This window comes from Streptomyces asoensis, assembly GCF_016860545.1.
Taxonomy (GTDB): Bacteria; Actinomycetota; Actinomycetes; order Streptomycetales; family Streptomycetaceae; genus Streptomyces; species Streptomyces asoensis.
This window is the reverse complement of sequence record NZ_BNEB01000005.1, coordinates 1,901,468-2,016,810: the sequence shown is the minus strand read 5'-3', so window position 1 is coordinate 2,016,810 and position 115,343 is coordinate 1,901,468. Positions and strand designations below refer to the sequence as shown.

The following is a 115,343-nucleotide window of genomic DNA, read 5'->3' as shown; positions in this document are numbered from 1 at the left end:
ACGCGCCGTCGTGGTCGGAGCCGACCACCACCTCCACGGGGCTGCCCTCGGGCGAGAACGACACGGCGTTCTCCAGGAGTTCGGCGATCATCAGCGTCAGGTCGCCGATGATGTCGGGTTCCACCATGGCCTCGGTCGCGGCGCGCAGCCGTACCCGCTGGAAGCCCTCGATCTGGCCCAGCGCGGCGCGTACGACGTTGGTGAGCTCGGTCGGTCCGGCGTCCAGGACGGTCTCCCGGATGCCGGCCAGCAGCATCAGGCTGTCCGCGTTGCGGCGCAGACGGACGGCGATGTGGTCGATGGAGTAGAGGCGTTCCAGCAGCGCCGGGTCGGTCTCGCCGCGCTCCACCGCGTCGATCAGCGCGAGCTGACGTGTGGTCAGGTTGCTGACGCGGCGGCCGACGTTGCCGAACATCTCGGCGACGTTGCGCCGGCTGAGCACCTGGCGCTCCAGCAGCGCGGCCGCGGTGGTCTGCACGTTGTTGAAGGCCTCGGCGAGTTCACCGATCTCGTCGTCCGCGGTGACCGGCAGCTCCCGCAGCCGTGGGGAGCCGGACTCCTCCGCGTCGTCGTCGGCGACCCGGGCGAGCTCACGGCCCGCGACGTCGGCGACCTCCTGTGCGGCTCCCGTCAGCGCCAGCACCGGGCGCACCACGGAGCGGCGCACCAGGATCGAGAAGGCGATCCACGCGGCGAAGCAGAGCAGCGCCAGGCTCAGCAGCAGGCCCGCGCGCCACTGGGCGCTGGAAGCGGTGTCGTCGGCCCGGTCGGCGATCTGGTCGATGAGCGACGCGGTGACCTTCAGCCGGGTCGCCGCCTGCGCGCTGTAGTCCGGGTAGGAGGCGATGGCCCCCCGGAACGCCGCACGGATCTCGGCCTTGGACTCGGCCTGCAACGCGCTCGGGTCCACGGCGAGTTCGGCGTAGTGCTGGCTGATCGAGGCCTGCGAGGCGTTGTGCTCGATGCCCGAGAACTCCTCGGCCTGCGCGTCACCGGCGAACCGTGCGAACCGCTCGGCCTGGTAGGTGAACAGCTCGTAGGAGCCGACCGCGCCGGTGAATTCGATGAGCGCGTTGCTGTCTCCGGTCCGCGCGGAGAACACGCCGGTCTCGAAGGCGCCGTGGGCCGCGTCGGCACGCAGCAGCGAGTCGAGGAGGTTGCCGGTGAACGTGGTGGCGAGGTCGGCGTTGCGGTCGAGGCCCAGGCCGTCGATGAGACCGTCGGCCGCGCCCGAGTACGCCGGGTCGATGTTGTCGGCGGGCAGATAGCCCTGCTCGATGGTGGCCCGCAGACCGGCCAGGCCCTGGACCTCCTTGAGCGCCTGCACCTCGGTGTCCGGCAGCCGGTCGCCGAAGGCGTCGACCACCTTCTGCACCTGCGCGTCCACGGCGGCCTGTGCCTGCCGGTAAGCGTCGGTCGAGGGGGTGCCGCCGTCGAAGGACGCCTCGTGGCGCACGGAGAGCAGGATCGCCTGCTGGTGTTCGTCCTGGAGCCCGGCGACGAGCTGGGCCACCTGGGCGCTGTCACGCACCAGTTGGGCGGCGCCCTCCGCACGGTTCGACTCCTGCACGAGGTCGACGATGAGGTACGTCAGCAGCAGGGCGATGACCGTCAGCGGGATACCGACGAGTACGTTCAGTTTGCGCTGGAAGGGCCATCGGTCGGCGAACCCCCGCAGTCCCCGGCGCGGGGAAGCCGGTGCCGGGGACGAGGATGCCGACCGGGCTGACGCGTCCACCTCTTTCGTGGACACCGGGCCTCCTTCAAGAAGGTGTTGCAGGCGTGCAAGGGGCGTCGCACGCATGCCGATCTCTGCGCATACGTGTCCGTTTGTGCATGATACGAAAGCGGCCCCCGTACACCGCCGTGACGGCCGTCGACTGCTGTGACGGACGCCAACTCCGGCGAGACTATCCCCTCTTCGAACGGTCGAGCGCGTCGCCCTACGTCAAGAATCCATTACGAAGAGGTGTCCAGGGGCCGGACCGGGGCCTCTTCCGGGGTACACAGGTGATCTCCTGATCCACGCACAAGTGATCTCCGGTCCGCATCCAACTGATCACGGATCGAAGCCAATCGGTGACCCGGCTCCTCTTGACTGATCAAGAAGCGGGTGGATTGGATCAGGCCAGAGTGTGTGAGTTCTCATCGACCCCCCAGCCCGGAACGGGAACCGTGACTTCCAACGCCCACAGCAGCAGGTCCCTCAGGAACCACCCAGGTGCGGCGGCTGTAGCCCTCGCCGCCGTGTCGGTCCTGCTGGCGGGATGTTCCTCCTCGTCCGACGACACCTCCGACCCGCTCGCCGGCGACAAGGCGGCCGGTGACACCGTGGTCGTCGGCTCCAACAACTTCGCCGAGAGCATCCTGCTCGCCGACATCTACGGCGAGGCCCTGAAGGCCAAGGGCATCAAGGTGTCCTACAAGCCCAACATCGGCAGCCGCGAGACCACGTACGGCCTGCTCAAGAACGGTTCCATCACCGTCCTGCCGGAGTACAACGGCTCGTTGCTGGCCTACCTCGACGCGAAGGCCGAGCAGACCTCGCTCGCGACCGTGAACGCCCAGGCGAAGGCCAAGCTCGACTCCAAGCTCACGCTGCTGGAGTCGTCGCCGGCCGAGGACAAGGACTCCGTCACGGTCAACGCGGCGACCGCGCAGAAGTACAACCTCACCGCGACGTCGACGCTCGCCGACCTCAAGGACATCGCGCCGAAGCTGGTCCTCGGCGGATCCCCCGAGTTCCAGACCCGCCAGCAGGGCCTCCTCGGCCTGGACGCGGTGTACGGGCTGAAGTTCAAGTCCTTCAAGGCCCTCGACGCCGGCGGTCCGCTGACCCAGGCCGCGCTGAAGAAGGACACCGTGCAGGCCGCGGACATCTTCACCACGGACCCGACCATCACCAAGGAGAAGTTCGTCGTCCTCCAGGACCCGAAGAACCTCTTCGGATTCGCGAACGTGACCCCGCTGGTCTACAAGAGCGGCCTGTCGCAGGAGGGCGTCGACGCGCTCAACGCCGTCTCCGCCAAGCTCGACACGAAGGCCCTGCTCGACCTCGACTCGCAGGTGCAGCTGGAGAGCAAGGACCCGCTCGACGTCGCCAAGGCCTGGCTGAAGTCGGCCGGTCTGGGCTGACGCTCCACCGGATCCCGTGAACCGTTGGACACGACAGCGGACGCCACGGCCCCCGTCGCGCCCCCGCGCGCCGGGGGCACCCGGGCGGTCCTGAACGGAACCACCCTCACCGTCGACGGGCTGATCGCGCTCGTCGACGGTGAGGCCGTGCCCGAGGTGGCCCCCGAGGCACGTGAGCGGGCCGTACGGTCCTGGCACACCGGGCGCAGGCTCGCCGCCGCCGGACGCCTCTACGGCCGTGGTACCGGCGTCGGCGCGCAGCGCGCGGTGCCGGTCGAGGAGGACGACGAGACCGCGCACGGCCTGCGGCTGCTGCGCAGCCACGCGGGCGGCGCGGGCGCGCTGCTGCCCGCCCGCCAGGTCCGCGCCATGCTCGTGGTGCGCGCCAACCAGCTGCTCGCCGGCGGCTCCGGCATCCAGCCCGCCCTCGTGGACGCCCTCGTCGAGGCCCTCCGCCTCGGTGTCCACCCGGCCGTCAACGAGTACGGCGGCGTCGGCACCGGCGACCTGACGGCCCTGGCCCAGACCGGCCTGGCCCTCATCGGCGAACGCCCCTGGCTGGCCTCGCCGCCCCCGCCGCACGCCAACACGCCGCCGCCCGACGCCCCGCCCTCCCCGTCCCCGGCACGGCCCCCGGACACCGTCCCGGGCCCGGCCTCCGCGGACCCGGCCCCCGCCGCCACCGTGGCCGCGGTGGGCGCCGTGGGCGCGGGGACGGGGGACGGCGGCGTCGTGGTGTCCGTGTCCGGGCCGGCCGTCGTCGTCATGCGGGTGCCCGGCGCGGCCGCCGGCGCTCCCGGACCCGTCGAGGGCGCCGTCCGGGACGCCGGGGCGCTCCCCGGCCCCGCCCGCCTTCCCGCCCCCGTCGTGCTCACGCCCGGGGACGCGCTCGCCCTGCTCAGCAGCAACGCCCTCGCACTCGGGCAGGCCGCGCTCGCCCAGCGGGAGCTGGACGTGCTGCTGCGGGCCACGCACGCCGTCGCCGCCCTCTCCCTCGCCGCGGTCTCCGGCTCGACGGAGGCGTACGCGGCGCCGGTGCACGCCCTGCGGCCCTATCCCGGCCCGGCCCGCGCGGCCGGTGAGGTACGGCGGCTGCTCGGCCTGCCCGACCGGCCGCCGCACCACCGGGGCGGCCGCATCCAGGACCCCTTCGGCTTCCGTGCCTTCCCCCAGGCGCACGGCAGCGCCCTGGACGCCTGCGAACGGCTGCGCGACGTCGTCGAGGTGGAGATCAACTGTCCCTCGGAGAACCCGCTGCTGGACCCCGACGGCACGGCCGCCTACCACCACGGCGGCTTCTTCGCCGCGCCGCTGGGCCTCGCCCTGGACGCCGCGAACCTCGCCCTGCTCCAGACCGCGCAGCTCTCCGCCGCCCGGCTGACCGCACTCGGTGATCCCGGGCTCACCGGCCTGCCCGCGTTCCTCGGCGGAGGACCCGCGAGCAGTTCCGGCACGATGATCCTGGAGTACACCGCCAACTCGGCGCTGGCCGAGCTGCGTTCGGCGGCGGCGCCCGCCTCCGCGGGACACGCCGTCCTGTCGCGCGGCCTGGAGGAGGCCGCCAGCTTCGCCGGTCAGGCCGCCCGCCAGAGCCTGCGGGCGGCGTCCGCCTACGCCGTCGTCGTCGCCTGCGAACTCGTCGCCGCGGTGAGGGCGTCGAGGATGCGTCCGGACGGGGCGGGGCCGCCGCCACCGGCCGGCGTCCTCGCCCTCGCCGCGGCCGTCCTCCCCGCGGGCACCGAGGACCGTCCGCTCACCGGCGACGTGACCGCGGCCGTCGGACTGCTGCCGCGCCTGGCCGCGTTGTGAGCGGACGCCCGTGCCGACGGGCCCCGTTCAGTACCCGACGGAGAACGTCGCGTCCTGCTTCTCGGTCGCCGTCGAGACCGGGTCGATGCGCAGGACGTAGTTCGAGTGCCGGATGTAACGCGTCGGGTTGTTGTACGAGCGGAACGAGGACCACGCCGGGTCGGCCAGGCCCGCCGTACGGTAGAAGGTCGCGTCGCCGGCGAACGTCGAGGTGCCGTCGTTGACGTCCAGCTGGAGCCGGTAGTTGTAGTGCCTCAGGTACCGGGTCGGGTAGTTCACCGACTGGAAGGAGACCCCGGAGCCGTCGGCCAGGCCGGGCACGAGCTTCCACTGCGAGTCGGTGTACAGGTCGAAGGGGTAGGCGTCGATGCGGCCGACGTAGTCGGCGTGGCGGACGTAACGGTCGGGGAAGTTGTAGGACTTGAGCCGGTTCCAGGCGGGCGCGCCCCACTTGGCGACGAGGTTGCTGTACTGGGTCCCGGTGATGGTCGTGATGCCGCAGTGCTTGGAGTTCACCGGCTGCGTGTACGTCCGCTGGTCGAGCGCGGTCCAGGTGCCCGCCGAGAGGTCGCCCGACTGCCACGCGTAGAAGACGCCGTTGGGGGTGTACGTGTCCCCCCAGAGCCACCAGGTGCCCGAGGTGAGCGACTTGACGAGCGTCGGTGCCTCGGTGCCGCCGTGCGCGACCCCCGTGCTGAAGGCCGTGAAGCTGCCGGGGTCCAGCGAAGTGGAGCGTGCGCCCACCAGCGTCTGGTCCTTCTTGAAGTACAGGTAGTTGACGCCGTTCACGCCCACGGCCATGTCACCGTCGATGACGTCGTAGCCGGGGTCGAAGAAGACCTGGGGCGCGGACGCGGTGACGAAGTCGGTCGTGTAGTTGACCATGATCACGTTGTGGCCGCTGCTGTTCACGGCGGAGTAGATGAGCGCGTACTGTCCCCGGCCGGCGTCCCAGAAGGCCTCCGGCGCCCAGCAGTGGGTGTTCATGTCGTGCAGCTTCAGCCGGTGGTAGCCGGTGAAGGTGCGCAGGTCGGTCGAGTTCCACACGTGCACGTACTGGCTGACGTAGCTCCAGTCGGTGCCCTTGAGGTCGGTGGCGAGCACCACGAAGGTGCCGTCCTGCTTGCGCAGGATGAACGGGTCGCGCAGTCCCAGTGCCCCGTCGGTGGGGGTGACCACGGGGTTGTTCTGGTTCAGCGGCATCCACTGCAACCCGTCCGTGCTGACGGCCAGATGGAGGCCGTAGTCGGAACCGGCGCCGAGGCTGGTCGTCTCGGTGAAGTAGCTCATCACGTACGCCGAGTCGGCCGCGTGGGCGGCCGGGGTGCCGAGGGTGAGAGCCAGCGGGACGGAGGCGGCCGCGCCCAGGAAGAGGCGGCGGGACGGGTCGGGGGTCATGTGCGCTCCAGGGATGCGGGGGCCCTTCGGTACCGACCGGTGAGGCCCTTGACGCCGACCGGCGGTCCGAAATGTCGAACATGGTTCGGTGAATCGGTCAGAAAGTAGGGGTGTGCGGGAAACAGGTCAATCACCGGGACAGGCTTGGCGGTTTTCCGCCGCGTACCTGTGCGTGACCCATGGAAATTCCGGCGACCCGGTCCATGTGCCGGGTTAGGGTCGGCGACCGTGAACAGAAGACGGCGCAAGAAACTGACGAAGCGTCTGACCGCGGCGGCGATGTGCGGGGGAGGCCCCGGGATCGACCTGCTGCTGCGCGCCGGAGCCGACCCCGCGGCCGCCGACGGGGACGGCACGACCCCGCTGTACGCGGCCTGCGTCCAGGGCGACGCCGTCACCGCCCGCCGGCTCCTCGCGGCCGGTGCGCCGCCCGACGCCGAGAGCGCGGGGCCGGGCGCCGAGGGAACGCCCCTGTGCGCGGCCGCCTGCTGGGGGCACACCGAGACCGTCCGTACCCTCCTCGCCCACGGTGCCGACCCCGGGCTCCGCGAGGACCGGGGCACCGGCCGCACGCCGCTCGAATGGGCGGCCGCGGGACCCCACCCGGAGACGGTCGCCGTACTGCGGGCCGCGGGAGCGCGCTGACCGTCAGCGGGCGGCGCCCCGCACCGGTCCGACGTCCTCGATCAGCCGGTCGATCAGGGCGATCAGGACGTCCCGGCACGACTCCCGTTCCCGCGCGTCGCACAGCAGCACCGGAACCCGGGCCGGCAGCGCCAGCGACTCCTTGATCTCCTGCGTCGGGTACGGGTGCAGCCCGTCGAAGCCGTTCGCCGCGACGACGAAGGGGATGCCCCGGCGCTCGAAGAAGTCGATGGCGGCGAAACTGCTCTGCGGGCGTCGTACGTCGAGGAGCACCACCGCCCCCAGCGCGCCGATCGCCAGGTCGTTCCACATGAACCAGAACCGCTGCTGGCCCGGCGTACCGAAGAGGTACAGCACCAGGTCATCGCCGATGGTGATCCGCCCGAAGTCGAGCGCCACGGTGGTGGACCGTTTCTCCTCGATGCCCTTCAGGTCGTCCACGTCCAGCCCCGCGACGGTCAGCGGCTCCTCCGTGCACAGCGGCGCGATCTCGCTGACCGCGCCGACCATCGTGGTCTTACCGACACCGAAGCCCCCGGCGATGAGGATCTTCACCGTGTCGGGCGCCGCCGGATCGGCGCCGGGGACGGTGGAAGCGGTGGAATCAGATCCGGCCAAGGCCGTCCCTCACTTTCTCCAGCAGATCGAGATCCGGGGTGCCGGTGACGGGCCGGGGCGGCCGGGCCGTGATCAGACCCGCCTCCAGCAGATCGCAGAGCATGATGACGACCACGCTGACCGGCAGGTCGAGATGGGCCGCGACCTCCGCCACGGCCAGCGGCCGGGCGCACAGCCGCAGGATCCGGCCGTGCTCCGGCTGCGGCCGGACCGCCCGCTCCGGTGGCGGGTCGACCGCGGTCACCGTCGTGATGAGCGTGAAGTCGGCACGGCTGGGCCGGGTCCGGCCACCGGTGAGGGTGAACGGCCGCACGAGCCGGCCCGCTTCGTCGCCTCCGCTCACCTCACCCGCCGTTGGTGCGCACTGCGGGACCGACATGGGCCCGCGGTGCCGCGCTGAGGTGCTCACCGATCTTCTTGACCAGCATGTTCATCTGGTACGCCACCACGCCGACGTCCGCGTTCTTCCCCGCGAGCACGACGAGGTGGGCGCCGGGGCCCGCCGAGGTGAGGATGAGGTAGCTGTGGGCCATCTCGATCAGCGCCTGGCGCACCGGTCCGCCGCGGAAGTCCATGCTGACGCCCCGGCTGAGGCTCATCAGCCCCGACGCGGTCGCCGCCAGCCGTTCGGCGTCCTCTCGCAGGAAACCGGTCGACTTGCTCACCACCAGGCCGTCCTCGGAGAGCACGACGGCCTGGTTCACGTCGGCGACCCGGTCCACGAGACCGGTGAGCAGCTGGTCGAGCTGGGGGTTGGTGCCAGGGATGGAGCGTGTCATCGCGAGTCCTTCATGAGCGGTCGGCGGGGGGTGTCGGGGTCGGGGAGGAGGGGCCTGCGGCGGTGACCGCCGGGTCGTCGGCCTCCTCGGCGGGTGAGGGCGAAGAGCCGTTGTGCGGTCCTTCGGCGTCGGCGTGTGCTCGCAGCGTGCCGCGCTGGAAACCGGCGAGGGAAGAGGCCGCACGTTCCGCGGTGAAATCGTCCGGGAAACCGTCCTCGTCGACGGGGGCCGCGGCGCGGTCGTCGCGCAGCTCGGTGGCCAGGCTGGTCTGCGGCACCCTGCGGGGCAGCGGCGTCATCCCGGTCGCCCGGCCGCCGGCCGCCCCTACCGGACGGTCACCCCCGTCCCCGCTCCCGCCCGGCGCACCGGACCGGACGAGGTGACCATGCGCGGTCCCCACGGCACCCGCGGTACCCGCCGCCGGGTCCGCGGGGACCGCCGGGGTGGCCACGTCGGCGTGATCGGTGGCGGCGGCCGTCGGGGTCGCAGGGGCGGTCGCGTCGGCCGGGCCGACCGGAGCCGTGTCGGGGGCCGTAGGCGCGATCGTGTCCGCCGGATCGCCGGCCGGGGTCGCCGAGGCGGCCGTGTCCGCCGGAGCGGCGGCGCCGGTCACCGGAGTCGCCGGAGCGGCCGTGCCCGCCGGAACGGTGCCGGGGGCCGGCGCAGTCGTCGGGCCGGCCGAGGCGGCCTTGTCCGACGGACCGGTGCCGGGGGCCGCCGGGGATTCGCGGACGACCGTGTCGTGGGGGATCAGTACGATCGCCGTCGTGCCGCCGTACGGCGAGGAGCGCAGGGTGACCGTGATGCCGTGCCGGTTCGCGAGCCGCGCGATCACGAACATGCCCAGCCGCAGGTCGTCGGCGAGTGCCACCACGTCGAACTGCGGGGGGACTGCCAACTGTGCGTTGAAGGAGGCGTAGTCCTCCTCGGACAGCCCGAGGCCCCGGTCCTCGACCTCGATCGCCAGGCCCCGGGCCACCAGCGTGGCCCGTACCCCGACCGGGCTGGGCGCCGGCGAGTAGGCCGTCGCGTTGTCGATGAGCTCCGCGAGCAGGTGGATCACGTCCGCCACCGCGGGCGGGGCGATGTACACCTCCTCCTCGGTGTGCACCTCGGCCCGCCGGTACTCGGCGACCTCCCCGACGGCACTGCGCAGGATGTCGATCAGCGCCACCGGCTCCGTCCAGCTGCGTCCGGGACGGCCGCCGCTGATGATGACGAGGTTCTCCTCGTAACGGCGCAACTGGCTCGCCGTGGAGTCCAGTTCGTACAGCCCGGCCAGGACGTCCGGGTCCTGGTGCCGCCGCTCCAGCGCGTCGAGCTTGCTGAGCTGGAGATTGACCAGGTTCTGGCTCTGCCGGGCGATGCCCAGGATGACCTTCTGGAAGCCCCGCCGGGTGTCCGCCAGTTCGACCGCGGTGTGCACGGCCGTCCGCTGCGCCGTGTTGAACGCCTGGGCCACCTGGCCGAGTTCGTCGCCGCCGTAGTCCAGCCCCGGCGCGGCCGTGTCCACGTCGACGGTCTCGCCCCGGTCCAGCCGGGCCACGACGTCCGGGAGCCGCTCGTGCGCGAGGCTGAGCGTGGCCATGCGCAGCCCGTGCAGCCGCCGGGACAGCGAGCGGGTGATCCGCCAGGACATGCCCACGCACACCAGCAGGGCCACCAGACCGCCGGCGCTCAGCGAGGCCGCCGTGATGAGCAGGTGACGTGCCTCGTCCGCGCTGCGCTGGAGCAGGGCCGTGGTCTGGAGCCGGATCAGCCCCGCGTACTGGTCGGAGACCTCGATGAGCGCGGCGCGCCAGTCCTTCTGCACGTCCGGCAGCAGCACGTCACCGTTGCGGCTCTGGCTCGACCGGGCCGCGAGCACCCGGTCCTCGACGGACTGGAGGATCTGCCACTGGTAGCTGGTGAGGATCTTCTCGGTCTGCGCCTTCGCCGTGCCGGTGAGCGAGGGGACGATCTGGTCCTGCACGAGCCAGCGCCGGGTGTTCACCAGCTGGGCGAAGGCGGCCCAGGTCTTGGCGTCCATCCGCCCACCGGGCCCGGCGAGGGTGAGCTGGAGGTCCTCCTCGGAGACCAGCTCCGCCGCGTGCTCCAGGGCGACCAGCGGGCCGGCCTGCGAGGTGAGGTCGCCGTCGTCGACCTGGGACAGTTCCTGGAAGGCGTGGATCTGGTCGTCGATGACCGAGGTGTACTGGTCCAGTGCCTGGGCGGCGGTGATGTCGGTGGGGTCGTCCACCTGGCCCCGGTAGTACTCCAGGCTTCCCACGGAGGCGACGACCGAGTACAGCCGGTCCCTGACCCGCGCCGGTGCCTGCTGGATGTCGTCGGACCGGGCCACGAGCTCGGCGACCGCCGTGTCCGTCTTGCGGCGCTGGGCCTCCAGCGCGGCCCGGGATCCCGCGGGCCGCGAGGCCAGCCACACGGCCGACAGGCTGCGTTCCTGCTGGAGGGCGAGCGTCGCCTCGGTGCCCATGGCTCCGGTCGAGCGGCTCAGTCCGGTCTGCGCGCGCAGCCGGAGACCCTCCTCGAACATCTGGGTCGTCGTCACACCCCACATGGCGGCGAGGGTGACGCCGGGCACCAGTGCCAGCAGGATGAGGGAGAGACGTATGGAGCCGAGTCGGCGGCGCCGGGCACCTGTCCGTGCAGACATGGTCGTCCTAGGGCGATGAGCGAGGGGGAGGGGGGCTGGGCGGGGCGGAGCCGGTCCGCTCAGCGGGTTCCGGCTGCGGCGAAGCGGGCGACCTCGGCGACGTTGGTCTTCGTGACGAAGGCCGGACCCGTCAGCACGGGTGCCACACCGCCGCCGCTGAGGTTGCCGTTGGTCTTGTAGAGCCAGAGGGCGTCGACGGCCAGATAGCCCTGGAGATAGGGCTGTTGGTCCACGGCGAACTGGACGCTGCCCTCGCGGACGGCGGTGACCAGGTCCTTGTTGAGGTCGAAGGTGGCGACCTTGGCGCCGCTGTCCGCCTGGTCCGCCGCCTTTACCGCGGCGAGCGCGAACTGGGCGCCGTTGGTGATGACTTCGTCGATGTCGGGTTCCTGGCGCAGCCGCGCCGCCACGGTGGTGGTGACGGCGTCCATGTCCGTTCCGTCCACGTAGAGCATCTCGGTCTCGCCGGTGAACGTCTTCTTCACGCCCGCGCAGCGCGCCTCCAGGGCGATGTTGCCCCGCTCGTGGATCACGCACAGGGCGTGCTTGGCGCCGAGGCCGTCCAGCTTGTCGCCGACGGCCCGGCCCGCGACGCTCTCGTCCTGGCCGAAGTACTCCACGAGCCCCGCCGAACGCCAGGCGTCGATACCGGAGTTGAGTCCCACCACGGGTATCCCGGCCGCCCTGGCGCGGGCCACCGGGCTCTTCATGGCCTGCGGCTTGGCGAGGGTGACCGCTATGCCGTCCACCCGGTCGGCGATCGCGTCGCGGACCAGTTCTGCCTGTCCGCCGGCGTCGGAGTCACTGGCGTAGGTCAGGTCGACGCCGTCCTTGGCGGCCGCGGCTTCGGCGCCCTTGCGCACGAGTTCCCAGAAGTCGTCGCCCTTGGCGCCGTGGGTGACCAGGGCGACCTTGAGCCGGTCGCCCGGCCCGTCTGCCGCCTTTCCCTCCGAGCCGGACGCGGTGGCGCCGGAGCAGCCGGTCAGCAGGAGGAGACAGCAGACCGCCGTGAGGGCGGTGCGGCGGACGGACCCGTGGGGGCCGTCCGCGGATCGAGCGGGGAGGGGAGTGTTCATGGGGGGCTGCACCTCGCTGTGCGGCAGTGCGGGGAGGACGGGCGAACATCGCCGGGGCGAGGGGTGTGCACCGGCTGGAGGGATTCGTTGGCTCGGAGCCAACCGTGTGTGACCGCTGGGAGTCAAGTGAGCCACCACTTGGTGCGAGGCGCCGCTGCCGCATCGTGATGCTGGAGGGGGCCCCGGCGGCCCGGAGGAGCATAACCGCAGTTGAATTGACTGATCGTCAATCCAGCGGACCCCTCCCGCGGGTCGCGCCGGACGCCCACCGGCGGTGGCACGGTGCGCTGCATCTCGGGATCGGCGCCCCTCGCGGCGGCGGTACGGGTCCACGCGACGGCACGCGACGCCCCGGACAGCGCCCGGCGAGACATCCCGCGCCCCCGGGCCGCGGGCGATGGTGCGTCCCTCGCTTCCGGGCGGCGCTTCGTGGGGCGTCCGGCGGGGGCCCGGGCCATGGGGGGGGGAGCGCGGGTATGTGCGGGTGCGCGGTGCGCGGAAACCGGCGGGGCCGGGACCGGCCCGCTGTGCGCAGGTCGTCCCGGCCCCGCCGGTGAGGTGACGTACGGCCGTGTCCACGGCCGCGGGTCCGGTCCGCGGGCGTCCGCGTCAGGCGGGTTCGCCCGCTCCCGAGAAGCCGTCCTTGCGGACCGACTCGGCGTGCGTCTCGGTCCGGGCTTCCTTGCGCTCCTGCCGGCGGCTCTTGCGCGGCTCCTGGTCGGGCAGCCAGCCGAAGGAGATGCTGCTGCCCACGGCCCCCAGCAGGAGGCCGACGACGAAGCCGCCGATGTTCGACGTGAGCCAGGTGCCCAGGGAGAGCAGGATGGCGATGATCGAGTAGAACAGCCGCTGGGTCGGGTTGAAGAGGATCAGCAGACCGCAGACCACCATCAGGGAAGGCAGGAGGTATCCCGCCAGTCCCTGCATGCCCACATGAAGGATCACCGGGAGCGGTGCCTTCATGGTCACCAGGATCTCCGCGCCACCCAGGACGAGCAGCACGCCGCCCGCGAAGGGCCGGTGGCCCCGCCACACCCGGAAACGGTCCCGCCACTGGGTGAAGGTCATTACTTGCAGCCCTCGCTCGAGAAGCTCATCTTCAGGCCGGGCAGCTTGAAGACGGCCGCGGTGGCGGCGTAGTTGTGCTGGTACAGGTTCTTGATGACGACCGTGTCCGCCTGCTGGCCGTAGACACCCGCGGGGCCCTGGATCGGGACCTTGTCGAAGGTGCTGGAGTCGCGGCCGATCTCGATGTTGTTGAACTCGGCGTCGCCCGAGATCTCGTCGGAGTCGATCGCCAGGTTCTTCACGCTCACCGGGGTGGACCCGGCGCCGGCCCGCAGGATCAGCTGGATGCCGCCGAGGTCGACGCTCTGGCACATGTTGGTGATCTTGCCGTTCTTCACGACCGAGGTGACGACCAGGACCTGGCCGCCGGTGTCGCCCTGGTTGGGGCTGTTCTCGATCATGTTGTCCAGGCCGCCGAACTGGGCGAAGCCCTCGCCGTCCAGCCGGTCCGCGGTGACCACGAACGGCATCCCGGAGATCGCGAACTGCACGCCCAGGGCGCCCTGGGCGGTGAGGACCGCGAGTCCCGCGGCGACGAAGGTGGCGGGCACCGCCATGACGGCGGCCCGGCGCAGCCGGACCCGGCCGCGTCTCTCTGCGGAACCGCTTTCGGGGTTCTCGGGGGTGTTGTCGGCGGACGAAGTGACGTCCGGGGACGAGGCCATGTCTGCTCCCATGCGCTGAGTCGTGCGGGTTGGGCTTCCGTGGCACGTTGTCCTGGCGCGGACAGCGGCTGCCGCGTACGCCTCCTCACAACTCCCGGATGCCGCAAGGGCTTTCTGGTTACGCAGCAGTAGCCGTCCAGGAAGTTACCGATGGTTACACCACCCGGTCAAGGGAGATGTGGAAAAAGGGTGTTCATTATGTGCCGCCTGCGGGCCGTACGTCCCGACGGGCTTTCGCATATATCTGTCGGACCATCAACTTGCTCTCATTGTATTGACGTTGACTGTCCATCAGGTCTACAACTCTCCCTGGCTCAGCCGGGATCCGTGGCGCCGGATCCGCAGCGCGGCGTCCCTGCCGCGCTCCCGGACGCTTCTCGACCAGTCCGTGCCACTCGGCCCGGGCTCGATCCCTACCGGCACCGGTACGGCCGCTTCCCCCCAGCGGGCCGGCCGGTCGCCCTCGCCGCCCGGTCCGGCCGGAGTCACCCACCAGTGCCTACGTCCGGTCACCGGCCGGCCGCCGTTGCCGGTCCGTCACGTACGGAGAAGGCGTCACGGGCCGGCGGCGGCGGACGCCGATCCGCGTCCCCCTCCCTGTTGCGACCAGCGGCGCGGCGGCACACCCCGCACATCAACCCCCCGAAAAGCCCCACTTGAGAAAGAGGCACCCGCATGCGCACTCGCTCCCTCCTCGCCCTCGCCGGTACCGTCGCCGCGCTCTCGCTCACGGCCGTCACCCCGGCCTCCGCGGCCGGCGCGGTGCTGACGACCGCCAACGGCGACGTGGCCGTCGGCGACGTCCTCAACGCCTCCCTCGCCAGCGGCACGACCGCCACCCTCTACTCCAGCGCGACCGGCACCAGCGGCGTCTCCTGTGCCTCGTCCGGCTTCAGCGCCACGGTGACCGACAACCCCACCGCGCCCGGCACGGCGACCGAGTCGCTCACCGCGCACACCTTCGGCAGTTGCACCGCGAACGTCATCGGCGTGCTCGGCGTCACCAGCGTCACGGTCAACAACCTCCCCTACACCACGAGCGTGTCCTCGGGCGGCACCGTCACCGTGACCCCGGCGAGCGGTTCCACCATCCAGACCACGGTCGTGCTGCGCACCCTGCTCGGCAGCATCAACTGCGTCTACCAGGCGCCCAGCCTGACCGGCACGGCCAACAACGCCGACAACAGCATCAACTTCGCCAGCCAGCAGTTCACCAAGACGTCCGGCTCGTCGCTCTGCTTCGCGAACGGCTACTTCACCGCCAAGTACTCCCCGGTGACCGACGCGGGCGCGGCCGTCACCGTCAACTGACCCACCGTCGCACCATGTGAGAAGAACAGGCGCGGCCCGTCCGCGTGACCGTCACCCGGTCATCGCGCGGACGGGTTCAGCGCCGACGCAGTCGCGCGACCAGGGCGGCGCCGCCGGTGAGCACCAGCACCGCCGCGGCGCCGCCCGCCAGCACGGGCGCGGACGGTCCGGAGCCGCCCCCGGACACGGACGCCACCGGGGTGCTGTCCGGTCCGGCCGCCGCCTCGGCGGGCGCGGCGGCGGACACGGTCGACGCGGACGGAGCGGCTGAGGGCGAGGCGGGCGTCGTGCTCGCCGAGGCCACACTCGTTGACGCCGTGGGCCGGGCCGCGGCCGGTGTCTTCGTCGTCGCGCCTGACTTCGGCTCGCCCTTCGAGGCGGCCGCCGCGGGGAACACCACGTCCGAGCACGAGTAGTAGGTGTCGGGCGTACTGGTGTTCTGCCAGATCGTGTAGAGCATCTGACGCCCCGTCCGGTCGGCGGGCAGCTTCGCCGTGAAGCGGTAGGCGCCGTTCGTCAGGGGCGGGTCCTCGACCTCGGCGAACGGACTCGCCGGGAGATCGGACCAGGTGAGCGGCTTCGTCGGGTCGTACCCCGGTTTCGTCAGATACAGCTTGAACGTGCCGGTGTGCGCGATCGTCGAGGCGTACGTCATGCGCAGGGTCCCGCCCGGGGTGAGCCGGGTCGAGGGCCAGTCGGCGCGGGCGAGGTCGAGTCCTTTGTAGGCGGGCAGACCGCCGCTGCACAGCCGTCCGTCGGGAACGGTCTGCCGGTCGCGGCCGTTCACGTCGGCCACCCGCAGGTTGTCCCATGCGGCGAAGGAGGTGCCGTTCGCCGCGATCGCCGCCCGGCAGGCCGCCGTCCTCGCGTCGGCCCCGCCCTCGGGGGAACAGGCGTACACCCGGCTGACCGGATCCGTCGGCGCGCCGTGCGCCTGGGCCGGTGCGGCGGCCCACAGGCCCAGCAGCAGCGGGCTCAGCGCGGCGGTCGCCAGTGCTGCGGTGCGGTGTGCGGTGGTGCGGGGCATCGGGGACGTCTCCTCGGCCGGCGCGGGAACGGTCAGCCGTCAGTACGGGATCGCGGCCCGGCGCGTTCAGCGCGCCACCCCGGGCCCGCCGCGGCGCCCTCCGCTTCGTGACCGTCAAGGGTGCCGTTCCGGCCGGATCGAGGGTTTCCCCCGTATCCGGATGACCAGTTCTTTGCCTATCGTTCCCCCACAGCCGCCCCACAGGTAACCCCGACCGGGTCGGCGTGCGCGCCCGGCCGGCTCTTCTGCGCCCTTCGAGGCACCCCCCGCCGCTTCCCCATCGAAGCGAAAAGACCGCCGCTCCGCCCTGTCCGGAGCCGGTGACGAAAGGCATCCCCTTGCGCACCTCCCCCGCCCTGAGACGGAAGCTGATATCCGTCGCCGCGTCCTCCGCGGCCCTGCTCACCGCCGCGTCGACCGCCTCGGCCGTGGCGGCCCAGGAACCCGTCCCCGCCGGTTCCGCCCACCCCACCGCACAGATCTCCGCCGCGACCGAGGCGGCACCCGGCGTCCCGGCCGAGCGCCTCATCGTCGGCTACAAGTCCGGCGCCGCGGAGGCGAAGTCGAACCCGGCCGCCGAGGCCGACGCCGCCGCCAAGGGCCGGGCGAGCGGTGAGGACGTCGACTTCCGGCGACGGCTCGGCACCGGCGCGGCCCTCGTCGGTCTCGGCGACGGCCTCTCGGCGGCGGACGTCGCCGACGTCGTCGACCGCTACCGGGCCGACCCGGAGGTCGCCTACGTCGTCCCGGACCGGCTGAACAAGCCGAAGGCCGACCCGAACGACACCGAGTACGCCAAGCAGTGGGACCTCTACGAGACCACCGCGGGCATGAACGTCCCCGGCGCCTGGCCCACGTCGACGGGTACGGGTGTCACGGTCGCCGTCATCGACACCGGTTACGTCGCCCACAGCGACCTCGCCGCGAACATCGTCGGCGGCTACGACTTCATCGCCGACACGGCCGTCTCCGTCGACGGCGACGGCCGCGACGCCAACCCGGCCGATCCGGGCGACCACTACGCGGCCAACGAGTGCGGTTCGGGCATCCCGGCCTCCAACTCCTCCTGGCACGGCACCCACGTGGCCGGCACCATCGCCGCCGTCACCGGCAACGGCAAGGGCGTCGCGGGCATCGCGTACGGCGCGAAGATCTCCCCGGTCCGCGTGCTCGGCAAGTGCGGCGGCTACGACTCCGACATCATCGACGCGATCACCTGGGCGTCCGGCGGCACGGTGTCCGGTGTGCCCGCCAACGCCGATGTCGCCAAGGTCATCAACATGAGCCTCGGCGGGGACGGCGCCTGCACCTCGGCGACGCAGACCGCGATCACCGCCGCGGTGAACCGGGGCACGACCGTCGTGGTGGCCGCCGGCAACGAGAACGACAACGTCGCCAACCACTCGCCGGGCAACTGCAACAACGTCATCTCGGTGGCGGCGACCAACCGCACCGGCGCCCGGGCGTCCTACTCCAACTACGGCTCCCTCGTGGACATCTCGGCGCCCGGCGGCCAGACCAGCACCGGCACCGCGAACGGCATCCTGTCCACCCTCAACTCCGGGACCAAGGCGCCGTCCGCCGAGTCGTACGCCTACTACCAGGGCACCAGCATGGCCACCCCGCACATCGCGGGCCTGGTGGCGCTGGTGAAGTCGGCGAACCCGGCGCTGACCCCGGCCCAGATCGAGGCGGCCGTCAAGGCCAACGCCCGCGCCCTGCCCGGCGCCTGCTCCGGCGGGTGCGGAGCGGGTCTGGCGGACGCCGCGCGGACGGTGCAGGCGGTGAGCGGCTCCGGCGGCTCCACGGCGGGCACCACCTACGCCAGCACGACCGCTCTTTCGATTCCCGACAACGGGGCGGCCGTCGAGTCGCCGATCACCGTCGGCGGCCGTACGGGCAACGCCCCGAGCGCCCTTCAGGTCGGGGTCGACATCACCCACACCTACCGCGGTGACCTGGTGATCGATCTGGTCGCCCCCGACGGCACCGCCTACCGGCTCAAGGCGGCCAGTTCCTCCGACTCCGCCGACAACGTCACCACCACCTACACGGTGGACGCTTCCGGCGAGAGCGCGAACGGCACCTGGAAGCTGCGCGTACAGGACACCGCGGCGCAGGACACCGGCAGGCTGAACGGCTGGAAACTGACCTTCTGAGTGGTTTCGCCGTCGTCTCGTGCGACGAACGGGGCGGGCCGGCCGGTGTCGAGGGACACCGGCCGGCCCGCCCGTTTTCGCGTCGGTCACCGGGCCGGTGCCCGGCCGACGGCCTCCGGCGCGCCACGGCACGTCCGCGGTCCGCGGGCCCACGGGGGTCCGTGCCCGTCGCCACCCCGTATCAGGCCCGACGACAAACGGAAACAGCGCAACCCGTCTTTTTCATTTCCGTCTCGATTATGCCTCCGGTACGTTCTGTGTGGGATGCTCCCGTCAGGGGGCCGACAACGTCCCACAAGTCGGCGGCGCATGACGGCTGTCGGCGCATTTCACCCCTTGGCCTCACTGCCGTACCGTGAGCTATTGTGTACGCGGGGTGAGAAAAAACGGCATGTCCCGTTCGTTACCGGCCCGGGAGAGTACCAGTCGATGGCGAGGCAGTTACGCGCCGAACAGACCCGCACGACGATCATCACGGCCGCCGCCGACCTGTTCGACCGGCACGGCTACGAGTCGACGAGCCTCAGTGACATCGTCGCGCACGCCCATGTGACCAAGGGCGCCCTCTACTTCCACTTCGCCGCGAAGGAGGATCTCGCCCATGCCATCATGGAGCTCCAGTCCTCGGCCTCCCGCCGGATCGCCGGTGAGATCGACGACCGCGGCTACGCCTCCCTCGAAGCACTGATCCGCCTGACGTTCGCCCTGACCCGGCTGTCCGTCGAGGGCCCGATCGCCCGGGCCGGACTGCGGCTCGCCACCGGCGGAGTGCCGGTCCGGCCGCCTCTGCCGCACCCCTTCGTCGAGCTGACCGACCTGATCTCCCGCCGGCTCGGCGGCGCGCTCAAGGAATCCGACATCCATCAGGACGTCGACATCGATGCCGTGGCCCATTCCCTGGTCTGTTTCTTCGTCGGCACCCGCGTCGTCGGCCGCACCCGGGAACCCGCCGGCCGGCTGCCCCGCCGGATGGCCGAGATGTGGCACGTCCTCATCCGCGGCCTGGTGCCCGTACCCCGCCGGCCCCGCTATCTCAGCCTCGCCGCCCGGCTGGAACGCGAGATCATGCCCGCGGTGTGAGGGCGCGGCGCCCGGTCGTGCCGCGGGTGAGGCTCGGCCCCGCCGACGGGCCCCCGGGATACGGTGATCCGCATGTCCGACACCCCCGCGCCGCCCGTGATCCTCGGCGACGAGCCCGGCTCGTTCCCCCACAGCGTGCTCGCCGAACGGCACCCGGCGATCATCCGGCAGGTACGCGAGGCGTTCCCCTACGGTCCCGACGTCCACCGGAGACTGGACGCCCTGCGGGAGAGCTGCGCCGAGGGCGTCGTCGAAGCCCTCCCCGACACGGCGCCCGACCGGGACCGGTGGCGCGACTGGGGTCTCGACGCCTACGTCGGCCGCTCGTGGTTCGACGTGCCCTGGCTGTGGTCGGAGAGCTACTTCTACCGTCAACTGCTCGAAGCCGTGGGCTACTTCGGCACCGGGCCCTGGCGGGGCATCGACCCGTTCCGCCCCTTCAAGCTCGCCGAGCTCGACGCACCGGAGACCGACGCGGAACTGGCCGCGCTGGACGGCCTCGGGGCCCGCCCGGCCGGGGAACGGGACCGCGCCCTGCTGCACGGATCCCTCTGGGGCAACCGCGCCGACCTCGGCTTCCGGCTGTCCGACGCCCAGGCGCAGGAACGAGCCGCCGTACCGGCACTGGTCGCCGACGACAGCGACACGTTCTGGTCGCTGCTGCCCGCGGGCGACACCGCCCGCACCCGGACGCTGTGTCTGGTGGCCGACAACTCCGGACGCGAGCTGATCCCCGACCTCCTGCTGGCCGCCCATCTCCTCGCCCAGGGGCGGTGCGGCCGCGTCGTCCTCCATGTGAAGCCGTACCCCTACTACGTCTCGGACGCCACGACGGCCGACGTCGTCGACGCGCTGCGCAAGCTGACCGGAGCGCCGGGAGCCGCCGCGGACCACGGGCGGCGGCTGTGGACGGCCATGGCCGAGGGCACCCTGACGATCCGCGCCCACCCGTTCTCCGCCGCGCCGCTGCCCTGTACGGCGATGCCCGCCGACCTGCGGGCCGAGTTCGCGCAGGCCGCCCTGACCGTCGTGAAGGGCGACCTCAACTACCGCCGTCTGGTGGGCGACAGCAGATGGCCGCCCACCACGCCCTTCGCCGACGTCACCGCGTACTTCCCCGGCCCGGTCGCGGCCCTGCGCACCCTGAAGTCCGACGTGATCACCGGCCTGGACGCCGGCACGGAAGCCGCGCTGGTGGCCGCCGAGGGCCTGCGCTGGCGGACGGGAGGCACACACGCCCTGATCCAGGTACGGGAGTGAAGCCGGAGCGGGACCGATCGCCGTGCGGGAGCGACCGGGTCCACGCGCGCGCACGCCGGGTCCGCCGGGTTTCAGGGCATCGCGCCTGATTCACGCGATGGTGTGATCATGTGTCGCCCGGCGGATGGCTCCGGCGACCCCCGGGTAGGGCCCGGCCATGACGCAACCGTTCGAACTCCCGCACTTCTACATGCCGCATCCCGCGCGCCTGAACCCGCACCTCGAACAGGCGCGGACCCACTCGACGCGGTGGGCACGCGACATGGGCATGCTGGAGGGGTCCGGGATCTGGGAACAGGCCGACCTGGAGGCGCACGACTACGGCCTGCTCTGCGCCTACACCCACCCCGACTGCGACGGCCCCGCGCTGTCGCTGATCACCGACTGGTACGTGTGGGTGTTCTTCTTCGACGACCACTTCCTCGACATGTTCAAGCGCACCCCGGACCGCGCGGCGGGCAAGGCCCACCTCGACCGGCTGCCGCTGTTCATGCCGCTCGACCTGTCGACTCCCGTGCCCGAGCCGCGCAATCCGGTCGAGGCCGGCCTGAAGGACCTGTGGGAGCGCACCGTCCCGCACATGTCGCAGGACTGGCGGCGCCGTTTCGCCGTCGCGACGGAGCACCTGCTCAACGAGTCGTTGTGGGAACTGTCCAACATCGACGAAGGGCGGATCGCCAACCCCGTCGAGTACATCGAGATGCGGCGCAAGGTGGGCGGCGCGCCCTGGTCCGCCGGGCTCGTGGAGTACGCGACCGCCGAGGTCCCGGCCGCCGTCGCGGGCTCGCGGCCGCTGCGGGTGCTGATGGAGACCTTCTCCGACGCCGTGCACCTGCGCAACGACCTGTTCTCCTACCAGCGCGAGGTCGAGGACGAGGGCGAGAACAGCAACGGCGTGCTCGTCCTGGAGACGTTCTTCGGCTGCACCACCCAGGAGGCCGCCGACACCGTCAACGACATCCTCACCTCCCGCCTGCACCAGTTCGAGCACACCGCCTTCACCGAAGTCCCCGCGGTGGCCTTGGAGAAGGGCCTCACCCCCGGCGAGGTCCTCGCGGTCGCCGCCTACGCCAAGGGCCTCCAGGACTGGCAGTCCGGCGGCCACGAATGGCACCTGCGCTCCAGCCGCTACATGAACCAGGGCGCCGTGTCCGGGACACCCTGGAGCAAGCCGACCGGGCCCGGCACCTCCGCCGCCGACCTCGGCGCGCTGCTCGCCCCGGCCGTCGTCGCGGGGGCGCTTCCCGGGCAGCGGGGGAGGCTGCGGGCGTACGCGCACGTGCCGTTCCGGAAGGTCGGCCCGTCGCTGCTGCCCGACTTCCACATGCCCTACGAGGTCAGGCTGAGCCCGCACCTGGAGGCGTGCCGCCCGCGTCTGACGGCCTGGTCGCACCGGATGGGCATCCTGCGCGAGGGCGTCTGGGACGAGGACAAGCTCGCCGCCTTCGACCTCCCGCTGTGCTCGGCGGGCCTGGACCCGGACGCCACCCCCGAGGCGCTCGACCTCAGCGCCCAGTGGCTCGCCTGGGGCACCTACGGGGACGACTACTACCCGCTCGTCTACGGCAACCGCCGCGACCTGGCCGCCGCCCGGCTGACCACGGCCCGCCTCTCGGCGTGCATGCCCCTCGACGGCGAGGAGGCGTCCGTCGTCCCCGTCAACGGCATGGAACGCGGCCTGGCAGACCTGTGGGCCCGCACCACCGCCGACATGACCGCCGACGAGCGGCGCACCCTGCGTGCCGCGATCGACGCGATGACCGAGAGCTGGGTGTGGGAGCTGTCCAACCAGCTCCAGAACCGTGTCCCCGACCCCGTCGACTACCTGGAGATGCGCCGCGCCACCTTCGGCTCCGAGCTCACGCTGAGCCTGTGCCGCATGGGCCGCGGCCCGGCCGTCCCGCCGGAGGTCGGCACGAGCGGCCCCGTCGCCGCGCTGGAGAACGCCGCGATGGACTACGCGTGCCTCACCAACGACGTCTTCTCGTACCAGAAGGAGATCGAGTACGAGGGCGAGATGCACAACGCGATCCTCGTCGTGCAGAACTTCTTCGGCTGCGACTACCCGGCCGCGCTCGGTGTCGTCCACGATCTGATGACCCAGCGCATGCAGCAGTTCGAGCACATCGTCGCGCACGAACTTCCGGTGCTCTACGACGACTTCGACCTCTGCGCCGAGGCGCGCGCGGCGATGGGGCGCTATGTCGAGGACCTTCAGAACTGGCTGTCGGGCATCCTGAACTGGCACCGCGAGGTCGACCGTTACAAGCCGGCCTACCTGGCCCGTCGCACCCACGGCTTCCTGCCGGACCTCGCCCCGGCGGCGCCCCTCCCGCACCTGTCGGCTGCCGGACTCCGGTAGCGCGGGGTCAGTCTCACTCGTTCGTGGCTCGTGGTGTGCCCGGCCCCCGGGTAGATCACCAGCCGGAGGCGAACCATGGAACAGACAGCGTTGCGACCCAAGCCCCTGCCCGGCTCCGAGCCCGGCGGGGGCCGACCGGACACCGGTGCACGGGGGCGTCCCCCGCGCACGGCGCGACGGCGCGGCAAGCGGCTGGCGACCCTGCTGCTCGGCGTGTCCGCGGGCACCGTCCTGGTGCTGTCCGGGGTCGGACTGGCCACCGTGGGGACGACCGTGCTCGGCCTGAGCGCACCGGCCGGGTTCCAGCGGCAGGCGGTCCCGGGCGCCTCGGGCACCGGGCCCGCCCCGGGCCGCCCGGTCCCGGCCGCGCCGTCCGGCGCGTCCCGCCCGCCGGGGTGGTCCGAGGCCTCCGCCGCGACGCCGCGCCCGCCCGGCGCGCCCCTCGGCCTGGAGGCGGTGGACGCCGAAGGGCCGGGCGCCAGGATCGTCGCGGTGCACGTACCCGGCCCCGGCTACCGGGCGGGTCTGGTCCGAGGCGACGTGCTGCTCACGTTCGGCGGCCACCGGATCCGCTCGGCGACCGACCTCGCACGAGCGGTCGACGAGGCCCGACCGGGACGAGCGATCGAACTGACGGTACGTCACCGAGACGGCCGGGAAGCCGCATTGACGGCGCTCCCAGGCGTCGTCACCTGACCGCCCCCCAACGGCGCCGCCCGCCGCGACCCACCGTGGGCGTGACCGCCCCGGCCCGCCGGCGCCCGTCCGTCGGCGTCGTCCGCAGGCCCACTGCCGCGTGGTCGCCCGCGCGGCCTGCCGACGCCCACCCGTGACCCCCCAGGGGCCCTTCCCCTCGTACCGGAACGTTCGGCGTGCCCCGTACCCCCGACCTGACCGGCGCCCCGCCCCTCGGCTGCCGCCGCCGCGCGGCTGACGCCCGCCCCCCACGGCTGACGTCCGGGGGCGGCCGGGGTGGCCCAGTGACGGCCTGGGGCGCCGCACCAAAGCCGACCCCGGTGACGGCCCGGGGCGGCGCCCGAACCCCGGGCCGGACCCGTCCCGGGGGTGTTCGCCCGTGCGTAACATCGTCAACCGGCTCGCGCGACCCCCTCCGTGCGGGCAGGATGCTGCTCGTGGGCGTCTCCACGTCCGTCACGTCCGTCACACGTCAGTCGCCACGTCCATTCTGGGAGGCCCGGATGACCGGCACCGCCCCCGCGCCCTTCACCGCCGACGACTACCGGGCCCGTATGCAGCGGGCCGCGCGGGAGGCCGCCGACGCCGGACTCGCCGGACTGCTCGTGGCGCCGGGACCCGACCTCGTATGGCTCACCGGCTACGCGCCCACCGCCGTCACCGAGCGGCTCACGATGCTCGTCCTCGCCCCCGGCCGGGACCCCGTCCTGGTGGTGCCGACGCTGGAGGCCCCCGACGCCGCGAAGGCGGCCGGCGCCTCCGCGCTCACCCTGCGGGACTGGACCGACGGCAAGGACCCCTACGCCGCCACCGCCGCCCTCCTCGACACGGACGGCCGGTTCGGGATCAGCGACGGCGCCTGGGCGATGCACCTCCTCGCCCTCCAGCGGGCCCTGCCCGCCACCTCGTACGCCTCCCTCACGGACGCCCTGCCGATGCTGCGGGCCGTCAAGGACGCGGCGGAGCTGGAGCTGATGGCGGCGGCCGGAGCGGCCGCCGACGCCGCCTTCGAGGAGATCCGCCGGGTCCCCTTCGGCGGACGCCGGGAGAAGGAGGTCGGCGCCGACCTCGCCGACCTGCTGCGCCGCTTCGGGCACTCCCAGGTCGACTTCACCATCGTCGCCTCCGGGCCCAACGGCGCGAACCCGCACCACGAGGTCGGCGACCGGGTCATCAGGGACGGTGACATGGTCGTCCTGGACTTCGGCGGCCTCAAGGACGGCTACGGCTCGGACACCTCCCGGACCGTGCACGTCGGGGAACCCACCGAGGAGGAGCGCCGGGTCCACGACCTCGTGCGCGAGGCCCAGGAGGCCGGTTTCAGGGCGGTCCGGCCCGGCGTCGAGTGCCAGGAGGTCGACCGGGCGGCCCGCGCGGTGATCACCGACGCCGGGTACGGCGAGTACTTCATCCACCGCACCGGCCACGGCATCGGCGTCACCACCCACGAGCCGCCGTACATGATCGAGGGCGAGGAGCGGCCCCTGGAGCCCGGCATGTGCTTCTCCGTGGAGCCCGGCGTGTACCTGCCCGACCGGTTCGGCGTGCGCATCGAGGACATCGTCACCGTCACCGAGGACGGCGGCCGCCGGCTCAACGACACCACCCGCGAGCTGGTCATCGTGGGCTGACCCACCTCTCAGGAGTCCCGGCACCCATCCGAACGGCGACGACGCGACCATGACCCAGGCACCGACACCCACCGCGGACACCGTCCGCCGGCTGGTCCGCGCCCTCCTCGAGGAGGGCGGCACGGCGGGCGGCCCGGGGCCGGAGGTCCGGCCCGTCGCCCCGGGCGGCACGCCCGCGACCTGGTGGGTCGGCGCCCGCCACGTGCTGCGCCTCGCCACCGACCGCGAGACGACCCTGCGGCGGGCCCGCGAACTGCGGCTGCGCGACCTCGTCCGCCCGCACGTCCCGGTCGCCGTGCCCACCAGCGTCGCGCACGGTGAGTGGTCGCCCGGACTGGTGTACACCCTCGACACCAAGCTGCCCGGCGGCACCGCCGAGGAACACGACGTGTCCGCCGTCGGCGAGGCCGACCTCGCCGGACTGCTGCGCGGACTGCGCGAGGTGCCGCCCCGGCAGGCCGAGACGCTCGGCGTGCCCCGCGTCGCCCCCCGCTCCCTGGAGGCGCTGCGCCGGATGGCCGTCGCCGTCGCCGAACGACTCGCCCGCGCCGACGAGTTCGACCCCACCCGCCTCCACCAGCTGACCCCGCCCGGCGCGGCCCAGCTCGCCGCCCAGCCCGGCAGCGCCGTCCTGGTCCACCACGCGCTGCGCGGCGAGCATCTCGTGGTGAGCGCCGACGGCCGGGTGCGCGGCGTCCTCGACTGGACCGGCGCGGTCCTCGGGGACCCGGCCGAGGACATCGCCGGGCTCGCCCTCGCCGTCGGATCCGGCGCCGCCGTCCGCGCCGCCACCCTCGCCGGTTACGGAGCCCGCCCCTGTCTGCGCGGTCTGTGGCTGGCCCGCTGCGACACCGTCCTGCGGCTCGCGGAAGGTCTCGACGCGCGGACGGCCGGACCCCGGGACGCCGAAGCGCTCGCCCTGCCCCGGACCCGGCTGGGACGGGCCTGGGAGGCGATCCTGCTCGAACGGGTCACCGAGTTCCGCGAGGAGGGCGAGGACGGACCGGACGAGAAGGTGTGAGCCCCCGTCACCGGCACCCCCGCGCCGGCGCCCCCTTCACCTGAGCCCGCGCACCGGCACCCCCGCACCGGCACTCCCTCACTGCTGCTCCAGCACCACGCAGGACTCGCCGGGGACGTGCAGCAGTCCGTCCCGGCCCGGTACGTCCACCGGCTCCCAGGTGGCGAGCACGCGGGCCGGGCGCGGGCCGAGGGGGATCGCGGCCGTCTCCTTGCCGAGGTTCACGGCCACCCGGACGTCCCCGCGCCGGAACGCCAGCCAGCGCGCCTCCGGGTCATGGGCGATCTTGATGTCGGCCAGGTCGGGATCGGTGAGGTCCGCGGTCGTGTGCCGCAGCGCGATCAGCTCGCGGTACCAGGCCAGCACGCGCGCGTGGGGCTCGCGCTCCGGCTCCGACCAGTCGAGGCACGACCGCTCGCGCGTCGCCGGGTCCTGCGGGTCGGGCACGTCCTCCTCGGCCCAGCCGTGCGCCGCGAACTCCCGTCGCCTGCCCCGCCGTACGGCCTCGGCGAGTTCGGGGTCGGTATGGTCGGTGAAGTACTGCCAGGGCGTGCCCGCGGCCCACTCCTCGCCCATGAACAGCATCGGCGTGAACGGGGCGGTCAGCGTCAGCGCGGCCGCGCACGCCAGCAGCCCGGGGGAGAGGGACGCCGACAGGCGGTCGCCCTGGGCGCGGTTGCCGATCTGGTCGTGGGTCTGGGAGTACCCGAGGAGCCGGTGCGCGGGCAGGCGGGCCCGGTCCAGCGGGCGGCCGTGGCCCCGGCCCCGGAAGCCGGAGTACGTGCCGTCGTGGAAGAAGCCGCCGGTCAGGGTCTTGGCGAGGGCGGCGAACGGGGCGCGAGCGAAGTCGGCGTAGTAGCCCTGGGACTCCCCGGTGAGCGCGGTGTGCAGGGCGTGGTGGAAGTCGTCGTTCCACTGGGCGTGCAGCCCCAGGCCGCCGTCGCGGCGCGGGGTGATCAGCCGCGGGTCGTTCAGGTCCGACTCGGCGATCAGGAACAGCGGCCGGCCGGTGTCGGCGGCCAGGGCGTCCACCGCCGCGGACAGTTCCTCCAGGAAGTGGCACGCGCGCGTGTCCGCCAGCGCGTGCACGGCGTCGAGCCGCAGCCCGTCGAGCCGGTAGTCGCGCAGCCAGGCCAGCGCGCTGCCCACGAGGTAGGCGCGCACCTCGTCCGAGCCGGGCGCGTCCAGGTTGATGGCGGCGCCCCACGGCGTGTGGTGCGTCTCCGTGAAGTACGGGCCGAACACGGGCAGGTAGTTGCCCGACGGGCCCAGGTGGTTGTGCACCACGTCCAGGACGACGCCCAGCCCCAGCTCGTGGGCCCGGTCGACGAACCTCTTCAGGGCCTCGGGGCCGCCGTACGGCTCGTGCACCGCCCAGGGCGCCACCCCGTCGTACCCCCAGCCGTGCCGGCCCGGGAACGCGCACAGCGGCATCAACTCGACGTGCGTCACGCCCAGTTCGGCGAGATGCCCGAGGCGTTGCGCGGCCGCGTCCAGCGTGCCCTCGGGGGTGTACGTGCCCACATGCAGCTCGTAGAGGACCGCGCCCGGCAGCGGCCGGCCGGACCACCGCGTGCGCCACTCGTACCGCGCGTGGTCGACGACCGCGCTCAGCCCGTCCGGCCCGTCCGGCTGACGGCGCGAGCGGGGGTCCGGGCGGACCGGTCCGTCGTCCACCGCGAACCCGTACCGCGAGCCGTCGGCGGCTTCCGCCTCGCCGGTCCACCACCCCGCCCGCTCCGGATCGCGCTCCAGCGCGCGCGTGGTCCGGTCGCACCGGAGCGTCACACGTTCGGCCTGCGGTGCCCACACCTCGAACTGCACGGACGGTTCCCCTTCGTCTGCCCACCGTGATGTTGCCCGTCCCCTCCATCGTGCTGCACGGGAGGTCAATCCGCTTTTGGAACACTCCCATTGGCCGCACGCGTGTGGGCCGGGCGTTTCCGAGTCTTCTGGACACCCGGGGCGCGCTGACCGACAATCACCACCGTGACGTCGTCCTTCGAGTTCAACACGTACCCCGCGCGGCTGTCCGACGTGGAGCGCGACCGGGCGCTGAAGGTGCTGCGTGACGGCGTCGCCATGGGGCGCCTGTCGCACGACACGTTCATCCGGCGCATGGAGCTGGCGCTCGTCGCCCGCCGCTCGGACGAGCTCGCCGTCCTGACCGCCGACCTGCCCCGGGAGAACCGGTTCTCCCGGGTCGTCTTCGGCACCGTCGAGGCCGTCTCCGGCTTCACCGTCCGGGTGCGCAGGGCCTGGCAGGCCGAGCGGCTGCCCAAGCTGCTGCTGCCGCATCCCGGCACCCGCCACGCGCTGCGCATCGGCCGCGATCCCGCCAGCGGTCTGCGACTGACCCACGAGAGCGTCTCGAGGGTCCACGCCGAGCTCGCCCGCCAGGGCGGGATGTGGATCCTGCGCGACCTCGGCTCGACCAACGGCACCACCGTCAACGGGCGCCGGGTGATCGGCGCGGCCGTGGTGCGCGAGGGCGACCAGGTCGCCTTCGGCCGGATGGCCTTCCGCCTCTCGACGAACTGACCCGCCCGCCCGTCCGCACGTCGCCCCTCCGCCGCCCGCCCGGCTCGTGCGGCCCGGCCAAGTCCGCGTGCGCGCGGCGGTGTTGACGTACCCCCGGCCCATGACTCACTGTGCGTACACCAGACACGCCCGGTAAACGACGGCGCCGCCCCGTGGAGGTGTGCCCTGCCGCCACTCCTCCGCTACCCGACCGTGGACGAGGTCGCCGCCCGCGCGGCCGTGCTCGCCGTCCGTGGTTCCGGGGACGCCAGGCTGCGCCGCGTCGGGGTCTCCCGCGCGGGCTCACCCCTGTGGCTGCTGTCCTTGGGCCGCGGGGCGCGGCAGGTCCTCGTCGTCGCCGGACCGCACGCCAACGAGCCCGTCGGAGGTGCCACGGTGCTGCGGCTCGCCGAACGGGTCCTCGCCGACCCGCGGCTCACCGTCGGCGCCGACGCCACCTGGAACCTGCTGCTCTGCCTCGACCCGGACGGTCTGCGCCGCAACGAGGGCTGGCTGACCGGCCCGTACACCCTCGGCCGCTACTTCCGGCACTTCTTCCGGCCGGGGTTCCTGGAGCAGCCCGAGTGGCTGCCCGACGGCGCGGCCCGCGCCGCGCTGCCCGAGACGCGTGCGCTGCTGCGCCTCCAGGACGAACTGCGGCCCTTCCTCCAGTGCTCGCTGCACGGGGTCGACGTCGGCGGCGCCTTCGTGGAGCTCACCCGCGACCTGCCCGGACTCTCCCGCCGGGTCGCCCACACCGCCGCCCGCCTCGGGATCCCCCGTGAGCTCGGCCCGTTCGACACCCTGCACTGGCCCCGCCTGGGACCCGCCGTCTACCGGATCCCGCCGCCGCGCCCGGGCGACCTGGCCGCCGCCATCACCGAGGCGGCGGTCGAGTCGACCTGGTACCACCCGCACCGCTACGGCACGGTCACCGCGGTCGTCGAGGCGCCCATGTGGGGGGTCGCCGCCGCGGAGGACGACTCCCGGCCCGCCGACCGGGACGCCGTCCTGCGGGCCGTGAGCGGTGCCCTGCGCCATGACGCACAGTTGCTGGAACGTATCCTCACCCGGGTGCGGCCGCACCTCGCCGCCACCGCGGAAGCGGCCCGGCTGCTCGCTCCGGTCGGCGACCATCTGCTCGTCTGCCCCGCCCTCGCGGACGCCTGGGACCCCGCCACCGCCGACCCCCGCCGCCCGCTCCCGCCGCTCAGCACCGCCCATCTGACCGCCCTGCGCATCGCCGGGCGCCGGATCGCGGTCCGGACGGCGGGACTGCTCCACCAGCTCGTCGCCGGCTCCGGACGCGACCCGGCCGGCGCGCTGCCGGAGCTGGACGGGCTCATCGACGCGTGGTGCGCCGGGTACCAGGACGAGTGCGGGGCCCGCTGGATCCCCGTCGCGCGCCAGGCGGAGTACCAGGCGCGGATCGTGCTCGCCGCGTTCGAGCTGGCGGGCCGGGCACCGGCGGAACCCGCCCGTGCCCGTTCGGGTGAGTCGGACTGGGGTTCACACCCGGCCGTGCCGATGCATCGGGAATGACCTACTTCCTCACCTGTCTCCGGTCGGCGAAAGCCGTACGGCGCGCGCTCCCGGCCGCGGCCGCCCTCCTCCTCGCCGCCGGCGCCGCTCCGGCACAGGCGGTCTCCCGCGACGGCCTGTCCGGCAACTGGCTCCAGCTCACCGTCACCCGCGGTGACGCCCGCTCCAGCGACACCCGCGGCACCCTGCTCCTGTGCGACCCGCCCCAGGGTCACTCCCGTGCCGCGGAGGCCTGCGACGTCCTGACGCGGGCGGACGGCGACGTGGGCGCCCTGCACGGCGACAGCGGCCGCGTCTGCGCCCTCGTCTACGCGCCGGTGACCGTCCGCGCGCAGGGCGAGTGGAACGGCCGCCCGGTCGACTACCGGCACACCTTCAGCAACGACTGCGAGCGGGAGGCGCTCACGGGGGCCGTCTTCGCCCTGGACGACCAGGAGGTCCCCGAGGTCTGACCCGTACGGGGCGGCCCCGCGCACGCCCGCGTGCCCCGGGCCGCCCCGCCCCGGCCGCCCGCAGCTCTGCGATCCGGACCGCGCCACACGCGCGTGCCCGGGTCTTCGCGCGTCACGCGGCCCGTTCGCGCGCGTGCAGGGCCGCCGCGACGACCGTGCGGGACTGGTGCTCGACCTGGTGCTCCAGGGGCACCCAACGGGCCCGGAAGCGGTAGGCGAAGGCGTCGCTCCAGGTCTCGACGAGGTGTTCCAGACGCGGGGCGGCGTGGTCGTCGCACTCCTGGAGGACCCGCCACAGCATCGCGGCCGCGCGCAGGGGCAGCCGGCGCGCGAAGGCGTCCACGCTGCCGACGTACGCCATCGTCGTGTCGGCGGGCGGGGTGTCCGTCCAGTCCGCGGCCAGCCCCGGCACCAGCTCCAGCGCCCACTTCGCCGCCCGCAGCAGGGGCCCGTCGACGCCCTCCAGACGCGGCAGGGCCTCGACGAGCACCCGCTCCACCTCGGTCGTGTCCCGCAGCAGCCGCCGCGCGAGCCGCCGTATCGCCGCCGCCGGAGCGGGGTGCTGGGCCGGGTCGTCCACCATGTCGCTCGCCCACATCGGCACCTCCACCACCGCCGTCAGACCGCCGTAGCGGTGCGCGTGGTACCAGGTGCTGTGCCGTGCGTCGTCGGGCATGCTCGGGTACGCCGCCTCCGCGCCGGCCGCCGGCATCACGTGCACGCCGGGACCCGAGGCGGGCCAGCCCGCCGCGTCGGAGGCGCCGGTCTCCACCGGGATGTGCAGCTGCGCCGCGGACTTGGCGAACGGCTCGGCCAGACCCGGGATGTCCTTGGTCAGCTGCACCCAGCTGCCGCCCAGGTCGGTGCCGTGCAGGGTGACCTGGAGGTAGGGCCGCAGTTCGTCGATGACCCGGGTCAGCGCCCGTGTCTCGGGCGGCAGCCGGTCCGGCGGCAGCACGGCGGGGGACCACTCGGGCTGCTCGGGACCGGCGGGCCGGAAGAAGCCGAGGTGGTACTCCAGCAGACTGCGCGGAGCGGGGGTCACGTGCAGGCTCGCCCCGTCGGGGTCCGCGCACAGCAGGAAGTGCCAGGACGTCCCGTCCCTCAGCTCACGCTCCTGGACCACCCGTTCGGCCAGCGCCAGCAGCGTGGAGCCACCGGTCGGCTCATTGGCGTGGGCGCCCGCGACGACGAGCACGGCACGCCGGGCGCGTCCCACGGAGAGCAGGTTCAGCGGCCGGCCCGCACGGGAGACCCCCACCTGGCGCAGGACGCACAGACCGGGTCGGTACGCGGCCAGCGCCCGTGCGGAAGAGATCAGTTCGGTCACCGTGGGGTAGCGCAGCTCCGGCAGGAGACTCACCCCCGTATCGGTCCGCCCGGCCTTCGCACCCGCAGTACCCCATGGTCTCCGGCAACTGTCAAGGACGCCTGCGGGGCGCCCGCGGGGGGCGCTCGGACGCGTACGCCGGCCCTGGGTACGGACGTTCCGCGCGCGCTCGCTCCCGCCCGGCGAGGCGGAAATCACCCGTAAGAGTTAACGGTGCGCGCACGCCGTCCCCGCGCCGGCCGCCGCCCGCCGGGCGACCACCGTCACGCCGTCACCCCACCCGCTCCAGCAGCGCCACCGGCAGCCGCTCGAACAGCTCCGCCACGTCCGCCTGCCCCGCGAACGTCCGCCCGGGCGCCAGCGCGTCGGTCCAGGTCCCCGGCGGCAGCGCGAGCCGGGTGCCGCGCCAGCCGCCCGCCTCCGCCAGCCGCAGCGGCAGCCGCGTCACGGCCGTCACCACCCGGCCCGAGCGGACGAACGCCGTGCAGTGGTCCGCGGCCGACCCCTCGGCGGCCAGCGGCTCGTACGTCGCCGACGCCCCGAAGACCTCCGGAAGCCGCCGGCGCAGCCGCAGCGCCGCCGAGGTCACCGCGTCCTTCTCGCCGGGAGACTCCGGAGGGAAACCCACCGGACGCCGGTTGTCCGGGTCGACCAGCGCCCGGTACTCGCCCTCCGTGCCCTGGTAGACGTCCGGCACCCCCGGCATCGTCAGGTGCACCAGCGCCGTGCCGAGGACGTTCGCGCGGATGTACGGCTCCAGCTCGCCGCGCAGCGCGGCCACCCGCTCGCCCGGCACCCCGCACGGACCCGCCGTCACGAACGCGGCCACCGCCTCCTCGTACGGCGGCTCCTGCTCCGTCCAGCTCGTGTACAGCCCCGCCTCGCGCGCGTGCTTGAGCACCGCCTCGCGGACCCGCTCCGGTCGCGCCGGGCCGAGTCCGAAGACCGTCTGCCAGGCCGCCCAGGCCAGCTGTCCGTCCGGCCCGCCCTCCTCGGCGTGCGTGACCTTCTCCAGGACGTCCGCCCAGCGCTGCGGGCACTCGGTGAGCACGGCGAGGGCGGCGCGCACGTCGGCGCTGCGCTTGGTGTCGTGCGTCGACACCACCGTCCCGCCGAGGGGCCAGTCGCGCTGCACGCGCGCGCAGTAGGCGTGGAAACCGGCCGGGGACACGCCCGGGACACCCGGGTCGCCGCCCACCTCGTTCGCCGCCAGCAGCGGGGTGTACCGGTAGAACGCCGTGTCCTCGACCGACTTGGCGCGCAGCGCCGACGACGTCTGCGCGAACCGCGCCCGGAACTCCGCCCCCGCCGCGCCCTCCCCGCCCAGCACCAGTCCCCGCACCACGTCGACGGCGCCCGCCTCCTCCGGCACCGCGAACGCCTCCCGCGCCCCGGCCGCCGCCTCCTCGGTGACGATCAGGGCCGGGTCGCCCGAGGTGTACGGCCGGTACACCTCCATGCGCACGAGCAGCTCCCGCAGGGCCGTCCGCAGGGCCCAGGGGGCCCGGTCGCGCAGCCCGGGGTCGTCCGACGCCGCACAGACCCGGGCCGCCACCCGTGTCAGCCGGTCCGTCTCGGCCGCCAGCTCGTGCGCGAGCACCCCGTACGCCGCGCGCCGCACCGTCGCCGCCCAGTCGCCGCCCCGGTCCGTCTGCGGGGCCGCGAAGCGCCGGTAGAGGGTCAGCAGCTCAGCGGCTCCCGCCGGGTCCGTGAAGAGTCCGTCGACGTGGCGCAGGGCGTCGTAGCCGGTGGTGCCCGCCACGGGCCATGAGTGCGGCAGCCGCTCGCCGTCCGCCAGGATCTTCTCCACCACCGTCCAGCGGCCGCCGCTCGCGGTGTGCAGCCGGTCCAGGTAGGCGTCCGGGTCGGCGAGGCCGTCCGGGTGATCCACGCGCAGCCCGTCGACCACGCCCTCGTGCAGCAGGCGCAGGACCGTGCCGTGGGTGGCCTCGAACACCTCCGGGTCCTCCACCCGCACCCCGATCAGCTCGGAGATGCTGAAGAAGCGCCGGTAGTTCAGCTCGGTGCGGGCCAGCCGCCACCACACCGGCCGGTACCACTGGGCGTCCAGCAGCCGCAGCAGCGGCAGCTCCCCGGTCCCCTCGCGCAGCGGGAAGACGTGGTCGTGGTAGCGCAGGACGTCGCCGTCCACCCGCAGGTGCTCCAGCTCCGCGCCGAGGGGACCGCCGAGCACCGGCAGCAGCACCTGTCCGCCCCGCGCCTCCCAGTCGATGTCGAACCAGCGGGCGTACGGCGACCGCGGGCCCTCCCGCAGCACCTCCCACAGGGCGCGGTTGTGACGCGGGGCCATCGCCATGTGGTTCGGCACGATGTCCACGACCAGCCCGAGCCCGTGCTCGCGGGCGGTGCGCGACAGGGCCCGCAGCCCCTCCTCACCGCCCAGCTCCGCCCGCACGCGCGTGGGGTCCACGACGTCGTAGCCGTGCAGGGAGCCCGGTACGGCCTCCAGGACGGGGGAGAGGTGCAGGTGCGAGACGCCCAGCGAGGCGAGGTAGGGCACGGCGTCCGCCGCGGCCCGGAACGGGAACCGCGGCTGGAGCTGCAACCGGTAGGTCGCCGTCGGCGGCACGGGAACGCGGGCGTCACGTCGCTCAGGGGTCATGACACCCTACGTACCCCTCCGGCCGCCTTTCGTGTCACACCGCCCGCGGTGCGGGGCGCCGGCCTCACCGCCGGAACCCCGCACCGGCCGCTCAGGTCGGCCGCTGCAACACCGTCATGCTGCGGTCCACCAGGGTGATCCGGTCCCCGGCCAGCACCTTGGTGTCCGTGCCCGCCACCGACGGGTCCGCGGTGTCCACGACCACCTGCCACTGCCGGCCGAGGTCGGCCGGCACCACGAACTCGAGCGGATCGGCCGAGGCGTTGAACATCAGCAGGAAGGAGTCGTCGGTGATCCGCTCGCCGCGCGCGCCCGGCTCGGAGATCGCGTTGCCGTTGAGGAACACCGACAGCGCGGACGCCTGCGCCCGGTCCCAGTCGCGCGGCGCCATCTGCGCCCCCTCGGGCGTGAACCAGGCGATGTCCGACAGCTCGCCGTGCGTGCCCTCCACCGGCCGGCCGTGGAAGAAGCGGCGACGCCGGAAGACCGGGTGCTCCTTGCGCAGCCACACCAGCGCGCGCGTGAAGTCCAGCAGCTCGCTGCCGTCCTCGGGCCACTGGACCCACGCCAGCTCGCTGTCCTGGCAGTAGGCGTTGTTGTTGCCCTGCTGGGTGCGTCCGAACTCGTCCCCGTGGCTGATCATGGGCACGCCCTGGGACAGCATCAGCGTGGCGACGAAGTTGCGCATCTGGCGGGCCCGCAGCGAGAGCACCTCCGGATCGTCGGTCTCGCCCTCCGCGCCGCAGTTCCAGGACCGGTTGTGGCTCTCGCCGTCCCGGTTGTCCTCCCCGTTGGCCTCGTTGTGCTTGTCGTTGTAGGAGACCAGGTCGTGCAGGGTGAAGCCGTCGTGGCAGGTGACGAAGTTGATGGAGGCCAGCGGACGCCGCCCGTCGTCCTGGTAGAGGTCGGAGGAGCCGGTCAGACGGGAGGCGAACTCGCCGACCGCCTGCGCCTCGCCGCGCCAGACGTCCCGCACGGTGTCGCGGTACTTGCCGTTCCACTCGGTCCACAGGGGCGGGAAGTTCCCCACCTGGTAGCCGCCCTCGCCGACGTCCCACGGCTCCGCGATCAGCTTCACCTGGGAGACCACCGGGTCCTGCTGGACCAGGTCGAAGAACGACGACAGCCGGTCCACCTCGTGGAACTGACGGGCCAGGGTCGCCGCGAGGTCGAACCGGAACCCGTCGACGTGCATCTCCAGCACCCAGTACCGCAGCGAGTCCATGATCATCTGGAGGACGTGCGGGGACCGCATGAGCAGCGAGTTGCCGGTGCCCGTGGTGTCCATGTAGTAGCGGGGATCGTCCGTCAGCCGGTAGTACGACTGGTTGTCGATCCCCTTGAAGGACAGCGTCGGGCCCAGGTGGTTGCCCTCGGCGGTGTGGTTGTAGACCACGTCGAGGATGACCTCGATGCCCGCCTCGTGCAGCGCCCGCACCGCCGACTTGAACTCCAGGACCTGCTGGCCCCGGTCGCCCCAGGACGCGTAGGCGTTGTGCGGGGCGAAGAACCCGATCGTGTTGTAGCCCCAGTAGTTGTTCAGGCCCATGTCGACCAGCCGGTGGTCGTTGACGAACTGGTGCACCGGCATCAGCTCCAGGGCCGTCACCCCGAGCTCGGTCAGATGCTCGATGATCGCCGGATGCGCCAGGGCCGCGTAGGTGCCGCGCAGCTCCTCGGGCAGCCCCGGATGGCGCATCGTGAGGCCCTTCACATGCGCCTCGTAGATCACCGTGTGGTGGTACTCGGTGCGCGGCCTGCGGTCGTCGCCCCAGTCGAAGTAGGGGTTCACCACGACCGAGGTCATCGTGTGGGGAGCCGAGTCGAGGTCGTTGCGCCGTTCGGGTGCGTCGAAGTGGTAGCCGTACACCTCCTCGCCCCACCCGACCGCACCGCTGATCGCCTTCGCATAGGGGTCGAGCAGCAGCTTCGCGGAGTTGCAGCGCTGCCCGCGCGCGGGGTCGTAGGGGCCGTGCACGCGGAATCCGTAGCGCTGGCCGGGCATGATGCCCGGCAGGTACGCGTGCCGGACGAACGCGTCGCTCTCGCGCAGTTCCACCGCCGTCTCCGAGCCGTCGTCGTGCAGCAGACACAGCTCTACTCGGTCCGCGGCCTCCGTGAAGACCGCGAAGTTGGTGCCGGCGCCGTCGTACGTGGCACCGAGGGGGTACGCCTCTCCAGGCCAGACCTGCATGGACTCGACTCTTTCAGGTGTCTCGCCCCTGCGGGGGCGCCTTGGGTTCCGAGTCTCCAGGAAAGTGAGGGAACCACCTGTGACTTACGCCCCTCTTACCTGTCGACCGGTGCACGGGGCGACAGGCGACACACGTCCCGTGCCGAACCAGTGGGGCAGAAACGTACTCCCGGGCAGCAGGGGGAGCAGGGGGAATTTGTGCGCACGACAGTGCGCCGCCACCTGGGCAAGGTGGTGGCGGGTACGGCCATCGCGGTGGCCGCGACGGCCGTGATGGTGGGGATCACCCTGCCGGGCACGGCGGGGGCGGACGACACAGGAGGGGGCAAGGCCGGACAGGGCACGGGACAGGCGGCCGGACAGCCGCAGGGGGACGCCGCGGCCGTGCGGCCCGGTGTCGTCGAGGCGGCGCCCGCCGAGGGGACCAGGGGCAAGGGCCGCGATCCGCTCACCGACGACGAGATCACGCGCGTGGAGAAGATCGCGCTCGACCGGCAGCAGTTCAACGCGAGCGAGGACGTGGACGGCGACCGCGGCCCGCAGCGACTCGGCGTGGACCTCGCCGATCCGGCGGCCGGCGAGGTCGACGACCCCGACGCGCCCCGGCGCGCGGTGGTGTCGTTCTACGACTACAAGGACGACACGCTCGTCACCAAGACCGTCAATCTCGACACCGGCAAGGTCGAGGCCACCGGCACCCAGCACGGCGTCCAGCCGCCGCTCAGCTCCGACGAGCAGAACGAGGCCGCGGCCCTGATCATCGCCGACCCGCTCGGCGCCGGACTCAAGGCCGACTTCAAGGACGCCACCGGCAAGGAGCTCACCTCCCCGGACCAGCTGCAGATCGCGGCCATGGTCTACCGGGCGGTGCCGGGCGCCGAACCCGCCGTCCTCGACAAGTGCGGGGAACACCGCTGCGTACGGCTGCTGCCCAAGGTGAAGAACGGCCCGTGGATCGACGCCCGGTCCCTCGTGGTCGACCTCAGCACCCGCGAGGTCGCCCGGCTCGCCGGCTGATCCGGCAGACCCACCTCCACGTCCGTCTTTCCGACTTGCCTCCCGTTCAGGGACGCAAAGGGAGTCATGTCCTCATGCGTGTTCCGAATCTGATGGGCGGCCCCGGGCCGCGGGGCACCGGCCGTGCCCGCAAGGGAGCGGCCGCCGGCCTGTGCGCGGTCGCCCTGGCCGCGGGCGCGACCGCCGGGGCCGGCCCGGCCGCCGCGCAGCCGAAGGCGGCCCCCGCGGCCGCCGCCGATTGCAGCGCCGCCTACCGCATCGAACAGAAGCTCTCCACCGGTACCACCTGGCGCATGTGCTGGCGCTTCGAGGCCAAGTCCGGCCTCGTCCTGGAGAAGATCTCCTACCAGCCGCCGGGGGAGACCAAGCCGATCCGGGTCCTCAACAGCGCCAAGATCGCCCAGATCCACGTGCCGTACGACGACGGCAAGAACGAGTACAACGACATCACCGACTACAACTTCGGCTCGGGGCTGGTCGGCATGGCCCCCGCCGAGTGTCCCGGTGGCACCATCCGCACGGTCAAGGTGCCCGACTCGTTCTCCGACAACCCCGACGTCAAGGGGCTGTGCACCACCACCCGTACGCGTGGTCACGCCTACCGCATGCAGGCCGACACCGGCAACAAGGTCTTCCAGGCCCAGGGCAAGGACCTGCTGATCTACACCGTCAACAAGGTCGGCTGGTACGAGTACATCACCGAGTGGCGCTTCTCCGACGACGGCGCCATCAACATGAACGTCGGCGCCACCGGCAGCCTCTCGCCCTTCGACTATGACGCGGGCGACGGCCGCGGCTGGCCGATAGGCAAGGGCGCCAAGTCCTACGCCACCAGCCACAGCCACAACGTCTTCTGGCGGCTCGACTTCGGCCTCGACGGCTCCTCGAACACCAAGGTGGAGCAGTACGACTCGGTGGTCAGCCCGCCCGCCGGCGGACAGCAGGGCCCCACCGCCAGGACCACCCGCACGCCCGTCACCAAGGAACTCGCGGGCGACGCGCAGAACATGCGCTGGTGGCGCATGGTCAGCGCGACCGGCAAGAACAAGGACGGCCACGCCCGCTCCTACGAACTCGTCCCCGGCGCCACCTCCAAGTACTCCGGACGCAAGTTCACCCAGCACGACGTCTACTTCACGCAGTACAACCAGTGCGAGCAGTACGCGAGCAACAACGTCCGCGACTGCGGCAGCCCGCTGCACGGCACCTCGGTCGACAAGTGGGTCAACGGACAGACCCTGACCCACCCTGTGACCTGGGTGAACGTTGGCTTCCACCACATCGCCCGGGACGAGGACCAGCAGCCCATGCCGGTCCACTGGCAGGGTTTCTCGCTGGTTCCCCGGGACGTCACCGCTATGAATCCGCTCACTCCGTCCGCGCTCGCGGGGCAGAACGGTCAGACGATCAACGGTAGTTGAGAAACGACCTGTCCATCCGGCTGCACCGCCGACCGCTCCCGGAGTACCCTTCCTTGATCGTTGGGACGGGGAGTGCTCGGGGGAGCGGAAGGCGGTGCGCGGGTGGGCTCGGGAGGGCTGGAGCTGCCCCCTGGTGACGAGGGTCACGAGGGGGGCTCCGCAGACGTCCCGCCCGGCACGGTGTCCCTGGCCCGGCCGATGGAGACCAACTCCATCGGACCGGAACTGGACTGGGACGCCGAGGCCTGGCGCGAGGTACGCACCCGCGCCCAGCGGGCAGGCCGGGCCTACATCTGGCTGAACCTCGTCGAACAGCGGCTGCGGGCCGTCGTGGCCGCCGTGCTGAGGCCCATCTACGAGCCCGTCCACGGCGACGACTGGGTGGTCGCCGCGGCGGGTCCCGCCGGGCAGGAGTGGGTGCAGCGGGCGGTCGCCGTGCGCGAAGTGAGCCGCCGCAAGGGGTACTTGCTCGACCCGGCCGACGACAACGTCGTCTCCTTCCTCACGCTGCCGCAGCTGCGCGAGCTGATGGTGCAGCACTGGCCGTGCTTCGAGCCGTACTTCGACGACCGCAGGGACGTCGAACTCGCCCTGGACGAGCTGGAGGTGACCCGCAACGTCGTCTCCCGCAACCGGGCGCTGTCCGAGGCCGTCCTCAACCAGGCCGAACGGGCCTCCGGCCGCCTGCTGGAGATGCTCGGCACCAGCGGCGACGTGCCCTCGGCGCGCCGGCTCCCCGTCGACGCCGTCGAGGACCTCGTCGGCGACCGGTACGCGGACGTGGTCGCCGTGCACACCGACCGGGTGCGGCTGCTGCGCCAGTTCCCCGCCGAGGACATCTTCGACGGCGCCCGCCGCATCGACGCCATCGGCATCGGCCTCAACCTGCTCGTGCAGAACTTCTCCGGCCGCCGCCTGGTCCGGCTCGCCGAGGCCGGCGCCCGTGTCCGGCTGCTGTTCCTCAATCCGGCCTCCAGCGCGGTCAAGCGCCGGGAGCGCGAACTCGGCATGAAGCGCGGTGAGCTGAGCCGGGCGGTCGAGATGAACATCCTGCACATGCGCCGGGTCCGGGCCCGGCTGCGGGACCCGGGCGCCTTCCAGATCCAGGTGTACGACGAGACGCCCCGTTTCACCGCCTACCTCGTCGACGGCGACGGCACCGACGGCATCGCGGTGATCCAGTCGTACCTGCGGCGGATGCGCGGGATGGAGGCGCCGGTGCTGGTGCTGCGCAACGGCAACCGGGTGGTCAAGTCGGGCGAGGTGGACGAAGGGGGACTTTTCGCGGCGTACCGCGAGGAGTTCGAGCTGGCCTGGGCGGACTCGCGTCCGGTGTCCTGAATCATCCGTTTCATCCGGGTGGGAAGCGGAACGCGATCCTCTGACTGTCAGTGGCGCGTGCGAGGGTGGAGACCACTGGGGGACAGCACCACCGAGAAGGGGGGCCACCATGGCCTGGTACCGCGAGCTGCTCGTCGGCTTCGACCTGGAGACGACCGGGACGGACCCGCGCGAGGCGCGCATCGTCACGGCAGCCGTGATCGAGGTCGGGGACGGACAGGTCCTGGGACACCGCGAATGGCTGGCGGATCCGGGAGTGGAGATCCCGGCCGACGCGGTGGCGGTCCACGGGATCAGCAACGAGCGGGCAGCGGGCGAGGGCGCCCCCGCCGACCGGGTCGCCGACGCGATAGCCGACGTCCTGGTGGGCTACTGGCGCACGGGCGTCCCCGTCGTCGCCTACAACGCCGCCTTCGACCTGACCCTGCTCTCCGCCGAGCTGCTGCGCCACGGCCTGCCCTCCCTGAGCGAGCGCCTGGGCGGCCTCGACCCGGCACCGGTCGTCGACCCGTACACCATCGACCGCTCGGTCGACCGGTACCGGCGCGGCAAGCGCAACCTCGAAGCGGTCTGCGGCGAGTACGGCGTGCCCCTCGACTCCGCGCACGACGCGTCCGCCGACGCCCTCGCGGCGGCCCGCCTCGCCCGTGCGATAGCCGTCCGCCACCCCAAGGTCGCGGCCCTCGGCCCGGCGGAACTGCACCGCCGTCAGATCGAGTGGTACGCCGAGTGGGCGGCGGACTTCCAGGACTTCCTGCGCCGCAAGGGCGACCCGGACGCGGTGGTGGACGGCGCCTGGCCGGTCCGCGAGCCGGCCGACAGACCGGCCTGACGGCCCGGGGCGGCCCGATCCCGGCACGGCCGGCTGACCGACCGCGTTCCCGGCCGCCTCGCCGCCGGCCGTCGCGGGACCTCCCCGGCGAGCTTCCCGGGGCCGCATGGCCGACCTCCTGGCCGGCCCCCGGCGCCCGCTGCCTCAGCGGCCGGCCGGCCGGTCGGCGTCACGGGTCGCTCCGGCGGCGTTCTCGGCGCGAGCGGTGTTCGTGGTGTCAGCGGTGGTCGCGGCGGGGCGGGTGGTGGGGCGGGTCGTCCGCCATGTCCGCAGGACCCGGATCAGAACGGATACCACCGCACCGCCTCGTCGCCGTCGCGCAGTGACGCCACCCGGCGCCGGAACTCCTGGGCGGCCTTGGGGTTGGCGGGCGCGTGCTGAGCCACCCAGGCGCAGCTCGCCGTCTCGCGGGCACCCCGCAGCACCGCGCAGCCCGACCACTCCCGCACATCCCAGCCGTAGGCCCGCGTGAAGGCGTCGTACGCCTCGGCGGGCAGCCCGTACCGGTCCCGGGACAGCGCCATGACCACCAGGTCGTGCTCGCGCAGATCGGCGGAGACGGTCTCCAGGTCGACCAGGACCGGGCCGTCGGGGCCGATGTGCACATTGCGGGGCAGTGCGTCGCCGTGGATGGGGCCGGCCGGCAGCCGCGGGGTGAGCGCGGCGGCCGCCGTGGCGAACCCGTCCCGCCGCTCGCGCAGATACGCCGCGTCCGCCGGGTCGACGGCGTCGCCCGCCAGCCGCAGCCAGCGCTCGACCCCGGAGAGCAGATCGCGCGCGGGCAGACCGAACGACGGAACGGGCAGGGCGTGCACGAGGCGCAGGAGTTCGGCCAGATCCCGCGGCCCGGCCGGCCGCACCGGGTCCGGCAGCCGGTGCCACAGGGTCACGGGGTGGCCGTCCACGAGCAGCGGCTCGGACCCGGCGGCCCGTACGGCCGGGACGCCCGCCCCGGCGAGCCAGGCCGCGACGTCCAGCTCGTGCCGGGCCCGGTCGAGGAGCCCGGCGTCGCGGCCCACCTTGACGACCAGGTCACCGGCGGCGAACACCGCGTTCTCGCCCAGCGCGAGGAGCCGCGCGTCCGCCGCCGCGCCGGGCAGCACGTCCGCCGCGGCGAGTACCTCCCGCGCCCGTGCCTCGTCCATCGTCCGCCTCCGTGTGGTGCTCCGGCCGGTCCTGCCGGACGGCGTCGGATTCCGGCCGTCCGACGGTCAGTGTCGCATTCGCGCGGATCGGCGCGTGCGGGTGCCGCCCCGACGGGGTACAGCACCTGCACGACCATCGAGGGGCCCGTCACAGCCACGGGAAGGGGGCCGTTCCGGTGCCGACGGCGACCGAGGGGACACGGACCGCGCGCCGCCCGGCCGGCACCGGCCCGCAGCGCACCGTCACCGCCCACGGCGCGTGGTTCCTGGTCCTGCCTGCCCTGATCCCCGTCCTCGTCCTGAGCGTCGGTCCGCTGGTCTACGGCATCCTCCTGGCCTTCACCGACGCGCAGTCGGGCCGCACCGAGCCCACCCGGTGGATCGGCGCGCTCAACTTCTCCGACCTGCTGCACGACACGCTGTTCTGGGAATCGTTCCGCATCGGCCTGGTCTGGGCGGTCGGCGTGACCGTCCCGCAGTTCCTGCTCGCCCTCGGGCTCGCCCTGCTCCTGAACGAGGACCTGCGGCTGCGCCCGCTGGCCCGCGCGCTCGCGATCGTCCCCTGGGCGATGCCGGAGGTCGTGGTCGCGGTCATGTGGCGGCTCGTGTACGACCCGGACGCCGGCATCCTCAACGAGACCGTGCGCGATCTGGGCCTGGGGGACGGACGGGACTGGCTCAGCGGACTGGGCACGGCCCTGCCCGCGGTGATCGTGGTGGGGGTGTGGGCGGGCATGCCGCAGACGACCGTCGCCCTGCTCGCCGGCCTCCAGAACACCCCGCGGGAACTGCACGAGGCGGCCGCGGTGGACGGCGCGGGCGCCTGGCGCCGGTTTCGTGCGGTCACCTGGCCGGCGCTGCGGCCCATCGCCCTCGCCATCACGGCCCTCAACCTCATCTGGAACTTCAACTCCTTCGCCCTGGTCTACGTCCTCACCAACGGCGGGCCCGGCGGCCGCACCCGGCTGCCCATGCTCTTCGCCTACGAAGAGGCCTTCCGCTACGGCCAGTTCGGGTACGCGGCGGCGATGGGCTGTGTGATGGTCGCGGTGGTCTCGGTGTGCCTGGCCTGCTTCCTCGCCGGCCGGATCAGGGGAGGTGGCGACGCGTGAGAACCCGCCCGGCGGCCCGCGCCGGCCAGTACGCGGCGCTGCTCGCCTATCTGTCCTTCCTCGCCTTCCCCTTCCTGTGGCTCGTCTCGGTGGCGTTCAAGCCCGCCCGCGAACTGGGCAGTCTGCACCCCACCTGGATCCCGGAGCATCCGACCCTCGCCAACTTCCGGCAGGCGTTCGACGAACAGCCCCTGCTGCACGCCGCGGTCAACTCGCTGCTCGCTGCGGTCGGGGCCGCCGTCGTCGCCGTCGTCGTCGCCACACCGACGGCCTACGTCATGGCGCGCCGGCGCACCCGGCTCACCCGGGCCGTGTCCGGGTGGGTGGTGGTCAGCCAGGCGTTCCCGTTCGTGCTGGTGATCATCCCGCTCTTCCTGGTGCTGAAGAACCTGCGGCTGATCGACTCGCTGCCGGGCCTGGTGCTGGTGTACGTGGTGTGGGCGCTGCCGTTCGCGCTGTGGATGCTCGTCGGACACGTCAGGGCCGTCCCCGTCGAACTGGAGGAGGCGGCGGCGATCGACGGGGCCGGGCGGCTGCGGACGCTGGTCTCGGTGACGGCGCCCCTGCTGGCGCCGGGCATCGCCGTGACCGGGCTGTTCGCGTTCGTCACGGCGTGGAACGAGTTCTTCTTCGCGCTGGTGCTGCTGAAGAGCGCGCGCCAGCAGACCCTGCCGGTGGTGCTGACCCACTTCATCGGCGCGGAGGGCGTCGCCGACCTCGGACCGCTGGCCGCCGCCGCCTCCCTCGCCACCCTTCCCTCGCTGGTCGTCTTCGCGATCGTGCAGCGGCGGATCACGGGCGGCGTGCTCGCCGGGGCGGTGAAGAGCTGATGCGCGCCCGGGCGATGGCCGTGGTCGTGCTGCTGCTCCTCGCGGGCTGTTCCGGCGGGGGCGGTGGCGACGAAGGGCCCGTCACCCTGCGCTTCCAGTCGCTGGCCTGGCAGGAGGAGTCCGTACGGGCCAACAAGGAGCTGGTGCGGGAGTGGAACGCGACCCACGAGCACGTCAAGGTCGAGTACGTGCAGGGTAGTTGGTCGGCGGTGCACGACCAGCTCCTCACCTCGTTCGAGGGCGGCGAGGCCCCCGACATCATCCATGACGCCTCCGACGACCTCGCCGACTTCGCCCACGGCGGCTACCTCGCCGATCTGACCGGGCTGCTCCCCGCCCGGCTCGAGGAGGACATCCCGCGGCGGAGTTGGGAGACGACGACCTTCGGTGACGGCGTCTACGGAGTGCCCTTCCTCCAGGAGCCGCGCGTCCTCGTCGCGAACGCCACCTGGCTCAGGCGCTCCGGGGTCCGCATCCCGACGCCCGGACACCCGTGGAGCTGGACGGAGTTCCGGCGGATCACCGAACGCCTCAGCGGCGGCGGACGGTACGGCGTGGCCTGGCCGCTGAAGGAACCCGTCTCCGCCACCCTCAACCTGTCCCTGTCGGCGGGCGGGCGGATGTTCCACCGGGGAGCCGACGGCAAGGTCACCGTCCGCTTCGAGGCCGGCGACGAGGTCGTACCGCGCACCATCCACGACCAGGCCGGCATCGACCGCAGCGCCTCGCCGACGACCCTGGGCAGCGGCGGCTCGGACACCCTCCCGGGGTTCTTCGGCGGCCGGTACGCGATGGTCCCGCTCGGCTTCTCCTACCGCCAGCAGATCGTGCAGCAGGCCCCCGAGGGGTTCGACTGGCAGGTGCTGCCCGCCCCGGCGGGCGCCGACGGACTCGCCCAGGGGGTCAGCCCGCAGACGCTGTCCGTCGCCGAGGACAGCCCGCACAAGAAGGAGGCCGTGGCGTTCGTCGACTTCCTGCTCCGGCCGAAGAACATGGTGCGCCTCGCCCTGGGCGACTGGATGCTGCCGACCGGCACACGGGCCCTGGCCGATCCCGCGCTGCACACGGCGAAGGACGACTGGGCCACCGGCACCGCGCTGGCCGCTCACCTGCGTCCGGCGCCCGCGCAGTCCGTCCGTGGCTACGCCGAGTGGAAGGACAAGGTGGCCACCCCCGCCTTCCAGGAGTACTACAGCGGGGCGATCGGACTCGGTGAGCTGCGCGAGCGGCTGGAGAAGGACGGCAACCTGGTGCTGGCGCGCTACCAGCGCTGAGCGGCCGGGTCGGGGGTGCGGCGGCGGGACGGCGGCAGCGGGGGCGGTAGGGGGGCGGCGGCAGCGGGGCGGGTGTGACACAGGGGCCGGTCACGACAATGCGGTTGCACGAGACGTCTCGTCTCGCCTACGGTCGGGTCATGACCAGTCGCCCCGCCCACATCGCCATGTTCTCCATCGCCGCCCACGGGCACGTCAACCCGAGCCTCGAGGTGATCCGCGAACTCGTCGCACGCGGGCACCGGGTGACGTACGCGATTCCGCCCGCCCTCGCCGACAAGGCCGCCGCCACCGGCGCCGAGGTGAAGCCGTGGCACTCGACGCTGCCCGGGCCCGACGACGACCCCTCCGCCTGGGGCGACACCCTCCTGGACCACGTGGAGCTCTTCCTGGCCGACGCCGTCCAGGCGCTGCCCCAGCTGCTCGACGCGTACGAAGGGGACGAGCCCGACCTGGTGCTGCACGACATCACCGCCTACCCGGCACGCGTCCTCGCCCGCCGCTGGGGTGTCCCGGCGATCTCCCTCTCGCCCAACCTCGTGGCCTGGGAGGGCTACGAGGAGGAGGTCGCCGAACCCCTGTGGGAGGAGCCCCGGCGCACGGAACGCGGACAGGCCTACTACGCGCGATTCCACGCCTGGCTCGAGGAGAACGGGATCACCGAGCACCCCGACTCCTTCGTCGGCCGCCCGGCCCGCTCCCTGGTGCTGATCCCGCGCGCCCTGCAACCCAACGCCGACCGGGTCGACGAGACGGTGTACACGTTCGTCGGCGCCTGCCAGGGGGACCGCGCGGGCGAGGGCGGGTGGACCCGGCCCGCCGGCGCCGAGAAGGTCGTCCTGGTCTCCCTGGGCTCCGCCTTCACCGACCGGCCCGACTTCTACCGGGAGTGCGTACGGGCCTTCGGGGAGCTGCCCGGCTGGCACCTCGTCCTCCAGATCGGCAGGCATGTCGACCCCGCCGCGCTGGGCGCCGTCCCGGAGAACGTCGAAGTGGCCACCTGGGTACCGCAGTTGGCGATCCTGAAGCAGGCTGACCTGTTCGTGACGCACGCGGGTGCGGGCGGCAGCCAGGAGGGGCTGGCCACGGCCACGCCGATGATCGCCGTACCGCAGGCCGTCGACCAGTTCGGCAACGCGGACGTGCTCCAGGCACTCGGTGTGGCCCGGCGCGTGCCCGCCGCCGAGGCGACGGCCGGGACCCTGCGCGAGACCGCCCTCGCGCTCGTCGGCGACCCCGAGGTCGCGCGCCGGCTGGAGGCGGTCCGGGCGGCGATGGCGGAGGAGGGCGGCACCCGCCGGGCCGCGGACCTCGTCGAGGCCGAGCTGACCCGCCGACGGAGCCGCGCCGGGGTGTGAACGCGGCACGGGTGAGGGCCCGTCGACTCCCCCGGGAGGTCGACGGGCCCTCGGCTCGTGCAGCTGCTTCGGTGATCGTCCGCGGGCCGTCAGACCCGCAGCGGCTCGCCCTCGTCGTCCCGGGCCGCCGGCGCGACCGCCTCCGGCGACTCGTCGTGCGTGAGGTCGGGCAGCCAGTGCAGCCACTTCGGCAGGTACCAGTTGCGCTCGCCGAGCAGCGCCATCACCGCCGGGAGCAGGACACCCCGGATGATCGTCGCGTCGATCAGCACCGCGGCGGCCAGGCCCACGCCCATCTGCTTCATGGACTGCATGGACAGCGTCCCGAAGATCGCGAACACGGCGACCATGATGACGGCGGCGCTGGTGACCACGCCGGCCGTGGTGACCACACCGTGCTTGATGGCCTCGTTCGTCGTCCGGCCCCGCAGCCGCGCCTCACGGATCCGGGAGACGACGAACACGTGGTAGTCCATCGACAGGCCGAACAGGATCACGAACAGGAACAGCGGCAGCCAGGTGATGATGGCGCCGACACCCTCGGCGCCCACCAGGGACGCGCCCCAGCCGTGCTGGAAGACGGCGACCAGGATGCCGTAGGCGGCGCCCACCGACAGCAGGTTGAGGACGATCGAGGTGATCGCGACGGTCAGCGAGCGGAACGACAGGAGCATCAGCAGGAAGGCGAAGACCACGACGAACGCGAAGACGGGCGCGACCGCCCCGGCGAGCTGGTCGTTGAAGTCCTTCGACCCGGCCACCTGTCCGGTGATGGGCGCCTGGAGGCCGTCGACCTTGCCCAGCGTCGCGGGCCGCACCTCGTCGCGCAGCTTGTCCAGGCTCGCCCCCGCCTTGTCCAGGTCGGAGCCGCCCACCAGCGGAACGTACACGTAGGCGATGTTCTGCGCGTCGTGCAGCTTGATCTCCACCGGGCCGCGCGAGGCGCCCGAGCTGACCGCCTGCTCCTTGAAGGCCGCGAGCGCCGACTTCACCTCGGCGGCGTTGATGTCGTCCGCCTTGACGATCACCTCGGCCGGTTCGGAGCCGCCCGGGAAGGCGTCGTTGACCCGGTTGTAGGTCTGCACGATGGGCAGCGAGTCGCCGAACTCCTGGTCCAGGGTGAGGTTCTGGGTCTTCATGCCCACAGCCGGAGCGGCGATGGCGAGCAGCGCGCCGGCCGCCACGACCAGCGAGACGCCGGGCTTGGCGAGGACGACCCTCAGCACGACGCTCCACAGCCGGCTTCCCTCGGCGGGCCGCCCGCCCGCACGGCTCTTGCGGCGCTTGTCGGGGTGCAGGAACGGGATCCGGCCCTTCTCCACCCGGTGGCCGAGCAGCGAGAGCAGCGCCGGGAGCACGGTCACCGAACCGACCATGGCGACCGCGACCACCATCAGGGAGGCCAGACCCATCGCCTCGAAGGTGGCGAGCCCCGTGAACAGCATGCCCGCCATCGCCACGCACACGGTGACACCGGAGACGATCACGGCCCGGCCACTGGTCGCCGCGGCGATCCGCAGAGCGGTCTGCGGGTCGCGCCCGGCGGCCCGCTCCTCCCGCTCGCGGCGCAGATAGAACAGGCAGTAGTCGACACCCACGGCGAGACCGACGAGCAGCATCACGGAGCTGGCGGTGTCGTCCATCGGCTGGAAGTGGCTGACGATGCTCATCAGGCCCATCGTCGCCATGATCGCGGTGACCGCGAGGGCCACCGGCAGCAGCGCCGCCACCAGCGCGCCGAAGGCGATCAGCAGGATGCCCAGGGCCACCGGCACGGCGGAGTACTCGGCCTGCTGGAAGTCGTCGCCGAACGCGTCGTCGAACGTCTTCATCATGCTGGCGCCGCCGATCTCCTCGATCCGCAGCGAGGAGTGGTCCTTCTGCACCCCCGCGACTGCGTCGAGGACCGGCCCGACCCGGTCGCCCGCGGTGTCGGAGTCGCCGCGCATGTCGAACTGGACGAGCGCGCTGTGACCGTCCCGGGAGATGGTCTTCGTGTCGTAGGGCGAGGTCACGTCGGTGACCTTCCCGGTCTTGCCGACGGCCGTCACGACCGCGTCGACGGCCGCCCTGAACTCGGTGTCCGTGGCCTTGACGGAGCCGTCCTTCGACTGGATCAGAACGGTCTCACCGGCCGGTTCGTCGATACCGGCGTCCTCGATGATCCTGGCCGCCGTGTGGGTCTCGCCCCCGAGCTGGTCGCTCTCCTTGACCTCGACCGTGCCGGCCGCCGAACCGATCCCCATGGCCAGGACGACGAACAGCACCCAGATGCCCACGGCGGCCCATCGGTGCCGGGCGCTCCAGCCGCCGGCCCGCGCGGCTATGCCCCGCACCCGTATATCTCCGTTCCCCATGACGGGCCTGCCCTCTAGTGATGCGGTGGAAGCCCCCTGCCGCCACCTTTCGATTCGAAGGTATGGGCTGGATAAGACCATCTCCTCGTGCTGCCAGGTGAAGTGCCCGGCCGCCGGCTCCTCCCGTCGGACTCCTCCCTCTCACCGCTGGGGAGGACACCGGCCCCTTACATCTATTCGGGATCTCGGGGACGGTGATCAGGGTGCGGGTCATTACAGAAGTTTGTTGAACAAGTCACGGGCCTGTGGAGATGTCCGGCAACGGTTGCCCCGCACCCCGTCCATCGGCCAGAGTTTCCGCAGACCGGCCACCCCGGCCGCGGCCGTCGTGCCCACCCCCACGGGGCACGACGGCCGCCTAGGGTGAGCGGATGACGACGACGTACGCGGCCCTGCTGCGCGGCATCAACGTGGGCGGCAGCCGGAAGGTCCCCATGGCCGCCCTGCGCACCCTGCTCGAAGGACTCGGCCTCGCGGACGTGCGCACCTACCTCCAGAGCGGCCAGGCCGTGTTCTCCGCCGGACACGGGGACGAGGAGAGCCTCGCCGCGGAGATCACGGCGGCCGTGGAGAAACACTTCGGCTTCGCCGTCGGCGTGATCGTGCGCGACCACGCCTATCTCGAAGCGGTCGCGGACGCCTGTCCGTTCCCGGCCGCCGAGCTGGAGGCCAAGCAGCTGCACGTCACGTACTTCTCCACCCCCGTCGAGGCCGGGCGCTACGCCGGGATCGACCGCGCCGCCCACCTCCCCGAGGAGTTCGCCCTCGGCGACCGCGCCCTGTACCTGTACGCACCCGAGGGCCTCGGCCGGTCCAAGCTCGCCGAGCAACTGGCCAGGCCCCGCCTGACCAAGGGGCTCATCGCCACCACCCGGAACTGGAACACCGTCGTCAAACTGGTGGAGATGACGCGCCGGCAGGGGTGACCCCGGGGCCGTATCCCTGACGGTCCGTCCGCACGACTGTGCGAGGCTCCTCCCATGCGCTACATCATCATCGGGGCAGGGGCCGTCGGCGGCACGGTCGGCGGACGACTGGCACAGGCCGGCCAGGAGGTCGTGCTCGTCGCGCGCGGCGCGCACGGCAGGGCGCTCGCCGAGGACGGACTGCGGCTCAGGGTGCCGCAAGGAGAGCTCTACCACCGGCTGCCCGTCGTCGAAGGGCCCGACGGGCTCGGCACCCTGCGCGCCGACGACGTCCTCCTCCTCGCCGTCAAGACGCAGGACACCGAGGCCGCGCTGCGGGCGTGGGGCCCGGCCCCGGTCGAGGGCGGCGGCACGGCCGCCGACAGACTGCCCCTGGTCTGCGCCCAGAACGGGGTGGAGAGCCGGCGGATCGCCCTGCGACGCTTCCGGCACGTCTACGGCGTCTGCGTGTGGCTGCCCGCCACCCACGTCGACCCCGGGACGGTCTCCGCCGCCGGCACCCCGCTCACCGGCATCCTCCACCTCGGCCGCTACCCGCACGGCACCGACGACACCGTCCGCGAGATCGCCGCCGACCTGGAGAAGGCGTACTTCGAGGCGCCGGTCGTCCCCGACGTCTCCCGCTGGCAGTACGCGAAACTGCTGGCCAACCTCGGCAACGCCCTGGAGGCGGTGAGCGGCCCGGTCGCCGACTCCGGCCCCGAGGCACAGACGCTGTACGCGCGGGTGCGGGCCGAGGGCGAGGCGGTGCTGCGGGCCGCCGGGATCGCCTGGACGGACGCCGAGGAGCAGCAGGCCGCGCGCGGCGACAAGGTCACCCTCGTCCCGCTGGACGGCGTCGCGCGCGGCGGAGGGTCCTCCTGGCAGTCCCTGAGCCGCGGCACCGGCACCATCGAGGCCGACCACCTCAACGGCGAGATCGTGCTCCTCGGGCGTCTGCACGGCGTGCCGACCCCGCTGAACGAACTGCTGCAACGGCTCGCCAACCGGTTCGCCCAAGAACGCAGGGCCCCCGGATCCTTGCCGCTGCCGGAGCTGGTCCGGCTGGCCGACGACGCTGTCGCGTTTGTTCAAGAACCCCCGGGCCCCGCTGCCTAGCGTGGAGGCATGAAGTACGACGAGACGCACCAGTACATGTCCGAATGCGCCGCCGAGGCCGCGCGGATCGCCCGCGGCGTCCCGGCGTCCCGGCTGGGCGACCCCACGCACTGTCCCGGCTGGGACGTGCGGACCCTGGTCGACCACTGGGTCCTCTACACCTCCCACGGCCTCGAACACCGCGCCCTGCGCAAGCAGCTGCCCGACGAGCTGGTCGCCCGCGACTTCACCGCCGACCCGCGGTGGGCCGAGGCGTACGCCGAACAGCTGGACCGCGCGGTCGCGGCGTGGGCCGAACCGGCGGTGTGGGAGGGCGAGGTCGACCTGGGCGCGGCCGCGATGCCCGCCGCCGAACTGGCCTCGATGATCGTCAAGGAGATGGCGGTGCACGGGTGGGACGTGGCGGTCGCCACCGGCCAGGAGCTGCGCATCTCGGACGACGCGGCCCGGTTCGTCCTGGATGTCGTCGAACGGCACGGCGATCTCTACCGGCAGTACGAGGGCTTCGCGGCGGCGGTGCCGGTGCCGCGGGACGCGCCGCCGTTCGACCGGGCCCTGGGATCGAGCGGCCGCGACCCCCGGCAGGGCCCGACCCGCCCGGCGGGCTGACCGGTCGCGGCCGGGGGAGTGCGCCGCGGGGCGGGCGACGGGCCCGGCGGCCCGCCGTACCCGGCCGCGGTGAGCGCGTGACCCCGGCGTCAGGCGCCGAGGGCGGTCAGGGCCGGGGTGCGCGCCGCTTCGTAGCGTTCCAGCAGGACGCGGGCCACCTCCGGCGCCGGGCCCAGCACTTCGGCCAGCACGTCCGCCCCGGCCGCGCCGCGCGCGATACGGTCCGGCAGGAAGCCCGGAGCCAGGACGTACGGCGCCACGGCGACACGGGCGCACCCCAGCGCCCGCAGCTCGCGGACCACGTCCTCGGTGCGCGGGAACCCCGAGGAGGATCCCGCGGAGGCGAACGCGGGCCGCACGGCGCACCAACCGGTGCGCCGCCACTCCCGCGCGATTTCTGCGATCACCGCGATCGCCTCCGGGTCCGTGGACCCCGCCGAGGCCAGCACGACCCCGGTCGAGGACCTGTCGGCGGGCATCGACCCCGCCTCGTACAACCGCCGTTCGAGGACGTCGGTCAGCAGCGGCGACGGGCCGAGCACCTCGGCCTGCCGGATCCGCAGCCGCGACGGCGCTTCCCGCAGCACCGCCGGGATGTCCGCCTTCGCGTGGAACGCGCGCGTCAGCAGCAGCGGCAGCGCCACGACGTCACGGACGCCCTCCGCCGCCAGCGACTCCAGCACCCCCTGCACGGAGGGGATGTTGAAGTCCAGGAAACCGGTCTCCACCCGCAGCCCGGGCCGCAGCGACCGCACCCGGCGCACCAGCGCGTGGACGGTCGCGGCGTGCCGCGGGTCCCGGCTGCCGTGGGCGATCACCACGAGGACGGGCGCCACCGGTTTCCTGTGCACGGGAGCGGCCTCTCAGCTCTTCACCAGCAGGCCGCGGCTGCGCAGCACCCACCGCTCCAGCGGACTGAAGATCAGCAGGTCGATGGCGATGCCGACGAACAGGATGAGCAGGATCGCCTCGAACACCATCGACATGTCACTCGCGTTGCGCCCGTTCTCCAGCAACTGACCGAGGCCCACGCCCAGATCGGGGAACGACGCGATGATCTCCGCGGCCATCAGCGAGCGCCACGAGAACGCCCAGCCCTGCTTCAGCCCGGCCACATAGCCGGGCAGCGCGGCGGGCAGGGTGATGTACACGGTGCCCTTCAGGCCCGTCGCGCCCATCGTGCGGCCGGCCCGCAGGAACAGCGGCGGCACCTGGTCGACGCCGGACACCAGTCCGTTGGCGATGGACGGCACCGCGCCGAGCAGGATCACCGCGTACATCATCGAGTTGTTCAGACCCAGCCACAGCACCGCCGGCGGCACCCACGCCACCGAGGGCAGCGACTGGAGACCGGACAGGATGGGCCCGATCGCCGCCCGCACGAACTTCACCCGCGCCACCAGCAGACCCAGCGGGGTCCCGATCGCCAGGGCGAAGAGGAAGCCGAGCAGACCGCGCGAGACGCTGGTCCAGATGTACCCGAGCAGCTTGCCCTCGAGCCAGGCGTCCTGGAGCGTGCGCCACACGTCCAGCGGCGACACCAGCTTGGTCGGGTCGTCGACGGCCTTGAAGGTGATCTGCCAGACGACCAGCAGCAGCGCCGTCGCGATGACCGGCGGCAGGATCTTGTCGACGAACGTCCGCCGGAACGGCGCACGCCCGGTGGGCGTCACGACGTCCAGCGCGTCGAGACCCGCCTCCACACCGGCGAGCTCCGTGGTGGCCGGCTTCGTCACCGTCGTCTTCGTCTCAGTGCTGGCCATGACGGCGGATCTCCCCACGCAGGACTTCGGTGATCTCGATGGACAGTTCCGCCACCGGGGCGTCCTCGATCCGGCGCGGCTGCGGGATGTCGACGGTCCACTCGCGCGCCACCCGGCCGGGCCGGGAGGACAGCAGCACGACCCGCTGCGCGAGCCGCACCGCCTCGCGCACGTTGTGCGTGACGAACAGGACGGACAGCCCCGTCTCCGCCCAGATCCGGGTCAGCTCGTCGTGCAGCACGTCCCGGGTGATGGCGTCGAGCGCCGCGAACGGCTCGTCCATCAGCAGGAGGTTGCTCTCCTGCGCCAGCGCCCGGGCCAGCGCCACGCGCTGGCGCATACCGCCCGACAGTTCGTGGACCCGCTTGCCGTACGCGCCCTTCAGACGGACCAGCTCGAGCAGCTCCTCGGCCTTGCCGCGCCGCTCGGGCTTGGCCACCCCCCGCAGTTTCAGGGCGAGTTCGATGTTCTTGCCCGCGGTCAGCCAGGGGAAGAGGGCGTGCTCCTGGAACATCAGCGCCGGACGGCCGTCCGTCGTGATGGAACCGGCGGTGGGCTCGTCGAGCCCGGCCACCAGGTTCAGCAGGGTGGACTTTCCGCAGCCCGAGGCACCCAGGAGGGTGACGAACTCGCCGGGAGCGACATCGAGGCTGATGTCGTCCAGGACGAGCTGCTGCCCGCCCGGTCCCGCGAAGGACTTCGATACGTGCTCGAGACGTGCCGCGTGCTCCACGGACTCCGTGGACTCGGCGGCCTCGGCGAGGGTCGTGGCCATGGTCGTCACCTCCTGGGAACTCATCGGAGCGGGATCAGCCGACGCCGAGACCGGCGTCGTCGACCGCGGGCTCGCCCTCGGCCTCGAGGACCTTGTTCAGGATGCTCAGGTCGTAGATCCCCTTCAGGTCGGGCTGCTTGAGCAGACCCGCCTTGACCGCGTGCTCCGCCTCGGTGTTGAGGGTGGAGGCCAGCGGGTCGTTGATGAACTGGATGGACGTCCACGCCGGGTCCAGGACGTTCGTCGGCAGCGCCTTGCCGGAGTCGGCCTCCAACTGCTTGTTCGCCGCCGCCTTCGCCTCCGCCGGGTTGGCGGTGATCCACTTGTTGGAGTCGACCGAACCCTTCAGCACGGCCTCGACGACCTTCGGGTGGGCCTTGAGGAACTTCTGCGACACGATGATGTTCGTGATGACGAACTTCTTGTCGGGCCACAGCGAAGCCTCGTCGAGCAGCACCTTGCCGCCCTCGGCCACCAGCTTGGAGGCGGTCGGCTCCGGCACCCAGGCGCCGTCTATCGAACCGGCCTTGAAGGCGTCCGGCGTCACCTTGTTGTCGCTGCGGACGACGGTGACGTCACCCTTGCCGCTCTGCGCGTCGACCTTCCAGCCCTGGTCCGCGATCCAGTTCAGGAACGCCACGTCCTGCGTGTTGCCGAGCTGAGGCGTCGCGATCTTCTTGCCCTTGACGTCCTTGAGGGACTTCACCTTGGCCGGGTCGACGACGAGCTTCACGCCGCCGGACGCCGAACCGCCCACGATGCGCAGGCTCTTGCCGTCGGACTTGGTGTAGCCGTTGATCGCCGGGGAGGGGCCGATCCAGCCGATGTCGATGGAACCGGCGTTCAGCGCCTCGATCTCCGAGGGGCCGGCGTTGAAGGTCGCGTACGAGGCCTTGGTGGCGCCCAGCGACTTCTGGAAGATGCCCTGCTGACGGCCGACCAGCGCGGTCGCGTGCGTCAGGTTGCCGAAGTAGCCGATCTTGACGGTGTCGAGCCCGTCGATCTTCTGCGAACCGGCGGCGACCTTCTCGTTGGCGTTGTCGTCCTTGGACTCGGACCCGTAACCGCAGGCGGCGAGCGTCAGCAGCGGCAGCGCGGCGATCACGGCGACGCCGCGGCGAAGCCTGGAAAGGGGGAGATTGGCAGGCACGGGAGGGGTTCCTCTCGTTGGCCCGGCGGTCACGGTTTCAGGTCGTGGCCGGGAAATCGGCAAAGGGTCTTCGTCGCTTGCGGGGCGCGAGTGCCCCTGCTCGCGAGCGAAGCCGAGCATGTGGGGGAGGGTGGGGGGACGGGGCGCGCAGGCAGTGCGCGTACGTCAGCGCGCACATCGCGCCACTCCGCCCTGCCCGCTGCCGAGGGCGCCGCTGCCGACACGGCCGCCCTCCTTCGCGAACGTCGAGTAGAAGTCCGTGCTCGTCATCATCAGAAGTCCCAGCCGTCGTCGTCGGGCTCGTCCTTGACCGGCTCCGGCGACGCGAACGACTCGCCGACCATGCCCGCCGTGAGCGTCGTGCCGTCGGCCGGGTCGATCAGGATGAACGAGCCGGTGCGGCGCGAGTCGGCGTAGGAGTCCACCGGCAGCGGTTCCGCGGTGCGGATCTTCACCCGGCCGATGTCGTTGGCGACGAGCTGCCCCGGGTGCGGGTGCAGGGACAGGTCGTCGAGCGTGAGACGGGACGGGATGTCCTTGACGATCGCCTTGACCGTGCGGGTGCCGTGCTTGATCAGCACCCGGTGCCCGACGGTCAGCGGCTGGTCCGCCACGTGGCACACGGTCGCCTCGACGTCCTGCGTGGTGGCCGGCGCGTCCTTGGTCGGCACGATCAGGTCGCCGCGCGAGATGTCGATGTCGTCCGCGAGCAGCACGGTCACCGACTGGGTCGTCCACGCCGCGTCCACGGGCACGCCCAGCAGATCGATGCCGGAGATCGTCGACGTACGGCCCGAGGGCAGCACGGTCACCGCCTCGCCCACGTGGAACGTGCCGGCCGCGATCTGCCCCGCGTACCCGCGGTAGTCCGGGTGCTCGGCGGTCTGCGGACGGATCACGTACTGGACGGGCAGCCGCGCGTGGCAGTGCGCCAGGTCGTGGCTGACCGGCACCGTCTCCAGGTGCTCCAGGAAGGTCGGCCCGCCGTACCAGTCCATGTTCGCCGACGCGTCCACCACGTTGTCCCCGGCGAGCGCCGAGATCGGGATCGCGGTCACCTCGGGAACGCCCAGCTCGCTCGCGTACGCCGTGAACTCCTCGGCGATCGCCGCGAAGACGGATTCCCGGTACTCGACGAGGTCCATCTTGTTCACGGCGAGGACCACGTGCGGGACGCGGAGCAGGGCCGCGATCGCCGCGTGCCTGCGGGTCTGTTCCACGACGCCGTTGCGGGCGTCGACCAGGATCACCGTCAGCTCGGCCGTGGAGGCGCCCGTCACCATGTTGCGGGTGTACTGCACATGGCCGGGGGTGTCGGCGAGGATGAAGCGGCGCCGCGGGGTGGCGAAGTAGCGGTAGGCCACGTCGATGGTGATGCCCTGCTCACGCTCGGCGCGCAGGCCGTCGGTGAGGAGCGCCAGGTCGGGGGCGTCCTGGCCGCGGCCGGCCGAGGCACGCTCCACGGCCTCCAGCTGATCGGTCAGGATCGACTTGGAGTCGTGCAGGAGCCGGCCCACGAGCGTGGACTTGCCGTCGTCGACGGAACCGGCGGTGGCGAACCGCAGCAGGGTCGTGGCCGAGAGTTCCTCGGAGATGATGGTGCTCATGCTTAGAAGTACCCCTCGCGCTTGCGGTCTTCCATCGCGGCCTCGGACATCTTGTCGTCGGCGCGGGTGGCGCCGCGTTCGGTGAGCCGGGAGGCGGCGATCTCGGCGATGACGTCGTCGAGCGTGACCGCGTCGGAGTCGACGGCGCCGGTGCAGGACATGTCACCGACGGTGCGGTAGCGCACGAGGCGCTTCTCGACGCTCTCGCCGTCCTTCGGGCCGCCCCACTCGCCGGCGGTCAGCCACATCCCGCCGCGCCGGAAGACCTCCCGGTCGTGCGCGAAGTAGATCTCGGGCAGTTCGATGCCCTCGCGGGCGATGTACTGCCAGACGTCGAGCTCGGTCCAGTTGGACAGCGGGAACACCCGGACGTGCTCGCCGGGCGCGTGGCGGCCGTTGTACAGGTTCCACAGCTCGGGGCGCTGGCGGCGGGGGTCCCACTGGGAGAACTCGTCGCGCAGGGAGAACACGCGCTCCTTGGCGCGGGCCTTCTCCTCGTCGCGGCGCCCGCCGCCGAAGACGGCGTCGAACTTCTCGGACTGGATCTTCTCCGTCAGCGGCAGCGTCTGGAGCGGGTTGCGCGTGCCGTCGGGGCGTTCGCGCAGCACACCGCGGTCGATGTAGTCCTGGACCGACGCCACGTGCAGCCGCAGCCCGTGCGCGTCGACGACCCGGTCGCGGTACTCGAGGACCTCGGGGAAGTTGTGTCCGGTGTCGACGTGCAGCAGCGAGAACGGCACCGGCGCCGGCGCGAAGGCCTTCAGCGCCAGGTGGAGCATCACGATGGAGTCCTTGCCGCCGGAGAACAGGATCACCGGGTTCTCGAACTCGCCCGCCACCTCGCGGAAGATGTGCACGGCCTCGGACTCCAGCGAGTCCAGGTGGCTGAGGGCGTACGGACCGGCCGTGCCCTCCTCGGTCTCGGCGACGGTCGTCGTCATGCCAGTCCCCTCTCGGTGAGCAGGGCGTACACCGACGCCGCGGACTCCTGCACGGTCTGGTCCTGGGACTCGATCCGCAGGTCGGGCGCCTCGGGGGCCTCGTAGGGGTCGTCCACCCCGGTGAGCCCGGTGAGTTCGCCCGCCGCCTGCTTGGCGTACAGACCCTTCACGTCACGTACCGAGCACACCTCGACCGGAGTCGCCACGTGCACCTCCAGGTAGCCGGTCCCGCCCTTCTGGTGGCGCACCCGCACCGCCGCACGGCTGTCGGCGTAGGGCGCGATCACCGGGACGAGGACCGTGACGCCGTTGCGGGCGAGCAGCTCGGCCAGGAAACCGATGCGCTGCACGTTGGTGTGCCGGTCCTCGCGGCTGAAGCCGAGGCCCGCGGAGATGAACTCGCGGATCTCGTCGCCGTCGAGGACCTCGACGCGGTGGCCCTCCTCGCGCAGCCGGCCGGCCAGTTCGAGCGCGATGGTGGTCTTGCCGGCGCTCGGCAGACCCGTGAGCCAGACGGTGGCTCCGGTCGTCACGTGGTTCTCCCGGTTCGTAGAAGTGGGGGTGGGTGCGGGGGTGTTCGTGGCGGTGGCGGTCATCGGGGTCAGCCGTGCAGCCCGCACTCGGTCTTCGCGCGCCCTGCCCAGCGGCCGGCGCGTGCGTCCTCGCCCTCCAGGACCCGGCGGGTGCAGGGGGCGCACCCCACGGAGGCGTAGCCGTCCATCAGCAGGGGGTTGGTCAGTACGCCGTGCTCGGTGACGTAGGCGTCGACGTCGTCCTGGGTCCAGCGGGCGATGGGCGAGATCTTGACCTTCCGCCGCTTCTCGTCCCAGCCGACGACCGGGGTGTTCGCCCGGGTGGGGGACTCGTCGCGGCGCAGGCCGGTGGCCCAGGCCAGATAGCCTTCGAGGCCCTCCTCCAGCGGCCGCACCTTGCGCAGCTTGCAGCACAGGTCCGGGTCGCGGTCGTGCAGCTTCGGCCCGTACTCGGCGTCCTGCTCGGCGACCGTCTGCCGCGGGGTGAGCGTGATGACGTTGACGTCCATCACGGCCTCCACCGCGTCGCGGGTGCCGATGGTCTCGGGGAAGTGGTAGCCGGTGTCGAGGAACACCACGTCGACGCCCTTGAGGACGCGCGAGGCGAGGTGCGCGACCACGGCGTCCTCCATCGACGACGTCACGCAGAACCGCGCGCCGAAGGTGTCCACCGCCCACCGGAGGATCTCCAGCGCGGAGGCGTCCTCCAGGTCGCGGCCCGCCTGCTCGGCGAGCGCCTTCAACTCCTCGGTCGTGCTGCCTTCCTGAACTGCCGTCATATCCGGTCCCCTCCCGGTTCGGTGCGCTGAACACCCCGGGCGAGCAGCCCGAGGAACTTCAGCTGGAATGCGCGGTTGCACGCCGCGCATTCCCAGGCGCCGTGACCGCCTTCCGGGGTCTCGCTCGGACGCAGGTCCTCGTCGCCGCAGTACGGGCAGTAGAAAGGGGCGGCGCGCTCGCTCACGAGAGGGCCTCCTCGTCGGCGCGCGTGACCCAGGCGGCGAACCGCTCGCCGTCCTCGCGGCCTTCCTGGAACCGCCTCAGGACGCGCTCCACGTAGTCGGGCAGCTCCTCCGACGTGACCTTCAGACCACGGACCTTGCGGCCGAAGCCGGCTTCCAGTCCGAGGGCGCCGCCCAGGTGCACCTGGAAGCCCTCGACCTGCTCGCCCCGCTCGTCGAGGACCAGCTGGCCCTTGAGGCCGATGTCCGCGACCTGGATACGGGCGCAGGCGTTCGGGCAGCCGTTGATGTTGATGGTGATCGGCTCGTCGAACTCCGGGAGGCGGCGCTCCAGTTCGTCGATCAGCGCGGAGCCGCGCTGCTTGGTCTCGACGATGGCGAGCTTGCAGTACTCGATGCCGGTGCAGGCCATGGTGCCGCGCCGGAACGAGGAGGGCCGCGCGGTCAGGTCCAGCGCCTCCAGGGCCTCGACGAGCGAGGCGACCTGCGCCTCCTCGACGTCGAGGACGATCATCTTCTGCTCGACGGTGGTCCGCACCCGGCCCGAGCCGTGGGCCTCGGCGAGCTCCGCGATCTTCGTCAGGGTGGCGCCGTCCACGCGGCCGACGCGCGGGGCGAAGCCGACGTAGAAGCGGCCGTCGCGCTGGCGGTGCACACCCACGTGGTCGCGCCAGCGCTCGACGGGCGCGGCGGGCGCCGGGCCGTCGACGAGCGTGCGCCGCAGGTACTCGTCCTGGAGGACCTGGCGGAACTTCTCCGGGCCCCAGTCGGCGACCAGGAACTTCAGGCGCGCACGGTTGCGCAGGCGCCGGTAGCCGTAGTCGCGGAAGATGCCGATCACGCCGGCCCAGACGTCCGGGACCTCGTCCAGCGGGACCCAGGCGCCGAGCCGGACGCCGATCTTCGGGTTGGTGGAGAGCCCGCCGCCGACCCACAGGTCGAAGCCCGGGCCGTACTCGGGGTGCTCGACACCGACGAACGCCACGTCGTTGATCTCGTGGGCGACGTCCAGGAGCGGGGAGCCGGAGATCGCCGTCTTGAACTTGCGCGGCAGGTTGGAGAACTCCTTGTTGCCGATGAAGCGCCGGTTGATCTCGGCGACGGCGGGGCTGCCGTCGACGATCTCGTCCTCGGCGATACCGGCCACGGGCGAGCCGAGGATCGTGCGGGGCGTGTCACCGCAGGCCTCGGTGGTGGACAGCCCGACCGCCTCCAGGCGGTTCCAGATCTCGGGCACGTCCTCGATGCGGATCCAGTGGTACTGGACGTTCTGCCGGTCGGTGAGGTCGGCGGTGCCCCGGGCGAACTCCTGCGAGATCTCGCCGATGACCCGCAGCTGCTCGGTCGTGAGCGCGCCGCCGTCGATGCGCACGCGGAGCATGAAGTACTTGTCGTCCAGCTCCTCCGGCTCCAGGATCGCGGTCTTGCCGCCGTCGATCCCGGGCTTGCGCTGGGTGTACAGCCCCCACCAGCGCATCCGGCCGCGCAGGTCGTTGGGGTCGATCGAGTCGAACCCGCGCTTGGAGTAGATCGTCTCAATGCGTGTCCGCACATTGAGACCGTCGTCGTCCCTTTTGAACTGCTCGTTGCCGTTGAGCGGGGTGAAGTGACCCGCTGCCCACTGGCCCTCACCGCGGTGACGGCTCACCTTGCGGCGGGGAGTCGCGGCAGGAGGGTTCTGCGGGGTGGCGGCCATGGTGGTATACGTCCTTCGGGACAGACGGGAAACGGCTCTGACCTGTGCTTACGGGCACACGGAAGTGCGTGCGCTTCGTCGCGCGGGCGGGAGGCTGTGCAAGGAATGCGGCGGCGCTGCGGCTCGTCAGCTCGCCGGACAGATGGCGCTGGACATGCGGCCGAGGTCGACGTGCCGCCGACTCACCAAGGCAATTCCAGTTCCGGACATGGCGAAAGCGTGTCACGGCGATCTGGACACAGTCCAGCTTCGTCCGCGATGCGGACACCTTGGTCCCGGAATGTGAGACAGGGGTGGCGTCGATCACATGACCTGCGAGGACTCTTGTCGACGCAGGTCACAGCCGGTATGGGCGGGCGGTCAGACGGGGAAGGCGCCAGGCCAGGGGCCCGGCGCGGGCACCTCCGGCTGCTCCTCGACCTTGGTGTCGAACAGCTTGAACCCCCGGCGCAGGTAATTGGCCATGGCGTGCTCGCCGTCCAGGCTGCACGTGTGCAGCCACACCCGCTCGGTCCCGGCCAGCTCCGGCCAGCGCTGCGACAGGTCCCACGCGCGGGCGACGCCGTACGACAGCAGGTGCCCGCCGATGCGCCGGCCCCGGAAGGCCGGGACCAGACCGAAGTAGACGATCTCCACGACCCCGTCGTCCTGCGGCTCCAGCTCCACGTACCCGGCCGGGGTGCCCCGGTCGAGCGCCACCCACGTCTCGACCCCCGGACGCGCCAGGTGCTCCGTCCACCGCGCGTACGTCCAGCCGAGCCGGTCGGTCCAGCGGATGTCCCCGCCGACGGAGGCGTACAGGAAACGGCTGTACTCGGGGGAGGGGACCTCGGAGCGGACGATCCGGACGTCGCCCTCGGGCGCGGCGGCCGGACGCAGGTCGTCGGGATCGGTCTGCTCCAGGGACCAGGTGGTCACGGGGATGTCGGTCATGCCCGTCAGAAAATCATCTACCTGGTCGTTCTGTCGATCGAGGCCAGCGGCAGCGCGAAGAGCGCCCGTCCCGACTGGGTCCAGACCTCCCCGGTCGCCTCCCAGTAGGAGAGGGACTCCGTCGACGGGGACCAGCAGCTGTGGCTCTCCTCGGTGCCGCACACCGCGGCCCCCGGCTCGTGCGCCTTGCCGTCGGAGCCGTCGTCGGCCTCCGCGGAGTCCTCCTGGCGCCACAGCGTGCCGTGGTCGTCGCGCGGGCCGGCGGCCCGGGTGACGTACCACCTCGCGCCGTACGACAGCACGCCGCGCACTCCGGTCACCTTCGTCTCGTACGCCTGTGACGCCGCCGCCCGTCCGGCGCCGTCCGTGGCGAGCAGTCCCTCGTGGCCGGGCGCGGTGCTGAAGGGGTAGCGCCACAGACGGGCGCCGCGGTCGCCGTCGTCGAGGGTCCACTCCCCGGCGACCAGGCTGTCCGGCGCGGTGCTGCGGTCGAGGGAGACGGCCGCGGGGTGCGGGGCGCCGGAGCCCCCGCTCAGCTCGTAGGAGCCGACGGCCGGCAGGACGAAGCGGTAGCCGTTGGCGGACCAGCCGCCCGGCACCCGGCCCACCGCGTCCTGGGCGACCGTGGCGCGCTGGACGCGGTTCATGTCGTACACGTAGAGCGCGGTCCGGTCCCCGTCGTCCGCGGTGACCAGCAGCTTGTCCTGGTACCAGACCATCCCGGAGACGTGGGAGACCAGTCCGCGGTAGTCCCGTCCGCCGTCGACCGGCACGGCCAGCAGCGCCCAGGTGTAGGAGAGGTGGTTCAGGTCGCCCGCGTCGACGAAGCCGACCCGGGCCAGCCCGCGCTCGGTGCGCGCGCCGTCGCTGCGCGACCAGCCGGACAGGATCACCCGGTTCGCGCCCCAGACCCCGTCGTCGTCCGCGTCGCCCGAGGTGGTGACCGCGCCGGGCCGCCAGCCCTGGGTGTCGTCGGTGTTCCAGCAGTACGCGCGCGTGGCCGAGGGGGAGACGGGCAGCGCCCGGCGTTCGGCGGACGAGCAGTCGACCGCGTCGCGCAGGCTGCGGTCGGCGCCGTCCAGCACCGCGCCGACCCCCACCGGCCGGCCCATCCCGGCGGCGAGCCGGTCCAGGGTGGTCTGCGGGACGCGGTGCTCGGTGAGCCGCAGGGGCGCGGTGTCCGCCGAGGCCGTGAGGGCTTCGAGGTTCCCCGGACCGCGGTCGGGGACCTTCGCCTGGGAGACGCTGATCATGGTGGCGGCAGCGGTGAGCGCGAGAGCGGTCGCGGACAGGAACGCGCGCAGTGCCCTGCCCCGTCTGCGCCGGCGGTGTCGGCCGCGTTGCTTCATTTGCCCTCCCGAGGCGGGCCAACTGCGCCTTTTGATCCGTACGTTGACCGAGGAGCAGGTGGGGTGACCCGTAGAGGGATGCTACGGCAGTCGGGCGCCCTCGGGGGCGAAGACTGCGCAAATATGCGGAAGCCGCCACCGTACGGACCCGGGTGGGGCAGGGTCACCGGGGCGCCGCCGCGCGGCGGCGCAGCACCGCCGGGGCGGTCGAGTGCGGCAGCAGGGCCCCGGCGTCGGACGGGAGGAGCACATCGACCTCGGCGTCCTCGCAGAAACGATACGGCCGATGCTCCAGGACTCCGCCGAGGTACCTGCGCACCCGGGACATCTCGGCCCGCACCGTCACCGTACGGCCCGGGTCGCCGAACAGGTCCTCCGCCAGCGCCGCCGCACTGCGGCCACCGCGGTCGGCGGCCAGCAGGTACAGCAACTCGGCGTGCCGGGGACTCAGTTCCCGCGTCCACGAACCCGCGCCCTGCGACACCCGCACCGACCAGCGCCGCGGCCGGGTCAGGTCCAGCACGATCCGGGTCGAGGCGAGCGGCGGCGGCTCGGCCGACTCGTCCACCGACCGCAGCAGCCAGCCCCCGGCCAGCGGTTCGACCGAGCACAGCCCCAGCGCCGGCAGCCGGCCGCGCCCCGGCGACGGCGACTTCGGCAGCGCGATCCGGCGCGCGTACGGCATCCCGGTCACCGCGGCCGTCCAGCCGTCGGCGTCCACCACCGCCGCCCGGCCGCCCGTGCGGGCCAGCACCGGGGCCGCCACCGCCCGCAGCCGTTCCAGCGAACCCAGGTGCCGTTCGCGCAACCGGGACTCGGCGAGCTTGGCCACCGCGTCGACCCAGGCGAGCGTCGCCGGATGCATCGTCTCCAGCGGCCCGCTGACGTCGACCACGCCGAGCAGCCGGCCGTTGCGCGGGTCGGTGATCGGGGCGCCCGCGCACGTCCAGGCGGTGTGCGAGCGCACGAAGTGCTCGGCGGCGAACACCTGGACCGGCCGGCGCACCACCGCGGGAGTGCCCACGCCGTTGGTGCCGACCACGTCCTCGCCCCAGTCCGCGCCCAGTTCGAAACCCAGTCCGTCGGCCTTGCGCAGGACGGGGCCGCAGCCCTCGCGCCACAGCACCCGGCCCTCCGCGTCGGCGACGACCATGATGTGGCGGGCGGCGTCCGCGACCGAGAGCAGCCCCTCGCGCAGCACCGGCAGCACCTCCCGCAACGGCGACTCCTCGCGCCGCCGCCGTACCTCGTCGGCGCTGAGCAGCCCGGCGCGGAAGTCGTGGTCGGGGTCCACCCCGCTGCGCAGCATCCGGTCCCAGGACTGCTCGATCACCGGCCGCGGGGCGACCGGCGTCCGCTGGCCCGCCAGCCGGGCGTCGCGCACCTCGTTGAGCACCCGCGCCGCCCGCGCGGCGTCGACGGCCGCGAGCCGCGGCACGTTCATCGGTGGTGTCACCACTGGGCCTCCCGGAAGGACACGACGGACGACCGGATGTCAAGCTCTCGCGTCGACGTTTTCCGGTCTTGCTGCGGGCACCCATCTTGCCGTCCACCGGTGACGGAGGGGCACAGTCCGGTCACAACCACCGACAAGTTGCAACCCCCTGCAACCCTGGTGAACGTCCACAGGGTGTTTGAAACTTGAGCCACGCCGTCCCGAGCGGCGATCCTGGCCTCGCAGGGCCATTGCGGCGGGGGTGGTGCCGTGTCGGCGCAGCACCACCCCCGCTTCCTGTCCGCGCAGGTCCGCGCGGTCCGGCTCGCTCAGAGCCGAGGAGCGGCCCGCTCGACGACCGACGCCAGGTCCAGGCTGTGCGGCAGCGTCCCGAAGGTCGAACCCCCGTCCCCGCCCAGCCGTGAGGCGCAGAACGCGTCGGCGACCTCCGGGGGCGCGAATCGCACGAGCAGTGCCCCCTGGAGCACCAGAGCGAACCGCTCCGCCAGCCGGCGGGCGCGCGCCTCGGCCCCGTCCAGATCGGCCAGTTCCGTCAGCAGGTCCTTGATCGCCCGGTCCAGCCGGTGGTCGGCCCCGCGCGCCAGGCCGACCTCCCGGAGCCAGGCGTCCAGCGCCTGCGGCTCCCTGCGCAGCGCGCGCAGCACGTCCAGGGCCTGCACATTGCCCGCGCCCTCCCAGATCGAGTTCAGCGGCGACTCGCGCACCAGCCGGGGCATCCCCGACTCCGTCACGTAGCCGTTCCCGCCCAGGCACTCCGCGGCCTCCACCACCAGCGGCGCGCAGCGCTTGGTCACCCAGTACTTGGCCGCGGGCACCGCGATCCTCAGCAGCGCCCGCTCCTGCTCGCCCCCGTCGTCGTACGCGGCCGCCAGCCGCAGGGCCAGGGCGGTCGCCGCCTCCGACTCCAGCGCGAGGTCCGCCAGCACGCCGCGCATCAGCGGTTTGTCGACGAGCTTCCCGCCGAACGCCTCCCGGTGGGCGCAGTGGTGGATCGCCTGCGCCACCGCCTGCCGCATCAGACCGGCGGAGCCCACCACGCAGTCCAGCCGGGTGGCCGCGACCATGTCGATGACGGTGCGCACCCCGCGCCCCTCGTCACCGACCCGGCGGGCCCACGTCCCGTCGAACTCGACCTCGCCGGACGCGTTGGACCGGTTGCCCAGCTTGTCCTTGAGCCGCTGGAGCCGGAAGACGTTGCGGGTGCCGTCCTCCAGCACGCGCGGCACGAGGAAGCAGGTGGGGCCGCCTCCGCCCGCGGAGGGCGCGGCCTGCGCCAGCACCAGGAAGCCGTCCGACATGGGCGCCGAGCAGAACCACTTGTGCCCGGTCAGCTCGTACGTGCCGTCCTCGGCGAGCGGGGTGGCGAGCGTCGTGTTGGCCCGTACGTCGCTCCCGCCCTGCTTCTCCGTCATGGCCATGCCGAACAGGGCCCCGGCCTTGTGCCGGGCCGGCCGCAGTCCCCGGTCGTAGATCGTGGACGTCAGCCGGGGTTCCCACTCGGCCGCCAGCTCCGGATCGGCGCGCAGCGCGGGCACCGCCGCGTGGGTCATGGACAGCGGACAGCAGGTCCCCGCCTCGACCTGCGTCCACACCAGGAAGGCCGCCGCCCGGCGCACGTGTCCCCCCGGACGCACCCAGGCGTCGGTCAGATGGGCCCCGACGCCCTTGCCGAGCAGCCGGTGCCAGGCGGGGTGGAAGTCGACCTCGTCCACCCGGTGTCCGTAGCGGTCGTGCGTGCGCAGCACCGGCGGGTTCTCGTCGGCCTGCGCCGCCCACTCCTGGAGCTGCGCCGACCCGGCCGCCCGGCCGAGCGCCGAGAGCTCACCGTGCGTCTCGTCGAGCAGGTCCGGGTCCAGATGCCGGTCCACGGCCGCCACCAGCGCCCGATCGGTGCCGTAGACGTCGTACCCGGTCAGGGGCGGGGGCTGGTTGGTCACGGTGTGCGTGGTGCCTGCCATGGCCCGAACCTACCCCCGGGTACGGCGGTCATGGCCCTCCGGTGCTCCGCGCGCCGTCTCCCCGACCCGGTGAAGCGGCCTTGCCGGAGGTGAGTGCAGCCCCGAACGGCGGATACCTTTAGGTCGTGCAGCCAGGAAGTCAGTCATCCGAGCAACCCGGGAGCCCCGCCGGGCGTCTCCACCGGGCGCGTGCCCTCTACCGGAACGTGTCCAAGCGGCGGACGGCCTGGCTGCTGCTGAAGGACACCGTCAACTCCTGCGTCGAGTACCGCATCCTCGGCCTGGCCGCCGAGGCCGCCTTCTTCACGCTGCTGTCCGTGCCGCCGCTGCTGCTCAGCCTCATCGGTCTGCTCGGCTACGTCGACGACTGGACCGGCACCGACACCATCACCAGCCTGGAGGCCAACCTCCTCGACGCCTCGCGCACGGTCCTCTCCGACAAGGGCGTCCGGCAGATCGCGCAGCCGATCCTCGACGACGTGATGAAGGGCGGCCGCCCCGACGTCATCTCCATAGGGTTCCTGTTCGCGCTGTGGTCGGGCTCGCGCGCCGTGAACGTCTTCATCGACACCATCACCGTGATGTACGGCCTCGACGGCGTCCGCGGCATCGTCAAGACCCGGCTGGTTGCGTTCCTGCTGTTCGTCGGCGCGCTGCTGATCGGCTCCGTCGCGCTGCCGCTGATGGTCGCGGGGCCGGACGCGGTGGTGCGGATCGTCCCCTGGTCGACGACGGTGGTGCAGGTCCTCTACTGGCCGGTCGTGATCGTCCTGTCCGTGGCCTTCCTGACCACGCTCTACCACGTCTCCGTGCCCGTGCGCTCACCCTGGATCGAGGACGTCCCCGGCGCGCTCGTCGCCCTCGCGATGTGGGTCCTCGGCAGCTTCCTGCTGCGCATCTACCTGACGAGCACGATCGAGGGGGCCACCATCTACGGCTCCCTGGCCGCCGCGGTCGCCGTCCTGCTGTGGATCGGTGTGTCCGCGTTCGCCGTGCTGGTCGGCGCCGCCGTCAACGCCGCGATCGACCGCGTCTGGCCGGCCGCCGCGACGGCCGCGGCCCGCGCGGCCAACGAACGCGTCCGGCAGGAGGAGGCCGCCGAGTACGTCGCCCGCGTGGCCGCGCTGCACGCCCACGAGGACGACGACCCCGACGACCCGGACATGCCGTCCGAGTTCCCCGAGCGGTGGTCGCGGTTCCTCCCGCCGGAGGACGTGACGGGCCGCTTCCGCACCCACGCGAAGAGCTCCCCCAAGCCCCACGGCGTCAACGGCGCGAACGGCGGCACCGGCGCCACGGGCGCGAACGGCGGCACCGAAGCGAACCCCGGCGAGGACCAGCCACCGAAGAACTGATCCCGGGTACCGGATCCCGGGTGGCGGTTCCCTGGCGGCGCCCGCCGGGACCGCCCCTGGGACCGGACTCCCGGGACCGGACCCCCGGCGGGGGATCTCACCGGAGCGGGTTTGCGGGGGTGGCTCCCGGGGGTGGGGGCCCGCGTAGCCTGGGGGTGTGTATCAGGAGCGGGGGGCTCGGCTGGCCGGGGCCGTGGTGTGGACGCACACGCCGTCCGCGGCGCCCGGCGCGCTTCCCGTGCTCCCCGACGGCTGCATGGACCTGCTGTTCGGCGAGGGCAGACTGCTCGTCGCAGGGCCGGACACCCGCGCCCATCAGGTCCGGGGCCCGGCCGCGCCCTGGGCGGGCGTCCGCCTGTACCCCGGTACCGCGCCCGCGCTGCTGGGTGTCCCGGCCCACGAACTGCGCGACCGCCGCGTCGAGCTGACCGACCTGTGGCCGGCCGCCGAGGTCCGGCGTCTGAGCGGCCGGATCGCCGCCGCAGCGGACCCGGGGACGGCACTGGAGGAGCTGGCGCTCGAGCGGGCGGCCCCGCCCGACCGGGCGTTGCGCCGCCTGGTGCACGCCCTCGCGGCGGGACGCGCCGTGGCCGACACGGCCGACGAACTAGGTCTCGGCGCACGCCGGTTGCACCGGCTCTCGCTGGCGTCCTTCGGCTACGGCCCCAAGACGCTCGCCCGGATCCTGCGCCTCCAGCGGGCCCTCGCGCTCGCCCGGCGGGGCGTCCCGTACGCGCAGACGGCGCAGCGGGCCGGTTACGCCGACCAGGCGCACCTCTCCCGTGACGTACGGGAGTTCACGGGGCTCACGCTGGGCGCCCTGACGCGCGGGCGCACGGATCACTGAGCCGACGGCGCGAACAGGTCGACGCCGTTGCCGTCGGGGTCCAGCACGACGGCGTACCGCTGGCCCCAGAAGGCGTCCCACGGCTCCAGCTCGCCGCGGTGGCCGGCGCCGACGAGTTCCGCGTACACCGCGTCGACCTCGGCGGGACCGTCGCAACGCAGCGCCAGTGAGGCGCGGCCGCTCCCGGACGGCGCCCGCCACCGCGGGTGGAACGAACGGACCGTGTCCTCGGTGTCCAGCAACAGCCGCAGCCCACCGGGCAGTTCGGCCTCGGCGTGCGGCTCGTTCGCCGCCCCCTCCGGGAAGTCGAAGCCGAGCAGACGGTAGAAGGAGACGGAGGCGGCCATGTCGGAGACGACCAGGCCGACGGCATCGAATCGTGGACTCATACGGCCACGCTAGCCAGCCCGCCCGCGGCCGGTCTTGAACGAAACGGACAGCGCGGGACGGGACGGCTCGCACCCCCGGGGCAGGTCGTCAGTCGAACGTCACCGGCCCGTTGGGCGTGTCCAGGGTGAACGCGAACCCCGCAGGACCCTCGGCCAGGGCGAGTCCGGTGCCGAGAGCGGCCAGCAGGGCACGTACCTCCCCGGGGTCCGGAGCCGTGGCGGTCAGCTCCCGCAGGGGGCAGACCGGCAGGCCGGAGGCGGCGGGGTGGGCCGTACCGCCCCAGTCGATGAGGAACGGCACCAGGCCGGACGGATGCGGGCAGCCGCCGTCGGTCAGCCGCCAGCGCAGCAGGGTGCCGTCCGGACGGCGGCGGCTCATCTCCCTCACGTCACCGGTGTCGTAGCCCCGGGCGCGGGCCGCCGCGACCGCCGCGTCCAGGTCGGGCGGGCTGATGGCCCAGGTGATCGTCCGGGCGGAGGCGAGCGCGTCCACGCCGAAGGGCCGGGGGCCGGACGGGTCGGGCTGATCCGGATCCGGGCCGATGATCTCCAGGTAGGCACGTTCGCCGAGGCCGACGAGATGATTGCGGGTGCCGAGCCCGACATGCACCCCGCCGGGCGCCGGGACCACTCCTGTGCGCCGGGTGAACTCGGCGACCGTCGCCGCCAGATCGGGCGTTGCGAGGACGATGTGATCGAATCGTGCGGGAAGGGTGTTCATCCCGCCCGAGCGTACGCGCCCACCCCGGGCCGGACCGGGCTCCGTGGCCGGACCATGCCCCCGGGGCCGGACCACGACTCGCAAGCCGGGGCGCGCCCGTTCCGGCCTCCCGGCCTCCCGGCCTCCCGGCCTCCCGGCCTCCCGGCGCCCCGGCCGGGCCGCTATGGGTCCCGGCGGTGCCGTGCCCGTGCCGTGCGACGCCGCGGTACGCGGTGTGGTGCGGTGCGGTGCCGCGTGGTGTCGGGCCGTGCGGTTGCGGACCGGGGGGTGCGCCGACGGCGGTGCCCGCCGCCTAGGCTCCTCCTCATGACCGCCCGTGTGCTCGTGTACACCCGTACCGCCGACTACCGGCACGACTCCATCGAGGACGCCGTCGCAGCCGTCCGCGGGCTGGGCGGGTTCACCGTCGACCACACCGAGGACCCGACGGTTATGGAAGCTCCCCTGGAGGGGTACGCGGCCGTGGTCTTCCTCTCCACCAGCGGTGAGGTGCTGACCCCGGCCGGTCGGACGCGCCTCGCCGCCTACGTCGAGGCCGGCGGCGGTTTCGCCGGGGTCCACGCGGCCGCGTGCACGGAGTACGACTGGCCGTACTACGGCGAGCTGCTCGGCGCCCGCTTCGCCCGCCACCCCGCGTACCAGCCCGGCCGGGTGCTGACCGAGGACCACGGCCACCCCGCCACCCGCGCGCTGCCGGCCCGCTGGGACTTCACCGACGAGTGGTACGACTTCCGGGTCAGCCCGCGCGGGCGGGTGCGGGTCCTCGCCGTCGCCGACGAGTCGTCGTACACGGGCGGCGGCATGGGAGCCGATCACCCGCTGGTGTGGTGCCGTGAGCAGGGGGCCGGGCGGGTGTTCTACACGGCCCTCGGACACGCCGCCGAGGCCTACACGGACCCCGGCTTCCGCGCCCATCTGCGCGGGGGCATCGCCTGGGCGGCCCGGTCGGCGGACCAGTGACGTTTCTCCGGTGAACCGGTTGCGCCATCGGGGTGAGCGCGGCCCGCGCGCCGCGAGTGCCGTGCGCCGACACGGAGATCCTTTTGTCCTGGCAAAGGGCTGGCGTGTCGCCACGGCTGCCGTGCCGCTGGTGTGTCGACCCCTCGACTCCATGGGAGGAGCCGGACGGTGACTTACGGGAACAAGCTGCGGCAGCGGATCGCCGCACCCGGGACGACCCCGCTGATCGGCGTGTACGACATGTACTCGGCGTCGATCGCCGCGGACCACTACGACGGGATGTTCGTCTCCGGCTTCGGCTTCGCCGCCTCGCACTACGGGCTGCCCGACATCGGTTTCATCGCCTGGCCGGACATGCTCGCGTTCGTCCAGCGGCTGCGGGGCGCGTTCCCGCAGCAGCACCTGCTGGTCGACATCGACGACGGGTACGTCGATCCGGAGGTCGCCTGCCACGTGGTGGAGGCCCTGGAGCGGATCGGGGCCTCGGGAGTGATCCTGGAGGACCAGAAGCGGCCGCGCCGGTGCGGGCACGCCGACGGCAAGCAGGTGCTGCCGCTGAGCGAGTACCTGGCGAAGCTGGAGATGGTGCTGGCCACCCGGCGCGACATGGTCGTGGTCGCCCGCACGGACGCCACCGACGAGCACGACATCCTGCGGCGGGCCGCGACACTGGCCGCCACGGACGCCGACGTGATCCTGGTGGACGGGGTGCGCACCGTGGAGTGGATCCGCCGGATCCGTGACGTGGTGGGCGACAAGCCGCTGCTGTTCAACCAGATCGCCGGCGGGAAGTCCCCGCGGCTCTCCCTGGGCGAGCTGTCCGACCTCGGCGTCGACGTCGCCATCTACAGCACCCCGTGTCTCTTCGCCGCCCACGCGGCGATGGACTCCGCGCTCGCCGACCTCAAGCGGGCCGACGGCAGGCTGCCCGAGGTGGACGCGGCGAGCGGCGTCGGTGTGCGGGCCTCGACCGAACTGCTGGAGCGCAACATCGCCCGCCTGCGCACCGCCCCCGAGAGCGTGAACGCGTGACCCCGGCCCCGCGCGGGCTCCAGGCGGCCGCGGCCACGCCGGCGGCGCCGTCGACCTGAGGGAGGGTCTGGTCGGCAGACCGGAGCGAGGGCGCGCCGGCGCTGACAAGGATCTCCCGCGGCCCGGCCCGGCCCGCTCCGCCCTGGCCCGGGCCGCGTCCCGTCCCGCCTACCCGCGCGGCGGCGCCGTGCTCGACCGCTCCACGAGCCGGGTGGACAGCTCGGTCCGGGTCCCTTCCGGCCGCTCGCCGTCCATCATCCGCAGCAGCAGCCGTAAGCCGGTCGCCGCCATCTCGGCCAGCGGCTGACGCACGGTGGTGAGCGCGGGCGTGGTCCACCGGGACTCCGGCAGGTCGTCGAACCCGACCACGCTCACGTCGTCCGGGATCCGCAGTCCCCGTTCCGCCAGTGCGAGGCAGACCCCGAGGGCCATGCGGTCGGAACAGACGAAGACCGCCGTCGGCGGCTCGGGGAGGTCGAGCAGTTCACGTGTGCGCCGCTCGGCGAGGGACTCGTCGAAGCCGCCGTTGCGCACGTACTCGGGACGGTGCGCGACCCCCGCCGCTGCCAGCGCCGAGCGGTAGCCGGCGACCCGGGCACTGCTGCACATCCTGCGCCGCGGGCCGGAGACGACGGCGATGCGCTCGTGGCCCAGCGCCAGCAGATGCTCGGTGGCCGTCACCCCGCCCTGCCAGTTGGCCGCGCCCACCGACACCACCCCCGGCGGGGGCTCGACCACCGGGTCGATCATCACGAACGGTGTGCGGTGGTGCTCGAGCCAGGCGTACTGGGAGGCCGTCAGCTCGGCCAGGTTGAAGAGCACCCCGGCCGAACCGCGCACGGTCAGCTTGTCGAGCCAGCCGCGCTCGGGCCGGCCGACGCGGCTGCGGGACAGGGCGGCCGAGACGACCACGTCCAGTCCCGCGTCGTGGGCCGCCTCCTCCACCCCGTGCAGCACCGCACCCGACCGGGAGCTGTCCAGCGAGTGCACGACGAGGTCGATCAGCCGAGGGGGCTTGCCAACGTCCAGGCGCGGCCTGCGGACGTAACCCAGCCGGTCCAGGGCCTCCGTCACCCGTCGTCTGGTCTCCGGGGCCACGTCCTCCCTGCCGTTGACGACCTTGGAGGCGGTCGGGACGGACACCCCCGCCTCGCGGGCCACGACCGCCAGGGTCGGCCCTGCCGTCACGCTCGTGCTCGCACCAGCGGTGCGCACCATCGGGAACCACCTCTCCGGCCCGCCCGAGGGCCAGCGAAAGTTCGACCAGCGCCCTTACGGAGCCGATCCGGTTCAGGCGGCTCGCAGAAAGCGCTTGCTATCCTAGGTGCGGCGGGGCGTGACGTGAAGACTCCGGAAAACGCGGGATCTTGCGCGTCCGCCGCAAGCGGGGTGTTCACAGCGGCGCGGGGTGTGTCAGCGGAGCCTTGGCCCTGCCGGGCCGGTGTTTCGGGGGAGCGATGCCGCTGGGCCCCCCGGGGCAGCTGCGCGGGCCCCGCTGAGACGTCCGGCACGGCGGAGGCTCCGGCTCCACGATGGGCCGATGCCCCGCAGAGCAGCCCAGCTCCACCAGGGGACTCGGCTCCGGTGAGCCCCCGGCTCAGCTGTGGGCCAGGGTTCCGGGACACCCGGTACCGCCGGTTCCGCCGGTTCCGCCGAGTCGCCGGACGGCTGAGGGGCGGGCTCGGTTGAGAACCCGGGCTCCAGCACGAGTCAGGGCTCGCGGAGATCCCCCGGTTTCAGCATGAGCCAGGGCCCGCAGAGCCCCCCGGCTCCAGTACGAGTCAGGTCCGCTGAGCGCTTCGGCTCTGCCAGGGGCCAAGGCTCTGCTGGGCCCCTGGCAGAGCCTTGGCCGGCTCCGCCACGGGTCAGGGCCTTCTGAGGGACCCGGTGCCGGTGAGGTTGCGGTTTCGCTGTGGCTTCCGTGGGGGCGGGCGCGTCGGCAGGGGGTAAGCGTGGGGGTACCCCGAACGGCCCTGTTCGAGGGGGCGTGGGCCGGAATACCGCGCGCTGTTGTGGTGCTCTGGTCATACCGGCGCGCGAGCGCGGCGAAGGGCTGGTGAGGAGATGGCGGCAGATCCGACGGACCCCGACCCCCGTCACCCCGTCGTCACGACCCCTTACGGGGCCGTACGCGGGCGGCACGAGAACGGCATCGCGGTCTTCCGGGGCATCCCCTACGCGGCGCCCCCCTTCGGGCCCCGCAGGTTCCGGCCGCCCGAGCCGCCCGACCCGTGGGACGGGGTGCGCGACGCGGGCGCCTTCGGCCCGACGGCGCCGAAACCGCCGTACTCCGAGGCCTTCGCCCAGTACCTGTCCGACCCCGTCGTGCCGGGCGACGACTGCCTCAACCTCAACGTCTGGACGCCCGAGCCCGGTCCAGCCTCCCGGCTGCCCGTCCTGGTGTGGCTGCACGGCGGCGCCCTGACCAGGGGCTCCTCGGCCGTTCCGGTCTACGACGGACGGGCCTTCGCTCGGGACGGCATCGTCTTCGTCTCGGTCAACTACCGGCTGGGGGTGGAGGGTTACGGCCTGTTTCCGGACGCGCCCGCCAATCCCGGTCTGCGCGACCAGCTCGCCGCGCTGCAATGGGTCCACCGGTCGATCAGGGCCTTCGGAGGCGATCCGGACCGGGTCACCCTGGCGGGGCAGTCCGCGGGAGCCATCAGCGCGGGCGTGCTCATCGCGGCCCCGCAGGCGCAGGGCCTGTTCCGGCGGGCCGTCCTCCAGAGCGGACCGCCGGAGGCCTTCGAACGGGACAAGGTACGGCGCATGGTCCGCCGGATGGCCGCGCGGCTGAAGGTCCCCGCCACCGCGGAGGCCTTCGCCGCCGTCGACCGCGATCTGCTGCTGCGCACGCAGGCCGACGTCGGCCGGCTCAGCAGCCCGGTCCTCGGCGGGCCCGCCTTCGGCATCGTCGTCGACGGCGATCTCGTCCCCCGCGACCCCCTCCAGGCCCTGATCGACGGGGACGCCGCCGTCGGCACCGATCTGCTGCTCGGCTGGACCCGGGACGAGTACCGGCTGTGGCTGGTGCCGGGCGGGCTGACGGACCGCGTCGACCGGCTGGGCCCCGTCGCCCTCGCCGGGGCGATGGCCCGCTGCCACTGCGGGCACGAGGTGCCACGCGGGTACCGGGCCCTGCACCCCGGGGCGGGTACCGCCGAGATCGTCGGCCAGATGGTCACCGACAACCTGCTGCGCCGGCCGCTGCACCGGCTGGCCGAGGCCCGGCCGGGCTCGTCGTGGGTGTACGAGTTCGCGTGGCCCTCGCTGCGGCCCGGGCTGGGTGCCTGCCACGCCCTCGAACTCGGCTTCGTCTTCGACACCGGCGAGACGGCCGAGTCCGCGAAGCTCGCCGGGGGCGGCGCGCCGCAGGAACTCGCCGACGCGATGCACGGAGCGTGGACGCGGTTCGTGACCACCGGCGATCCGGGATGGGAGGCGTGGGGCGCGGCCCATCCGGTACGGATGTTCGGGGAGCCGGAGCCGGATGCGGATGCTGACGGCGAGGGCGAGGGCGAGGGCGAGGGCGAGGGCGTGGGCGCGGGGCCCAAAGACGGTCCCGTCCGGCACGACGTCGACGGGATGTCGTACACCGCGTACGGCCCGCGCGACCGTGAGCTGGCCCTGTGGACGGCGGAAGCGGCGGCCGCGGTGGCGGGCGAGGCCGTCGACGGTGCGGGCGCGCCTCCCGTGGATCCGCTGCTTCGCAAGGTGCCGCGCGGCACGGAGCTGAGATCGGCGGTACGCCGGTTGCGCCGGTCCGGCGGAGTGAAGGGACGCTGACCGCACGCACCTCACCGACGTGACGGTGCCGGGGGAGGTGCGCGTGTGCCGTGGGCGGGCCCGGCGCGGGTCTTGGCGGACGGGGGGCGTGCGCAGTCCGCGGGCAGCCGGGCCGGGCGCCTTCACGGCGCGACGGAGTCCCACGCCGCCTGTCCGTGGGGGCGGTGGGTCAGGCCGGGGTCAGGGTGCCGGCGATCGACGTGATCGCCGTCGGACCGACGCGGCAGCAGCCGCCGATCAGCCGGGCCCCGGCATCCCGCCAGCCGAGGACCTGCTCGGTGGTGAAGGAGGACCGGCCGGTCCAGGCGCGGGCCTCCGCGTCCCAGGCCTCGCCGCTGTTCGGGTAGACGACGACCGGCTTGCCCGTGACGCGGGCCGCGGTCGCCACTGCGCCCTCGACGTCCTCGGGCGCGCAGCAGTTCACCCCGACCGCGATGACGTCGTCGGCCTCCGCGGCCAGCGCGAACGCCTCGTCCAGCGGCTGCCCGGCACGGGTGCGGTCCCCGGCGACCGAGTACGACAGCCAGGCCGGCACGCCGAGCCCGCGGATCGCGCGCAGCATCGCCTCGGCCTCGTCGGCGTCGGGAACCGTCTCCAGGGCGAGGACGTCGGGCGCGGCGGCGGCCAGGACCTCGAGCCGGGGGCGGTGGAACCGCTCGAGTTCCCCGACGCTCAGCCCGTAGCGGCCCCGGTACTCGGAGCCGTCCGCGAGCATCGCCCCGTACGGTCCCACCGACGCGGCCACCCACAGCGGGCGGGTGACGCCGCCGTCGTGGGCCTGCCGGGCCGCCCGCCGGGCCAGTTCGACGCTGAGCGCGAGCAGGCGCGCGGCCTCGTCGTGGCCGATGCCGCGCTTGGCGAAGCCCTCGAACGTGGCCTGGTAGCTGGAGGTGATCGCCACGTCCGCACCGGCCTCGAAGTAGGCGAGGTGCGCCTCGGTGACGGCCTCCGGCTGTGCGGCGAGCAGCCGGGCCGACCACAGCTCGTCGCTCAGGTCGTGTCCGGCGGATTCCAGCTGGTTGGACATGCCGCCGTCGAGGACGACTGCTCCGGCGGCGAGAGCCGCGGCGAGGGAGGTGCCGGCGAGGGGTGCGGGGGTGTCGCTGGTCATGGCACGACGCTAGCCGAAGGGGGCACGAGGGGGCGCGGCCCGTCCGCTTGCTGAACAGCCCGACCACATCACGGGACGCACCCGGCCACACGTCGTACGCCCCCGACGGGACGCCCACCCCCGCACGACGGGTCCCCGCAGCCCACCCCGCCGAGCCGCACGCGAGCCACTCGGCCGCTCGTCACCCGGCCGCCGAGTGCCGACGACCGCCCCGACGTCCGCCGGACCGGCGGCCGCTCGCCCCGCGGCCACCGGCCCTGCGGTCAGCGGTCCCGCGGCCCGCGGACCCCCGCCCCGCGGGGCCGCGTACGCGCAGGCTCGACGGGACGAGGAGGGTGCCCAGCAGGCCCGCGGCCAGGACGTAGGGCCACCAGCCGAACGCGCCGCGCGTCCGTGGCGGGGGCGTGTCCGAGGCGTCGCCCGCCCGCTGAGGGGTCGCCGACGGGTGCGCGGCCTCCGGCGTGAGGACGACGTCGTTGCCGTCGCCGCCCCGGTACGTGATGCGGTGGCCGGTCCGGTGGGCGGTGCCGGCCGTCTCGACCTCGGCGCCCTCGCGCAGTCCGTCGAAGGCGCCGGTCGTGGGGGCGTCGCCGGTGTGGTCCAGGAAGGGCGGCGCGCCGGCCCGGCGGATCACGGCGGTCGTTCCGGGGGGCACGGTGACGACGCTGTCGCCGAGGAGCGTCACGTCCCGGCCGGCGAGGACGTCGGCGGTGATGTCGTGGGTGCCGGCGGCCGCGGCCGGGGGAGCGAGGGCGAGGGCGAGGAGCAGGGCGAGGCTCGCGAGGGCGCCGGAGGCCGCCGCGGGGGTGGGGAGAAAGGTGCGCACGCATGGGAGACGTGCCGGCGCCGCGCCGATAACAGAAAACCCACCTCTACCCGGTGCGGCCCGGGCGCCGCGCGCCCCGGAAAACGACCATCGGGCCGGAAACCTCCGGAAAGGGCTTTCCCTCAAGTCCCGTCCGACCCGTTGACCTGCCCGTAACACACCCTTACCTTTTCGGCGTTCGCCATACCACATGGTGTTCGTGATCCGAACGCCCGTTCCCCGAGAGGCAGCCGCGTGGATCCCCCGGGGGAGCGCCGGCGACCGGCCGCACGACCTCGACCGTCCCACCCGGTGCCGGGCCCCGGCCGGCACCCGGACGGCATCCCCGATCCGACTTCGGCGTCCCCCTCGCCGACACCGTGAAGGAGCGTGCGTGAGATGAGACGTGCGTACACGACCCTGCTCGCCCTGTGTCTGGTGCTGATCGGCGCCCTCGCGACCGCGGGACCCGCCCAGGCGGCGTCCGTGACGGTCGCCAACGGCACGCAGTTCACCGACGGTTCCGGCAGTCCGCTGCACGCCCACGGCGGCGGAGTCCTCAAAGTCGGCTCCTACTACTACTGGTTCGGCGAGGACCGCAACGCCGACAACACCTTCCGCTCCGTGGACGCCTACCGTTCCACCGACCTGAAGAACTGGGAGTTCCGCAACCGCGTCCTGACCCAGTCGAGCGACCCCGAGCTGGCCGCCGCCAACATCGAGCGCCCGAAGGTCATGTACAACGCCGCCACCGGCAAGTTCGTGATGTGGATGCACAAGGAGAACGGCACCGACTACAGCGAGGCGCGCGCCGCCGTCGCCGTGTCGGACACCGTCGACGGCGACTACGCCTGGCAGGGCAGCTTCCGCCCCCTCGGCCAGCACATGTCCCGTGACATCACGGTCTTCGTGGACAGCGACGGCGCCGGGTACATGGTCTCGGCCGCGCGGGAGAACTACGACCTCCAGATCTACCGGCTGACGGCCGACTACACCGGTGTCGCGAGCCTGGTCGCCGACCCCTGGCACGGGGGCCACCGCGAGGCCCCGGCGCTGTTCAAGCGGGGCGGCGTCTACTTCATGCTGACTTCCGGGGCGACCGGCTGGAGCCCCAACCAGCAGCAGTACGCCACCTCGACCTCGCTCGCCGGTCCCTGGACCGCCATGACCGACGTCGGCGACTCGACGGCGTTCGGCTCGCAGACCGCGTACGTCCTCCCCGTGCAGGGGACGTCGGGGACGTCGTACCTCTACCTCGGGGACCGCTGGGGCAACTCCTTCGGCGGGACCGTCAACGACTCGCGCTACGTCTGGCTGCCGCTGACGTTCCCCACCGCCACCTCGCTGTCGATGTCCTGGGCCCCGGAGGTCACCGTGGACACGGCGGCGGGAACCGTCACCGGTACGAGCGCCACGTACAACACCCTCGTCGCCCGGCACAGCGGCCGGTGCGCGGACGTCACCAGCCAGTCGCTGTGGGCGGGCGCCCAGATCAAGCAGTACGACTGCAACGGCGGCGGCAACCAGAAGTACTGGTTCAGGTCCGTCGGCGGCGGCTACTACCAGCTCGTCGTCCGGAACAGCTCCCTGTGCGTGCAGGAGAACGCCGATACGGTCTCCCAGGAGAACTGCAACACCACGGCCACCAGCCAGCAGTGGTCGCTGGCGACGTCGGGCAGCTACGTCAACGTCAAGGCCCGCACGAGCGGCGAGTGCCTCGACGTGAACGGCGCGTCCACCGCCAACTCCGCCGCCGTGATCACGTACACGTGCAACGGAGGAACCAACCAGCAGTGGACGCGCGGCAGCTGACCGGCCCTCAGTTCAGCAGGTCGATCGCGTCGATCGACGTGCCCGCGCTGAGGTAGGAGGTCGTCCCCGAACCGCTCACCACGTTGATCTTCAGCACGTTGTACCGACCGGTGTCCGTGAGCCACGCGCTCGCGGGGACGCTGTAGGTGAACGTGTGGTTGTTGCCCCGGTAGGACCCGTTGGTCAGGGACCGGGTGCCCGGCTGGGTGGGCGGTGAGGGCACGGCCGAGGTCCAGGTGTCGTTCACCACCACCTGCGGACGGCCGTTGGCGTAGGCCGTCGTCACGCCGATCCGCAGGACGTGCGCGGCGGCGGCCTGGGCCGCGGTGAGCCTGAAGTACACGAGCAGGCCGCTGTTGACGTCCTTCCAGAGGTAGCAGGGGAACGCCGAGGTCTCGCTGCCGCTGCCGATCACCACGTTGCCGGTCCAGGCGGCGGCGCGGACGTCCGACGGATGCGCGTACGTCATCAGGTCGGCGTTCTTGAAACCGCTCGGCGTGCCGGTCCAGTCGTTGATCCGCCAGATCGCGCTCGCGTTGGCCGGGTCGTTCGACGACGGGATCGCGATCGAGTTGAGCGTGGTCGTCCCGCCGGCCGTCACGGTCACCTGCGTGCTGTAGACGGCCAGTTCGCTCTTGTGGACGGTCAGCGTGTACGTCCCCGGGAGCACCCCCGTGATCGAGAACCAGCCGTCGGAGGCGCGGGCCGCACCCCAGTACTGCGCGGCCGCGTTCGCCAGCCCGACGGTGTACGGGTGGGCCGTGTCGCGGCCCGTGATGCCGACGCCCGCCACCCGCCCGCGGCCGCTCGCCGCCACGTATCCGGAGATGCCGAGGGAGTCCGCCCACGGGGTGGTCAGGGTGCCCGGGAACAGCGCCGAGGAGGGCGCGCCGCCGTCCGTGAAGGCGATGACGTACGGGCCCTGGAGGCCGAAGCGCTGCTCCTCGGTCTGGTTCTGGCCGTAGTAGAGGATCTCGTACAGGCCGCCGCCGTCGGCGCTCTGGTGGCGCAGCAGGGAACGGTAGAACGGGCCGCCGGAGGCCTTCTCGTGGTTGCTGCGCACGATCCACAGGCCGACGCTGCCGGTCGTCCAGCCGATGTGGGAGTAGTCGATGACCCGCAGCCCGGAGTAGTGCTTGGAGCGGGTCTGGCCGTCGGACTTGGCGAAGACGTCGGACGCCTCGATCGTGCTGGTCGTGTACGTGTAGGAGTCGGGCTGGTCGTTGAGGAACAGGCCCGCCTTCACGCGCACGATGTAGCGGGTCGCCGAGACGGACGCGTCGGCCTTGTCGGTCCACAGGTACACGTTGTTCTCGCCGCTGCGGGCCGCGTAGTAGTGCTTGAGCGTGCCGTGCGTGACCGAGACCAGGATCGTCGAGCCCGACTGCGCGACGGTCACCGTGGAGCTGCCGAGGCCGGACTCGATGTGCGAGTTCATGCCGCCGTAGCCCTGGTACTCGGTGCCGCGGTAGACCAGGGAGGTCAGGTCGCCGGTGGTCTTGCTGACCTTGAACACCAGGGCGGCGCCGGTGTCGACGACGTAGTCGGAGCCGTTGTCGCTCCAGCCGAAGGCCGCCGCGGCGGCCGGTGCGGCGAGCGGCCCGGCCACGGCCGCCGAACCGGCGGCGGCCGCGGTGCCGAGGACGAAGGTGCGGCGTCGGACCGGCCTGGTGCTCTCGGATCCGGACATGGGGGTGCCCTCCTTCGGGAGGTGTGGGGGTGCGGGTGTCTGAGAGATTGGCAGTTGAATCGATTTCGCGAAAGGGCTTTCACCCGCTGGGGGTTGGCAATCTTATGAAATCGGTCCCAGCTCTAGAAAGCGCTTGCCAGAGGCGGTACGGTCCAGCCGCCAGCCCCTGTCCCCGCGCGGAGGAGCCGCAAGTGAGACGTTTCAGCACCGCCGTACTGGCGGCACTGACCCTGGCCGCCACCGTGACGGCCGTACCCGCCGCCCAGGCCCGGGCGCACGGCGGCCGCGCGCCGCTCGGCATCGGCGACTGCACCGCGACCGCCTGCCACTTCGACGTCCCGTCCGGCACCTACGACGTCCGGGTCGTCCTCGGCGGCGACACCGCGTCGAGCACCTCCCTCACCGGGGAGACCCGGCGGGCCCTGCTCCCCGAGACCACCGCCCCCGCCGGCGGACGCGTCGTCCGCAGCTTCACCGTCGACGTGCGCACCCCCGAGGGCGAGCCGACGGGCGCGGCCGGGACCGCCGGACTCGACCTGGCCGTCGGCGGCGCGGCGCCGGCGCTCGCCGACATCCGCGTCACCCCCGCCCGGCACGCCCGGCAGATCCTCCTCGTCGGTGACTCCACGGTCTGCGACCAGTCGGCGGAGCCCTACACGGGCTGGGGCCAGCAACTCCCGCAGTACCTGCGCAAGGGCGTCTCGGTCGCCAACCACGCCGACTCCGGCGAGAGTACGGTCACGTATCTGGGGAACCCGCTGCTCTGGGCCACCGTCCGGACGCTGATCCGCCCCGGCGACCTCGTCCTGATCCAGCTCGCGCACAACGACAAGACGACCGACGAGGCGACGTACCGGGCGAATCTGGAGACACTGGTGGCGGGAGTCCGGGAGAAGGGCGGCCGTCCGGTCCTGGTGACTCCCGTCGTGCGCCGCTGGTTCAGCGCCGACGGCACGCTGAACAACCCGACGGCCCTGCTGGTCAACGGACTCGGCGTCGACCACCCGGCGGTGATCCGCTCGGTCGCCGCCGCGCAGGACGTCGCGCTGATCGATCTCACCGCCAGGACCAAGGAACTGGTGGAGTCCCTGGGCGTCGAGGGGTCCAAGGCGCTCTACCTGTACAACGAGAAGCGCGACAACACGCACACCTCCGTGCACGGAGCGACCGTGTTCGCGGGCCTGGTCCGCGACGCGATCGCCGCCCTGCGTCTGGTGCCGAGGGGCACCGTGCGGGTGGGATGAACGCCTGGGGGCGCCCCGACCGGAACCGGGACGCCCCCAGGTCCCCCCCCGAGGATCCGCCCGCCCAGGATCCGCTCCGGCCGCGAAGGAAAGAACAGCAGATGCGCCTGCCCCCGCCCGACCCCGCCCGCAGCCCCCGCACCGGATACACCCGCGCCCACTGGGAAGCGGCCGCCGACGCCCTGCTCGCCGCGGTGGAGCCGTACGCCACCGCGGACCGCGCCCTGTACCACCTCCCCGGCGACCGGCAGAGCTGGTCGGGCCGCCTCTCCGACGGCCTGGAGGGGTACGCCCGCACCCTGCTGCTGGCCGCCTTCCGCCGCGACGAGACGGCGCTGGAGCGGTACGCGAGCGGCCTCGCCGCCGGTGTCGGCGGTGCCTGGCCCCGCGTGGAGGACCGCGGCCAGCCGCTCGTCGAGGCCGCGTCGATCGCCCTCGCGCTGCGCCTGACCCGCCCGCTGCTCTGGGACCGCCTCGACGACGGTGTGCGCCAGCGCGCCGCGCGATGGCTCGGCGACGCCCTGACCGCCGAGCCCTGGCCCTGCAACTGGGAGCTGTTCCCCGTGACGGTCGGCGGCTTCCTGGAGTCGGTCGGCCACGAGCCCGAGGCCTCCCGCAAGGCGATCGACCGGGGCCTCGCACGCATCGAGCAGTGGTACGTCGGCGACGGCTGGTACAGCGACGGCCCCGGCCGCGCCTTCGACTACTACAACGGCTGGGCCATGCACCTCTACCCGGTCCTGCACGCCTGGCTGGCCGACGACCCCGACCTGCTCGCCCTCTACGGCGGCCGGCTCGCCACCCATCTCGCCGACTACGCCCGCCTGTTCGGCGCCGACGGCGCCCCGCTCCACCAGGGCCGCTCCCTCACCTACCGCTTCGCCACCACCGCCCCCCTGTGGCTGGGCGCCCTGACCGGCCACACCCCGCTGCTCCCCGGCGAGACCCGCCGCCTGGCCTCGGGCGCGCTGCGGTACTTCCTGGACCGGGGCGCCGTCGACGCGCAGGGGCTGCTGACCCTCGGCTGGCACGGCCCCGACGCGTCGGTCCTCCAGGGGTACTCGGGGCCGGCCTCCCCCTACTGGGCGAGCAAGGGATTCCTCGGGCTGCTGCTCCCGCCGGAACACGAGGTGTGGACGGCGGCCGAGGAGCCCGGCCCCGCCGAGCGCGAGGACGCGCTCACCCCGATCGGCGCCCCGAACTGGCTGGTGCAGTCGACCCGTTCGGACGGACTGGTGCGTCTGCACAACCACGGCAGCGAGGACGTCCGCTACGACCCCCACTACACCCGGTTCGCCTACTCCACGGTCACCCGGCCGGCCGGGGCGCCGCCGGACAACACGGTCACGGTCGGCGGTGACCCGCACCGCGAGGGCATCGTCCCGCTCGGCGTGGGGGAGGGCTGGGCGGCCTCCCGGTACACGCTGAGCGGCGGCGCGCAGGTCACCAGCCTGGTGGTGGCGCACGGCGCGGTGGAGGTGCGCGCCCACCTCGTGGCGGGCGCACCACCGGGTACGGACGTGCGGGTCACGGGCTGGGCCGCGGCCGAGGGCGGGGACGAGCGGGCCGAACTGGTCGCCGTGCACGGGCTGTCGGGCCCGGCCCCGCTGACGGGTGCGGTGGCCCAGGGGCCCGCGACCCTCTTCGTCGCGCTGGCCCGCCTCACCGCCGAGCCCGACCCGCGGCCCCTCCCGGAGTCGGTGTCCGTCCAGGTGCGCGGTACCGGTACCGGCGACGCCCACGACGCGTACGAACTCGGCGTGCGCTGGCCGGCGGGTGCGCCCGTCCGCTTCCGCTTCACGGCCGCGGAGGGGGCCGCCGCCGGGTCGACCGCGACGCCGGTGTGGTCGGTGGCGCCGGTGGGCGGCCTGCCGTAGAACGGCGGCACGCGGCGTAGCGGGCCGGGCCGGCGACCCGGGCCGTCGGCGTCAGCCCGGGCCGTCCGCGGTGCCGCCCGCGGTGCCGTCCGCGGCGGGCTCCCGCGGCCAGTGCGTCAGGGCCGTGTGCAGGGCGTCGACCGCCTTGTCCCACGACCGCTGCACGTCCCGGGGCGCGCCGAAGCCACCGCCGGCCTCCAGGGTGCAGTACCCGTGGAAGGTGCTGCGCAGCAGGCGCACGGCGTCGGTGAGGTCGGGTTCGTCGAGACCGTAGCCGCGGAGCATCCCGTAGGTGATCTCGGCCGTGCGGCGCAGGGTGGGCGAGTCCGCGGTCAGCTCCCGGTCGAGGTCCGGGTCGATGCGCACCTGCATGGCCGCGTACCGGCCCGGGTGGCCCAGCGCGTACTCCCGGTACGCCCCCGCGAACGCGACCAGCGCCTCCTTGCCGGCCAGCCCGACGACGGCCGCCGCGATCCGGTCGATCATCTCGCCGCCGACCAGCAGCGCGAGCCTCGTCCGCAGTTCCCGCAGGTTCTTGACGTGCGAGTACAGGCTCGCGTCCTTGACCCCGAACCGCCGGGCCAGGGCCGAGACGCTGACGTTCTCGAACCCGGCCTCGTCGGCCAGTTCCGCCGCGGCCTCGACGAGGCGGCCGGTGGTGAGACCGACTCGTGGCATGGGGACCGCCCTGGGGTGTGCTGCGCTCGGACCTGCGGGTACGTCGCCCGATCCTAGGCGCTCCGCCGGGGCGTCAGCCGTTCACCCCGGTGTAGTGCCGCAGGCTCCACCGCCACAGCAGCCGGGAGCCGACATAGGCGAGCAGGCCCAGCAGGGGAGAGGCCGCCGCCAGCCAGTAGGGGACGCCGGTGCCCTCGCCGTGGCCGGTCAGCACGGCTGCCGGGAAGTACGCGACGAACGCGAGCGGGAGGCCGTAGGTGAGGAAGCCGCCCACCGCCTTGGGCAGCACGTTGAGCGGGTAGCTGCCGAACGTGCCGAGCAGCTCCTCCAGCCAGCTGCCCCAGTAGTCGGCGGCCGGGAAGCGCAGGGCGGCCGAGGCGACCACCGTGAACAGGGCGGCCTCCAGCAGCATGCCGCCGAGCACGGCCACGACCAGGTACGAGACGCGGCCCGCCGTCCAGTCGAGCCCGCTGCGACCGAGGGCCCCGGCCATCAGCCCCACCGCGACGGTCAGATCACCGAGGGCGTTGGTGGGGAACGCCCTCAGCTGCACCTGGAGATGGACCGGCATGGGCCGCACCAGACACGTGTCGATCCTGCCCTCCTGGATGAAGTAGCCGATCCCGTGCATGCGCCCGAGGAAGAGGACGAACAGGCCGTGGGCGAGCATCCGGGTCGCCGGGATCAGCAGCACGTCCGAGCTGTCCCAGCCGCCCATCCCCGTGAAGCGGGTCAGCAGCACCGTCGCGAACACGATCACCGACACCTGCCAGACGGCGCCGATCGCGACCATCATCAGGAACTCGGAGCGGTACTCCAGCTGGGCGCGGAAGTTCAGCCGCGTGATGCGCCACGCGAGACGTACGGTCCTCAGGGTCCTCAGCCTCCCTGCGAGATGACCTGCCGGGCGGCGCGCCGCCACACCAGCCGGGTGAACAGGGCCAGCACCACGACCCACACGGCCTGGAGCGACAGCGCCGCCACGGCGCCGGACAGCGGGATGCGGCCGACGTAGAGCGAGAGGGGGACGCTCAGGGTGGCCTGGAACGGCAGGAAGCCGCTGAGCGTCACGAACCAGTCGGGGAAGAACCACAGCGGCGCGTACACCCCGGACAGCAGGTTCTGCGCGAACAGCAGGATGAGCATCGCCGCGTTGTTGCGCAGGGTGAAGAAACACAGCTGGTCGATGGCGAGCAGGACGTAGTACAGGATCCACTGGCCGAGCAGCAGACTCAGCGCGAACACCGCGGCCACGGCGGCCGACGCGGGCGGGCGCACCACACCGGCGGCGAGACAGACGGCGTACCCCACCGCCGCCCACGCGAACCCGTAGAGCTGCTCGCCCAGCGCGCGCAGGGCGTAGTACCGCCGGGGCGGCAGCGGGCGCAGGTACCAGTAGACGATGGTGCCGAAGTGCATGTGCTGGATGACGGTGTCGCGGCCCGTGTACTGGTCCAGCTCCCGCAGCCGGGACGCCAGCACGGCCAGTACGGCGTAGGTGACCGCCTGGTCGCGGCTCAGCCCGGCCGTGGTCCCCGTACCGGCGTACAGGCCGTGCCACAGGGACGCCACCAGCACCACCTGGACGGTGAGCCGCAGCAGGGCGGCGGTCATCCGCGGCGGGGCGTGCAGCTCGCCCAGCGGGGTGACCCGGGCGGCGCGCCAGGCGGCCGGGAGGACTCTCACGCGTCGCCCGCCTGCACGTACGCGGCCCGCATCACGTCCTCCAGCTCCGCCTCGTCCAGCGCGACGTCGGTGACCTCGTACCGTTCGATGACCGCCTTCAGGGCCTGGTGCACCGTGGGCGCGCCCGGCCCGTCCGGGCCGAACACGACCCGGCCGCCCTCGTGCCGCAGCACCGCGATCCCCGGCAGGGCCGCGACCGTGCCGCGCGGGTCGGCGAGGGTGGCCCGCACCTGCCAGGTGGAGCCGAACCTGCGGCGGATCTCGTCGAGGGTGCCGTCCAGCACCACCCGCCCGTGGTTGATCAGCACCACGCGCTCGGCGAGCCGCTCGACCTCCGTCATGTCGTGCGTGGTCAGCAGGACGGTACGGCCGCGCTGTTCGACCTGGTGACGCAGGAACTCACGGACCTGTTCCTTCACCACCACGTCCATCCCGATCGTCGGCTCGTCGAGGAAGACGACGGGCGGGTCGTGCAGCAGCGCCGCCGCGAGGTCGCAGCGCACGCGCTGGCCGAGGGACAGATGACGCACCCGGGTGTCCCAGAAGGACGACAGGTCGAGCAGCGTGTCGAACTCCCGCAGCCGGGCCGTGTGTTCCGCCTTCGGCACCTCGTAGATGTCGCGCAGGACGGCGAACGACTCGCGCACCGGCAGGTCCCACCACAGCTGTGTGCGCTGCCCGAACACGGCGCCGATGTTGCGGGCGTTGCGCTCCCGCTCGCGGTAGGGGACCACGCCCGCGACACGCGCCTCGCCGGCCGTGGGCGTGAGGATGCCGGTGAGCATCTTGATGGTCGTGGACTTGCCCGCGCCGTTCGGGCCGAGGAGGGCGAGGAGTTCACCCGCGGCGACGTCGAAGGTGATGTCGCGGACGGCGTGCCGGGCAACCCGCTCGGGGTCGACCAGGGAGCGCAGACCGCCGACGAGGCCGGGGCGGCGGACGGTGGTGTGGAACGTGCGGGACAGGCCGCGCACCTCGATGCTGCCGATCACTCGTTCACCCTCCAGTGCGGCGCGGCCGGCCGGCTGGTAGCCGGCCGGCCGCGGGAGACGTCATCACCGTGTCGGAATGTCGATCAAACTGTCGATCGATTGATCGACCGCGGAGAAGACGAACGAGAACTGCGCGGGCGCCACGTCGAGGAAGTAGCGCGGCAGGGGGCCCGGGCCGCAGGACTGCGAACCCAGGCCGTGCTGACCGTGGTCGAGGTTGACCCACACCGTCTCTCCCGGCACCAGGTCCGTCAGGTGCCCGGCCGCGTCCAGCTGTTCGGTCGTCCACCGCCGGGCGCTGAACCAGAACTCCGGGGCGCCCTCGACGCGCAGGCCGCCGAGCTCCGCCCAGCGGACGTCGGCGCGGGCGCCGTTCTCCTGGGGCCGGACGTACGGCGTCTGGAGGGCGTCGACCGTGGACCGCCAGCGGCCGAGCGCGGACGCCGTCCTGCTGTCCGGATACGCCTCGCCGGGGCCACCGCCGAACCAGGACACCCGGTCGGCCGCGGACAGCCCGAAGCGGATGCCCAGCCTCGGGAGCGGGAGGGTCCAGTCGCCCTCCGGGGTGACGGACACCGTCAGCTGGACACGGTCGCCGTCCGAGACCCACCGGTACACCGTCGACAGCCCCACCTCGCGGGCGGCGGGCGCCACCCGGCTGCGCACCGTCAGCGCGCCGTCCCCGACCTCGACCGCGTCCAGCCGGTGCCGCATCCGGTGCAGGCCCAGTTCGCGCCAGAGCACGCCGTACCGGACGTCCGACTGCCAGGGCGCTCCGTCGTCGTTGTCGGTGGGCGCCCGCCACACGTCCAGGCGCAGCCCCGTCACGTCCACCCCGCCGATGCCGCGCAGCTCACCGGTGCGGGCGTCGAAGGTCGCCGGGCCCAGCGTGACGACCCGCTCGCCGGCCACCGGTGCCGCGGTCGGGGTCACCGCCGGCAACGCCCGGGCGGTCACCGGCACCTGGCCCCAGGCCACCACATGGCCCCGGTCGGCCCAGGCGGTGTCCTCGGCCAGTACGGCCCGCACGGTCCACGCCGTCTCCGCGCCCGCCGGGGCGAGGACGGGCGGCTGCGGCAGCTTCACGTCGGCCGACTCGCCGGCCGCGAGGGCGGGCACCGCCAGGTCGCCCGAGCCGACGGTCTCGCCGTCGACCTGGAACGCCCAGGTGAAGGCGAGGGCGCAGAGTCCGGCGAAGTCCTGCTTGTTGGTGACGCGGAGAGTGGCGTCGTCACCGGCCGTCAGGGCGACCGGTTCGATCACCTTCTTGAACTCGGCCAGGCCGGGGGAGGGGGTGCGGTCGGGCAGGACGAGACCGTCGCAGACGAAGTTCCCGTCGTGCAGCTCCTCGCCGAAGTCGCCGCCGTAGGCGAGTCCCAGCCGCGGGTGCTCGATGCCGTGGTCGATCCACTCCCACACGAAGGCGCCCTGGAGACGCTCGTGCGCCTCGAAGATCTTCTGGTAGTCGGCCAGTCCGCCGGGCCCGTTGCCCATGGCGTGGGCGTACTCGCACAGGATGAACGGCAGGGCGCGGCGCCGGTGGGTGCCGCCGTCCAGGCCCTGCCCGATCCGCTCCACCTCGTCGTGGGAGGCGTACATGCGGGAGTAGACGTCCGTGTCACGGCAGTCGATGTCGCCCTCGTAGTGCACGAGGCGTGAGGTGTCGCGGCCGTGGATCCACTCGGCCATGGCGGTCAGGCCGCGCCCGGTGCCCGCCTCGTTGCCCAGGGACCAGATGACGACCGAGGGGTGGTTCTTGTCGCGCTCGACCATGCGGGCGGCGCGGTCCAGCAGGGCGGGAGTCCAGCGGTCGTCGTCGACGGGGTTGTCGCGCCAGTCCTGCTCCACGAACCCGTGGGTCTCCAGGTCGCACTCGTCGACGACCCACAGCCCGTACTCGTCGCACAGGTCGAGGAAGGCCGGGTGGGGCGGGTAGTGCGAGGTGCGGACCGCGTTGACGTTGTGCCGCTTCATCAGCAGCACGTCGGCGCGCATGGTCTCCAGGTCCAGGGCCCGCCCCCGCTCCGGGTGCCACTCGTGCCGGTTGACGCCCTTGAAGAGGACGGGCCGGCCGTTGACCTTGATCAGGCCGTCCGCGAGTTCGACGGTACGGAAACCGATGCGCAGCGGCACCCGCTCGCCCTCGGTCACCAGTTCGCCGTCGTACAGCGCCGGGGTCTCCGCCGTCCACGGCCGCACCGGCACCGTGACCGGGCATCCGGTCTCGACATCGATGTCCAGGGCCGGCACGACCACCCGCCCGTCGACGTCGGAGTCGACGCGCAGGGTGCCGGCGCCCGTGAGGTGGTCGTAGGAGGCGTGCACGAAGAAGTCGAGGACGCCGCCGGCCGGGCGGTGCAGCAGTGTGACGTCACGGAAGATGCCCGGCAGCCACCACTGGTCCTGGTCCTCCAGGTAGGAGCCCGCCGACCACTGGTGGACCCGGACCGCGAGGACGTTGCCCGTCGGCCTGAGCAGGTGGCCGACCGCGAACTCGTGCGGTATCCGGGACCCCTTGAACTCGCCGATGTCCGTGCCGTTCAGCCACACCCGCGCGCAGGAGTCGACGCCGTCGAAGCGCAGGACGGCTCCGCCGTCGGCGGGACCGGGCCAGTCCGCGGGCAGGTCGAAGACCCTCAGGTGGTCGCCGGTCGGGTTCTCCGTCGGCACCCGGGGCGGGTCCACCGGGAAGGGGTACAGGTGGTTGGTGTAGGCGGGGGAGCCGAAGGCGCCGTCGCCCTGGAGGACCCAGTGGCCCGGGACCGCGATCTCGGCCCAGCCGCCGGCGTCGTAGCCCTCCGCGGCGAACGAGTCGTCCTCGGCGTCGGCGGTCGCGGACAGCCGGAATCGCCAGCTCCCGTTGAGCGACAGGGAGCGGGCGTCCGACGACGCGTACCAGGCGCGGGGCGCGAGCGCCCCGCTGCCCGGGGAGACGTCCTCCACGTAGGCGACGTCGGTGGTGGTGCGGAAAGACATCTGTCTCCAGGTCTCGAAGGGGAGCGTGTCAGCCCTTGATGCCGGTCTGCGCGATCCCCTGCACCAGCCAGCGCTGGAGGAAGAGGAAGACGAACACCAGGGGCAGGATGGACATGGCCGTGGCCATGAAGATCAGATGGAAGATCACCGTCTGGTTGGTCATGTAGTTGGAGAGCGCGACCTGGACGGTCCACGAACCCGGGTCCTGGCCGATGACCAGCGGCCACAGGAACGAGTTCCAGCCGTTGATGAAGGTGATGGTCGCCATCGCCGCGAAGAAGTTCAGCGAGTTGGGCACCACGATGCGCCAGTACGCACCCCAGTAGCCGAGTCCGTCCACCCGCGCCGCCTCCTCCAGCTCCCGCGGGAATCCCAGGAAGTACTGCCGGAACAGGAAGCAGGTGAAACCGCTGAACAGGCCCGGGATGATCAGACCCCGGTAGGTGTCCACCCAGCCGAGCGAGGAGACCAGCACGAAGCTCGGCACGAAGGTGACCGCCGTGGGGACCATGAGGGTGCCCAGGACGGCGTAGAAGACCTTGTTGGCGTGCTTGTACGGGATGCGGGCGAGCGCGTAGCCCGCGAGGGAGCACACCAGCAGGACACCGGCGGTGTGGAGGGTGGCCACGACCGCCGAGTTCCACAGGGAGCGGGCGAAGGGCACCGTCTCGTCGGTGAACAGTTCACCGATGTTGCCCCACTGGATGTCCGTGGGGAAGAACTTCCAGTTCTCACCGGTGATGTCGGTGTCCGTGGACAGGGCGTTGCGGACCAGCAGGTAGAAGGGGACCAGGAAGAAGAAGCCGGCGATCCCGGTGGCGACGTAGAGCCCGGTGGAGCTCATCACGCCACCGCCGCGCCGGTCGCGGCGGGCCCGCTCCGCGGGCTTCGCCGGTTCGCGCACCTCGGGCGTCGTGGTGGTCACTTCGCCTCCTCCCCCCTGCCGAAGCCCAGGAACTTGCCCTGGAGCAGGGTCACGGCGCAGATCAGCACGGTCAGGATGACCGCGCCCGCGCTGCCGGCGCCGTAGTCCTGGCTCTCGCCCAGGGCCTTGTAGTACAGCTCGACGAGGGGCGGGCGGCCCCATGTGGTCTTCGACAGGAGGTTGTAGAACTCGTCGAAGGCCTGGTACGCGGCGATCAGCAGCAGCAGGATCACCGCGGTGGACGTGGCGCGCAGCTGGGGCAGGGTGATGTGGCGGAACGTCTGCCAGCCGGGCTTGGCGCCGTCGATGGCGGCGGCCTCGTACAGCTCACCCGGGATGTTCTGGAGCGCGGCCAGGAAGAGGATCATGTAGAAGCCGGACTGGAGCCACAGCCGTGCCGTGACGATGACGAGCCAGTACCACGGCGGGTCGGGGTCGACGAGCCAGGCGATGTTCTCGATCCCGAACCAGCCGAGGACCGTGTTCATCAGGCCGAAGCGGACCCCGCTGAAGATGGACATCTTCCAGATCAGCGAGGCGGCCACGTAACTGCACGCGGTCGGCAGGAAGAAGACCGAGCGGAAGAACGCCCGCATGAAGCGCAGCCGGTTCACCAGCAGGGCCAGGCCCAGGGAGAGGGCCCAGGTGGTGGGCACGATGAACGCGGCGAAGGCGGTGAAGGTGCCGAGCGAGCCGACGAAGTCGTCGTTCGTCAGCATGTAGGTGTAGTTCTCGAAGCCGACGAACTTGTCGGGGGTGACGGTGAAGCGGGCCTCGAAGAAGCTCAGCCACAGACTCCACAGGATCGGCGCGTAGACGAAGATCGCCAGACCGACGAGGAAGGGCCCGCAGAAGAGCCAGAAGTTGAACGTGGGGCTGCCCCGCAGTCCCCGCCGCGGCCTGGCCGGTGCGGCCTTCGCCGGGGCGGGGCGCGCGAGGCCGCGCGTGCTGGTCGTCGACATGTCGTGATCCGTCCCGCGGCCTATCCGAACAGCTTCTTCAGTTCGCGCTCGACGGCCGTGTCGGCCTTGTCGAGCGCGGCCTCCGGGTCCATGTCCTTGCGGACGGCGTTGGCGAAGACGTCCTCGAGCGAGGTGATCATGGCCTGGGTCCAGCCGATGTTGTCGAAGTGCCCGAACTCGTTGAAGAGCCGGACTCCTTCGGCGGCGTTGCCCGACTTGAGCTTGGTGGCCGTCTGCGCGATCGAGGTGCGCGGCGGGATGTGGAAGCCGAAGGAGGTGGCCCACTCCTCCTGGTACTTCTTCTGGTCGATCCACAGCCACTTGACGTACGCCTTGGCCGCCTCGACGTTCTTGCCCTTGGCGTTCACGAACATCGACCAACCGCCGTTGTAGACCGACGGCTTGCCCGAGTCGACGGTCTTCGGGAAGGGGAAGACGCCCCAGTCGTCGCCGAGTGCCTTCTGGATGGACGGCATCGCCCACATACCGCAGAACTGGATGGCGCACAGGCCCTGGTTGAGCGAGGAGGGGTCCCAGGAGGCGGTCGGCGCCCCGAGCAGCAGATGGCCGCTGGTGAACAGCTTGCGCATCTTCTTGATGCCCTCGATGACGGCGGGGGTGTGGTACGCGATCTGGTTCTTCGCGTCGAGGGTGTCCGCGCCCGCGGACCAGATCATCGGGTTGATGACGCTGTGCAGGTCGTCGCCCATGTACAGGCCCTTGACCTTGCCGGTGGTGAGCTTGGCGGCGGCCTCCGCCAGTTCGTCGAGCGTGGTCGGCACCTCGACCTTGGCCTTCTCCAGCATCGACTTGCGGTAGAAGAAGAACTGCGGGTCGTCGATCATGCGGACGCCGTAGATCTTCCCGTCGACCGTGTGCGACGTGATGTCGGCCGGATTGAAGTCGTTCCTGACCGGCTCGATGATGTCCGTCAGGTCCGCCACCTGGCCGCTCTTGACCATCTGGATCTGCGGGTGGAACTCGAAGAGGTCGGGCGCGTTCTTGGTGAGCAGCGTGGCGAACAGCTTGCTCTCGAAGTCGGCGCTGGTGATCCACTGCGTGCTCACGGCGGCCTTGTCGTAGGCCTTCGCGTACTTCCTGATGGCCTGTTCGGTGCCCGCCTCGCCGTACGCGTGGAAGTACTGCGTCAGGGCGACGCCCGAACCGGCCCCGCCACCGCGCCCGTTGTTTCCCCCGCACGCGGCGAGCGAGCCGGCGGCGGCCATGCCGGCGGCGGCCCGGAAGAGGGACCTGCGGGACCAGTTGCTGTTGCTCATTGCCGACATGGTGACGTCCTTGTCTCGAGTACGGCTGCGGCTCGGCGGGTTCGGCGCCGGATGGCTCGAATGGCGTTGCGGAGCCGGACGCTAACCTTCGGCTAAGGCTTCGGCAAGGGGTTGGACGAAGTCTGTTCGAAGCGTTGTGTTCGGTTCGGAATGGCGAACGCGGGGTGCGTGAGAGGTGGGTGTGAAGCGGTCGCGGTAGGGGTAACGCGGGCGCGCTGAAAGAGGGTTGAGGGCCGCCGGTGTCAGGGCCGGCGACCCTCGCTCAAGGGGGGGGCTGATGCCCCGTCGGGTTACCGCGCGGGCCGAGCCCCGCGGTCCCGGTGTGCGGGGCCGCGCGGGATCACCTGCGCGTCCCCGTCGCCTCGCCGCTCGCCGGCGGTGGAGCGATCCGCGCCGGTCGGGCAGGTGCGGGGCCCGTCGGCGATCGCCGATCGGCGCGGTGCGAGGCCATGGGCGGGCGCACCGTCCCGGTGTACCGCAGCCTCCGGCGGGCACGGAGGGGCGACCGCGCCCCGGGGAACGCCCGACGGCTTCTCCCACGCCCCGGACGCCCGGCGCACCCCGGCGGCCCTGTCCACCGTCACCCCGGCCACGGGGGCGCCCCCGACGGCCCTGCCGCCGACATCGCGCCACAGCGCCCGGGCCCCGCACCCCGCGGCCGGGGCTCCGGCGCGGCGGACGGGCCGCGCGGCTCCGTGGCCGGCGGCCGGGGCTCCGGAGGGGCGGGGCGGCTGTCCGGGTGCGTGCGGGGCGGGGCGTAAGTCGCCGGTGGGCGGGGTCAAGGCCGCGTGCCTTCCACGGGTCCGGGGACGGGCGGCGCCGGGCGGGGCCTGGTCCCGGCGGGGACGGCGCGTCGGGCGCCGCGCTGTCCCACCGACTGCAACGCGCCTTCCAGGGCGAACGTGGCCGCCCCGAGACAGGCAGGGTCGCTGGGGATCGGGGAGAGCACGATCCGGCTGGCGGCCAGCGGGCGCTTCAGCGCGTGCCGGGCGACGGCCTCGCGCACCTCCTCCAGGAGCGGCGCGCCGAGCCGGGCGGCGACCCAGCTGCTCAGCACCACCACCTCGGGATTGAGCACGTTCACCAGGTTGGCGATGCCGGCGCCGAGATAACGCGCCGTGTCCCGGACCACCTTGACGGCGACCGGGTCGCCCGCGGCCACCCCGGCGGCCAGTGCGTCGATCGTGGCGGTCTGGTCGTCGGGATGCAACAGGGTGCTGCGCGGGCTGAGTTCGCGCAGGTTCTGCATGATGCCGGGCGCCCCGACGTACGTCTCCACGCAGCCGTGGTTGCCGCAGCGGCACAGCCGGCCGTCGAGGACGAGGGTGGTGTGCCCCCACTCCCCGGCACTGTTGCTGACGCCCCGGTGCAGCCCCCCGCCGAGGACCAGACCGGCCCCCACGCCCGTGCCCAGGTTGACCACCACGGCGTCCCCGCGCCCGCGCGCCGCCCCGAACCACAGCTCGGCGACCGCGCCCGCGCGCAGCGGGTTGTCCAGGTACAGCGGATAGGCGATGTGCTCGGCGAGCAGGTCGAGCAACGGCACGTCGTGCCAGTCCCAGTTGGGCGCGTACTCGGAGACGCCGGTCGCCCGGTCCACCTGCCCCGGCACGCTCACCCCGACGCCGAGCACCCGGGCCGCCTCGACCCCGGCCTGCGCGACCACCGATCCGGCGGCCGCGGCGACATGGGCGACCACCTGTTCGGGCCGGCTCTCACCGGGCCGCATGTTCTCCTCGGCCCGGGCCAGCACGTTCAGGGCCAGGTCGAAGAGCTCCACATGGACGTAGGTCTCCGCGATGTCCACGCCGATCAACGCGCCCCCCGACGCGTTGACGGCCACGAGTCCCCGCGGGCGGCCACCCGCCGAGTCCTCGAACCCGACCTCGGTGATCATGCGGAGGTCGAGCAGTTCGCCGACGAGGGTGGCGACGGTGGCGAGGGAGAGCCCGGTCGCCGCCGCGAGCTCCTGCCGGGAGGTGGGCGAGGCGGCGATGATCTGGCGCAGCACCTCATAGCGGTTCGCGGTACGGATGTCACGTGATGTGCCGCGCTTCATGCAGCGTGCCCCCTCATCCCTTCCGTCCCGTCGCGTGCCGGGCGGGCCCGCACTGCGACGGCACCGGCGCCGCGTCAGGCTATGGGCTGCCGAACCGTTCTACAAGGGGTTAGGAAAGGGGCTTTATAAAGTCGCCCGGAGTGGCTTGAAGTCAGCCCGCGAGGACGCCCCGCAGGAACGCGTTGGTGAACTTGGCGCCCGGATCCAGCACCCGCGCCAGCGCCGCGAAGTCGTCCATCCGCGGATAGCGCCCGCGCACCACGTCCGCCGGCATCGCGAACACCTTGCCCCAGTGCGGGCGCGGTCCGAAGGGCTCCAGCGCGGCCTCGACCGCCCGTACCGCGGGCAGCACCGCCGCCGCGTCCTCGACCCAGGTGAAGTGCAGCGCGACGGTGTCGCGCCCGTAGGAGGGGCTCAGCCACTGCTCGTCGGCGGCGACGGTGCGCACCTCGCAGACCTGGAGCACGGGGGAGACCGTGTTCCTGATCCGGTCGATCGCGTGCAGTGCCTCGGTGGCGTGTCCGCGCGCCAGCAGGTACTCGCTCTGGAGCTCGTTGCCGCTGCTCGGCGTGAACTCCGCCCGGAAGTGCGGCAGCCGCTCGTGCCAGGGCCCGGGCACCCCGAACTGCTCGGTGCAGTTGACCGCCGGCATGCCCGGCACCGGGTGCAGCGCCGCCACGGCCGGGGTCGCCCAGGGGAAGTCGGCGAGGGGCTGGTCCGTCCGCCGCTTGAGCCAGACCTGGCGGAAGCCCGGCGCGGCCCAGTCGGTGAACAGGCTGACGCTGTACGCGGCCGCCGCGACCGTCTCGAAGTCCAGTCGTTCCAGCGGGAGTTCGGTGAAGAGGTGCTGTTCGACCAGATAGCCGGGTTCCAGGTCCAGGGTGAGCGCGGTGACCACCCCGAGGGCGCCCAGCGAGGTGACGGCCCCGCCGAACCGCCGCTCGCCCCGTCCGACGACCACGGTCGAGCCGTCGGCGGTGACGATCTCCACCTCGCGCACGGCCGAGGCGAGCGAACCGTTGCGGACGCCCGAGCCGTGCGTACCGGTCGCCACCGATCCCGCGACCGAGATGTGCGGCAGGGAGGCCATGTTCGGCAGCGCGAGCCCGTGCTCGTGCACGCGGCGCGCCAGCTCGGCGTAGCGGACCCCGCCCCCGACCCGTACGGTCCGGGCCGCCGTGTCGACGTCGATCTCCCCGGTCAGGCCCTCCAGGGACAGCAGCACCCCGCCGTCACCCGGGTCGGCGATCTCGTTGAACGAGTGGCCGCTGCCCAGCACCCGTACCCGTGCGCTCCGCGCCACGAGCGAGCGCAGGGCGTCGAGGGAGCGCGGACGGTGCAGTTCCGCGGCGGCGAAGGTGATGTTGCCGGCCCAGTTGGTCACGGTCTGCGACATGCGACTGCGCGCTCCTTCCGAGGAGATCGGGAACGGCGAGTTCCCAGGTGGAACCTACCTTGCCCGCAACACGAGGCCCCCGCCCCCACTCCCGCGCCGCCGGGGGCATACCGTGAGGAGTCGTACGTGTGAACCGGGAGGAGAGAGGGATGGGCAGCCGTACCGCGCTGGTCGAGGATCTGATGGAGCGGTTTCCGCATGTTCCGCGGGAGGCCGTCTTCAAGGAGGACCTGCTGCGCGGAGGTGTGGCCTTCGACCCCTCCGCCCTCAGCGACAACGAATCGGGCGAGGTGAAGCCGAAGTCCTACTTCATCTTCTCCTTCGACCACGGCACCCTGCCCGAACTGGGCGAGGCCGCGCTGCGCCGGCCGCCGGAGGAGATCATCCTCACCGGCGGCCCCTACGACCTGCGGCGCACCGTCGTCTCGGTCCGGGTGAACCCGTCCTCCCCCTACCGGGTGGCGGCGGACGACGAGGGCCTGCTCGGGCTCTACCTGGACGGCCGGCGCGTCTGTGACGTCGGCGTGCCGCCGATGCCGGAGTACTACCGGCACAAGCTCTCCAACGGGAAGTCCGTCATGGAGGTCGCCCCCACCATCCAGTGGGGTTACCTGATCTACCTGACCGTCTTCCGGGTGTGCCAGTACTTCGGCGCCAAGGAGGAGTGCCAGTACTGCGACATCAACCACAACTGGCGCCAGCACAAGGCCGCCGGACGGCCGTACACGGGCGTGAAGGACGTCGAGGAGGTCCTCGAGGCGCTGGAGATCATCGACCGCTACGACACGCAGAAGGCGTCCACCGCCTACACGCTCACCGGCGGCGCGATCACCAAGACCGTCTCCGGCCGCGACGAGGCCGACTTCTACGGCCACTACGCCAAGGCCATCGAGGAGCGTTTCCCCGGCCGCTGGATCGGCAAGGTCGTCGCCCAGGCGCTGCCCCGCGACGACGTGCAGCGCTTCAAGGACTACGGGGTGCAGATCTACCACCCCAACTACGAGGTGTGGGACGAGTACCTCTTCAAGATGTACTGCCCGGGCAAGGAGCGGTACGTCGGCCGGGACGAGTGGCACAAGCGGATCCTCGACTCCGCGGAGATCTTCGGCGCGCGCAACGTGATCCCCAACTTCGTGGCCGGGGTGGAGATGGCCGAGCCGTTCGGCTTCACGACGGTCGACCAGGCCATCGCCTCCACCACGGAGGGCCTGCGCTTCTTCATGTCGCAGGGCATCACGCCCCGCTTCACCACCTGGTGCCCGGAGCCCACCACCCCGCTCGGCAAGGCCAATCCGCAGGGCGCGCCGCTGGAGTACCACATCCGGCTGCTGGAGGCCTATCGCGCCACCATGGACGAGTTCGGGCTCTCCTCGCCGCCCGGATACGGCCCGCCCGGGCCCGGCCGCGCGGTGTTCTCGGTGAGTTCCTTCATGGACAGCCTTCCGGCGCAGGACTCGGCGACCGTATAGTCCCGGCACCGGGGTGGGCCGCCGGGACGGTTGCCGCCATGTGGTGCCGGTGGTGAACACGAGGCGGTCCGCGCCCGTACTGGAGACCGGAGAACCGGGCGCGGCAGCCTGCTCGACCCCTGTTCGTTGTCTGTCCTGCTGTCTTGACATGACATCTGAACAGGGCGCTTGTCAGTTGTGTCGGTAACGTGAAAAGCTCTGCCCCTGCCGCGAGGTTCCCCCCAACTCCATTGCCGTCATGGTGAGTTGACCTCGCTTGTGGATGCAGGAGACTCATGCCCGACCTGCCGACCCCGAAGGACGCCGCCGAGGCCGCGCTGTTCTCCGAGTGCTGGGACGCCGTCCTGTCGTACGCGGACCTGTGCACGTCCGGCTCGACCGCGGCGAACCAACTGGCCCGCGAAGCGTTCGCGCTCGGCATACGCGAGGCCCGCGCGGCCGAGGACGCCGGCGCGCGAGGCGTCGGCCGCCGCTCCTCCCGGCTGCCCAGGATCCCGCTGCTGCTGACCGCCGTACGCACCACGGCCGCGGCCTGGGAGGCCCGGGGCCTGGGCCACCGGCTCGACCCCGATCTGCGCCTGTGGCTGAACTCCGACAAGGCCGCGCGCTACGTCGGACCGCCGCTGAGCCGGCCCATCGCCCTGCGCGGACTGCGGGACATGCAGGAACCCGACGCCGCCCTGCTGTGGCTGGCGGAGGTGGAGGCGCTGCCCCTGCACGCCGTGATCCGCCGTCAGGGCCTGGACCCGGCCGCCGCCGTCGAGGAACTCAACCAGGTCCGCGGCCTGTTCCGGGACCGCTGCCACCGCAACCACCTCGACACCCCGATGGACGCGGAGTGCCGCAGCTACGTGCGGCTCCTGGACGCCGTCACCCGCTCACCCGCCGCGGACACGCCTCCCGACCTCTCCCGGCACCTCGCCACCTGCGTGGAGTGCGCGGAGGCCGCCGCCTGTCTGCGGCTGCACGGGGGCGGACTGCCGGCGGCGCTCGCCCAGGGCGTCATCGGCTGGGGCGGCCTCGCCTACCTGGAACGCCGCCGCCGCGCCTCCGAGGTGCGCCTGGGCGGCGGACGCCCCGAACTGCCGGACGCCCAGGGCGCGGCGGAGCGCTCCGCCGCGGGCCGGGCGCGCGTGCGGCGCAACGGCATGCTCGTCGCCGCCGTGCTGGTCTCCGCGCTGGCGCTCGCCGTGTCGATGATGCCCGGCGACAGCGGCGGCGAGAACATCGCCAAGGGAGGCGACCCCGCGGACAGCAGCCCGGTGGCCGGCCCCGGCTCCGTCCTGCCGTCCGCCGGGCCCGCCACCTCCGCCGCGCCGTCCTCGTCCCGCCCGGCTCCGGGCGTGAGCGCGACGCCGACGGCGACGCGCGGCGACGCCGGGAAGCCGGACCCCGAGCCCCAGGGCACCTCCTCGGCCACCGCCGGGGCAGGCGGGAGCGAGGACGAGGCGGCCTGCGAGGTCACCTACGACCTCGTCAACCAGTGGCCCGACGGCTTCCAGGCCACCGTCACCGTCACCACCGCCGTGACGCTCGACTCCTGGCGGGTGGCCTGGTCGTTCCGCGACGGCCAGCGCATCGACCAGATGTGGGACGCGAGCGTCGCGCAGAACGGCTCCCGCGTCACCGCGACCGCCGCCGACTACAACAGGTCCGTCGCGGCGAACGGCACGCTCACCTTCGGCTTCCTCGCCTCCTGGCAGAAGAAGAACACCGCGCCGTACGCGTTCACCGTCAACGGGCGGGCCTGCACGGCCTCCTGAGCCGGCCCGGCCCGGCGCGGCCGGTGGGCGCCAGGTGGCGTCCGCACCGGAATCCGGTGGCGCCGGGCCCCCGAGGGTTCCTATGCTGAGGGGGCTCCACGCGGTGGCCGACGGCCACCGCGCCCAGTCGTGCACGGAAGCGGGAGGTGTGACCGATGACTGTCGCCGAGACGGGTGCTGTTCGCAGCGGCCAGACGTTCGTCCACTCCACCTCCGCGGTCTCCGGCTGACCACGTCCTTCCTTCCGCGCGCCCGTGAGCGCGCCGCCGGGACCGCCCTGTGAAGGGTCTCCCTTGACTTTCCCCGCTTCTTCCGCGGCTTCCACCTCCTCTTCCACCTCCTCTTCCGCTTCCCTTTCCGCTTCCCCGGTCGCCGCTTCCCCGGCGGTTCCCGCAGCGTCGGACGCACCGGCCGCGCCGCATCCCCTCGCCCCCTACGGCTGGGACGCGGACCGCGAGGCCGAGTTCGCGCCCCACGCCGCGCAGGGGCTTCTGCCCGGCCGTGTCGTGCGCGTCGACCGCGGCCTGTGCGACGTCGTCACCCCGCACGGCACCGTCCGCGCCGACACCGAGTTCGTCGTCCCCCGGGACCCGATGAGGGTCGTGTGCACGGGCGACTGGGTCGCCGTCGACCCCGAGGGCCGCGACCCGCGCTATGTGCGCACGCTGCTGTCGCGGCGCACCGCCTTCGTGCGGTCCACCTCCAGCAAGCGCTCCGAGGGCCAGATCCTCGCGGCCAACGTCGACCACGCCGTCGTCGCCATGTCCCTGGCCGTGGAACTCGACCTGGGCCGCGTCGAACGGTTCCTCGCGCTGGCCTGGGAGTCCGGCGCGCAGCCCGTCGTCGTGCTCACCAAGGCCGACCTCGTGCCCGACCCCGTCGCGCTGTCGTACCTGGTCGAGGACGTCGAGGCCAGCGCGCCCGGCGTGCCGGTGCTCACCGTCTGCGCCCGGGACGGCGTGGGCGTCGGGGAGCTCGCCGGCCTCGTCCACCGGGGCACCTCGGTCCTGCTCGGGGCGTCCGGCGCGGGCAAGTCGACCCTGGCCAACGCGCTCGTGGGCGCCGACGTGATGGGCGTCCAGGCCACCCGGGACATGGACGGCAAGGGACGGCACACCACCACCACCCGCAACCTGCTGCCGCTGCCCGGCGGCGGCGTCCTCATCGACACGCCCGGGCTGCGCGGGGTCGGCCTCTACGACGCGGGCACCGGGGTCGGACAGGTCTTCTCGGAGATCGAGGAGTTCGCCCGCGACTGCCGCTTCCACGACTGCGCGCACGAGGCCGAACCCGGGTGCGCCGTCCGCGCGGCCGTGGAGGACGGGGAGCTGCCCCAGCGCCGCCTGGAGAGCTACCGCAAGCTCGTGCGGGAGAACCAGTGGATCGTCGCCAAGTCCGACGCCCGGATGCGGGCCGACGTCCGGCAGGACTGGAAGCGCAAGCAGGCCGTCGGCCGGGCGGCGGGCGAGGCCAAGCGGGGCCGCGGGCCGTGGCGCCCCGCCCCGCCCCGCTGAAGGCCGCCCCGCTGACGGCCGTCCGGCCGACCGCCGCCCCGTCGGACTCCGTGTCCGAATCCCGCTAGCGGGGTGGCGCCCGGGCGCGAAGACTGGGGTGCATGAGGGACCAGGACACCCGCTACGAGGCGGTCCGCAGCCGGGACGCGAGGTTCGACGGCGCGTTCTTCTTCGCCGTCGAGACCACCGGCATCTACTGCCGGCCCAGCTGCCCCGCCGTGACGCCGAAACGCCACAACGTGCGCTTCTTCGCGACGGCCGCCGCCGCGCAGGGCTCGGGGTTCCGGGCCTGCCGGCGGTGCCGCCCGGACGCCGTGCCCGGATCGGCGGACTGGAACGTGCGCGCCGACGTCGTCGGCCGGGCCATGCGGCTGATCGGCGACGGGGTCGTGGACCGCGAGGGAGTCACCGGGCTCGCCGGACGGCTCGGCTACAGCGCCCGGCAGGTGCAGCGGCAGCTCACCGCCGAAGTCGGCGCCGGGCCGGTCGCCCTCGCCAGGGCGCAGCGCGCCCACACCGCGCGGGTGCTGCTCCAGACGACCGGCCTGCCCGTCACGGAGATCGCCTTCGCGGCCGGTTTCGCCAGCGTCCGCCAGTTCAACGACACCGTCCGGACCGTGTACGCCGCCACCCCGACCGAACTGCGCGCCGCGGTGCGCGCGGCCCGCCGCACCGCGACCCCGTCCGCGGGGATCCCGCTGCGGCTCGCCCACCGCGGCCCCTACCACGCGGGCGCCATGTTCGACCTGCTCCGCCGGGAGGCGGTGACCGGGGTGGAGGAGGTGAGCGGGCCGCCCGGCGCACGGACCTACCGCCGCACGCTCCGGCTGCCGTACGGCACCGGGATCGCCGCCGTGGACGAACGGCCGGGCGGACCGGGCCGGGCCTCGGCGGTCCGTCCCGGCGGCTGGCTCGACGCGCGGCTGCACCTCACCGACCCGCGGGACCTCACCACCGCCGTCCAGCGGCTGCGCCGGCTGTTCGACCTCGACTCCGACCCGTACGCCGTCGACGAGCGGCTCGGCGCCGATCCGCGGCTCGCCCCGCTGGTCGCCGCCCGGCCGGGGCTGCGCGCGCCGGGAGCCGCCGATCCGGAGGAGTACGCGGTGCGGTCGCTCGTGGGGCCGACGGTCGCCGCGGCGCTCGTGCGCGCCCACGGCAAGGCCCTGGACGCGCCCTGCGGAACCCTCACCCACCTCTTCCCGGAACCGGCCGCCCTGGCGCAGGCCGCGACGGGACCCGGGCCGGAATCCGGGTGCGCCTTCGCCCTCGACGGACCGCTGGGCGCCCTCGCCACCGCCCTCGCCGACGGCGCCGTACGCCTCGACCCCGGCGTCGACCGGGACGACGCCCAGCAAGCGCTGGCGGCGCTGCCCGGCCTCGACGCCCGTACGATCGCGGAGATCCGTGCCCGGGCCCTCGGCGACCCCGACGTCGTGCCGCCCGGCGCGGACGTCCCCGACACCTGGCGCCCCTGGCGCACCTACGCCCTGCACCACCTGCGCGCCGCGGAGGAACGATGACCGACCTGACGTACTGGACGAGCGTGACGAGCCCGCTCGGCCCCCTGCTGCTCACCGCGGATCCCGACGGGCGCCTGACCTCGCTCTCCGTGCCGGGCCAGAAGGGCGGACGGACCGTGCGCGACGACTGGCGGCACGACCCCGGGCCCTTCCGCCCGGCGGGCGAACAGCTCGCCGCCTACTTCGCCGGCGAACTGAAGGAGTTCCACCTGCCGTGGCGTTGCGAGGGCACCGCGTTCCGCGAGCGGGTGTGGGCCGCCCTCGACTCCGTGCCCTACGGGGCGACCACGAGCTACGGCGAGATCGCCGCCCGGGTCGGCGCCTCGCGGATGGCCGTACGCGCCGTCGGAGGAGCGATCGGCGCCAACCCGCTGCTGATCGTGCGGCCCTGCCACCGGGTGATCGGCGCCGACGGCACGCTGACGGGATACGCGGCCGGCCTGGACCGCAAGATCACCCTGCTCACCCTGGAAGGCTCCCTCTGACATCGGCGGCTCTCCGGTGCCGGTCGGCCGGTCGGCCGGTGCTCATCCCCACAGCACCGCGCCCAGCCACGCGCCCATGATCAGCAGGCAGGTGAACAGCTCGGTGCAGACGCTGGAGCCGCCGCGGCGCATCGCCGTGCGCAGCGCCGCCCGGGCCTCGCCGTGCCGCCCGAGGCGCAGCCGCTCGCAGAGGTAGATGCCGCCCATGAAGCCGGGGATCGCCCCGAGCACGGGCAGCAGGAAGAAGCCGAGGAACGCGCCGAGCCCCGCGTAGACCGCCATCCGGGGCGTCGCGCCGCTCTCGCGCAGCTGCCGGGGCGGCAGCACCCAGCGGACCACCTGCGACAGCAGGAGCACCACCGTGGCGCCCATCAGCACGGCCCAGGCGACCGGCTGCGGATCCTCCAGCGCCCACCACAGGACCGCGGCCCACACCAGCCACGACCCCGGCACCCCGGGCACCAGCACTCCGCACAGGCCGAGCAGAATGACCAGTCCGACCAGCAGGAGTTGCGACGCTCCCATCTGCCCAGGGTGCCCGAACGGGGGAGAACCCGCAGGTCAAGGTGTACGGCCGCAGACCCGTGACCGGCCCGGCCGGGGCGGCGGGTCAGCGCTCCCGGGCCACCCAGCCGCGCGCGTACGCGTGCCAGCCCAGCTGCAACCGGGTCGTCACGCCCGTCAGCTCCATCAGCCCCTTCACCCGGCGCTGCACGGTGCGCAGCCCGAGGTCGAGCTGCTTGGCCGCGCTCGCGTCGGTCATCCCGGCCAGCAGCAGCGACAGGATCTCCAGGTCCGTGGCGTCGGGACCGTCCGGGGCCTGTTCCGCGACACCGCCCGCGACCAGGCGCAGCGGCAGCGACTCCCGCCACACCGACTCGAACAGCCCCGACAGCAGCTCCAGCAGCCCGCTGGCGTGCACCACCAGCGCGGCGGGCTCCGTCGAGCGGCCGGTCAGCGGCACCAGGGCGAGCGAGCGGTCGGCGACGACCAGCTTCGTCGGCACCCGGTCGGCCACCCGCACCTGCTCGTCGCGCTCCAGCGCGGCGGCCAGCTCCGTCATGCCGTCCGGCTGCTCCAGCACCGCCCGCTCCAGGACGACGCGGTAGCGCACCCCGCGCGCCGCCGCCTGCTCCTCCGCCTCGTTCTCGCCGCCCGTCACCGCCACCGGGGTACCGGTGACCAGCGCGCACACCTCCTCGCTCGCCCCGAGCTGGATCTGGAGGAAGCGCTGGGCGACGGCGGCCGCGCCCGTCACCACCTCGACGAGATCGTGCACCGCGGGTTCGGCGGCCGCCGCCCGGTACTCCTCGGCCAGCAGCGCGGCGGCCAGCTCCGCCTTGTCCAGTTCGTGCCGCTGCTGGGTGAGCAGCGCGCCCAGGGCGACGCCCGGAGGTGCGGCGACCCAGCGGCCGGGACGACCCGAGGACTGCGCGGCGAGGCCGTGCCGCTCCAGCCGCCGCAGCGCGCGCTCGGTGTCGTGCTCGCCGAGGGTCAGCCGGCGCGCCAGGTCGGGCAGGTCGGCGGCGCCCACGGACACCAGCGCCCGGTACGCCGACTCGTGCGTCTCGTCGAGCCCTATCGCTCCCAGCATCGGGTGCCGTCCTCCTTCTGACGTCGGGTGAGTGGCGGGAAACAGCCACGGCGTAAACCCGCCGTCGCACATCATCGCCGTACCGGCGGTCACTCTGCCAAGGTGTGGCCACGGCCTGCGCACGTGATCATCCCCCGGCCATGACCGACGGGGTGACCGGCGCCGCCGTGCGGAACCCGGAGTCGAAACGGCCGTCGCGCCGCGGCGCCGGGTCCGTCCAGGAACGTGACGTGGGTCCGGGACGCGCAGGGGCGCTCAGGGGATCCGGACCCGGGTCACCGCGTGTCGCCGGGCGGTTCTCCCGTGGGGGGTGGAATCGCCCGGCGACCCCTGGCACGTCTCCGGCACACCTCCTGCGGCACTGCCGTCCGGGCCGTCACTCGACCGACTGTTCGACGCCCTCGCCGTGGCGCATTTTCCGGATGCCCCGTTTTCATCCGGCCCGTGCGGTGGACAATCGGGGACATGAGCCAGCCAGGGGGAAGGCCCACCGGTCACGAGGACGACTGGTGGGGGCAGCTGTACGACGACGACACCGCCGAGGACACGGGGCCCGCGCGCACCGGCGACTCCCTGGACGACCGGTTCGCCTCGGCGGCCGGCGCGGTGCATCCGGCCGCGGGCACGGGGGACGGGGCGGCCCCGCCGGACCCGGAGTCCACGGGCGGGCCGGGCGGCCCCCGCGCCCCGCACACGGTGCCGGCGCCGCGTGCGCATCCGCCGGGCTCCGCCGGACGGGGCGACTGGTGGGCCGCGCCCGCCGGGACGGCGGGGGCACCGCCCTCCGCGGAGGCCATCGTGCCGTCGCCGAGGACGGGTCCCCCGGCGGAGTCCGGCTCCGGCCGGGACACCGCTCGGGCCGACGGCCCCGGCATCCGGCCGTCGGGCGCGGGACGCGGTGACGGGTCGGCCGACGCCCCGCGCCACGACGAGCGCGGCGGCGCGGGCGGGTCCGAAGACCGGGGCGCCGGGCCGGCAGCGGGTGTCCGCGCGGGCGACGCCGGAACGGCCGGCGCCGGAACGGGTGCTGTCGGAACGGGGCCGGGTAGCCGGCCGCCGGGGCGGCAGCCCGCGCCCTGGGAGCCGCCGCCGGATACGCCCCCCGGACCCACCAGCTTCCCGGCCGGCCCGCTGCCGCCCGGCTTCCCGCACCGCGCCGGCCCGCCGGATCCCGGCCCCCGCGCCGCCGCGTCCGACGCCGGATCCGCGTCCAGCGGGGGACCCGCGTCCGCCCGGGCACCCCGGGCGCCCTCGCAACCCCCGCCCCCGTCGGCCCCGCCCGTGCCGCCCCCGCCGCCGACGGCGCCCCCCGCCGGTCCGCGGGGCACGGCCGGGCAGGGCCCCGGCTCGCCCCCGCCGCCCGTACCGGCCCACGCCCCGCCGCCCCCGCGGGCCCCCACCGTCTCCGTCGACGGCGCCGCGGGCTCCTTCGGCCCGACGGACCCCGCGCCGCCGGCCGGCGCGGCTGCGGACCGGCGGCCCACCCTCCTCGACGTCCCCGCGCTTCCCGACCCCACGGACCACATCGGTTCCGGCCCGCCCACCTACGACGCGGAGCCCACCGCCCTGCCGCCCGCCGACCCGGACGACCTCGACGACCTGGTCGCCGACACCGTCCTGGACGGAGCCAGGTACGGGGTGTTCGCACTGCGGGCCGCGTCCGTGCGGGGGGACTCCGCGCGCTACCGGGGCGAGCCCCGCCGCGACTCGCTCCTCACCGCCCGCTTCGGCACCGGCGAGCACGCGCTGGTGCTGGTGGCGATGGCGACCGGCGCCCGGGCGACCCCGGGCGCGCACCGCGCGGCGGCCGAGGTGTGCCGGTGGATCGCACAGGCCGTGGGCCGCAGTCACGTCCGCCTCGCGCAGGACATCAGGGCCGCCCGCCGCGGGGACCTGAAATCGGGCCTGCACCGGCTCACCGACCGCAGCCTCGGCCGGCTGCGCGCCGGAGCCGCGGAACAGGGCCTGGAACCCGACGAGTACGCGGCCACCCTGCGCTGCCTGCTGCTGCCCGCCGATCCCGCCTGCCGCACGCGGGTGTTCTTCGGCGTCGGGGCCGGCGGGCTGTTCCGGCTGCGCGACGGGGTGTGGCGGGACATCGAGCCGCAGGTGAGCGAGGTGACGGGCGAGCCGGTCCTCGGGTTCGGCTCACTGCCCGCCGAGACGCCCGACGGCGACCGGCTCACCATGGACCTGGGCATCACGACCCCGCCGAACCCCTACGACCCGGACCCCGGACCGCCCCGCGAACCCTTCCGCTTCCGCGCCTCCGTAGCCCGGCCGGGTGACACGCTCCTGATGTGCAGCACCGGCCTGGCCGAACCGCTGCGCGGCGAGCCCGACCTGTCGGCCCACCTGTCCGCGCGCTGGTCGGACCCCGCGCCGCCCGGACTCGCGGCGTTCCTCGCCGACACCCAGGTACGGGTGAAGGGCTACGCCGACGACCGTACGGCCGCCGCCGTCTGGGAGGCGTGAGCGGGTCGCCGCGGTCACTGTGGAGGGGGGACCCGAGGAGACCGAAGGGGTGCGTCGATCCATGGCCAAGCAGAACGTCGCCGAACAGTTCGTGGACATCCTCGCCCGCGCGGGGGTGAAGCACCTCTACGGCGTCGTGGGGGACAGCCTCAACCCCGTCGTGGACGCGGTGCGGCGCAACCCCGCGATCGACTGGATCCACGTCCGCCACGAGGAGACGGCCGCCTTCGCCGCGGGCGCCGAGGCCCAGATCACCGGGCGGCTCGCGGCCTGCGCCGGCTCCTGCGGTCCCGGCAACCTCCACCTCATCAACGGGCTCTACGACGCCCACCGCTCCATGGCCCCCGTGCTGGCCCTCGCCTCGCACATCCCGTCCGCCGAGATCGGTCTCGGCTACTTCCAGGAGACCCACCCCGACCAGCTGTTCCGTGAGTGCAGCCACTACAGCGAACTCGTCTCCAGCCCGAAACAGATGCCCCGGCTGCTGCACACCGCCATCCAGAACGCGGTCGGGCGCGGCGGTGTCAGCGTCGTCTCACTGCCCGGGGACATCGCCGACCAGCCCGCCCCCGAGAAGGCCGTCGAGACCGCGCTCGTCACCGCCCGGCCCACCGTGCGCCCTGGCGACGCCGAGATCGACGCGCTGGTCGCGATGATCGACGCGTCCGACAAGGTCACCCTCTTCTGCGGCAGCGGTACCGCGGGCGCGCACGCGGAGGTCATGGAGTTCGCCGGGAAGATCAAGTCCCCGGTGGGCCACGCCCTGCGCGGCAAGGAGCACATCCAGTACGACAACCCCTACGACGTCGGCATGAGCGGCCTGCTCGGCTACGGGGCCGCCTACGAGGCCACGCACGAGTGCGACCTGCTGATCCTGCTGGGAACCGACTTCCCCTACAACGCCTTCCTCCCCGACGACGTGCGGATCGCCCAGGTCGACGTGCGGCCCGAACACCTCGGCCGGCGCTCGAAACTGGACCTCGCGGTCTGGGGCGACGTGCGCGAGACCCTGCGCTGTCTCATCCCGCGGGTGCGGGCCAAGGAGAACCGGCGCTTCCTCGACCGCATGCTGAAGAAGCACGCCGCCGCGCTGGAAGGGGTGGTGAAGGCGTACACCCGCAAGGTGGACAAGCACGTGCCGATCCATCCCGAGTACGTCGCCGCCGTCCTCGACGAACTCGCCGACGAGGACGCGGTGTTCACCGTCGACACCGGTATGTGCAACGTCTGGGCGGCCCGCTATCTGACCCCCAACGGGCGGCGCCGCGTGATCGGTTCCTTCTCCCACGGTTCCATGGCGAACGCGCTGCCCATGGCGATCGGCGCCCAGTTCACCGACCGCCGCCGCCAGGTCGTGTCGATGTCGGGGGACGGCGGCTTCACCATGCTGATGGGCGACTTCCTCACGCTGGTGCAGTACGACCTGCCGGTCAAGGTGGTGCTCTTCAACAACTCGTCCCTGGGAATGGTCGAGTTGGAGATGCTGGTCGCCGGTCTGCCCTCGTACGGGACGACCAACAAGAACCCCGACTTCGCCGCCGTCGCCCGCGCCTGTGGCGCCCACGCCGTGCGCGTCGAGAAGCCCAAGCAGCTCGCGGGCGCGCTGCGGGACGCCTTCCGGCACAAGGGCCCGGCCCTCGTGGACGTGGTGACCGACCCCAACGCCCTGTCCATCCCGCCGAAGATCAGCGCCGACATGGTGACCGGGTTCGCGCTCTCCGCCTCGAAGATCGTCCTCGACGGCGGGGTGGGCCGGATGGTCCAGATGGCCCGTTCCAACCTGCGCAACATGCCTCGGTTGTGAGGGGACCGGTGACGCGTACGCGGCTCAGCCGGCGGTGTCAGCCGGTGGGGACCCACCGGCGGGCGCCGTCGACGTTGCCGTACCAGTAGCGGGGCAGGCCTTCGATGCCGCTCGTACGGAAGGGGCGGCCGTGGTCGTCGACCCGGACGGTCCCGGTGCGGCCCTGCGACGACCAGTCGAGTTCGAGGTACCAGTCGCAGGCGCAGGTCGCGGTCCGCGCGGTGACCAGCAGCACCTCGGGGTCGGTGCTGGACACGCGGTACGGCAGGCTCACCGCCGGGATCGGCGTGCCCGCGTCGTTGCCGGCCACCGAGCGCGCCACGGGGCGGTCCTTGTCCAGGTCGACCGCGAAGTACCGCTCGGTGAGATCGCCGCCGCAGCCCTGTTCCATGGCGTACACGACACCGGGCAGGGGTGCGGCACGGCCGACGACCCGGACGCGCAGCGCGGTGAGCACCACCGCCGTCGACGTGCGTCCCTGCACCGTGATCTCGACGTCGGTCTCCCGCCCGTGCACGGCGCCCTGCGCGCTCGCCCAGGCACCGGCGTCCTGCTGCGCCGGGGGCGGCGGGACCTGCGCGGGCTGTCTGTCGATGACGTAGTCGTGGGCGCAGCCGAGCGCCCAGACCTGGGAGTCGACGGTGTAGGTGAGCGGGGTGCCCGAGGCGGGCGCCGGGGCCGTGCCGCCGTCCGCCGGAGCGCCGGCGGCGGGTGAGGACCCGGAGGGGCGGCCGGTGGCGGACGCGGTGGCGGACCCGACGGCGGTGCCCGGACCGGTGCGGGGCGAGGGGGAACCGTGGAGTCGCCCGGCCGTCGTCCTGGCTGGCTCCGAGGCGACGGCGGAGGGCGTGGGAGTCCCGACGACGACGTCGGAGGCCGAGGGGTGACCGCCGCCCGGCAGCGCGGACAGGGTGGCGAGCACCGCGCAGGTGACCGCCACGGCGACCTGGGTGCGCCGGCGCGGCAGGCGACGAAGAGGCCGTACGGGTTCCGCGTCGGCACCCCGGGTCCCGGCATCGGACTCCGGCGTCACGTCTTCGGGTGAGGCGGGTGAGGGTGAGGGCGTCGCGTGCTCGGCGGCGGGTACGGGTGTCGCTTCTTCGGTGGCCGGTGCCGGTGCCGGTGCCGGTGCCGGTGCCGGTGTCCCGTCCTCGGGCGCGGCGGGTGCCTGCCGGGGCTGCGTGGCCTGCGGGGTCAGGGGAGCCGCCAGGGGGCCTTGTCGTCCGGAAGGCTCCGAGGGTGTCGCCGTGGCCGGGGGCCGTCGGCGGGCCGCCACCGCGCGCAGCCACCGCCGGTGCAGTTCGAGCCGTTCCTCGGGTCCCGCACCGCAGAACTGCGCGAGCCGTTCGACCGGGGCGAAGTCCTGCGGGACCGCCTCCCCCGCGCAGTACCGGTGCAGCGTCGAGGTGTTCATGCCCAGCCGGCGCGCGAGGGAGCCGTAGCTGCGTTCCGTGCGCCCCTTGAGTTCGGTCAGCAGCGCCGCGAACTCCGTCACCTCGGCCGTACCGTCGTCGGTCGACACCGTTCTCCCCGTGGTCCCTCGGCCCGGCGGTCATCCCAGGCACTCATATACCTGCACGTCAGATGGGCTGGGATGGTTCCACCACGGTCCATCGGGCGAAGAACGTTGCACCGGGCGGCCCGCACCGCCGATGCTCGGGTGGTCGCACCGACCGGTGCCGGGCCGACCGAACGGCACCGCGGCGGCCGGCCACATCCACGCATTTGCATCCACGGGGGACCTCCATGCCCAAGCCCACCCGAGCGGGCACGCTCACCGCACTCACGGCCGCGGGCCTCGCCCTCGGCGCCGTACTCGCCGCACCGGCGGGCGCCGCCGTCCCGCGACCGCCCGGCTTCCTCTCGGCCGCCGACCTCCCGCCCTACCCCGGCTCGTCCTGGACGGCCGGCCGGGTCACCCCGGGCGTCCCCCCGGAGACGGCGGCGGACCCCTGCCTCGGCACGGCGCTGGGCGACGGACGTGGCTCCTGGTACCGGGACTTCCGCACCGACCTCGACGCGGGTGCCCGGCAGGTGAGCGTCGAACTGCCGGGCGTCGCGGCGGCCAAGGGCAGGTTCTCGCGGATCACCCGGGACATCGCGTCGTGCCCCGCGCGGATCGAGCGGGCCGACCCGGGGACCGAGGCCAGGCTCGAGGACTTCGGCAAGCTCGACGTGGAGGAAGGCGCCCGTGTCTACGGCCTGCACACCGAGACCTCGTGGGGTGCGAGCGACATCCGCCTCGTCTCGGTCGGCCGGGACGGCTCCACGGTGACGGTCGTGGACTGGGGGCGGCTCGGCGACTTCGACGACGCTCCGGTGAAGGCCTTCGAGAAGACGACCGTCACGGCCGTCACCAAGCTCCACTGACCCAGGGGCCGCCCGCGGCCGCGAAGGACCGGGCCGTCGTCCTCCCGCCACGGGGGTCGGGAGGACGACGGCCCCGCACACCCGCCCCGTCCCCGGGCCACCGCCCGCCGTCCGGTCACGCCGTGCACCGTGCGGGACCGTCGCCGGAGGCGTTCGTGCGGGACGGAAACCGGCGGAATCCGGCCAACCTCGTCGGGCGGGAGGAGCCGGTTCCGCCGCCGGGGGTTCCCGCGGGCCGGATCCGCACGGCCCGGGGCCCGGCGGCCCGGTGTCCGGCGCACCATCGGCACCCGTGGCACCGGGAGTGACCGGAACACCCCGACGTCAGGCACCCGCCGCGGCCCTGCGCGCCGGAGTTCGGGCAGGTCGGTGGAGGGGGACCTGGGGGACGGGCCGATTCCCGGCGGTCGGCGGGTCGTCGGGCGGGATGGCGGAGGCCGCCGGCGCGCCCGGGCCGGCCGTCGCGTCGACCCGACGGCGCCGTGGACCGCCGCACGGGCGGGGGAGCGACCGTCATGTGCCGATGCGCGGGGGCACGCCCTTCGAGCGGCCCGCCCCGGCCGTCACCCACCGTGTCCGCGGGTCGGGGAGCGCAGTCCGCCCCGTGACCCCGGGCCCGCACCCGGTGGCGTCGGCTTCCCGCCCGGCCCCCGGACGCCGGCCGGACCGCTCGCGGCCGACCCGCCTACCAGGGCCTTCGCCCGTGACGGCGCTCGGGGAGGGGGCCGCGGCGGGCGTACCCGGCCCGGCCCGCCGGTGCCGGTCCGCCCCGGCGTCCGGCCCGCCGACGACACGGGCGCCCCAGGGGCCACGTGCCGCACCGAAGCCACGAACCGCCACACTTCACACCGGCGTTGCGCGCGGGGGAGGGGGCGTACGCGCCGTGTGCGCCCCCTGCTCCGAGGGGTCGGGCGGCGCGGCCCGGCGGTCGCCCGGAGCCCGGGCGTATTCCAGGGGCCTGCTCCAACATGGCTGAACACCCGGGCGTCAATGGTTCGACATGACTGGCGCGGTGCCGACCGGGCAAGGATCCCCGTGAACGTGTTCGAGCAGGAGGGGAACCCACATCGACACGCGGGCGGGGGTCATGGAGAGGCAGGCACGGGGAAGCGGTCCGACGGCGGTCGCGGGCACCTCGGCGACGAGAGGGACGGGGGAGACGACGGCCGGGGACGTGACGGAGCAGGACCGGGCACCGCAGCTCAGGCGCCGGCTCGGGCGGGCGGATCTGCGGGCGGTGCCCGAGACCCGCCGGGCCCTGCGCGAGCTGCTGCGGGACTGGGGCAGGCCGGGGCGTTCGGAGACGGCGGAACTGCTCACCAGCGAACTCGTCACCAACGCCCTCGTGCACACCGACGACGACGCGTTGCTGACGGCCACCGTCTCGGCGTCCGGCCTGCGGGTGGAGGTACGGGACTCGGCGGCCCACCGCCCCCGGCCCCGGGTGCCCACCGCCGACGAGGCCACGCACGGCCGGGGACTGGTCCTGTTGGAGTCCCTCGCGGACACCTGGGGGGTCCGGGCGCAGGGCGGCGGGAAGGTCGTCTGGTTCGAACTGGGCGCCGGAGCCGCCTGACGGGTGGACGGGCGGACGGCGCCCGTCGGTTCGCACGCCCGGCCGTACGACGGCGGGCCGGTGACGGTCCGGGGCAACGGGAAGGGGGCGCGACCGCCGAGGTCGCGCCCCCTTCCCGTGGTGCCCGGCCGGCCGGCCGACCGGCCGTCAGCCGAACTGCTGCTCCAGGTCCTTGAGCTTGCGCTCCAGGGAGTCGAGGCGCGGCAGGGCCATGGTGTCGTCCTCGGCGGTGAGGTCGACGGTGACCGAGGAGTCGGCGCCGTGGCGCACGGGCTGGAGGGAGGGCCGTGAGCGGACGGGGAGCTGCTCCGACGAGTTCGCTATCGCAGGCTCCGCGGGGACCCGCTCGGCCGTGGCCGGTTCGAGGGCGGCCGGGGCCTCCACCTGACGGCCGCCGCCACCGCCGCCACCGCGGCCGGGGAAGCGGGGTCCGTGACCCCGGCTGATCGCCTTCAGCTGGGCCCGCTCGACACGGTGCTGCTCGCGGCGGCGCAGCTTCGTCTCCTCCTTGCGGGCCTTGTCCTCACGGACCTCGTCGACGGCCTCGTCCAGGCTGCGCACGTTCTCGAGCAGCATCAGCGACCAGGCCTTGTAGGTCTCGCGAGGGGCGCGTGCCCAGCGCACCACACGGATCTGAGGCAGCGGACGGGGGACGAGACCCTGCTCGCGCAGGGCGGCCCG

The 115,343-nt window shown here is 73.1% G+C and carries 93 protein-coding genes (2 of these 93 running past the window's edge); 42 read left to right on the top strand and 51 right to left on the bottom strand.

The window, feature by feature from the left end; genetic code table 11:
- A protein-coding gene (locus Saso_RS31610) for an ATP-binding protein (protein ID WP_189923019.1) crosses the window boundary here: on the bottom strand, positions 1 to 1,753 show its 5' portion. 1,526 nt of this gene lie to the left of the window's left edge; only the first 1,753 of its 3,279 coding nucleotides appear in the window; it begins with the start codon at positions 1,751 to 1,753; its stop codon lies off the left edge, out of view.
- Between the two features lie 422 nt (positions 1,754 to 2,175).
- Here Saso_RS31610 and Saso_RS31605 point away from each other — a divergent pair, with 422 nt between their 5' ends.
- Both Saso_RS31605 and Saso_RS31600 read left to right on the top strand, forming a co-directional pair.
- A complete protein-coding gene (locus tag Saso_RS31605; RefSeq protein ID WP_189923021.1) occupies positions 2,176 to 3,135 on the top strand; it encodes an ABC transporter substrate-binding protein in 960 nt (319 codons plus the stop codon).
- A gap of 24 nt (positions 3,136 to 3,159) precedes the next feature.
- Complete coding sequence (locus Saso_RS31600; RefSeq protein WP_189923023.1) at positions 3,160 to 4,944, top strand: aromatic amino acid lyase; 1,785 nt, start codon at positions 3,160 to 3,162, stop codon at positions 4,942 to 4,944.
- 27 nt (positions 4,945 to 4,971) lie between these two features.
- On the opposite strand, the gene Saso_RS31595 is transcribed toward Saso_RS31600, so the two are convergent.
- Positions 4,972 to 6,342, bottom strand: a complete 1,371-nt coding sequence (locus Saso_RS31595; protein ID WP_189923024.1) for a glycoside hydrolase family 43 protein — start codon at positions 6,340 to 6,342, stop codon at positions 4,972 to 4,974.
- A gap of 228 nt (positions 6,343 to 6,570) precedes the next feature.
- On the opposite strand from Saso_RS31595, the gene Saso_RS31590 reads away from it, so the two are divergent.
- Positions 6,571 to 6,987, top strand: a complete 417-nt coding sequence (locus tag Saso_RS31590; protein ID WP_189923025.1) for an ankyrin repeat domain-containing protein — start codon at positions 6,571 to 6,573, stop codon at positions 6,985 to 6,987.
- Between the two features lie 3 nt (positions 6,988 to 6,990).
- Here Saso_RS31590 and Saso_RS31585 read toward each other — a convergent pair whose 3' ends face one another.
- The 7 genes from Saso_RS31585 to Saso_RS31555 all read right to left on the bottom strand — a co-directional run bounded on the left by Saso_RS31585 (position 6,991) and on the right by Saso_RS31555 (position 13,849).
- Complete coding sequence (locus Saso_RS31585; protein WP_189923026.1) at positions 6,991 to 7,605, bottom strand: GTP-binding protein; 615 nt, start codon at positions 7,603 to 7,605, stop codon at positions 6,991 to 6,993.
- Entirely contained in the window at positions 7,592 to 7,948 is a 357-nt protein-coding gene (locus tag Saso_RS31580) for a DUF742 domain-containing protein (protein WP_189923027.1), read from the bottom strand. The genes Saso_RS31585 and Saso_RS31580 overlap by 14 nt, the downstream gene beginning before the upstream one ends.
- A 1-nt stretch (position 7,949) precedes the next feature.
- Entirely contained in the window at positions 7,950 to 8,384 is a 435-nt protein-coding gene (locus Saso_RS31575; protein WP_189923028.1) for a roadblock/LC7 domain-containing protein, read from the bottom strand.
- A gap of 10 nt (positions 8,385 to 8,394) precedes the next feature.
- Complete coding sequence (locus Saso_RS31570) at positions 8,395 to 11,040, bottom strand: sensor histidine kinase (RefSeq protein WP_189923029.1); 2,646 nt, start codon at positions 11,038 to 11,040, stop codon at positions 8,395 to 8,397.
- Between the two features lie 59 nt (positions 11,041 to 11,099).
- Entirely contained in the window at positions 11,100 to 12,116 is a 1,017-nt protein-coding gene (locus Saso_RS31565) for a substrate-binding domain-containing protein (RefSeq protein WP_189923030.1), read from the bottom strand.
- A gap of 609 nt (positions 12,117 to 12,725) precedes the next feature.
- Positions 12,726 to 13,184 carry a DUF6114 domain-containing protein gene (locus Saso_RS31560; RefSeq protein WP_189923031.1) on the bottom strand — a complete coding sequence of 153 codons (459 nt, stop codon included), beginning with the start codon at positions 13,182 to 13,184 and terminating at the stop codon, positions 12,726 to 12,728.
- On the bottom strand, positions 13,184 to 13,849 hold the full coding sequence (locus tag Saso_RS31555) for a DUF6230 family protein (RefSeq protein ID WP_189923385.1): 666 nt from the start codon (positions 13,847 to 13,849) through the stop codon (positions 13,184 to 13,186). Before Saso_RS31555 ends, Saso_RS31560 begins: the two co-directional genes overlap by 1 nt.
- 675 nt (positions 13,850 to 14,524) lie before the next feature.
- On the opposite strand from Saso_RS31555, the gene Saso_RS31550 reads away from it, so the two are divergent.
- Positions 14,525 to 15,160, top strand: coding sequence for a Tat pathway signal sequence domain protein (locus Saso_RS31550; RefSeq protein WP_189923033.1), 636 nt, complete (start codon positions 14,525 to 14,527; stop codon positions 15,158 to 15,160).
- A gap of 76 nt (positions 15,161 to 15,236) precedes the next feature.
- Here Saso_RS31550 and Saso_RS31545 read toward each other — a convergent pair whose 3' ends face one another.
- Positions 15,237 to 16,187, bottom strand: a complete 951-nt coding sequence (locus Saso_RS31545; protein WP_189923035.1) for a lytic polysaccharide monooxygenase — start codon at positions 16,185 to 16,187, stop codon at positions 15,237 to 15,239.
- Positions 16,188 to 16,525: 338 nt separating this feature from the next.
- Here Saso_RS31545 and Saso_RS31540 point away from each other — a divergent pair, with 338 nt between their 5' ends.
- The 7 genes from Saso_RS31540 to Saso_RS31510 all read left to right on the top strand — a co-directional run bounded on the left by Saso_RS31540 (position 16,526) and on the right by Saso_RS31510 (position 26,396).
- Entirely contained in the window at positions 16,526 to 18,346 is a 1,821-nt protein-coding gene (locus Saso_RS31540; protein ID WP_189923036.1) for a S8 family peptidase, read from the top strand.
- A 429-nt stretch (positions 18,347 to 18,775) separates the two neighbouring features.
- Entirely contained in the window at positions 18,776 to 19,426 is a 651-nt protein-coding gene (locus Saso_RS31535; RefSeq protein ID WP_189923038.1) for a ScbR family autoregulator-binding transcription factor, read from the top strand.
- Between the two features lie 72 nt (positions 19,427 to 19,498).
- The gene (locus tag Saso_RS31530) at positions 19,499 to 20,686 is read left to right on the top strand and encodes a damage-control phosphatase ARMT1 family protein (RefSeq protein ID WP_189923040.1); all 1,188 of its coding nucleotides are present in this window, start codon (positions 19,499 to 19,501) and stop codon (positions 20,684 to 20,686) included.
- 157 nt (positions 20,687 to 20,843) lie between these two features.
- Positions 20,844 to 23,048, top strand: coding sequence for a germacradienol/geosmin synthase Cyc2 (cyc2, locus tag Saso_RS31525; RefSeq protein WP_189923042.1), 2,205 nt, complete (start codon positions 20,844 to 20,846; stop codon positions 23,046 to 23,048).
- A gap of 75 nt (positions 23,049 to 23,123) precedes the next feature.
- Entirely contained in the window at positions 23,124 to 23,744 is a 621-nt protein-coding gene (locus Saso_RS31520; RefSeq protein WP_189923044.1) for a PDZ domain-containing protein, read from the top strand.
- A 503-nt stretch (positions 23,745 to 24,247) separates the two neighbouring features.
- Entirely contained in the window at positions 24,248 to 25,375 is a 1,128-nt protein-coding gene (locus tag Saso_RS31515) for an aminopeptidase P family protein (protein WP_189923046.1), read from the top strand.
- 49 nt (positions 25,376 to 25,424) lie between these two features.
- Positions 25,425 to 26,396 (top strand): aminoglycoside phosphotransferase family protein, encoded by a 972-nt coding sequence (locus Saso_RS31510; protein ID WP_189923048.1) that lies wholly within the window; start codon positions 25,425 to 25,427, stop codon positions 26,394 to 26,396.
- A gap of 78 nt (positions 26,397 to 26,474) precedes the next feature.
- Here the strand turns inward: Saso_RS31510 and treZ are convergent, their stop codons facing one another.
- On the bottom strand, positions 26,475 to 28,220 hold the full coding sequence (gene treZ / locus Saso_RS31505) for a malto-oligosyltrehalose trehalohydrolase (protein WP_189923050.1): 1,746 nt from the start codon (positions 28,218 to 28,220) through the stop codon (positions 26,475 to 26,477).
- A 165-nt stretch (positions 28,221 to 28,385) separates the two neighbouring features.
- On the opposite strand from treZ, the gene Saso_RS31500 reads away from it, so the two are divergent.
- The 3 genes from Saso_RS31500 (at position 28,386) to Saso_RS31490 (ending at position 30,910) form a co-directional block, all read left to right on the top strand.
- Positions 28,386 to 28,937 (top strand): DUF1707 and FHA domain-containing protein, encoded by a 552-nt coding sequence (locus Saso_RS31500; RefSeq protein WP_189923052.1) that lies wholly within the window; start codon positions 28,386 to 28,388, stop codon positions 28,935 to 28,937.
- 192 nt (positions 28,938 to 29,129) lie between these two features.
- The gene (locus Saso_RS31495) at positions 29,130 to 30,458 is read left to right on the top strand and encodes a M14 family zinc carboxypeptidase (RefSeq protein ID WP_189923054.1); all 1,329 of its coding nucleotides are present in this window, start codon (positions 29,130 to 29,132) and stop codon (positions 30,456 to 30,458) included.
- Positions 30,455 to 30,910 carry an SSI family serine proteinase inhibitor gene (locus Saso_RS31490; RefSeq protein ID WP_189923056.1) on the top strand — a complete coding sequence of 152 codons (456 nt, stop codon included), beginning with the start codon at positions 30,455 to 30,457 and terminating at the stop codon, positions 30,908 to 30,910. Before Saso_RS31495 ends, Saso_RS31490 begins: the two co-directional genes overlap by 4 nt.
- A 112-nt stretch (positions 30,911 to 31,022) precedes the next feature.
- On the opposite strand, the gene Saso_RS31485 is transcribed toward Saso_RS31490, so the two are convergent.
- The 3 genes from Saso_RS31485 to glgX all read right to left on the bottom strand — a co-directional run bounded on the left by Saso_RS31485 (position 31,023) and on the right by glgX (position 37,057).
- Positions 31,023 to 32,273: a M14 family zinc carboxypeptidase gene (locus Saso_RS31485; protein WP_189923058.1), complete on the bottom strand. Its 1,251-nt coding sequence runs from the start codon at positions 32,271 to 32,273 to the stop codon at positions 31,023 to 31,025.
- A 238-nt stretch (positions 32,274 to 32,511) separates the two neighbouring features.
- On the bottom strand, positions 32,512 to 34,863 hold the full coding sequence (gene treY / locus Saso_RS31480; protein WP_189923060.1) for a malto-oligosyltrehalose synthase: 2,352 nt from the start codon (positions 34,861 to 34,863) through the stop codon (positions 32,512 to 32,514).
- Positions 34,864 to 34,954: 91 nt separating this feature from the next.
- Positions 34,955 to 37,057, bottom strand: coding sequence for a glycogen debranching protein GlgX (gene glgX, locus Saso_RS31475; RefSeq protein ID WP_189923061.1), 2,103 nt, complete (start codon positions 37,055 to 37,057; stop codon positions 34,955 to 34,957).
- 198 nt (positions 37,058 to 37,255) lie between these two features.
- On the opposite strand from glgX, the gene Saso_RS31470 reads away from it, so the two are divergent.
- From Saso_RS31470 to Saso_RS31455, 4 genes are all read left to right on the top strand, one after another.
- Positions 37,256 to 38,074, top strand: a complete 819-nt coding sequence (locus tag Saso_RS31470; protein WP_189923063.1) for a Tat pathway signal sequence domain protein — start codon at positions 37,256 to 37,258, stop codon at positions 38,072 to 38,074.
- 74 nt (positions 38,075 to 38,148) lie between these two features.
- Complete coding sequence (locus tag Saso_RS31465; RefSeq protein ID WP_189923066.1) at positions 38,149 to 39,495, top strand: copper amine oxidase; 1,347 nt, start codon at positions 38,149 to 38,151, stop codon at positions 39,493 to 39,495.
- Positions 39,496 to 39,597: 102 nt separating this feature from the next.
- Positions 39,598 to 40,836: an SAV2148 family HEPN domain-containing protein gene (locus Saso_RS31460; protein WP_189923387.1), complete on the top strand. Its 1,239-nt coding sequence runs from the start codon at positions 39,598 to 39,600 to the stop codon at positions 40,834 to 40,836.
- 109 nt (positions 40,837 to 40,945) lie between these two features.
- A complete protein-coding gene (locus Saso_RS31455; protein ID WP_189923067.1) occupies positions 40,946 to 41,668 on the top strand; it encodes a 3'-5' exonuclease in 723 nt (240 codons plus the stop codon).
- A gap of 281 nt (positions 41,669 to 41,949) precedes the next feature.
- Here Saso_RS31455 and Saso_RS31450 read toward each other — a convergent pair whose 3' ends face one another.
- Complete coding sequence (locus tag Saso_RS31450) at positions 41,950 to 42,813, bottom strand: phosphotransferase enzyme family protein (protein WP_189923069.1); 864 nt, start codon at positions 42,811 to 42,813, stop codon at positions 41,950 to 41,952.
- A gap of 176 nt (positions 42,814 to 42,989) precedes the next feature.
- On the opposite strand from Saso_RS31450, the gene Saso_RS31445 reads away from it, so the two are divergent.
- The 4 genes from Saso_RS31445 to mgt all read left to right on the top strand — a co-directional run bounded on the left by Saso_RS31445 (position 42,990) and on the right by mgt (position 47,387).
- Entirely contained in the window at positions 42,990 to 43,925 is a 936-nt protein-coding gene (locus Saso_RS31445) for a carbohydrate ABC transporter permease (protein ID WP_189923071.1), read from the top strand.
- Positions 43,922 to 44,755, top strand: a complete 834-nt coding sequence (locus tag Saso_RS31440) for a carbohydrate ABC transporter permease (protein ID WP_189923073.1) — start codon at positions 43,922 to 43,924, stop codon at positions 44,753 to 44,755. Before Saso_RS31445 ends, Saso_RS31440 begins: the two co-directional genes overlap by 4 nt.
- A complete protein-coding gene (locus Saso_RS31435) occupies positions 44,755 to 46,029 on the top strand; it encodes an extracellular solute-binding protein (RefSeq protein ID WP_189923075.1) in 1,275 nt (424 codons plus the stop codon). Before Saso_RS31440 ends, Saso_RS31435 begins: the two co-directional genes overlap by 1 nt.
- 98 nt (positions 46,030 to 46,127) lie before the next feature.
- Positions 46,128 to 47,387, top strand: a complete 1,260-nt coding sequence (mgt, locus tag Saso_RS31430) for a macrolide-inactivating glycosyltransferase (protein ID WP_189923077.1) — start codon at positions 46,128 to 46,130, stop codon at positions 47,385 to 47,387.
- Between the two features lie 89 nt (positions 47,388 to 47,476).
- On the opposite strand, the gene Saso_RS31425 is transcribed toward mgt, so the two are convergent.
- Positions 47,477 to 49,744, bottom strand: a complete 2,268-nt coding sequence (locus Saso_RS31425; protein ID WP_189923079.1) for an MMPL family transporter — start codon at positions 49,742 to 49,744, stop codon at positions 47,477 to 47,479.
- 371 nt (positions 49,745 to 50,115) lie between these two features.
- Here Saso_RS31425 and Saso_RS31420 point away from each other — a divergent pair, with 371 nt between their 5' ends.
- Genes Saso_RS31420 through Saso_RS31410 form a run of 3 tightly spaced genes read left to right on the top strand, consistent with a single transcriptional unit; the run spans position 50,116 to position 52,377 of the window.
- Positions 50,116 to 50,670, top strand: coding sequence for a DUF1697 domain-containing protein (locus tag Saso_RS31420; protein ID WP_189923081.1), 555 nt, complete (start codon positions 50,116 to 50,118; stop codon positions 50,668 to 50,670).
- 54 nt (positions 50,671 to 50,724) lie between these two features.
- Entirely contained in the window at positions 50,725 to 51,768 is a 1,044-nt protein-coding gene (locus Saso_RS31415; protein WP_189923083.1) for a ketopantoate reductase family protein, read from the top strand.
- Positions 51,769 to 51,777: 9 nt separating this feature from the next.
- On the top strand, positions 51,778 to 52,377 hold the full coding sequence (locus Saso_RS31410; protein WP_189923085.1) for a TIGR03086 family metal-binding protein: 600 nt from the start codon (positions 51,778 to 51,780) through the stop codon (positions 52,375 to 52,377).
- Between the two features lie 89 nt (positions 52,378 to 52,466).
- On the opposite strand, the gene Saso_RS31405 is transcribed toward Saso_RS31410, so the two are convergent.
- The 15 genes from Saso_RS31405 to Saso_RS31335 form a co-directional block, all read right to left on the bottom strand.
- On the bottom strand, positions 52,467 to 53,213 hold the full coding sequence (locus Saso_RS31405; RefSeq protein ID WP_229901325.1) for a sirohydrochlorin chelatase: 747 nt from the start codon (positions 53,211 to 53,213) through the stop codon (positions 52,467 to 52,469).
- 27 nt (positions 53,214 to 53,240) lie between these two features.
- Positions 53,241 to 54,140: an ABC transporter permease gene (locus Saso_RS31400; protein WP_189923088.1), complete on the bottom strand. Its 900-nt coding sequence runs from the start codon at positions 54,138 to 54,140 to the stop codon at positions 53,241 to 53,243.
- Positions 54,127 to 54,939 carry an ABC transporter ATP-binding protein gene (locus Saso_RS31395; protein WP_189923090.1) on the bottom strand — a complete coding sequence of 271 codons (813 nt, stop codon included), beginning with the start codon at positions 54,937 to 54,939 and terminating at the stop codon, positions 54,127 to 54,129. The genes Saso_RS31400 and Saso_RS31395 overlap by 14 nt, the downstream gene beginning before the upstream one ends.
- A gap of 10 nt (positions 54,940 to 54,949) precedes the next feature.
- Positions 54,950 to 56,065, bottom strand: a complete 1,116-nt coding sequence (locus tag Saso_RS31390; RefSeq protein WP_189923092.1) for an aliphatic sulfonate ABC transporter substrate-binding protein — start codon at positions 56,063 to 56,065, stop codon at positions 54,950 to 54,952.
- A gap of 272 nt (positions 56,066 to 56,337) precedes the next feature.
- On the bottom strand, positions 56,338 to 57,672 hold the full coding sequence (locus Saso_RS31380) for a sulfate adenylyltransferase subunit 1 (protein WP_189923094.1): 1,335 nt from the start codon (positions 57,670 to 57,672) through the stop codon (positions 56,338 to 56,340).
- Positions 57,673 to 57,674: 2 nt separating this feature from the next.
- On the bottom strand, positions 57,675 to 58,613 hold the full coding sequence (gene cysD / locus Saso_RS31375; RefSeq protein WP_189923096.1) for a sulfate adenylyltransferase subunit CysD: 939 nt from the start codon (positions 58,611 to 58,613) through the stop codon (positions 57,675 to 57,677).
- Complete coding sequence (cysC, locus tag Saso_RS31370; RefSeq protein WP_189923098.1) at positions 58,610 to 59,209, bottom strand: adenylyl-sulfate kinase; 600 nt, start codon at positions 59,207 to 59,209, stop codon at positions 58,610 to 58,612. Before cysC ends, cysD begins: the two co-directional genes overlap by 4 nt.
- Before the next feature lie 5 nt (positions 59,210 to 59,214).
- The gene (locus tag Saso_RS31365) at positions 59,215 to 59,925 is read right to left on the bottom strand and encodes a phosphoadenylyl-sulfate reductase (RefSeq protein WP_189923100.1); all 711 of its coding nucleotides are present in this window, start codon (positions 59,923 to 59,925) and stop codon (positions 59,215 to 59,217) included.
- Entirely contained in the window at positions 59,922 to 60,110 is a 189-nt protein-coding gene (locus tag Saso_RS31360) for a hypothetical protein (RefSeq protein ID WP_189923101.1), read from the bottom strand. Before Saso_RS31360 ends, Saso_RS31365 begins: the two co-directional genes overlap by 4 nt.
- Entirely contained in the window at positions 60,107 to 61,804 is a 1,698-nt protein-coding gene (locus tag Saso_RS31355) for a nitrite/sulfite reductase (RefSeq protein WP_189923103.1), read from the bottom strand. The genes Saso_RS31360 and Saso_RS31355 overlap by 4 nt, the downstream gene beginning before the upstream one ends.
- A 126-nt stretch (positions 61,805 to 61,930) precedes the next feature.
- Positions 61,931 to 62,014, bottom strand: a complete 84-nt coding sequence (locus Saso_RS39190) for a putative leader peptide (RefSeq protein ID WP_309486338.1) — start codon at positions 62,012 to 62,014, stop codon at positions 61,931 to 61,933.
- A gap of 150 nt (positions 62,015 to 62,164) precedes the next feature.
- The gene (locus Saso_RS31350) at positions 62,165 to 62,737 is read right to left on the bottom strand and encodes a GNAT family N-acetyltransferase (RefSeq protein ID WP_189923105.1); all 573 of its coding nucleotides are present in this window, start codon (positions 62,735 to 62,737) and stop codon (positions 62,165 to 62,167) included.
- A gap of 17 nt (positions 62,738 to 62,754) precedes the next feature.
- Positions 62,755 to 64,086 (bottom strand): hypothetical protein, encoded by a 1,332-nt coding sequence (locus tag Saso_RS31345; RefSeq protein WP_189923107.1) that lies wholly within the window; start codon positions 64,084 to 64,086, stop codon positions 62,755 to 62,757.
- A 163-nt stretch (positions 64,087 to 64,249) separates the two neighbouring features.
- A complete protein-coding gene (locus Saso_RS31340) occupies positions 64,250 to 65,530 on the bottom strand; it encodes a GAF domain-containing protein (protein WP_189923389.1) in 1,281 nt (426 codons plus the stop codon).
- 320 nt (positions 65,531 to 65,850) lie between these two features.
- A complete protein-coding gene (locus tag Saso_RS31335; RefSeq protein ID WP_189923109.1) occupies positions 65,851 to 67,500 on the bottom strand; it encodes an acyl-CoA dehydrogenase family protein in 1,650 nt (549 codons plus the stop codon).
- A gap of 125 nt (positions 67,501 to 67,625) precedes the next feature.
- Here Saso_RS31335 and Saso_RS31330 point away from each other — a divergent pair, with 125 nt between their 5' ends.
- On the top strand, positions 67,626 to 68,855 hold the full coding sequence (locus tag Saso_RS31330) for a YihY/virulence factor BrkB family protein (protein ID WP_229901326.1): 1,230 nt from the start codon (positions 67,626 to 67,628) through the stop codon (positions 68,853 to 68,855).
- 157 nt (positions 68,856 to 69,012) lie between these two features.
- Complete coding sequence (locus Saso_RS31325; protein WP_189923111.1) at positions 69,013 to 69,702, top strand: helix-turn-helix domain-containing protein; 690 nt, start codon at positions 69,013 to 69,015, stop codon at positions 69,700 to 69,702.
- On the opposite strand, the gene Saso_RS31320 is transcribed toward Saso_RS31325, so the two are convergent.
- Complete coding sequence (locus tag Saso_RS31320) at positions 69,696 to 70,091, bottom strand: VOC family protein (protein WP_189923112.1); 396 nt, start codon at positions 70,089 to 70,091, stop codon at positions 69,696 to 69,698. The genes Saso_RS31325 and Saso_RS31320 overlap by 7 nt on opposite strands.
- An 88-nt stretch (positions 70,092 to 70,179) precedes the next feature.
- On the bottom strand, positions 70,180 to 70,812 hold the full coding sequence (locus tag Saso_RS31315; protein ID WP_189923114.1) for a VOC family protein: 633 nt from the start codon (positions 70,810 to 70,812) through the stop codon (positions 70,180 to 70,182).
- Between the two features lie 306 nt (positions 70,813 to 71,118).
- Here Saso_RS31315 and Saso_RS31310 point away from each other — a divergent pair, with 306 nt between their 5' ends.
- A complete protein-coding gene (locus Saso_RS31310; protein WP_189923116.1) occupies positions 71,119 to 71,772 on the top strand; it encodes a ThuA domain-containing protein in 654 nt (217 codons plus the stop codon).
- Between the two features lie 168 nt (positions 71,773 to 71,940).
- Positions 71,941 to 72,804 carry an isocitrate lyase/PEP mutase family protein gene (locus tag Saso_RS31305; protein WP_189923118.1) on the top strand — a complete coding sequence of 288 codons (864 nt, stop codon included), beginning with the start codon at positions 71,941 to 71,943 and terminating at the stop codon, positions 72,802 to 72,804.
- Between the two features lie 168 nt (positions 72,805 to 72,972).
- On the opposite strand, the gene Saso_RS31300 is transcribed toward Saso_RS31305, so the two are convergent.
- Positions 72,973 to 74,022 (bottom strand): LacI family DNA-binding transcriptional regulator, encoded by a 1,050-nt coding sequence (locus Saso_RS31300; protein WP_189923119.1) that lies wholly within the window; start codon positions 74,020 to 74,022, stop codon positions 72,973 to 72,975.
- Positions 74,023 to 74,868: 846 nt separating this feature from the next.
- Between Saso_RS31300 and Saso_RS31295 the strand changes: the two genes are divergently transcribed.
- Positions 74,869 to 76,590, top strand: coding sequence for a carboxylesterase/lipase family protein (locus Saso_RS31295; RefSeq protein WP_189923121.1), 1,722 nt, complete (start codon positions 74,869 to 74,871; stop codon positions 76,588 to 76,590).
- 169 nt (positions 76,591 to 76,759) lie between these two features.
- Here the strand turns inward: Saso_RS31295 and mmuM are convergent, their stop codons facing one another.
- Both mmuM and Saso_RS31285 read right to left on the bottom strand, forming a co-directional pair.
- A complete protein-coding gene (gene mmuM, locus Saso_RS31290) occupies positions 76,760 to 77,701 on the bottom strand; it encodes a homocysteine S-methyltransferase (RefSeq protein WP_189923123.1) in 942 nt (313 codons plus the stop codon).
- 181 nt (positions 77,702 to 77,882) lie between these two features.
- A complete protein-coding gene (locus tag Saso_RS31285; protein ID WP_189923125.1) occupies positions 77,883 to 78,527 on the bottom strand; it encodes a hypothetical protein in 645 nt (214 codons plus the stop codon).
- Between the two features lie 378 nt (positions 78,528 to 78,905).
- Between Saso_RS31285 and Saso_RS31280 the strand changes: the two genes are divergently transcribed.
- Complete coding sequence (locus tag Saso_RS31280) at positions 78,906 to 80,318, top strand: RICIN domain-containing protein (protein WP_189923127.1); 1,413 nt, start codon at positions 78,906 to 78,908, stop codon at positions 80,316 to 80,318.
- 7 nt (positions 80,319 to 80,325) lie between these two features.
- On the opposite strand, the gene Saso_RS31275 is transcribed toward Saso_RS31280, so the two are convergent.
- Positions 80,326 to 82,008 carry a rhamnogalacturonan lyase B N-terminal domain-containing protein gene (locus tag Saso_RS31275; RefSeq protein WP_189923129.1) on the bottom strand — a complete coding sequence of 561 codons (1,683 nt, stop codon included), beginning with the start codon at positions 82,006 to 82,008 and terminating at the stop codon, positions 80,326 to 80,328.
- Positions 82,009 to 82,199: 191 nt separating this feature from the next.
- Here Saso_RS31275 and Saso_RS31270 point away from each other — a divergent pair, with 191 nt between their 5' ends.
- Complete coding sequence (locus tag Saso_RS31270) at positions 82,200 to 83,252, top strand: rhamnogalacturonan acetylesterase (protein WP_189923131.1); 1,053 nt, start codon at positions 82,200 to 82,202, stop codon at positions 83,250 to 83,252.
- 101 nt (positions 83,253 to 83,353) lie between these two features.
- Complete coding sequence (locus Saso_RS31265) at positions 83,354 to 85,129, top strand: DUF2264 domain-containing protein (protein WP_189923133.1); 1,776 nt, start codon at positions 83,354 to 83,356, stop codon at positions 85,127 to 85,129.
- 51 nt (positions 85,130 to 85,180) lie between these two features.
- Here Saso_RS31265 and Saso_RS31260 read toward each other — a convergent pair whose 3' ends face one another.
- The 10 genes from Saso_RS31260 to Saso_RS31215 all read right to left on the bottom strand — a co-directional run bounded on the left by Saso_RS31260 (position 85,181) and on the right by Saso_RS31215 (position 98,089).
- Positions 85,181 to 85,807 carry a TetR/AcrR family transcriptional regulator gene (locus tag Saso_RS31260; RefSeq protein WP_189923135.1) on the bottom strand — a complete coding sequence of 209 codons (627 nt, stop codon included), beginning with the start codon at positions 85,805 to 85,807 and terminating at the stop codon, positions 85,181 to 85,183.
- Positions 85,808 to 85,880: 73 nt separating this feature from the next.
- Positions 85,881 to 86,681 (bottom strand): ABC transporter permease, encoded by an 801-nt coding sequence (locus Saso_RS31255; RefSeq protein WP_189923392.1) that lies wholly within the window; start codon positions 86,679 to 86,681, stop codon positions 85,881 to 85,883.
- A gap of 5 nt (positions 86,682 to 86,686) precedes the next feature.
- The gene (locus Saso_RS31250; protein ID WP_229901337.1) at positions 86,687 to 87,421 is read right to left on the bottom strand and encodes an ABC transporter permease; all 735 of its coding nucleotides are present in this window, start codon (positions 87,419 to 87,421) and stop codon (positions 86,687 to 86,689) included.
- 68 nt (positions 87,422 to 87,489) lie between these two features.
- Positions 87,490 to 88,485 carry an ABC transporter ATP-binding protein gene (locus Saso_RS31245; RefSeq protein WP_189923139.1) on the bottom strand — a complete coding sequence of 332 codons (996 nt, stop codon included), beginning with the start codon at positions 88,483 to 88,485 and terminating at the stop codon, positions 87,490 to 87,492.
- A 63-nt stretch (positions 88,486 to 88,548) separates the two neighbouring features.
- On the bottom strand, positions 88,549 to 91,461 hold the full coding sequence (locus Saso_RS31240; protein ID WP_189923140.1) for a glycoside hydrolase family 2 TIM barrel-domain containing protein: 2,913 nt from the start codon (positions 91,459 to 91,461) through the stop codon (positions 88,549 to 88,551).
- A gap of 28 nt (positions 91,462 to 91,489) precedes the next feature.
- On the bottom strand, positions 91,490 to 92,386 hold the full coding sequence (locus Saso_RS31235; RefSeq protein WP_189923142.1) for a carbohydrate ABC transporter permease: 897 nt from the start codon (positions 92,384 to 92,386) through the stop codon (positions 91,490 to 91,492).
- Complete coding sequence (locus Saso_RS31230) at positions 92,383 to 93,348, bottom strand: carbohydrate ABC transporter permease (protein ID WP_189923144.1); 966 nt, start codon at positions 93,346 to 93,348, stop codon at positions 92,383 to 92,385. Before Saso_RS31230 ends, Saso_RS31235 begins: the two co-directional genes overlap by 4 nt.
- 20 nt (positions 93,349 to 93,368) lie before the next feature.
- Positions 93,369 to 94,634: an ABC transporter substrate-binding protein gene (locus Saso_RS31225; RefSeq protein ID WP_189923146.1), complete on the bottom strand. Its 1,266-nt coding sequence runs from the start codon at positions 94,632 to 94,634 to the stop codon at positions 93,369 to 93,371.
- Between the two features lie 778 nt (positions 94,635 to 95,412).
- Positions 95,413 to 96,693, bottom strand: coding sequence for an ROK family protein (locus Saso_RS31220; protein WP_189923148.1), 1,281 nt, complete (start codon positions 96,691 to 96,693; stop codon positions 95,413 to 95,415).
- A 151-nt stretch (positions 96,694 to 96,844) separates the two neighbouring features.
- On the bottom strand, positions 96,845 to 98,089 hold the full coding sequence (locus Saso_RS31215) for an FAD-binding protein (protein WP_189923150.1): 1,245 nt from the start codon (positions 98,087 to 98,089) through the stop codon (positions 96,845 to 96,847).
- A gap of 149 nt (positions 98,090 to 98,238) precedes the next feature.
- On the opposite strand from Saso_RS31215, the gene Saso_RS31210 reads away from it, so the two are divergent.
- The 5 genes from Saso_RS31210 to Saso_RS31190 all read left to right on the top strand — a co-directional run bounded on the left by Saso_RS31210 (position 98,239) and on the right by Saso_RS31190 (position 104,843).
- The gene (locus Saso_RS31210; RefSeq protein WP_189923152.1) at positions 98,239 to 99,558 is read left to right on the top strand and encodes a radical SAM protein; all 1,320 of its coding nucleotides are present in this window, start codon (positions 98,239 to 98,241) and stop codon (positions 99,556 to 99,558) included.
- 275 nt (positions 99,559 to 99,833) lie between these two features.
- Positions 99,834 to 101,321: a cellulose-binding domain-containing protein gene (locus tag Saso_RS31205; RefSeq protein ID WP_189923154.1), complete on the top strand. Its 1,488-nt coding sequence runs from the start codon at positions 99,834 to 99,836 to the stop codon at positions 101,319 to 101,321.
- A gap of 293 nt (positions 101,322 to 101,614) precedes the next feature.
- Positions 101,615 to 102,835 carry a ribosome small subunit-dependent GTPase A gene (gene rsgA, locus Saso_RS31200; protein ID WP_189923155.1) on the top strand — a complete coding sequence of 407 codons (1,221 nt, stop codon included), beginning with the start codon at positions 101,615 to 101,617 and terminating at the stop codon, positions 102,833 to 102,835.
- Positions 102,836 to 102,936: 101 nt separating this feature from the next.
- A complete protein-coding gene (locus Saso_RS31195) occupies positions 102,937 to 104,358 on the top strand; it encodes a bifunctional transcriptional activator/DNA repair enzyme AdaA (RefSeq protein WP_189923157.1) in 1,422 nt (473 codons plus the stop codon).
- Complete coding sequence (locus Saso_RS31190) at positions 104,355 to 104,843, top strand: methylated-DNA--[protein]-cysteine S-methyltransferase (protein ID WP_307822274.1); 489 nt, start codon at positions 104,355 to 104,357, stop codon at positions 104,841 to 104,843. The genes Saso_RS31195 and Saso_RS31190 overlap by 4 nt, the downstream gene beginning before the upstream one ends.
- 42 nt (positions 104,844 to 104,885) lie before the next feature.
- Here Saso_RS31190 and Saso_RS31185 read toward each other — a convergent pair whose 3' ends face one another.
- Entirely contained in the window at positions 104,886 to 105,368 is a 483-nt protein-coding gene (locus tag Saso_RS31185) for a DUF456 domain-containing protein (RefSeq protein WP_189923159.1), read from the bottom strand.
- Positions 105,369 to 105,453: 85 nt separating this feature from the next.
- Positions 105,454 to 106,437 (bottom strand): helix-turn-helix domain-containing protein, encoded by a 984-nt coding sequence (locus Saso_RS31180; protein ID WP_189923161.1) that lies wholly within the window; start codon positions 106,435 to 106,437, stop codon positions 105,454 to 105,456.
- 465 nt (positions 106,438 to 106,902) lie between these two features.
- On the opposite strand from Saso_RS31180, the gene Saso_RS31175 reads away from it, so the two are divergent.
- Both Saso_RS31175 and Saso_RS31170 read left to right on the top strand, forming a co-directional pair.
- Entirely contained in the window at positions 106,903 to 108,912 is a 2,010-nt protein-coding gene (locus Saso_RS31175; protein ID WP_189923163.1) for a protein phosphatase 2C domain-containing protein, read from the top strand.
- A 61-nt stretch (positions 108,913 to 108,973) separates the two neighbouring features.
- Complete coding sequence (locus tag Saso_RS31170; protein WP_189923165.1) at positions 108,974 to 110,716, top strand: pyruvate dehydrogenase; 1,743 nt, start codon at positions 108,974 to 108,976, stop codon at positions 110,714 to 110,716.
- 37 nt (positions 110,717 to 110,753) lie between these two features.
- Here the strand turns inward: Saso_RS31170 and Saso_RS31165 are convergent, their stop codons facing one another.
- The gene (locus Saso_RS31165; RefSeq protein ID WP_189923167.1) at positions 110,754 to 112,238 is read right to left on the bottom strand and encodes a helix-turn-helix domain-containing protein; all 1,485 of its coding nucleotides are present in this window, start codon (positions 112,236 to 112,238) and stop codon (positions 110,754 to 110,756) included.
- Between the two features lie 224 nt (positions 112,239 to 112,462).
- Between Saso_RS31165 and Saso_RS31160 the strand changes: the two genes are divergently transcribed.
- A complete protein-coding gene (locus Saso_RS31160) occupies positions 112,463 to 113,086 on the top strand; it encodes a hypothetical protein (protein ID WP_189923169.1) in 624 nt (207 codons plus the stop codon).
- Between the two features lie 1,087 nt (positions 113,087 to 114,173).
- Entirely contained in the window at positions 114,174 to 114,662 is a 489-nt protein-coding gene (locus tag Saso_RS31155) for an ATP-binding protein (RefSeq protein ID WP_189923170.1), read from the top strand.
- A 147-nt stretch (positions 114,663 to 114,809) separates the two neighbouring features.
- Here the strand turns inward: Saso_RS31155 and Saso_RS31150 are convergent, their stop codons facing one another.
- Positions 114,810 to 115,343, bottom strand: the 3' portion of a protein-coding gene (locus Saso_RS31150; RefSeq protein ID WP_189923172.1) for a DUF2637 domain-containing protein. 537 nt of this gene lie beyond the right edge of the window; the window shows 534 of its 1,071 coding nt (coding positions 538-1,071); its start codon lies beyond the right edge, outside the window — the gene reads right to left on this strand; it ends in the stop codon at positions 114,810 to 114,812.

What these genes read in the sequence shown, in the direction of transcription:
- Saso_RS31300 (WP_189923119.1), bottom strand. Translation starts at nt 74,022, where the DNA reads ATGGTGCGCACCGCTGGTGCGAGCACGAGCGTGACGGCAGGGCCGACC.
- Saso_RS31215 (WP_189923150.1), bottom strand. Translation starts at nt 98,089, where the DNA reads ATGTCGCAGACCGTGACCAACTGGGCCGGCAACATCACCTTCGCCGCC.
- Saso_RS31175 (WP_189923163.1), top strand. Translation starts at nt 106,903, where the DNA reads ATGAGCCAGCCAGGGGGAAGGCCCACCGGTCACGAGGACGACTGGTGG.
- Saso_RS31250 (WP_229901337.1), bottom strand. Translation starts at nt 87,421, where the DNA reads ATGACCGCCGCCCTGCTGCGGCTCACCGTCCAGGTGGTGCTGGTGGCG.
- Saso_RS31435 (WP_189923075.1), top strand. Translation starts at nt 44,755, where the DNA reads ATGCGCGCCCGGGCGATGGCCGTGGTCGTGCTGCTGCTCCTCGCGGGC.
- Saso_RS31555 (WP_189923385.1), bottom strand. Translation starts at nt 13,849, where the DNA reads ATGGCCTCGTCCCCGGACGTCACTTCGTCCGCCGACAACACCCCCGAG.
- Saso_RS31190 (WP_307822274.1), top strand. Translation starts at nt 104,355, where the DNA reads ATGACCGACCTGACGTACTGGACGAGCGTGACGAGCCCGCTCGGCCCC.
- mmuM (WP_189923123.1), bottom strand. Translation starts at nt 77,701, where the DNA reads ATGACCAGCGACACCCCCGCACCCCTCGCCGGCACCTCCCTCGCCGCG.
- Saso_RS39190 (WP_309486338.1), bottom strand. Translation starts at nt 62,014, where the DNA reads ATGTCCGGAACTGGAATTGCCTTGGTGAGTCGGCGGCACGTCGACCTC.
- Saso_RS31205 (WP_189923154.1), top strand. Translation starts at nt 99,834, where the DNA reads ATGCCCGACCTGCCGACCCCGAAGGACGCCGCCGAGGCCGCGCTGTTC.
- Saso_RS31490 (WP_189923056.1), top strand. Translation starts at nt 30,455, where the DNA reads ATGACCTACTTCCTCACCTGTCTCCGGTCGGCGAAAGCCGTACGGCGC.
- Saso_RS31535 (WP_189923038.1), top strand. Translation starts at nt 18,776, where the DNA reads ATGGCGAGGCAGTTACGCGCCGAACAGACCCGCACGACGATCATCACG.
- mgt (WP_189923077.1), top strand. Translation starts at nt 46,128, where the DNA reads ATGCGGTTGCACGAGACGTCTCGTCTCGCCTACGGTCGGGTCATGACC.
- Saso_RS31210 (WP_189923152.1), top strand. Translation starts at nt 98,239, where the DNA reads ATGGGCAGCCGTACCGCGCTGGTCGAGGATCTGATGGAGCGGTTTCCG.
- Saso_RS31155 (WP_189923170.1), top strand. Translation starts at nt 114,174, where the DNA reads ATGGAGAGGCAGGCACGGGGAAGCGGTCCGACGGCGGTCGCGGGCACC.
- Saso_RS31315 (WP_189923114.1), bottom strand. Translation starts at nt 70,812, where the DNA reads ATGAACACCCTTCCCGCACGATTCGATCACATCGTCCTCGCAACGCCC.
- Saso_RS31415 (WP_189923083.1), top strand. Translation starts at nt 50,725, where the DNA reads ATGCGCTACATCATCATCGGGGCAGGGGCCGTCGGCGGCACGGTCGGC.
- Saso_RS31455 (WP_189923067.1), top strand. Translation starts at nt 40,946, where the DNA reads ATGGCCTGGTACCGCGAGCTGCTCGTCGGCTTCGACCTGGAGACGACC.
- Saso_RS31520 (WP_189923044.1), top strand. Translation starts at nt 23,124, where the DNA reads ATGGAACAGACAGCGTTGCGACCCAAGCCCCTGCCCGGCTCCGAGCCC.
- Saso_RS31420 (WP_189923081.1), top strand. Translation starts at nt 50,116, where the DNA reads ATGACGACGACGTACGCGGCCCTGCTGCGCGGCATCAACGTGGGCGGC.
- Saso_RS31355 (WP_189923103.1), bottom strand. Translation starts at nt 61,804, where the DNA reads ATGGCCGCCACCCCGCAGAACCCTCCTGCCGCGACTCCCCGCCGCAAG.
- Saso_RS31395 (WP_189923090.1), bottom strand. Translation starts at nt 54,939, where the DNA reads ATGAGTTCCCAGGAGGTGACGACCATGGCCACGACCCTCGCCGAGGCC.
- Saso_RS31450 (WP_189923069.1), bottom strand. Translation starts at nt 42,813, where the DNA reads ATGGACGAGGCACGGGCGCGGGAGGTACTCGCCGCGGCGGACGTGCTG.
- Saso_RS31595 (WP_189923024.1), bottom strand. Translation starts at nt 6,342, where the DNA reads ATGACCCCCGACCCGTCCCGCCGCCTCTTCCTGGGCGCGGCCGCCTCC.
- Saso_RS31220 (WP_189923148.1), bottom strand. Translation starts at nt 96,693, where the DNA reads ATGAAGCGCGGCACATCACGTGACATCCGTACCGCGAACCGCTATGAG.
- Saso_RS31400 (WP_189923088.1), bottom strand. Translation starts at nt 54,140, where the DNA reads ATGGCCAGCACTGAGACGAAGACGACGGTGACGAAGCCGGCCACCACG.
- Saso_RS31340 (WP_189923389.1), bottom strand. Translation starts at nt 65,530, where the DNA reads ATGAACGTGCCGCGGCTCGCGGCCGTCGACGCCGCGCGGGCGGCGCGG.
- Saso_RS31530 (WP_189923040.1), top strand. Translation starts at nt 19,499, where the DNA reads ATGTCCGACACCCCCGCGCCGCCCGTGATCCTCGGCGACGAGCCCGGC.
- Saso_RS31345 (WP_189923107.1), bottom strand. Translation starts at nt 64,086, where the DNA reads ATGAAGCAACGCGGCCGACACCGCCGGCGCAGACGGGGCAGGGCACTG.
- Saso_RS31550 (WP_189923033.1), top strand. Translation starts at nt 14,525, where the DNA reads ATGCGCACTCGCTCCCTCCTCGCCCTCGCCGGTACCGTCGCCGCGCTC.
- cyc2 (WP_189923042.1), top strand. Translation starts at nt 20,844, where the DNA reads ATGACGCAACCGTTCGAACTCCCGCACTTCTACATGCCGCATCCCGCG.
- Saso_RS31225 (WP_189923146.1), bottom strand. Translation starts at nt 94,634, where the DNA reads ATGTCGGCAATGAGCAACAGCAACTGGTCCCGCAGGTCCCTCTTCCGG.
- Saso_RS31265 (WP_189923133.1), top strand. Translation starts at nt 83,354, where the DNA reads ATGCGCCTGCCCCCGCCCGACCCCGCCCGCAGCCCCCGCACCGGATAC.
- Saso_RS31335 (WP_189923109.1), bottom strand. Translation starts at nt 67,500, where the DNA reads ATGGCAGGCACCACGCACACCGTGACCAACCAGCCCCCGCCCCTGACC.
- cysC (WP_189923098.1), bottom strand. Translation starts at nt 59,209, where the DNA reads ATGACCGCCACCGCCACGAACACCCCCGCACCCACCCCCACTTCTACG.
- Saso_RS31295 (WP_189923121.1), top strand. Translation starts at nt 74,869, where the DNA reads ATGGCGGCAGATCCGACGGACCCCGACCCCCGTCACCCCGTCGTCACG.
- cysD (WP_189923096.1), bottom strand. Translation starts at nt 58,613, where the DNA reads ATGACGACGACCGTCGCCGAGACCGAGGAGGGCACGGCCGGTCCGTAC.
- Saso_RS31380 (WP_189923094.1), bottom strand. Translation starts at nt 57,672, where the DNA reads ATGAGCACCATCATCTCCGAGGAACTCTCGGCCACGACCCTGCTGCGG.
- Saso_RS31230 (WP_189923144.1), bottom strand. Translation starts at nt 93,348, where the DNA reads ATGTCGACGACCAGCACGCGCGGCCTCGCGCGCCCCGCCCCGGCGAAG.
- Saso_RS31560 (WP_189923031.1), bottom strand. Translation starts at nt 13,184, where the DNA reads ATGACCTTCACCCAGTGGCGGGACCGTTTCCGGGTGTGGCGGGGCCAC.
- Saso_RS31320 (WP_189923112.1), bottom strand. Translation starts at nt 70,091, where the DNA reads ATGAGTCCACGATTCGATGCCGTCGGCCTGGTCGTCTCCGACATGGCC.
- Saso_RS31365 (WP_189923100.1), bottom strand. Translation starts at nt 59,925, where the DNA reads ATGACGGCAGTTCAGGAAGGCAGCACGACCGAGGAGTTGAAGGCGCTC.
- Saso_RS31240 (WP_189923140.1), bottom strand. Translation starts at nt 91,461, where the DNA reads ATGTCTTTCCGCACCACCACCGACGTCGCCTACGTGGAGGACGTCTCC.
- Saso_RS31465 (WP_189923066.1), top strand. Translation starts at nt 38,149, where the DNA reads ATGCGTGTTCCGAATCTGATGGGCGGCCCCGGGCCGCGGGGCACCGGC.
- Saso_RS31310 (WP_189923116.1), top strand. Translation starts at nt 71,119, where the DNA reads ATGACCGCCCGTGTGCTCGTGTACACCCGTACCGCCGACTACCGGCAC.
- Saso_RS31280 (WP_189923127.1), top strand. Translation starts at nt 78,906, where the DNA reads ATGAGACGTGCGTACACGACCCTGCTCGCCCTGTGTCTGGTGCTGATC.
- Saso_RS31350 (WP_189923105.1), bottom strand. Translation starts at nt 62,737, where the DNA reads ATGACCGACATCCCCGTGACCACCTGGTCCCTGGAGCAGACCGATCCC.
- Saso_RS31170 (WP_189923165.1), top strand. Translation starts at nt 108,974, where the DNA reads ATGGCCAAGCAGAACGTCGCCGAACAGTTCGTGGACATCCTCGCCCGC.
- Saso_RS31545 (WP_189923035.1), bottom strand. Translation starts at nt 16,187, where the DNA reads ATGCCCCGCACCACCGCACACCGCACCGCAGCACTGGCGACCGCCGCG.
- Saso_RS31510 (WP_189923048.1), top strand. Translation starts at nt 25,425, where the DNA reads ATGACCCAGGCACCGACACCCACCGCGGACACCGTCCGCCGGCTGGTC.
- Saso_RS31410 (WP_189923085.1), top strand. Translation starts at nt 51,778, where the DNA reads ATGAAGTACGACGAGACGCACCAGTACATGTCCGAATGCGCCGCCGAG.
- Saso_RS31425 (WP_189923079.1), bottom strand. Translation starts at nt 49,744, where the DNA reads ATGGGGAACGGAGATATACGGGTGCGGGGCATAGCCGCGCGGGCCGGC.
- Saso_RS31570 (WP_189923029.1), bottom strand. Translation starts at nt 11,040, where the DNA reads ATGTCTGCACGGACAGGTGCCCGGCGCCGCCGACTCGGCTCCATACGT.
- Saso_RS31195 (WP_189923157.1), top strand. Translation starts at nt 102,937, where the DNA reads ATGAGGGACCAGGACACCCGCTACGAGGCGGTCCGCAGCCGGGACGCG.
- Saso_RS31180 (WP_189923161.1), bottom strand. Translation starts at nt 106,437, where the DNA reads ATGCTGGGAGCGATAGGGCTCGACGAGACGCACGAGTCGGCGTACCGG.
- Saso_RS31160 (WP_189923169.1), top strand. Translation starts at nt 112,463, where the DNA reads ATGCCCAAGCCCACCCGAGCGGGCACGCTCACCGCACTCACGGCCGCG.
- Saso_RS31565 (WP_189923030.1), bottom strand. Translation starts at nt 12,116, where the DNA reads ATGAACACTCCCCTCCCCGCTCGATCCGCGGACGGCCCCCACGGGTCC.
- treY (WP_189923060.1), bottom strand. Translation starts at nt 34,863, where the DNA reads ATGACCCCTGAGCGACGTGACGCCCGCGTTCCCGTGCCGCCGACGGCG.
- Saso_RS31575 (WP_189923028.1), bottom strand. Translation starts at nt 8,384, where the DNA reads ATGACACGCTCCATCCCTGGCACCAACCCCCAGCTCGACCAGCTGCTC.
- Saso_RS31260 (WP_189923135.1), bottom strand. Translation starts at nt 85,807, where the DNA reads ATGCCACGAGTCGGTCTCACCACCGGCCGCCTCGTCGAGGCCGCGGCG.
- Saso_RS31515 (WP_189923046.1), top strand. Translation starts at nt 24,248, where the DNA reads ATGACCGGCACCGCCCCCGCGCCCTTCACCGCCGACGACTACCGGGCC.
- Saso_RS31275 (WP_189923129.1), bottom strand. Translation starts at nt 82,008, where the DNA reads ATGTCCGGATCCGAGAGCACCAGGCCGGTCCGACGCCGCACCTTCGTC.
- glgX (WP_189923061.1), bottom strand. Translation starts at nt 37,057, where the DNA reads ATGCAGGTCTGGCCTGGAGAGGCGTACCCCCTCGGTGCCACGTACGAC.
- Saso_RS31185 (WP_189923159.1), bottom strand. Translation starts at nt 105,368, where the DNA reads ATGGGAGCGTCGCAACTCCTGCTGGTCGGACTGGTCATTCTGCTCGGC.